The 111,088-nt window shown below is 64.4% G+C and carries 109 protein-coding genes, 1 tRNA gene and 1 riboswitch (1 of these 111 cut by a window edge); of the genes, 57 read left to right on the top strand and 53 right to left on the bottom strand.

From position 1 onward, the window contains the following. Together BraRD5C2_RS00545 and BraRD5C2_RS00540 are read right to left on the bottom strand one after the other, a co-directional pair. Positions 1 to 14 carry the beginning of an MBL fold metallo-hydrolase gene (locus BraRD5C2_RS00545; protein ID WP_223966091.1) on the bottom strand. It extends 751 nt beyond the left edge of the window, so the window shows 14 of its 765 coding nt (coding positions 1-14); its start codon is at positions 12 to 14; its stop codon lies off the left edge, out of view. Then, the gene (locus tag BraRD5C2_RS00540; protein ID WP_223966090.1) at positions 11 to 937 is read right to left on the bottom strand and encodes a DMT family transporter; all 927 of its coding nucleotides are present in this window, start codon (positions 935 to 937) and stop codon (positions 11 to 13) included. Before BraRD5C2_RS00540 ends, BraRD5C2_RS00545 begins: the two co-directional genes overlap by 4 nt. A 95-nt stretch (positions 938 to 1,032) precedes the next feature. On the opposite strand from BraRD5C2_RS00540, the gene BraRD5C2_RS00535 reads away from it, so the two are divergent. After that, a complete protein-coding gene (locus tag BraRD5C2_RS00535) occupies positions 1,033 to 1,896 on the top strand; it encodes a LysR family transcriptional regulator (RefSeq protein WP_223966088.1) in 864 nt (287 codons plus the stop codon). Positions 1,897 to 2,084: 188 nt separating this feature from the next. Here the strand turns inward: BraRD5C2_RS00535 and pdeM are convergent, their stop codons facing one another. From pdeM to BraRD5C2_RS00515, 4 genes are all read right to left on the bottom strand, one after another. After that, a complete protein-coding gene (pdeM, locus tag BraRD5C2_RS00530) occupies positions 2,085 to 2,756 on the bottom strand; it encodes a ligase-associated DNA damage response endonuclease PdeM (RefSeq protein WP_223966086.1) in 672 nt (223 codons plus the stop codon). A 54-nt stretch (positions 2,757 to 2,810) separates the two neighbouring features. Beyond that, on the bottom strand, positions 2,811 to 5,426 hold the full coding sequence (locus tag BraRD5C2_RS00525; protein WP_223966174.1) for a ligase-associated DNA damage response DEXH box helicase: 2,616 nt from the start codon (positions 5,424 to 5,426) through the stop codon (positions 2,811 to 2,813). A 224-nt stretch (positions 5,427 to 5,650) separates the two neighbouring features. Beyond that, entirely contained in the window at positions 5,651 to 6,877 is a 1,227-nt protein-coding gene (locus BraRD5C2_RS00520; RefSeq protein WP_223966085.1) for an ABC transporter substrate-binding protein, read from the bottom strand. Positions 6,878 to 7,202: 325 nt separating this feature from the next. Continuing rightward, on the bottom strand, positions 7,203 to 8,129 hold the full coding sequence (locus BraRD5C2_RS00515) for a methyltransferase domain-containing protein (RefSeq protein WP_223966084.1): 927 nt from the start codon (positions 8,127 to 8,129) through the stop codon (positions 7,203 to 7,205). 133 nt (positions 8,130 to 8,262) lie between these two features. Between BraRD5C2_RS00515 and BraRD5C2_RS00510 the strand changes: the two genes are divergently transcribed. From BraRD5C2_RS00510 to BraRD5C2_RS00490, 5 genes are all read left to right on the top strand, one after another. Next, entirely contained in the window at positions 8,263 to 9,342 is a 1,080-nt protein-coding gene (locus BraRD5C2_RS00510; protein ID WP_223966083.1) for a ligase-associated DNA damage response exonuclease, read from the top strand. Next, positions 9,339 to 10,991: a cisplatin damage response ATP-dependent DNA ligase gene (locus BraRD5C2_RS00505; protein ID WP_223966082.1), complete on the top strand. Its 1,653-nt coding sequence runs from the start codon at positions 9,339 to 9,341 to the stop codon at positions 10,989 to 10,991. The genes BraRD5C2_RS00510 and BraRD5C2_RS00505 overlap by 4 nt, the downstream gene beginning before the upstream one ends. Before the next feature lie 96 nt (positions 10,992 to 11,087). Next, a complete protein-coding gene (locus BraRD5C2_RS00500) occupies positions 11,088 to 11,399 on the top strand; it encodes a DUF6460 domain-containing protein (protein WP_223966081.1) in 312 nt (103 codons plus the stop codon). A gap of 22 nt (positions 11,400 to 11,421) precedes the next feature. After that, positions 11,422 to 12,156 carry an MBL fold metallo-hydrolase gene (locus BraRD5C2_RS00495; protein WP_223966079.1) on the top strand — a complete coding sequence of 245 codons (735 nt, stop codon included), beginning with the start codon at positions 11,422 to 11,424 and terminating at the stop codon, positions 12,154 to 12,156. 119 nt (positions 12,157 to 12,275) lie between these two features. Then, complete coding sequence (locus BraRD5C2_RS00490; RefSeq protein WP_223966077.1) at positions 12,276 to 13,607, top strand: MATE family efflux transporter; 1,332 nt, start codon at positions 12,276 to 12,278, stop codon at positions 13,605 to 13,607. A gap of 220 nt (positions 13,608 to 13,827) precedes the next feature. Here BraRD5C2_RS00490 and BraRD5C2_RS00485 read toward each other — a convergent pair whose 3' ends face one another. Both BraRD5C2_RS00485 and BraRD5C2_RS00480 read right to left on the bottom strand, forming a co-directional pair. Continuing rightward, positions 13,828 to 14,925, bottom strand: coding sequence for a quinone-dependent dihydroorotate dehydrogenase (locus tag BraRD5C2_RS00485; protein WP_223966075.1), 1,098 nt, complete (start codon positions 14,923 to 14,925; stop codon positions 13,828 to 13,830). Next, positions 14,922 to 15,266: a DUF952 domain-containing protein gene (locus BraRD5C2_RS00480; protein WP_223966073.1), complete on the bottom strand. Its 345-nt coding sequence runs from the start codon at positions 15,264 to 15,266 to the stop codon at positions 14,922 to 14,924. The genes BraRD5C2_RS00485 and BraRD5C2_RS00480 overlap by 4 nt, the downstream gene beginning before the upstream one ends. A 200-nt stretch (positions 15,267 to 15,466) precedes the next feature. On the opposite strand from BraRD5C2_RS00480, the gene BraRD5C2_RS00475 reads away from it, so the two are divergent. After that, a complete protein-coding gene (locus BraRD5C2_RS00475; RefSeq protein ID WP_223966072.1) occupies positions 15,467 to 16,120 on the top strand; it encodes a S24 family peptidase in 654 nt (217 codons plus the stop codon). 1 nt (position 16,121) lies between these two features. Here BraRD5C2_RS00475 and BraRD5C2_RS00470 read toward each other — a convergent pair whose 3' ends face one another. From BraRD5C2_RS00470 to BraRD5C2_RS00445, 7 genes are all read right to left on the bottom strand, one after another. After that, entirely contained in the window at positions 16,122 to 16,559 is a 438-nt protein-coding gene (locus tag BraRD5C2_RS00470; RefSeq protein WP_223966071.1) for a c-type cytochrome, read from the bottom strand. A gap of 98 nt (positions 16,560 to 16,657) precedes the next feature. Continuing rightward, positions 16,658 to 17,443 (bottom strand): class II aldolase/adducin family protein, encoded by a 786-nt coding sequence (locus tag BraRD5C2_RS00465; RefSeq protein ID WP_223966070.1) that lies wholly within the window; start codon positions 17,441 to 17,443, stop codon positions 16,658 to 16,660. Positions 17,444 to 17,671: 228 nt separating this feature from the next. After that, complete coding sequence (locus BraRD5C2_RS00460; RefSeq protein WP_223966069.1) at positions 17,672 to 19,312, bottom strand: lysine--tRNA ligase; 1,641 nt, start codon at positions 19,310 to 19,312, stop codon at positions 17,672 to 17,674. A 119-nt stretch (positions 19,313 to 19,431) separates the two neighbouring features. Next, positions 19,432 to 20,394 carry a transporter substrate-binding domain-containing protein gene (locus tag BraRD5C2_RS00455; RefSeq protein ID WP_374707941.1) on the bottom strand — a complete coding sequence of 321 codons (963 nt, stop codon included), beginning with the start codon at positions 20,392 to 20,394 and terminating at the stop codon, positions 19,432 to 19,434. 178 nt (positions 20,395 to 20,572) lie between these two features. Continuing rightward, the gene (locus BraRD5C2_RS00450) at positions 20,573 to 21,163 is read right to left on the bottom strand and encodes an SCO family protein (RefSeq protein WP_223966067.1); all 591 of its coding nucleotides are present in this window, start codon (positions 21,161 to 21,163) and stop codon (positions 20,573 to 20,575) included. Positions 21,164 to 21,181: 18 nt separating this feature from the next. Next, entirely contained in the window at positions 21,182 to 21,316 is a 135-nt protein-coding gene (locus tag BraRD5C2_RS39335; protein WP_263009965.1) for a hypothetical protein, read from the bottom strand. Between the two features lie 193 nt (positions 21,317 to 21,509). Further along, positions 21,510 to 21,986: a hypothetical protein gene (locus BraRD5C2_RS00445; RefSeq protein WP_223966065.1), complete on the bottom strand. Its 477-nt coding sequence runs from the start codon at positions 21,984 to 21,986 to the stop codon at positions 21,510 to 21,512. Between the two features lie 52 nt (positions 21,987 to 22,038). On the opposite strand from BraRD5C2_RS00445, the gene BraRD5C2_RS00440 reads away from it, so the two are divergent. Then, positions 22,039 to 22,206 (top strand): hypothetical protein, encoded by a 168-nt coding sequence (locus BraRD5C2_RS00440; RefSeq protein ID WP_223966064.1) that lies wholly within the window; start codon positions 22,039 to 22,041, stop codon positions 22,204 to 22,206. Positions 22,207 to 22,262: 56 nt separating this feature from the next. Further along, positions 22,263 to 23,921 carry an FAD-binding dehydrogenase gene (locus tag BraRD5C2_RS00435; RefSeq protein WP_223966062.1) on the top strand — a complete coding sequence of 553 codons (1,659 nt, stop codon included), beginning with the start codon at positions 22,263 to 22,265 and terminating at the stop codon, positions 23,919 to 23,921. A 113-nt stretch (positions 23,922 to 24,034) separates the two neighbouring features. Here BraRD5C2_RS00435 and BraRD5C2_RS00430 read toward each other — a convergent pair whose 3' ends face one another. Continuing rightward, on the bottom strand, positions 24,035 to 24,394 hold the full coding sequence (locus tag BraRD5C2_RS00430; protein WP_223966060.1) for a hypothetical protein: 360 nt from the start codon (positions 24,392 to 24,394) through the stop codon (positions 24,035 to 24,037). 449 nt (positions 24,395 to 24,843) lie between these two features. Further along, on the bottom strand, positions 24,844 to 26,634 hold the full coding sequence (locus BraRD5C2_RS00425; RefSeq protein WP_223966058.1) for an adenylate/guanylate cyclase domain-containing protein: 1,791 nt from the start codon (positions 26,632 to 26,634) through the stop codon (positions 24,844 to 24,846). Positions 26,635 to 26,806: 172 nt separating this feature from the next. On the opposite strand from BraRD5C2_RS00425, the gene BraRD5C2_RS00420 reads away from it, so the two are divergent. Both BraRD5C2_RS00420 and BraRD5C2_RS00415 read left to right on the top strand, forming a co-directional pair. Continuing rightward, positions 26,807 to 27,988 carry an efflux RND transporter periplasmic adaptor subunit gene (locus BraRD5C2_RS00420; protein ID WP_223966056.1) on the top strand — a complete coding sequence of 394 codons (1,182 nt, stop codon included), beginning with the start codon at positions 26,807 to 26,809 and terminating at the stop codon, positions 27,986 to 27,988. Positions 27,989 to 28,015: 27 nt separating this feature from the next. Beyond that, positions 28,016 to 31,180, top strand: coding sequence for an efflux RND transporter permease subunit (locus BraRD5C2_RS00415; RefSeq protein ID WP_223966054.1), 3,165 nt, complete (start codon positions 28,016 to 28,018; stop codon positions 31,178 to 31,180). A 974-nt stretch (positions 31,181 to 32,154) separates the two neighbouring features. Here BraRD5C2_RS00415 and BraRD5C2_RS00410 read toward each other — a convergent pair. Next, complete coding sequence (locus tag BraRD5C2_RS00410; protein ID WP_223966052.1) at positions 32,155 to 32,502, bottom strand: winged helix-turn-helix transcriptional regulator; 348 nt, start codon at positions 32,500 to 32,502, stop codon at positions 32,155 to 32,157. Between the two features lie 105 nt (positions 32,503 to 32,607). Between BraRD5C2_RS00410 and BraRD5C2_RS00405 the strand changes: the two genes are divergently transcribed. From BraRD5C2_RS00405 to BraRD5C2_RS00395, 3 genes are all read left to right on the top strand, one after another. Then, entirely contained in the window at positions 32,608 to 34,065 is a 1,458-nt protein-coding gene (locus BraRD5C2_RS00405; protein WP_223966050.1) for a CDGSH iron-sulfur domain-containing protein, read from the top strand. A 77-nt stretch (positions 34,066 to 34,142) separates the two neighbouring features. Further along, positions 34,143 to 35,066 (top strand): CE1 family esterase, encoded by a 924-nt coding sequence (locus BraRD5C2_RS00400; protein WP_223966048.1) that lies wholly within the window; start codon positions 34,143 to 34,145, stop codon positions 35,064 to 35,066. A 177-nt stretch (positions 35,067 to 35,243) separates the two neighbouring features. Beyond that, on the top strand, positions 35,244 to 35,594 hold the full coding sequence (locus BraRD5C2_RS00395; protein WP_028339041.1) for a RidA family protein: 351 nt from the start codon (positions 35,244 to 35,246) through the stop codon (positions 35,592 to 35,594). Positions 35,595 to 35,670: 76 nt separating this feature from the next. Here BraRD5C2_RS00395 and BraRD5C2_RS00390 read toward each other — a convergent pair whose 3' ends face one another. Both BraRD5C2_RS00390 and BraRD5C2_RS00385 read right to left on the bottom strand, forming a co-directional pair. After that, positions 35,671 to 36,666 carry an alpha/beta fold hydrolase gene (locus tag BraRD5C2_RS00390; RefSeq protein WP_223966173.1) on the bottom strand — a complete coding sequence of 332 codons (996 nt, stop codon included), beginning with the start codon at positions 36,664 to 36,666 and terminating at the stop codon, positions 35,671 to 35,673. A 350-nt stretch (positions 36,667 to 37,016) separates the two neighbouring features. Further along, positions 37,017 to 38,081 (bottom strand): aromatic ring-hydroxylating dioxygenase subunit alpha, encoded by a 1,065-nt coding sequence (locus BraRD5C2_RS00385; protein ID WP_223966045.1) that lies wholly within the window; start codon positions 38,079 to 38,081, stop codon positions 37,017 to 37,019. 67 nt (positions 38,082 to 38,148) lie between these two features. On the opposite strand from BraRD5C2_RS00385, the gene BraRD5C2_RS00380 reads away from it, so the two are divergent. The 12 genes from BraRD5C2_RS00380 (at position 38,149) to BraRD5C2_RS00325 (ending at position 49,180) form a co-directional block, all read left to right on the top strand. Next, on the top strand, positions 38,149 to 39,096 hold the full coding sequence (locus tag BraRD5C2_RS00380; protein WP_223966044.1) for a LysR family transcriptional regulator: 948 nt from the start codon (positions 38,149 to 38,151) through the stop codon (positions 39,094 to 39,096). A 99-nt stretch (positions 39,097 to 39,195) separates the two neighbouring features. Continuing rightward, entirely contained in the window at positions 39,196 to 39,885 is a 690-nt protein-coding gene (locus BraRD5C2_RS00375; RefSeq protein WP_223966043.1) for an RNA polymerase sigma factor, read from the top strand. 94 nt (positions 39,886 to 39,979) lie between these two features. Continuing rightward, on the top strand, positions 39,980 to 40,501 hold the full coding sequence (locus tag BraRD5C2_RS00370) for a DUF4142 domain-containing protein (RefSeq protein ID WP_223966042.1): 522 nt from the start codon (positions 39,980 to 39,982) through the stop codon (positions 40,499 to 40,501). A gap of 11 nt (positions 40,502 to 40,512) precedes the next feature. Continuing rightward, entirely contained in the window at positions 40,513 to 40,833 is a 321-nt protein-coding gene (locus BraRD5C2_RS00365) for a cupredoxin domain-containing protein (protein ID WP_223966041.1), read from the top strand. A 94-nt stretch (positions 40,834 to 40,927) separates the two neighbouring features. Next, positions 40,928 to 41,290 carry a nuclear transport factor 2 family protein gene (locus tag BraRD5C2_RS00360; RefSeq protein ID WP_223966040.1) on the top strand — a complete coding sequence of 121 codons (363 nt, stop codon included), beginning with the start codon at positions 40,928 to 40,930 and terminating at the stop codon, positions 41,288 to 41,290. 251 nt (positions 41,291 to 41,541) lie between these two features. Next, positions 41,542 to 42,339: a helix-turn-helix transcriptional regulator gene (locus BraRD5C2_RS00355; protein ID WP_223966039.1), complete on the top strand. Its 798-nt coding sequence runs from the start codon at positions 41,542 to 41,544 to the stop codon at positions 42,337 to 42,339. Between the two features lie 105 nt (positions 42,340 to 42,444). Then, a complete protein-coding gene (locus BraRD5C2_RS00350) occupies positions 42,445 to 43,614 on the top strand; it encodes a cytochrome P450 (RefSeq protein WP_223966037.1) in 1,170 nt (389 codons plus the stop codon). 229 nt (positions 43,615 to 43,843) lie between these two features. Next, the gene (locus tag BraRD5C2_RS00345; RefSeq protein ID WP_223966034.1) at positions 43,844 to 44,239 is read left to right on the top strand and encodes a DUF5132 domain-containing protein; all 396 of its coding nucleotides are present in this window, start codon (positions 43,844 to 43,846) and stop codon (positions 44,237 to 44,239) included. A 140-nt stretch (positions 44,240 to 44,379) separates the two neighbouring features. Next, a complete protein-coding gene (locus BraRD5C2_RS00340; RefSeq protein ID WP_223966032.1) occupies positions 44,380 to 44,937 on the top strand; it encodes an HMA2 domain-containing protein in 558 nt (185 codons plus the stop codon). Positions 44,938 to 44,963: 26 nt separating this feature from the next. Next, on the top strand, positions 44,964 to 47,081 hold the full coding sequence (locus BraRD5C2_RS00335) for a heavy metal translocating P-type ATPase (protein ID WP_223966030.1): 2,118 nt from the start codon (positions 44,964 to 44,966) through the stop codon (positions 47,079 to 47,081). Further along, complete coding sequence (locus BraRD5C2_RS00330) at positions 47,078 to 47,917, top strand: EcsC family protein (protein ID WP_223966028.1); 840 nt, start codon at positions 47,078 to 47,080, stop codon at positions 47,915 to 47,917. Before BraRD5C2_RS00335 ends, BraRD5C2_RS00330 begins: the two co-directional genes overlap by 4 nt. 30 nt (positions 47,918 to 47,947) lie before the next feature. Continuing rightward, on the top strand, positions 47,948 to 49,180 hold the full coding sequence (locus BraRD5C2_RS00325; RefSeq protein ID WP_223966026.1) for a DUF445 domain-containing protein: 1,233 nt from the start codon (positions 47,948 to 47,950) through the stop codon (positions 49,178 to 49,180). A gap of 15 nt (positions 49,181 to 49,195) precedes the next feature. Here BraRD5C2_RS00325 and BraRD5C2_RS00320 read toward each other — a convergent pair whose 3' ends face one another. The 4 genes from BraRD5C2_RS00320 to BraRD5C2_RS00305 all read right to left on the bottom strand — a co-directional run bounded on the left by BraRD5C2_RS00320 (position 49,196) and on the right by BraRD5C2_RS00305 (position 52,764). Further along, positions 49,196 to 49,390 (bottom strand): hypothetical protein, encoded by a 195-nt coding sequence (locus BraRD5C2_RS00320; protein ID WP_223966025.1) that lies wholly within the window; start codon positions 49,388 to 49,390, stop codon positions 49,196 to 49,198. Positions 49,391 to 49,395: 5 nt separating this feature from the next. Next, positions 49,396 to 50,499: a hypothetical protein gene (locus tag BraRD5C2_RS00315; RefSeq protein ID WP_223966023.1), complete on the bottom strand. Its 1,104-nt coding sequence runs from the start codon at positions 50,497 to 50,499 to the stop codon at positions 49,396 to 49,398. 129 nt (positions 50,500 to 50,628) lie between these two features. Further along, the gene (locus tag BraRD5C2_RS00310; protein ID WP_223966021.1) at positions 50,629 to 51,558 is read right to left on the bottom strand and encodes a dihydrodipicolinate synthase family protein; all 930 of its coding nucleotides are present in this window, start codon (positions 51,556 to 51,558) and stop codon (positions 50,629 to 50,631) included. 39 nt (positions 51,559 to 51,597) lie between these two features. Beyond that, on the bottom strand, positions 51,598 to 52,764 hold the full coding sequence (locus BraRD5C2_RS00305) for an NADH:flavin oxidoreductase/NADH oxidase (protein ID WP_223966172.1): 1,167 nt from the start codon (positions 52,762 to 52,764) through the stop codon (positions 51,598 to 51,600). Between the two features lie 246 nt (positions 52,765 to 53,010). Here BraRD5C2_RS00305 and BraRD5C2_RS00300 point away from each other — a divergent pair, with 246 nt between their 5' ends. Then, a complete protein-coding gene (locus BraRD5C2_RS00300; protein ID WP_223966019.1) occupies positions 53,011 to 54,030 on the top strand; it encodes an LLM class flavin-dependent oxidoreductase in 1,020 nt (339 codons plus the stop codon). Between the two features lie 291 nt (positions 54,031 to 54,321). Here the strand turns inward: BraRD5C2_RS00300 and BraRD5C2_RS39610 are convergent, their stop codons facing one another. The 3 genes from BraRD5C2_RS39610 to BraRD5C2_RS00285 form a co-directional block, all read right to left on the bottom strand. Then, complete coding sequence (locus BraRD5C2_RS39610) at positions 54,322 to 54,528, bottom strand: DUF3551 domain-containing protein (protein WP_374707940.1); 207 nt, start codon at positions 54,526 to 54,528, stop codon at positions 54,322 to 54,324. Between the two features lie 132 nt (positions 54,529 to 54,660). After that, a tRNA-Gly gene (locus BraRD5C2_RS00290) sits at positions 54,661 to 54,734 on the bottom strand. Between the two features lie 109 nt (positions 54,735 to 54,843). After that, entirely contained in the window at positions 54,844 to 56,394 is a 1,551-nt protein-coding gene (locus BraRD5C2_RS00285) for a glycosyltransferase family protein (protein ID WP_223966017.1), read from the bottom strand. A gap of 164 nt (positions 56,395 to 56,558) precedes the next feature. Here BraRD5C2_RS00285 and BraRD5C2_RS00280 point away from each other — a divergent pair, with 164 nt between their 5' ends. From BraRD5C2_RS00280 to BraRD5C2_RS00265, 4 genes are read left to right on the top strand one after another with little or no spacing between them, the layout of a single operon-like run. After that, positions 56,559 to 57,137, top strand: a complete 579-nt coding sequence (locus BraRD5C2_RS00280; RefSeq protein ID WP_223966015.1) for a methylated-DNA--[protein]-cysteine S-methyltransferase — start codon at positions 56,559 to 56,561, stop codon at positions 57,135 to 57,137. A gap of 9 nt (positions 57,138 to 57,146) precedes the next feature. Further along, positions 57,147 to 57,986 (top strand): helix-turn-helix transcriptional regulator, encoded by an 840-nt coding sequence (locus BraRD5C2_RS00275; RefSeq protein ID WP_223966013.1) that lies wholly within the window; start codon positions 57,147 to 57,149, stop codon positions 57,984 to 57,986. Between the two features lie 56 nt (positions 57,987 to 58,042). Beyond that, positions 58,043 to 58,402, top strand: a complete 360-nt coding sequence (locus tag BraRD5C2_RS00270) for a VOC family protein (RefSeq protein WP_223966011.1) — start codon at positions 58,043 to 58,045, stop codon at positions 58,400 to 58,402. A gap of 36 nt (positions 58,403 to 58,438) precedes the next feature. Beyond that, positions 58,439 to 58,855: an SRPBCC family protein gene (locus BraRD5C2_RS00265; RefSeq protein WP_223966009.1), complete on the top strand. Its 417-nt coding sequence runs from the start codon at positions 58,439 to 58,441 to the stop codon at positions 58,853 to 58,855. 150 nt (positions 58,856 to 59,005) lie between these two features. Here BraRD5C2_RS00265 and BraRD5C2_RS00260 read toward each other — a convergent pair whose 3' ends face one another. From BraRD5C2_RS00260 to BraRD5C2_RS00250, 3 genes are all read right to left on the bottom strand, one after another. Next, positions 59,006 to 60,448, bottom strand: coding sequence for an MATE family efflux transporter (locus tag BraRD5C2_RS00260; RefSeq protein WP_223966007.1), 1,443 nt, complete (start codon positions 60,446 to 60,448; stop codon positions 59,006 to 59,008). Between the two features lie 119 nt (positions 60,449 to 60,567). Next, a complete protein-coding gene (locus BraRD5C2_RS00255; protein WP_223966005.1) occupies positions 60,568 to 61,623 on the bottom strand; it encodes a hypothetical protein in 1,056 nt (351 codons plus the stop codon). A 207-nt stretch (positions 61,624 to 61,830) separates the two neighbouring features. After that, the gene (locus BraRD5C2_RS00250) at positions 61,831 to 62,937 is read right to left on the bottom strand and encodes a 2'-deoxycytidine 5'-triphosphate deaminase (RefSeq protein WP_212319760.1); all 1,107 of its coding nucleotides are present in this window, start codon (positions 62,935 to 62,937) and stop codon (positions 61,831 to 61,833) included. A 133-nt stretch (positions 62,938 to 63,070) separates the two neighbouring features. After that, a riboswitch (SAM riboswitch) is annotated at positions 63,071 to 63,150 on the top strand. A 76-nt stretch (positions 63,151 to 63,226) separates the two neighbouring features. On the opposite strand from BraRD5C2_RS00250, the gene BraRD5C2_RS00245 reads away from it, so the two are divergent. Next, on the top strand, positions 63,227 to 64,435 hold the full coding sequence (locus tag BraRD5C2_RS00245) for an O-succinylhomoserine sulfhydrylase (protein WP_223966004.1): 1,209 nt from the start codon (positions 63,227 to 63,229) through the stop codon (positions 64,433 to 64,435). Positions 64,436 to 64,489: 54 nt separating this feature from the next. On the opposite strand, the gene BraRD5C2_RS00240 is transcribed toward BraRD5C2_RS00245, so the two are convergent. The 5 genes from BraRD5C2_RS00240 to BraRD5C2_RS00220 form a co-directional block, all read right to left on the bottom strand. After that, positions 64,490 to 65,263, bottom strand: a complete 774-nt coding sequence (locus tag BraRD5C2_RS00240; protein ID WP_223966001.1) for an SDR family NAD(P)-dependent oxidoreductase — start codon at positions 65,261 to 65,263, stop codon at positions 64,490 to 64,492. A 126-nt stretch (positions 65,264 to 65,389) separates the two neighbouring features. Next, positions 65,390 to 66,535, bottom strand: coding sequence for a pimeloyl-CoA dehydrogenase small subunit (gene pimD, locus BraRD5C2_RS00235; RefSeq protein WP_223965999.1), 1,146 nt, complete (start codon positions 66,533 to 66,535; stop codon positions 65,390 to 65,392). Positions 66,536 to 66,687: 152 nt separating this feature from the next. Further along, positions 66,688 to 67,878: a pimeloyl-CoA dehydrogenase large subunit gene (pimC, locus tag BraRD5C2_RS00230; RefSeq protein WP_223965997.1), complete on the bottom strand. Its 1,191-nt coding sequence runs from the start codon at positions 67,876 to 67,878 to the stop codon at positions 66,688 to 66,690. Between the two features lie 93 nt (positions 67,879 to 67,971). Further along, on the bottom strand, positions 67,972 to 69,657 hold the full coding sequence (gene pimA, locus BraRD5C2_RS00225; RefSeq protein ID WP_223965995.1) for a dicarboxylate--CoA ligase PimA: 1,686 nt from the start codon (positions 69,655 to 69,657) through the stop codon (positions 67,972 to 67,974). A gap of 176 nt (positions 69,658 to 69,833) precedes the next feature. Next, positions 69,834 to 71,930 carry a 3-hydroxyacyl-CoA dehydrogenase NAD-binding domain-containing protein gene (locus tag BraRD5C2_RS00220; RefSeq protein ID WP_223965993.1) on the bottom strand — a complete coding sequence of 699 codons (2,097 nt, stop codon included), beginning with the start codon at positions 71,928 to 71,930 and terminating at the stop codon, positions 69,834 to 69,836. 169 nt (positions 71,931 to 72,099) lie between these two features. Here BraRD5C2_RS00220 and BraRD5C2_RS00215 point away from each other — a divergent pair, with 169 nt between their 5' ends. The 11 genes from BraRD5C2_RS00215 to BraRD5C2_RS00165 all read left to right on the top strand — a co-directional run bounded on the left by BraRD5C2_RS00215 (position 72,100) and on the right by BraRD5C2_RS00165 (position 84,631). Then, on the top strand, positions 72,100 to 72,966 hold the full coding sequence (locus tag BraRD5C2_RS00215; RefSeq protein WP_223965991.1) for an IclR family transcriptional regulator: 867 nt from the start codon (positions 72,100 to 72,102) through the stop codon (positions 72,964 to 72,966). 69 nt (positions 72,967 to 73,035) lie between these two features. Next, positions 73,036 to 73,833, top strand: coding sequence for an ABC transporter ATP-binding protein (locus tag BraRD5C2_RS00210; RefSeq protein ID WP_223965990.1), 798 nt, complete (start codon positions 73,036 to 73,038; stop codon positions 73,831 to 73,833). Further along, complete coding sequence (locus tag BraRD5C2_RS00205) at positions 73,830 to 74,543, top strand: ABC transporter ATP-binding protein (protein ID WP_092119454.1); 714 nt, start codon at positions 73,830 to 73,832, stop codon at positions 74,541 to 74,543. The genes BraRD5C2_RS00210 and BraRD5C2_RS00205 overlap by 4 nt, the downstream gene beginning before the upstream one ends. Positions 74,544 to 74,555: 12 nt before the next feature. Then, entirely contained in the window at positions 74,556 to 75,434 is an 879-nt protein-coding gene (locus BraRD5C2_RS00200; RefSeq protein WP_163160471.1) for a branched-chain amino acid ABC transporter permease, read from the top strand. Between the two features lie 2 nt (positions 75,435 to 75,436). Then, the gene (locus tag BraRD5C2_RS00195; RefSeq protein ID WP_223965988.1) at positions 75,437 to 76,453 is read left to right on the top strand and encodes a branched-chain amino acid ABC transporter permease; all 1,017 of its coding nucleotides are present in this window, start codon (positions 75,437 to 75,439) and stop codon (positions 76,451 to 76,453) included. A gap of 29 nt (positions 76,454 to 76,482) precedes the next feature. Further along, positions 76,483 to 77,712 carry an ABC transporter substrate-binding protein gene (locus tag BraRD5C2_RS00190; RefSeq protein WP_223965985.1) on the top strand — a complete coding sequence of 410 codons (1,230 nt, stop codon included), beginning with the start codon at positions 76,483 to 76,485 and terminating at the stop codon, positions 77,710 to 77,712. Positions 77,713 to 77,830: 118 nt separating this feature from the next. Next, positions 77,831 to 79,057, top strand: coding sequence for an ABC transporter substrate-binding protein (locus tag BraRD5C2_RS00185; protein ID WP_223965983.1), 1,227 nt, complete (start codon positions 77,831 to 77,833; stop codon positions 79,055 to 79,057). A 227-nt stretch (positions 79,058 to 79,284) separates the two neighbouring features. Beyond that, entirely contained in the window at positions 79,285 to 80,514 is a 1,230-nt protein-coding gene (locus BraRD5C2_RS00180; protein WP_223965981.1) for an ABC transporter substrate-binding protein, read from the top strand. A 161-nt stretch (positions 80,515 to 80,675) separates the two neighbouring features. Beyond that, entirely contained in the window at positions 80,676 to 81,902 is a 1,227-nt protein-coding gene (locus tag BraRD5C2_RS00175) for an ABC transporter substrate-binding protein (RefSeq protein ID WP_223965979.1), read from the top strand. 191 nt (positions 81,903 to 82,093) lie between these two features. Further along, a complete protein-coding gene (locus BraRD5C2_RS00170) occupies positions 82,094 to 83,326 on the top strand; it encodes an ABC transporter substrate-binding protein (protein WP_374707937.1) in 1,233 nt (410 codons plus the stop codon). A 21-nt stretch (positions 83,327 to 83,347) separates the two neighbouring features. After that, positions 83,348 to 84,631, top strand: coding sequence for a glycerate kinase type-2 family protein (locus tag BraRD5C2_RS00165; protein ID WP_223965977.1), 1,284 nt, complete (start codon positions 83,348 to 83,350; stop codon positions 84,629 to 84,631). A 111-nt stretch (positions 84,632 to 84,742) separates the two neighbouring features. On the opposite strand, the gene BraRD5C2_RS00160 is transcribed toward BraRD5C2_RS00165, so the two are convergent. Continuing rightward, a complete protein-coding gene (locus BraRD5C2_RS00160; protein ID WP_223965975.1) occupies positions 84,743 to 85,261 on the bottom strand; it encodes a MarR family winged helix-turn-helix transcriptional regulator in 519 nt (172 codons plus the stop codon). Positions 85,262 to 85,439: 178 nt separating this feature from the next. Here BraRD5C2_RS00160 and BraRD5C2_RS00155 point away from each other — a divergent pair, with 178 nt between their 5' ends. From BraRD5C2_RS00155 to BraRD5C2_RS00140, 4 genes are all read left to right on the top strand, one after another. After that, a complete protein-coding gene (locus BraRD5C2_RS00155) occupies positions 85,440 to 86,480 on the top strand; it encodes a branched-chain amino acid ABC transporter permease (RefSeq protein WP_223965973.1) in 1,041 nt (346 codons plus the stop codon). 5 nt (positions 86,481 to 86,485) lie between these two features. After that, entirely contained in the window at positions 86,486 to 88,255 is a 1,770-nt protein-coding gene (locus tag BraRD5C2_RS00150) for a branched-chain amino acid ABC transporter ATP-binding protein/permease (RefSeq protein ID WP_223965971.1), read from the top strand. After that, positions 88,252 to 88,983: an ABC transporter ATP-binding protein gene (locus tag BraRD5C2_RS00145; RefSeq protein WP_223965969.1), complete on the top strand. Its 732-nt coding sequence runs from the start codon at positions 88,252 to 88,254 to the stop codon at positions 88,981 to 88,983. Before BraRD5C2_RS00150 ends, BraRD5C2_RS00145 begins: the two co-directional genes overlap by 4 nt. Before the next feature lie 241 nt (positions 88,984 to 89,224). Continuing rightward, positions 89,225 to 89,620, top strand: coding sequence for an endonuclease domain-containing protein (locus BraRD5C2_RS00140; protein WP_223965967.1), 396 nt, complete (start codon positions 89,225 to 89,227; stop codon positions 89,618 to 89,620). A gap of 127 nt (positions 89,621 to 89,747) precedes the next feature. Here the strand turns inward: BraRD5C2_RS00140 and BraRD5C2_RS00135 are convergent, their stop codons facing one another. The 9 genes from BraRD5C2_RS00135 to BraRD5C2_RS00095 form a co-directional block, all read right to left on the bottom strand. Then, entirely contained in the window at positions 89,748 to 90,899 is a 1,152-nt protein-coding gene (locus tag BraRD5C2_RS00135; RefSeq protein WP_223965965.1) for an ABC transporter substrate-binding protein, read from the bottom strand. A 103-nt stretch (positions 90,900 to 91,002) separates the two neighbouring features. Continuing rightward, on the bottom strand, positions 91,003 to 91,422 hold the full coding sequence (locus BraRD5C2_RS00130; RefSeq protein WP_095731507.1) for an acyl-CoA thioesterase: 420 nt from the start codon (positions 91,420 to 91,422) through the stop codon (positions 91,003 to 91,005). Positions 91,423 to 91,485: 63 nt separating this feature from the next. Continuing rightward, the gene (locus BraRD5C2_RS00125) at positions 91,486 to 92,247 is read right to left on the bottom strand and encodes an SDR family NAD(P)-dependent oxidoreductase (RefSeq protein ID WP_223965963.1); all 762 of its coding nucleotides are present in this window, start codon (positions 92,245 to 92,247) and stop codon (positions 91,486 to 91,488) included. A gap of 20 nt (positions 92,248 to 92,267) precedes the next feature. After that, on the bottom strand, positions 92,268 to 94,151 hold the full coding sequence (locus BraRD5C2_RS00120) for a feruloyl-CoA synthase (protein WP_223965961.1): 1,884 nt from the start codon (positions 94,149 to 94,151) through the stop codon (positions 92,268 to 92,270). Further along, a complete protein-coding gene (locus tag BraRD5C2_RS00115; protein ID WP_223965959.1) occupies positions 94,148 to 94,942 on the bottom strand; it encodes a crotonase/enoyl-CoA hydratase family protein in 795 nt (264 codons plus the stop codon). The genes BraRD5C2_RS00120 and BraRD5C2_RS00115 overlap by 4 nt, the downstream gene beginning before the upstream one ends. A gap of 255 nt (positions 94,943 to 95,197) precedes the next feature. Next, positions 95,198 to 95,659: a DUF3237 domain-containing protein gene (locus BraRD5C2_RS00110; RefSeq protein ID WP_223965957.1), complete on the bottom strand. Its 462-nt coding sequence runs from the start codon at positions 95,657 to 95,659 to the stop codon at positions 95,198 to 95,200. 3 nt (positions 95,660 to 95,662) lie between these two features. Beyond that, positions 95,663 to 96,967 (bottom strand): TRAP transporter large permease, encoded by a 1,305-nt coding sequence (locus BraRD5C2_RS00105; protein WP_223966169.1) that lies wholly within the window; start codon positions 96,965 to 96,967, stop codon positions 95,663 to 95,665. Between the two features lie 18 nt (positions 96,968 to 96,985). Next, the gene (locus tag BraRD5C2_RS00100) at positions 96,986 to 97,495 is read right to left on the bottom strand and encodes a TRAP transporter small permease (protein WP_092126276.1); all 510 of its coding nucleotides are present in this window, start codon (positions 97,493 to 97,495) and stop codon (positions 96,986 to 96,988) included. A gap of 182 nt (positions 97,496 to 97,677) precedes the next feature. Beyond that, positions 97,678 to 98,703, bottom strand: coding sequence for a TRAP transporter substrate-binding protein (locus BraRD5C2_RS00095; protein WP_176528734.1), 1,026 nt, complete (start codon positions 98,701 to 98,703; stop codon positions 97,678 to 97,680). 268 nt (positions 98,704 to 98,971) lie between these two features. Here BraRD5C2_RS00095 and pobA point away from each other — a divergent pair, with 268 nt between their 5' ends. The 3 genes from pobA to BraRD5C2_RS00080 all read left to right on the top strand — a co-directional run bounded on the left by pobA (position 98,972) and on the right by BraRD5C2_RS00080 (position 101,535). Continuing rightward, positions 98,972 to 100,141, top strand: a complete 1,170-nt coding sequence (gene pobA / locus BraRD5C2_RS00090) for a 4-hydroxybenzoate 3-monooxygenase (protein WP_223965956.1) — start codon at positions 98,972 to 98,974, stop codon at positions 100,139 to 100,141. A 237-nt stretch (positions 100,142 to 100,378) separates the two neighbouring features. Beyond that, complete coding sequence (locus BraRD5C2_RS00085; protein WP_223965955.1) at positions 100,379 to 100,957, top strand: glutathione S-transferase family protein; 579 nt, start codon at positions 100,379 to 100,381, stop codon at positions 100,955 to 100,957. Between the two features lie 122 nt (positions 100,958 to 101,079). After that, positions 101,080 to 101,535, top strand: coding sequence for a PaaI family thioesterase (locus BraRD5C2_RS00080; protein ID WP_223965954.1), 456 nt, complete (start codon positions 101,080 to 101,082; stop codon positions 101,533 to 101,535). Positions 101,536 to 101,545: 10 nt separating this feature from the next. On the opposite strand, the gene BraRD5C2_RS00075 is transcribed toward BraRD5C2_RS00080, so the two are convergent. Continuing rightward, entirely contained in the window at positions 101,546 to 102,439 is an 894-nt protein-coding gene (locus BraRD5C2_RS00075) for a LysR family transcriptional regulator (protein ID WP_092119512.1), read from the bottom strand. Between the two features lie 118 nt (positions 102,440 to 102,557). Between BraRD5C2_RS00075 and BraRD5C2_RS00070 the strand changes: the two genes are divergently transcribed. After that, on the top strand, positions 102,558 to 103,193 hold the full coding sequence (locus BraRD5C2_RS00070; protein WP_223965953.1) for a pyridoxamine 5'-phosphate oxidase family protein: 636 nt from the start codon (positions 102,558 to 102,560) through the stop codon (positions 103,191 to 103,193). Here the strand turns inward: BraRD5C2_RS00070 and BraRD5C2_RS00065 are convergent. Both BraRD5C2_RS00065 and BraRD5C2_RS00060 read right to left on the bottom strand, forming a co-directional pair. Further along, the gene (locus BraRD5C2_RS00065; protein ID WP_223965952.1) at positions 103,190 to 103,924 is read right to left on the bottom strand and encodes a glutathione S-transferase family protein; all 735 of its coding nucleotides are present in this window, start codon (positions 103,922 to 103,924) and stop codon (positions 103,190 to 103,192) included. The genes BraRD5C2_RS00070 and BraRD5C2_RS00065 overlap by 4 nt on opposite strands. A gap of 64 nt (positions 103,925 to 103,988) precedes the next feature. Beyond that, positions 103,989 to 104,222, bottom strand: coding sequence for a hypothetical protein (locus tag BraRD5C2_RS00060; protein WP_029077926.1), 234 nt, complete (start codon positions 104,220 to 104,222; stop codon positions 103,989 to 103,991). A 169-nt stretch (positions 104,223 to 104,391) separates the two neighbouring features. On the opposite strand from BraRD5C2_RS00060, the gene BraRD5C2_RS00055 reads away from it, so the two are divergent. Then, positions 104,392 to 105,090, top strand: a complete 699-nt coding sequence (locus BraRD5C2_RS00055; RefSeq protein ID WP_029077927.1) for a helix-turn-helix transcriptional regulator — start codon at positions 104,392 to 104,394, stop codon at positions 105,088 to 105,090. Next, positions 105,090 to 105,425 carry a YkgJ family cysteine cluster protein gene (locus tag BraRD5C2_RS00050; protein WP_223965950.1) on the top strand — a complete coding sequence of 112 codons (336 nt, stop codon included), beginning with the start codon at positions 105,090 to 105,092 and terminating at the stop codon, positions 105,423 to 105,425. The genes BraRD5C2_RS00055 and BraRD5C2_RS00050 overlap by 1 nt, the downstream gene beginning before the upstream one ends. A 64-nt stretch (positions 105,426 to 105,489) precedes the next feature. On the opposite strand, the gene BraRD5C2_RS00045 is transcribed toward BraRD5C2_RS00050, so the two are convergent. Continuing rightward, positions 105,490 to 105,897: a hypothetical protein gene (locus tag BraRD5C2_RS00045; protein ID WP_223965947.1), complete on the bottom strand. Its 408-nt coding sequence runs from the start codon at positions 105,895 to 105,897 to the stop codon at positions 105,490 to 105,492. A 174-nt stretch (positions 105,898 to 106,071) separates the two neighbouring features. Beyond that, positions 106,072 to 106,425, bottom strand: a complete 354-nt coding sequence (locus BraRD5C2_RS00040; protein WP_223965945.1) for a DUF3307 domain-containing protein — start codon at positions 106,423 to 106,425, stop codon at positions 106,072 to 106,074. Positions 106,426 to 106,844: 419 nt separating this feature from the next. Between BraRD5C2_RS00040 and BraRD5C2_RS00035 the strand changes: the two genes are divergently transcribed. Further along, the gene (locus tag BraRD5C2_RS00035) at positions 106,845 to 108,242 is read left to right on the top strand and encodes a TAXI family TRAP transporter solute-binding subunit (RefSeq protein ID WP_223965943.1); all 1,398 of its coding nucleotides are present in this window, start codon (positions 106,845 to 106,847) and stop codon (positions 108,240 to 108,242) included. 149 nt (positions 108,243 to 108,391) lie between these two features. Here the strand turns inward: BraRD5C2_RS00035 and BraRD5C2_RS00030 are convergent, their stop codons facing one another. The 3 genes from BraRD5C2_RS00030 to BraRD5C2_RS00020 form a co-directional block, all read right to left on the bottom strand. Continuing rightward, positions 108,392 to 109,153, bottom strand: coding sequence for a Crp/Fnr family transcriptional regulator (locus BraRD5C2_RS00030; RefSeq protein ID WP_223965941.1), 762 nt, complete (start codon positions 109,151 to 109,153; stop codon positions 108,392 to 108,394). A gap of 200 nt (positions 109,154 to 109,353) precedes the next feature. Continuing rightward, positions 109,354 to 109,716, bottom strand: coding sequence for a PRC-barrel domain-containing protein (locus BraRD5C2_RS00025; RefSeq protein WP_223965938.1), 363 nt, complete (start codon positions 109,714 to 109,716; stop codon positions 109,354 to 109,356). A gap of 92 nt (positions 109,717 to 109,808) precedes the next feature. Continuing rightward, positions 109,809 to 110,015, bottom strand: coding sequence for a hypothetical protein (locus tag BraRD5C2_RS00020; RefSeq protein ID WP_223965937.1), 207 nt, complete (start codon positions 110,013 to 110,015; stop codon positions 109,809 to 109,811). A 243-nt stretch (positions 110,016 to 110,258) separates the two neighbouring features. On the opposite strand from BraRD5C2_RS00020, the gene BraRD5C2_RS00015 reads away from it, so the two are divergent. From BraRD5C2_RS00015 to BraRD5C2_RS00005, 3 genes are read left to right on the top strand one after another with little or no spacing between them, the layout of a single operon-like run. Then, complete coding sequence (locus BraRD5C2_RS00015; protein WP_223965935.1) at positions 110,259 to 110,450, top strand: hypothetical protein; 192 nt, start codon at positions 110,259 to 110,261, stop codon at positions 110,448 to 110,450. Between the two features lie 34 nt (positions 110,451 to 110,484). After that, entirely contained in the window at positions 110,485 to 110,700 is a 216-nt protein-coding gene (locus tag BraRD5C2_RS00010; RefSeq protein ID WP_223965933.1) for a hypothetical protein, read from the top strand. Positions 110,701 to 110,747: 47 nt separating this feature from the next. Further along, complete coding sequence (locus tag BraRD5C2_RS00005) at positions 110,748 to 110,969, top strand: hypothetical protein (RefSeq protein WP_223965931.1); 222 nt, start codon at positions 110,748 to 110,750, stop codon at positions 110,967 to 110,969. Positions 110,970 to 111,088: the final 119 nt, after the last annotated feature.

The following is a 111,088-nucleotide window of genomic DNA, read 5'->3' as shown; positions in this document are numbered from 1 at the left end:
ATGGTGATGCTCACGTTACACTCCTCTTGGGCGAAGCCGCCGCGGGGCGGGTCACCAGGTAAATGCCGAGCGCGACCGGAACGATCCCGAGCAGATCGCGAAATTCGACATGCTCGCCGAGCACGAGATAGGCGAACAGCATGCCGAGCGGCGGCATCAGGAAGTGATAAGCGCTCGCGGCGGTCGCGCCACACACTTTCAGGAGATGAAACCAGAGCAGATAGGCGAGGATCGAACCGCCGAGCACGAGGAAGGCGAAGGCTCCGGCAAGCCGCATGCTGGGTACGATGTCGCCGACGTTCGAGAGCGTGAAGGCGAACGGCATCACCGCAAGGCCGCCGGCGATGTTCTGGATGCCGTTGCCGATCCACAGGCTGCCCTTCGGCGCCAGCAACTTGAACAACATGGTGCCGGCGACGATCGAGGCGAGCGAGGCCAATGTGAACAGGATGCCGTGCGGGCTGTCGGTGCCGACCTTGAGGCGATGCCAGACGATGAAGGCGACGCCGGCGATGCCGAGCAGGAGACCAATCACCTTGCGCAGGGTCATGCTCTCGCCGAGGAACATCGCCGCCAGCATGGCGGTGAAGACCGGGTTGGCCGAGACGATCAGCGCGCCGAGGCCGGCCGAGACCGTCTTCAGGCCGGTATAGCCGAGGCCGAGGTAGAGGGCGTTGTTGGCGACGCCGATCACGGCGAACACCGCGGCGTCGCGCCAGGTGAGGTCCCATTGATCCCGGCGCAGCATGGAGATGCCGAGGATCAGGACGCCGGCGAGCGAAAACCGCGCGGCGAGCAGGATCAGCGGCGGACAATCGGTGACGCCGATCTTGCCGGCGACAAAGGCGTAGCTCCAGAGCAGGCAGAACAGGGCGATCAACAGCGGCAGGGTGTTGAAGCGGGTGCGGGACATCGCGACAGCGGGGGCAATAGACATGGGGTTCTCCTCTGCCCCTGGTCTAGGCCCGCACCTTGATATTTGGAAATTAAATGATAGACTGGTCTTCAGTGGATTTATGAATGGAGGCTGCGATGCTCGACCTGGAGCTCCTGCGCAGTTTCGTCTCGGTGGTCGATGCCGGCGGCTTCACCCGCGCCGGAGAGCGCGTCCACCGCACGCAATCGACGGTGAGCCAGCAGATCAAGCGTCTGGAGGAGGATGTCGGCCAGCCGCTCCTGATCCGCAGCGGCAAGGACGTCACCCCGACGGAGGCCGGCGAGCGGCTGCTGACCTATGCGCGGCGGCTGCTGTCACTCGCGGAAGAAGCTCGCGACGTGCTCTCGCGCCCCGGCAGCGAAGGCGCGATCCGGATCGGCATCACCGAGGATTTTGCCGCCTACCGGCTGACGAGATTGCTCGCGACCTTCGCGCGCAGCCATCCGACTCTGCGGCTCGACGTGCGCTCGGGCCAGAGCCTGTTCCTGTACCGCGACCTGGAGCGCGGCGATCTCGACCTCGCGCTGATCAAGCGCGCAGCCAGCGAGAAGGGCGGCATCGCGGTGTGGCCGGAACGGGTGCACTGGGTCACCAGCAAGAGCCATCCACGCGACACGACGACCGGTTCGGTGCCGCTGATCGGCTTCGGCTCAGGCTGCCTCTATCGCGCCCATGCCATCCATGCGCTGGAGCGCGCCGGCCGCAACTGGCACATGGCCTACACCTCCTCCAGCCTCGCCGGCATCCAGGCCGCGGTCGCCGCGGGTCTGGGCTTAAGCATCCTGTCCGAGATGTCGATCCAGGCCGAGCATCGCGTACTGACGGCAAAAGACGGCTTTGCCCCGATCGAGCGCACCGAAGTCGCCCTCATCGCCGCCCCCGAAGCCAGCCCCGCAACGCTGCGGCTGGCGGATCGGCTGGCGGAGTATTGCGAGAGCGTGCAGGCGAAGGCGGCGTGAACTTTTATCCTCCCCTGGAGGGGGAGGATCGGTGCGCATGCAGCGTAGCGGAATGCGAACCGAGGTGGGGTGATCTCTCCGCACAGGCAGTGTCGAATGAGGATAGACCTTCACCCCACCCCGACTCACATTTCGCTGCACGCAATGTGAGTCGACCCTCCCCCTCCAGGGGAGGGTGAAGGTGATCGTCAATAACACCGCGTCGCCGCAAACGCATGGACGCGGTTGTCGCCGAGCACATGGGCCATGAAACCCGGCGATCCGAAGATCCGCGCGAACGCGGCATCGCGGATGCTCAGGCCGCCGGTGTAGGCACCGAAAGCCGGCATCACCGCGCGCTCGCCGTCGGAGGCGAAACAACGGCGCTCGATCGAGCGGCCGCGGGTCGGCACCCGCGCCTTCGGGTGAAGGTGGCCGGCGATCTCGCCGGCAGCGCCGGTCGGCTCATGGCGGAACACGATCGGGCCGATCGCAACCTCGGTCGCGACCACGCCGCCGAGACTGGGCGGTAGCGCCGGATCGTGATTGCCCGAGATCCAGATCCAGTTGCGCCGCACTTGCAGTGCCGTGAGCGCCTCGCGATCCGGCTCCGACAGGCGCGCATGCGCATCGCGGTCGTGGAAGCTGTCGCCGAGCGCTATCACCTGCCGCGGATCGTGCCGCGCGATCACGGCGGCAAGCCGGCTCAACGTCGCCACCGTGTCGTAAGGCGGCAGCAGCACGCCGCGGGCAGCAAAGCTCGAGCCTTTTTCCAGATGCAGGTCGGACACCACGAGCAGGCTCCGTTCTTCCCAGAACAGCGCACCGGAGCAATCAGCCACGAAGCCGACATCCGCCACCGTGACCGTCGAAACGCGCATCTCGTCACCGTCTCGCAAAGCTAGCGCGCTTGCCGTCACGTCCTGCCCCCAGAGTTATGTCGTCGCCTCCCGCACGAGTTCCTCGGCCGCCTCGGCCAGAAGCTCGTCGGATGCTTCGCCATAAACTGACTCGCGGCCGATTTCCAGCAGCGCGGGCACGGCAAGCGGAGAAACGTGGTCGAGGTCCTTGTGGGTGATTCGGCCGTGGATGCGCGAAAGCATGTCACTGAGGCGGCGGAGATCGAGCAATCCCGTGGCGGCATCGCCGCGCGCGGCGCGCAGCAGCACGTGGTCGGCCTGGTGCTTGCGCAGCACGTCGTAGATCAAATCGGTCGAGAACAGCACTTGGCGGCGCGACTTCTCCTCGTCGGTGAAGCGGCGCGCGATCAGCCCCGAGATGATGGCGCAGTTGCGGAAGGTGCGCTTCATCAGCGCGGATTCCGCGAGCCATGCCTCGAGATCGTCGCCCAGCATGTCGGGGTCGAACAACGCGTTGAGATCGAGCTTGCCATGCCGGATCATGAAGGAGAGATCGCCGACGCCCCAGACCGCGAGCGCATATTCATTGGCGACGAAGCCGAGCGGACGGGCGCGGCCGCGTTCCAGCCGGCGCGTCAGCAGCATGCCGAGCGTCTGGTGCGCGAGCCGGCCCTCGAAGGGGTAGCAGACCAGATAATGGCTGCCGCCGCGCGGAAAGGTTTCCACCAGCAGCTCGCGCGCCGCGGGCACCCGCGAGAACTTTCGCTGCAGCGATAGCCAGTCGTGCACCTGGTCCGGCAATCCGTTCCAGGCCCTGCTGTTGTCGAGCAGTTTGCGGACGCGTTCGGCGAGATAGGTCGACAGCGGAAACTTGCCGCCCATGTAGGACGGCACCTTTGCATCCTTGTCATTGGCGCGAGAGACATAGACCTGGTCTTCAACCAAGGCCTCGTAGCGCACCACCTCACCGCCAAAGACAAAAGTGTCGGCCGGCACCAGGCCCTCGATGAAGACCTCCTCGATCTCGCCGAGCATCCGGCCGCCGCGGGCGATCGCGCCGGTCGAACCGCTCCCGCCGGCGCGCGAGCGCACCAGCCGCACCTTCAGCATGGTCTCCTCGACGATGGTGCCGACATTGAGACGGTAGCTCTGCCGCACCTTGGGATTGGTGACGCGCCAGCGGCCCTGCTTGTCCTGCTTGATGCGCGCGAAACGCTCATAGGTCTTCAGCGCGTAGCCACCGGTCGCGACGAAGTCGACCACGTCATCGAAATCGGTTCGCGCCAACGACGCGTAGGGCGCCGCGGTCCTGACCTCATCGTAGAGTTCGTCGGACAGGAAGGGCTTGCCGCAGGCGCAGCCGAGCACGTGCTGGGCCAGCACGTCGAGCGCGCCGGTGCGCAAGGGTGGCGTGTCCTGCGCATTCTCGGCGATGGCGTCGATCGCGACGCGGCATTCCAGCACCTCGAACCGGTTGGCCGGCACCAGCACGGCGCGCGAGGCCTCGTCGAAGCGGTGGTTGGCGCGGCCGATCCGCTGCATCAGCCGCGACGAGCCTTTTGGGGCGCCGATATTGATGACGAGGTCGACATCGCCCCAGTCGACGCCGAGATCGAGCGACGAGGTGCAGACCACGCCGCGCAACCGGCCGGCGGCCATCGCGTCCTCGACCTTGCGGCGCTGCGCGACGTCGAGCGAGCCGTGATGCAGCGCGATCGCGAGCCCGTCGTCGTTCATGCGCCAGAGATCCTGGAACAGCATCTCGGCCTGGCTGCGGGTGTTCACGAACACCAGCGTGGTCTTGTTGCGATTGATCAGCTCATAGACCTCGGGCAGTGCGTGGCGCGCGCTGTGGCCGGACCATGGCAGCCGCTCCCGCGTGTCGAGCATCTCGACCACCGGCGGCGCGGCGCCGCCGGCGATCACGACGTCGGCGGATACGCTCTCACCGCCCGGCTGCGGCACCAGGAAACGCGCAAGTTGTTCCGGCTCGGCCACCGTAGCCGAAAGACCGATGGCGCGCGCCTGCGGTGCAATGGTCCAGAGCCGCGCAAGCCCGAGCGACAGCAGGTCACCACGCTTGGAGGTGACCAGTGCATGCAACTCGTCGAGCACGATGCGCTTCAGCGAAGAGAACAGAAACGGCGCGTCGTCGGAGGCGAGCAGCAGCGCCAGCTGCTCCGGCGTGGTGAGCAGGATATCCGGCGGATAGCGCCGCTGCCGCTGCCGCCGCGACACCGGCGTATCGCCGGTGCGGGTCTCGACCCTGATCGGCAGCCCCATCTCGGCCACCGGCGTCTCCAGATTGCGCGCGATATCGACCGCGAGCGCTTTCAGCGGCGAGATGTAGAGCGTGTGCAGCCCGCTTGAGCGGCGAACGCCGCGACCGGTGGAGACGACTTTTGGCCTCGGATCGGCTGCGACAGCCGCCTCACTCGCTTGCCGGAGCGGTTTGCTGCCGCCCGGTTCGCCCGCCAACTCCACCAGCGTCGGCAGGAACCCTGCCAGCGTCTTGCCGGCGCCGGTCGGCGCGATCAGCAGCGCGGAACGCTCCTCGCGCGCCTTCGCCAGCAGCGCGAGCTGATGCTCGCGCGGCGACCAGCCGCGTGAGGCGAACCAGTCGCGAAACCGGCGCGGCAAGAGATCGGCCGTTTCCGACGGCGGGACGGAAAAGAGATCGAGCGTCGACACGCCCAAGAGGTAGGTGGTTCAGCGGGTTTCGTCGAGGGGCGCAAGAATGGCAGCAGGTGGCACAGAGCAGCCGCGCCCCGCGCCTGTGGACCCTCTCTCCGCAGTCATTGCGAGGAGCACAGCGACGAAGCAATCCATCTTTCCCCGCGGGGACAGATGGATTGCTTCGCTTCGCTCGCAATGACGGGGATAGAGATCCGCAGAAGGCAGCCGCAGCGCCCGCCCTACTCCGTCATCGGCTCGCCGAAGAGATCCCAGTCCTTGCCGTTGAAGATCGAGACGTAGAGCGTCTTCATGGGCGTGTAGTCGTCGGGCGTATAGCTGTAATTGATGCCGTCGAGGAAATAGGGCGAGTGGAAGCCGGCCAGCGTGGTGGCGTGCTTCAGCACGTTGGCGCGGGTCAAATCGTCGCCGCAGCGGCGCAAGATTTCGCCCATCGTCGCCGCCTGGCCGTAGCCGGCGAAGGCGATGGTGTTATCGGGATCGATGTTCGGCAGGTACTTCTTGCGCAGCTCCTCGAACGCGACCACATCGGCATCCTTCTCGTAGCGGGGCACGCCGACTTCCTTGTTGTAGCGGATCGCGACGATGTCCTTGGCGTTCTCGAGGCCCGCGGCGCTCAGGATCGAGCGACCGGTCGAGCCCGCCGACAACAGCTGCAGCGGCTTCCAGCCGAGCTCAGCTACCTTGCGGATCGACTGCGACGTCGCCTTGCCGGTGCTGATGTTGTAGAACACGTCGGCGCCCGACTTCGACAGATTGATGAGCTGGGAATCGACCGTCGGATCGGTGAGATCGTAGGTCTGCTCCATGATCACCTGTGCCTTGCCGCCGGCATCGGCCAGCACCTTCTTGAACGGGCCGAGGAAGTCGCGGCCGAAATCGTCGTTCTGGTAGAGGATGCCGATCTTGGCGTTCGGCTTCACGCTGACGACGTGTTTTGCAAGGATGCGGGCTTCGGTCGGATAGAGCGGCAGGCCCGCCATGGTCCACTTGTTGTTCTTCGGATCGTTCCATTTCGAGGCGCCGGTGTTGAGTAACAGCTGCGGCACCCCCTTGGAGTTGAGGTATTTGTGCACGGCGGTCTGCGGCGCGGTGCCGAGCGAGCCATAGAGCGCCAGCACCTCTTCCTGCTCGACTAGGCGGCGCGTCGCCTCGACGCATTTCGGCGCGCTGTAGGCGTCGTCCATGGTGAGGAATTTCACCTTGCGGCCGTTGATGCCGCCCTTGTCGTTCAGCATCTGGAAATAGGCTTCGCCGACGCGGCCGAGCACGCCGTAGAGCGAGCCGGGGCCGGAATGCGGCACGGTCTGGCCGAGCTTGATCTCGGTGTCGCTCGAACCCGGATCGTACTTCTTGTCGGCGGCCCGGACGAACGGCGCAGGCAGCACGGACGCTGCGATCACGGACAATGCGGTGGCGCCGAACTCGCGCCGCGTATGTTTTTTCATTGGTTCTCTCCCTGAGGCGAAAAGCTCTCGCATTCCGCCCTGCGCCGGGCAAGCGCGAAGTCACCGCTTTGCGACGCATTGCCGCGTCACGGCAAATGCGTAGCGTGTAGACTCAAGTTTGAGAGAGCGATGTATGGGATCGCGGCTTCACCCTCCCCTGGAGGGGGGGTCGACTCACATTGAGCGTAGCGAGATGTGAGGCGGGGTGGGGTGACGGTCTTTCCGCGAACAACGCTGCCCGTGTTGAGAGATCACCCCACCCCGCTTCGCATTTCGCTGCGCTTCATGCGAACCGACCCTCCCCCTCCAGGGGAGGGTAAGCGCCTCACGGCTTGACGGCGACGGCGACGAGCCCGGGCGCCGGGATGTTGTCTTCGTTGCGCGCCGAGAGATCATCGAGCAGGGCCAGCGTCAGCCCCGCGGCGGCGACGGAGGCGCGCACGCAAGCTGCGCTGTGGGCGTAGCGCAGCCCTTCGCCGAGGATGACGCCCTCGCCGCCATGGGTCTCGGTCGTGAAGGCGAGCACGCCGCCCCCGACCAGCACACGCGCGGCTTCAGCGAGCACCGGCGCGAGATCGGCGACATAGACCATCGCGTCGGCCGCGAGGATCAATTCGGCGCTGGCATCCGGCTTGCCGGAAATGCCCTTCAGCATGTCGTCGACCTCGAGCTCGGCATAAAGCCCGGTGGCACGCGACTTGTCGATCATGCGCGGCGACAGGTCGATACCGATGAATCGATCGACGTGATCAGCGAACGCAGCGGCCGCGAGGCCGGTGCCGCAGCCGAGATCGATCGCGCGCTTGAAGAACGCCGGCTTCTTCGCAGAGGCGCGCACCGACAGCACCGCCTTGAACAGCAGCGCCGGGCCGCGATAGCCGAGATCGCCGACCAGCGCGGCCTCGAAGCGCGGCGCATATTGATCGAACAACGTCTGCACATAGCCCGGCGGCATCGCGCTGACGGCCTCGACGCCGAGCTGCATCAAATGCAGGCCGGCGCCATGGCGGTCCTCCGGATCGGCGTCGCGCGCGGCGCGGAAGGCTGCGATCGCGGCTTCACGCTGGCCGAGCTCGAGGCGGACCTTGCCCAGCGTGTACCAGGCCGACGGGAATTGCGGCACCAGCTCGATGGCCTGTTCGAGCAGATCGGCGGCAGCCGGCAGATCGCCCTTCAACTGCAGGTCGCGCGCGAACTCGTAGCGGCGGTCGGCAACGAGGTCGCCGGAGGACAGAAACAGGCGGGGGGCCATTCGCTTTCTAAGGAACCATCTGGGCCGGGGTCCGGCCATCCATCAAAGCACGAACTCTTTCCGGAGATGGATGCGCGGGTCAAGCCCGCGCATGACGGCTAAACATCGCGGAGAGAGCGCCTATATAGGGACAATGCGCCCGCAAGATATCCTGATGCCCGTCCCGGCCGGGCTTTGCTGCAAGCCCGGTGGCTTCCACATCGATCCTGTCAGGCCGGTCGAGCGGGCACTGATCACGCACGGCCATTCCGACCACGCGCGGCCGGGGCATGGCGCGGTTCTCGCCACCCGGGAAACGCTCGATATGATGCGGCTGCGCTACGGCGAGAATTTCGCCGGCTCAGTGCAGGCGGTCGCTTACGGCGAGGAGATCAGGCTCGGCGACGTCACGGTGACGTTTTATCCTGCCGGGCACGTGTTGGGCTCCGCCCAGATATCGGTCACATGCAAGGACACCCGCATCGTCGCTTCCGGCGACTATAAGGACGCGCGCGACCCGACCTGCGCGCCGTTCGATCTCGTGCCCTGCGATGTCTTCATCACGGAGGCGACTTTTGGTCTTCCGGTGTTTCGCCATGGCGATGCCGCCGATGAGGTGAAGAAACTGCTGGCCTCCGCAAAACTGTTTCCGGAGCGGGCGCATCTGGTCGGCGCCTATTCGCTCGGCAAGGCGCAACGCGTCATCGCGCTGCTGCGCGAGGCCGGTTACGACGCGCCGATCTATCTGCATGGCGCGATGGAGAAGATCACCTATTACTATCAGGAACGCGGCATTCCGCTCGGCGAGCTCCGGCCCGCGCGCGGCATGAAGAAGGCCGAACTCGCCGGCACCATCACGCTGGCACCGCCGAGCGCGACATCAGACGTCTGGACCCGGCGCTTTCCCGATCCGGTCACGGCTTTTGCGTCGGGCTGGATGCGGGTGCGCGCCCGGGCGCGGCAGGGCGGCATCGAGCTGCCGCTGGTGATCTCGGATCATGCCGACTGGGACGGGCTGACGGCGACGATCGCCGCCACCGGAGCAGGCGAGATCTGGGTCACCCACGGCCAGGAAGATGCGCTGGTGCATTGGTGCAAGAGCAAGGGCCTTGCGGCGCGACCGCTCGATCTGGTCGGCTATGGCGATGAGGATGAGAGCGAGACGGCAGCGGTCAACGGCGAGGCGGAGCCCAACGGCGAAGGCCAGCCCGTCGGCGAGACCAAGAAGCCATGAATCGCTTTGCCAAGCTGCTCGACCGCCTCGCCTACGAGCCGGGCCGCAACAACAAGATCAAGCTGCTGGTTGCCTATTTCCGTGAGACCGAGGATCCCGACCGCGGCTACGCGCTGGCGGCGCTGACCGGCGCGCTGTCGTTCAAGCACGCCAAGCCGGGCTTGATCCGCGACCTGATCACCGAACGCACCGACCCGGTGCTGTTCGGCTACTCCTATGATTATGTCGGCGATCTCTCTGAGACCGTCGCGCTGATGTGGCCGAAGGCGGAGCTGCCGGGCCACAACAACCCGCCGCCTCCCACCCTCACCGACGTCGTCACCACGCTGCGCACGCTCGGCAAGGCCGAGCTGCCGGCGCAACTGGCGCGCTGGCTGGACGAGCTCGACGAGACCGGACGCTGGGCGCTCTTGAAGCTCGTCACCGGCGCGATGCGGATCGGGATCTCGGCGCGGCTGGCGAAGACCGCAGCGGCGGCGCTCGGCGACAAGGACCCGCACGAGATCGAGCTGATGTGGCCGGGCCTGTCGCCGCCCTATCTCGAATTGTTCGCCTGGCTCGAAGGGCGCGGCGACAAGCCGGTCAATAGCGACCCGACGCCGTTCCGCCCGGTAATGCTGGCGCATGCGATCGAGGATGGCGATTTCGCCAATCTCGACGCTGCCGATTTCAGCGCGGAATGGAAGTGGGACGGCATCCGCGTGCAGGCTGTGGCCGGCCACGACACGCGCGGCCACATCCAGGCGCGGCTCTATTCGCGCACCGGCGAGGACATCACCGGCAGCTTTCCCGACCTCGTGCCGTCGCTGCATCTTCCCGGCGCGATCGACGGCGAATTGCTGGTGCTGCGCGACGGCCGCGTGCAGACCTTCAACGTGTTGCAGCAGCGGCTGAACCGCAAGGTGGTCTCACCGAAGCTGATCAAGGAGTTTCCGATCCACCTGCGCGCCTACGACCTGCTCGGCGACGGCGAGAACGATTTGCGCGAGCTGCCCCTCACCGAACGCCGCGCGCAACTCGAAGCCTTCGTCGCCAGGCTGAACGATCCGCGGATCGATCTGTCGCCGACGGTCCCGTTCGCGAGCTGGCAAGAACTGGCCGCGGCGCGCGCCGATCCGAAGAGCGCGGGCGCCGGCGACGATGCCGACGCGGTCGAAGGCGTGATGCTGAAGCGGCGCGACGCGCCCTATCTGCCCGGGCGACCGAAGGGCCCGTGGTGGAAGTGGAAGCGCGATCCGCACATCATCGACGCGGTGCTGATGTATGCCCAGCGCGGCCACGGCAAGCGCTCGTCCTATTACTCCGACTACACGTTCGGGGTCTGGACCCGTGGCGAGGCCGGCGACGAGCTGGTGCCGGTCGGCAAGGCCTATTTCGGCTTCACCGACGAGGAGCTGTTGCAGATCGATCGCTTCGTCCGCCGCAACACCACCGAGAAGTTCGGCCCGGTGCGGCATGTCGTGCACGAGCCGGATCAGGGGCTGGTGCTGGAAGTCGCCTTCGAGGGCTTGCAGCGCTCGCCGCGTCACAAATCCGGCGTCGCGATGCGCTTTCCCCGGATCAGTCGCCTGCGCTGGGACAAGCCGCCGCGCGAGGCCGACCGGCTGGAGACACTTGAACGGATGCTAATCTCCATGACAGGAAGTTAAACCCGCAGCGCGCAGGGCAGCCATTGATCGCGGCTCACGGGTTTCCCATGTGCTGCGCCGTGACCTATAATGCGGGCGATTCCGCGGGAGATAGCAATGCCAGACAACATCCGGGACTTGCCGGCCGGCCAGAGCCAGAGTGACGGCCTGTACCGCTTTCTCGGCGGATCGCCGCTCTCGGTGGCGTTCCGGCTGATCTTGCTCTCGATCCTGGTCGGCGTGGTGCTCGCCGCGATCGGCCTCGACCCGTGGAATATCCTCAACAGCGTCCGCAGGCTGTTCCAGACCATCTGGGATTTCGGCTTCGATGCGATCAACTGGGCGTGGCGCTACTTCCTGCTCGGCGCCGTGATCGTGGTCCCGATCTGGCTGTTGTCGCGGCTGTTCGGCGCGCCACGCGGCCGCTGATCCCAGGGAAAGCTCGCAGCCGATGCAATTGCAATTTGTCGGCTGCGGCGATGCGTTCGGCTCCGGAGGCCGCTTCAACACCTGCTTCCATGTCAGCGGCGAGCGCGTCAATTTCCTGATCGACTGCGGCGCGTCGTCGCTGCCGGCGCTGAAGCCGCTCGAGATCGACCGCGACGCGATCGACCTGATCCTGATCACGCATTTCCATGGCGATCATTTCGCCGGCCTGCCGTTCTTCCTGCTCGACGCGCAATTCTCCCGCCGCACCCGGCCGCTGGTGATCGCCGGGCCGCAAGGCATCGAAACGAAGCTGCCTGAGGTGATGGAGGTGATGTTCGAGCATTCCTCCAAGACCAAACAGCGCTTCGATCTGTCCGTCGTCACGCTCGCACCGCAGGAGCGGCGCAGCTTCGGCGAGGTGACCGTGACGCCCTATCCTGTCGTGCATGGCGAATCGGGCGGGCCGTTTCTGGCCTATCGCGTCGAGGCCGAAGGCCGCGTCGTCACCTACAGCGCCGACACCGAGTGGACCGATGCGTTGATCCCGGCCGCGCAAAACGCCGACCTCTTCATTGCCGAAGCCTATACTTACGACAGAATGGTCAGGAACCATCTCAGCCTGAAGACGCTGGAGGCGCATTTGCCGGCCATCAACGCCAGGCGCGTGGTGCTGACCCATATGAGCGACGACATGCTCGGCCGCGTCGACGACCTGCCCTACACGGCGGCGAGCGACGGCATGGTCGTGGTGTTCTGACCACGCAATTGCCTGCAAGTTACTCCGCCCCTCCGCCACCGCATTGCTCTGAGGACAATTCGGGCATGGTCGCGCGACGGATGTCGCGATAGAAGCGCATATTCCTTGCAACTGTAACCATGCACGCACCCATTCACCCGAAGATCACGACCCGCCAGGTGTTCGCCATCGCCGGTCCCGCGATGGTCGCCAACCTGACCACGCCGCTGATCGGCATCGTCTCGACCACGGCGATCGGCCGGCTCGACGATGCCGCGCTGCTCGGCGGAGTGGCGATGGCCTCGGTGATCTTCGACTGCCTGTTCTGGCTGTTCGCCTTCCTGCGCATGAGCACGCTGGCCTTCACCGCGCAGGCGCAGGGCGCGGGCGAGCCGCAGGAATATGCCGCAATCCTGGTGCGCGGCTTCATCGTCGCCGGCCTGATCGGCATTGCACTGATCGCGCTGCAGGTGCCGCTGGCCGCAGTCACATTCCAGCTGATGGGCGGCAGCGAGGGCGTCACGCGCGCGGCCAAGAGCTATTTCATGATCCGGATCTGGTCGGCGCCGCTGGCGCTCGCCAATTACGTCATCCTGGGCTGGCTGGTCGGCCAGGCGCGCGCCAATCTTGCGCTGGTGCTACAGATCGTGATCAATTTGATCAACATGGCGGCCACCGTGCTGCTGGTGCAGGTCTACGGCGCCGGCATCGCCGGGGCCGCGATCGCCGCGGTGCTCGCCGAGACCAGTGGCTTCGCTGTCGGCATCGTGGTGGCATGGCGGATCTCGCAGGGCGGCTTTGCAGTTCCCGCGGCGACGCTGTTCGACCGCGCCAAGCTGATGCGCATGCTGGCCGTCAACCGCGACATCATGGTCCGCACCGCGGCGCTGATCGTCGTGTTTCTGTTCTTCACCGCCAAGGGCGCGCGCGAAGGCGACGTCACGCTGGCGGCGAATTCGGTGCTGAACAATTTCCTGCTGGTGAGCGCCTTCTTCCTCGACGGCCTCGCCAACGCCGCGCAACAGCTCTGCGGCCGCGCCTTCGGCGCCCGCGACGCGCGCGGCTTTGCCGATTCAACCCGGCTGGTGCTGCTGTGGGGCATAGGCTTCGCGCTGGTCGTCTCGGTGCTGTTCGCGCTGTTTGGGCCGGCGCTGATCAATCTGATGACGACCAGCGAGGACGTGCGCAGCTCAGCGCGCGAGTTCCTGGTGTTCGTGATCCTGGCACCTCTGCCCGGCGTGTTCGCGTTCGGCTTCGACGGCATCTATGTCGGCGCGACCTGGGCGCGCGAGATGCGCAATTTGATGCTGGCCTCGCTCGCGATCTTCCTCGCCACCTGGTGGGCGCTCAGCGGATTCGGCAACACCGGTCTCTGGATTGCGCTGATCGGCTTCTACGTCGCGCGCGGCGGCCTGCAAGGCCTGCGCTATCCGGCGCTGCTGAGGAAGACGTTCAAAATCGTAGCTGCGTAGCCCGGATGGAGCGATGCTCTGCTCCCTCGCCCCGCTCTTGCGGGGAGAGGGTTGGGGTGAGGGGCTGTCTCCCGCGCAATGGTAAGAGCCGATACGCGGAGAGTCCCCCTCGCCCGGATCGCATCTGCGATGCGACGCAGCCGAAGCTCTGCTTCGGCTTTCTAAACGGCCGCCGAAGGCGGCCTACGCCTCCCCCCGCAAGCGGGGCGAGGTAAGAACACTACCGCACCGGCCAATCCTCGGCCGTAATCGTCGCGGCATCGGCCCCGACGATTTCCGACAGCGAGTCGCGGCCGGTCCGCAGCAGGGTCGAGGACAGATCGCGCTTGATGTCGTCGACCAGGCCGATGCCCTTGTAGACCAGCGAGGAATAGAGCTGGATCAGGCTGGCCCCAGCGCGGATTTTGGTCAGCGCGGCGCCGCCGCTATCGATGCCGCCGACGCCGATCAACGGAAATGCGCCTTCGACGCGGACATAGGTCTCGGCGACCATCCGCGTCGAAAGGCGAAACAGCGGACGGCCTGACAGGCCGCCCTGCTCCCTGGCGCGGTTCTCCTCGCGCAAGGTCGTGGGCCGCGCCAGCGTGGTGTTGGCGACGATCATGCCGTCGACGCGCCGCGAGCGGGCGATGTGCACGACATCGTCGAGCTCGGCGAGGCTGAGATCCGGCGCGACCTTCAGCAGGACCGGCGAGTCGCCGGCGTTCTTGCGGACGCGCTCGCGGGTATCGATCACCCGCGCCAGCAGATCGTCGAGCGCCGCCGATTGCTGCAGATTGCGCAGGCCCGGCGTGTTCGGCGAGGAGACGTTGACGGTGAAATAGCTCGCGACCGGGGCAAAGGTCTCGATCAGCTTCACATAATCGGCGACGCGGTCGGTCGAATCCTTGTTGGCCCCGACATTGACCCCGATGATGCCGCTGCCGTTGGCGCGCGCCGCGAGCCGGCGCAGCACGGCTTCCTCGCCGTCATTGTTGAAGCCCATGCGGTTGATGACGGCCTCGTCGCGCTCGAGGCGAAACAGCCGCGGCCGCGGGTTGCCGGCCTGCGGCTTCGGCGTCACCGAGCCGATCTCGACAAAGCCGAATCCCAGCCGCAGCAGCGCGTCGGGCACCTCGGCGCTCTTGTCGAAGCCCGCCGCCATGCCGATCGGATTCGGAAAGTTCAGCCCGAAGGCGCGCACCGCGAGCTTGGGATCATCCGGCCGCTGCCGGATCGGCGGCAGCAGCTTTAAACCCTGGATCGCCATGCGATGGGCGTCTTCGGGATCGAACCAGCGCAGCAGCGGCAGCGAGAAGGCGTCGAAGGCGCGGATCACGGCTTGAGCTCCGGAACGTCGTGGCCGCCGTCGGAGCGCGCGCGCAGGCTGAGAATTTCGGTAACCGCGCCGAGGTCGAGTTCGCCATAGAGATGCGGGAACAGTTCGTCATTGCGCGAGCGTTCCCAGCGCAAGGCGTCGCCGAGCGCATCGGCATCGACCGCGACCAAGAACAGGCCGGTTTGCCCGTGATAGTGCTTGCGCGCGGTCTCGGCCACTTGGGCGGCGGTCGAAAAATGGATGAAGCCGTCGCGATGGTCGTCCGCACTGCCCCGGTAGACGCCCTGCCGCTCGGCCTCGCGCCAGGCCGAAGCGGGAGTGATTTTGTAGATCATGGGCACGGCCCGGCCTTCCCTTTTGTCCTTGAGTCTCTTGGGGTTTTATCCGGATTTGAGGGGAAATGCCCCGCACGCCATTCGGCGAGCGAGGGACCGTATCGGCGGCGGCGTCGCAACTCAAGCGGTGCCAGGGCGCATCCGACGGCAGATTTGCGGAAACGCCCAGTTTCAGGTAATAATTCCTACCATCCGGGGTATCCTCGATGGCCAAACAGCCCAAAGCCGCCCGACCGCTGACCCACGCGCAGGTCTGGGCCGCGCTCGACCGGCTCGCCGAACGCGCCGGCCTGTCGCCATCAGGCCTTGCCAAGCAGTCCGGTCTCGACCCCACCACCTTCAACAAGTCCAAGCGCGTGACCGGCGACGGGCGCGAGCGCTGGCCGTCGACCGAATCGCTCTCCAAGGCGCTGGCCGCGAGCAATGCCAGCATGGAGACCTTCGTGCAGTTGCTCGGTGATGGTCCGCGCGGCGGCCAGTCGGTGCCGTTGATCGGTTTCGCGCAGGCCGGCGCCGGCGGCTATTTCGACGACTCTGGCTTTCCCGCCGGCAAGGGCTGGGATGAAGTGGCTCTGCCGGCGACATCAGACGAGCACGCCTATGCGCTGGAGATCGAGGGCGACTCGATGAAGCCGGCCTATCGCGAAGGTGACATCATCGTGGTGTCACCGGCGACCGCGATCCGGCGCGGCGACCGCGTCGTGGTGCGCACGACCGGCGGCGAGGTGATGGTGAAGGAACTGAAGCGACGCACCGGCAAGGTACTGGAACTCGCATCGCTCAATCCGGAACATCCCGACCGCATGCTCGATGCCGAGGAAGTCACGTGGATCGCGCGCGTGGTGTGGGCGAGCCAGTAAGCTATTTCGCCGCGCTCTGACTCTGCATCCGGTCCTGGTGCACGAGCGACCAGACATAGGCGGCGACTGCGTCGACATCGCTGTCGGTGAGGTCGCCGTCGCGCCCCGGCGCGAGCACGATATTGTTGCGAATGGTCTTCTTGATCATTGCGAGGCTGTCGCCCCAGATCAGGCTTCCGACCGTGAGGTCATTGCCGTTGCCGGTCCCCTTCGCATCGTGGCCGTGGCATTGAAAGCAGGTTCCGTTCGCCGCCTCGCCGTGAAAGATGCGGTCGCCGAGCACCACCTGCTCGCGCGTCGCATCGACCGACACCGGGAGCGATGCAACGTCCGGCCGCGGCCCGTCCGCGCGGCCGGTTGTCGGGAACATGATCGCAGCGAATGCTACTGCAACCGCTCCGATCCGGATCGATTCCAGGCCAGCCGACAATGTCGCCATGGTACGCCTCCGCTTCTGCGCTGGCGTATTCTGCCGCACAGCGAGCGGACGACAATCAGGATCAAGGGCGTAGTCGCGCGCCCTCCCGGACCCTCCGCCTATGTCGCGTAGTCCGGCTCCTTGCGGTCCAGCATCCGCTTCAGCGCATCGAAATGCCGCTGCGAGGGGCTTGGGCCGTTGTAGAGATGGTCGTCGCGGAAATCGCGCTTGGTCTTCTCCACCACATGCTGCGGCAATTGCTTGAGCGGTTGCTGGGTCCACATCGCGTAGATTTGCACCTGCGCGGCGCGCTCGATGTAATAGAGCCGGTCATAGGCATCGGCGACGGTCTCGCCGACGGTGGAGATGCCATGATTGGCCATGAACAGGATGGTCTTGTTGCCGATCACCCTGGCCAGCCGCGCGCCTTCCTCGGGATTGAGCGCAGGGCCGGTGTAGAGATCGTCATAGGCGATCGCCTCAGACAGCCCGACCTCGGTCTGGCCGATCTCCTTGATGCGCGGATCCTCGAGCCGCGTCAGCGCGCTCGCATACGGCATATGGGTGTGGAACACCGCCTTGGCCTGCGGCAGCGCCTTGTGGATCGGCGCATGGATGCAAAAGCAGGATCGCTCGACCTCGCCCTCGCCGCGCTTCACCTCGGCATCGTCGATGCCGACCTCCATGAAGGACGACGCGGTGACCTCCGACCAGTGCATGCCGAACGGGATCTGGTAGTAGCGATCGGTGCGGCCGGGCACCACGAAGGTGAGATGATTGAAGATGCCTTCCGAAAAGCCGTGGATGTAGGCGAGCCGATGCGCGGCCGCGAGTTCGACCCGCGCCTGCCATTCCTCGGCGCTCGTACTATCCTGCAGCGATGTCGGCGAAACCCTGAACTGCATGCGCATGCTCCCATCTGTGCCGGCCTCTCGACGGAGGCCGTGCTGATTTTATGGGGCGGAGTGTAACGCAATCCGGCGCAACCCCGGCTGAAATTGCCGGGGATCAGCCATCCGCATTTTGCGGCGCTACGCCGCAGCCGTATGGTGGGTTAGCCGAAGGCGTAACCCACCGCTCGTCCGCGACACAGGTGGTGGGTTACGCTTCGCTAACCCACCCTACTCGGTTCCCTACGACGACCGCGCCAGCGCGCCGTCGATCATGTTGACCGCGTTCTGCACGCCGTAGACCGCGACGAAGGAGCCGAAGCGCGGGCCCTTCTCCTGGCCGAGCAGCACCTGGTAGAGCATGTTGAACCAGTCGAGCGAGACGCCGGGCCGGCCGTCCTTGCCCTTCTTGACCATGTCGAGGAACGGCTCGCGGCGGCCGATCTCGTAGACCACGTTCTGGATGTCTTCCGCGGTCGCATCCGCCGGCATGTTGGCGAGGGCATCGCGCAGGTCTTGCAGCGCGGCGCGCTCAGCTTCAGTGGGCTCGCGGAACTGCTTGGTCGGCGCCACAAAGTCGCGATAGTAGTTGATGGCATAACCGACCATCGCATCGAGCTTCGGATGGCTCTCGGGCGTCACGCCCGGCCGGTAGCGGCCGATGAAGCCCCACAGCGTCGCGGCGTTCTCCGCATTCGACGACGACACCAGCGTCAGCAAGAGCTGGAAGGTGACGGGCATGTCGGCCTGCGGCGGCTTGCCGGAATGGATGTGCCAGACCGGATTTTGCAGCTGCTGCCGCGGCTCCTGCCGCGTGAAGCCGTCGAGGAACTGCTGGTAGTCGTCGACATTGCGCGGGATGACGTCGAAATAGAGCCGCTTCGCCGCCTTGGGCTCGCGGTACATGAACAGCGACAGCGATTCCGGCGAGGCGTAGCGCAGCCATTCGTCGATCGTGAGCCCGTTGCCCTTCGACTTCGAGATCTTCTGGCCCTTCTCGTCGAGGAACAGCTCGTAGTTGAAGCCCTCCGGCGGCGTGCCGCCGAGCGCCGCGCAGATCTTGGCGGACAGCTTCACCGAATCGATCAGGTCCTTGCCGGCCATTTCATAGTCGACGCCGAGCGCGTACCAGCGCATCGCCCAGTCCGGCTTCCATTGCAGCTTGCAGCGGCCGCCGGTGACGGGAACGGTGACGCTCTCCTTGGTTTCGGGATCCTCATAGGAGATCGTGCCGGCCTTGGCGTCGTGCGCCGTCACCGGGACGTAGAGCACGAGACCGGTGCGCGGACAGATCGGCAGGAACGGCGAGTAGCTCGCCGCCCGCTCCTCGCGCAGTGACGGCAGCATGATCGCCATCACCTTCTCGATCCGCTCCAGCATGCGCAGCAGCGCGGCATCGAACCGGCCGGAGGTGTAATACTCGGTCGAGCTCGCGAATTCGTAGTCGAAGCCGAACTGATCGAGGAAGGCGCGCAGCCGCGCATTATTGTGCTGGCCGAAGCTCGGATGGGTGCCGAACGGATCGGGCACCTTGGTCAGCGGCTTGCCGAGATACTGCGCCAGCATCTCCTTGTTCGGCACGTTGTCCGGCACCTTGCGCAGCCCATCCATGTCGTCGGAGAAGGCAAGCAGGCGCGTCTTGATCTTGTCCTCGGTGAGCACGCGGAAGGCGTGGCGCACCATGGTGGTGCGCGCGACTTCACCGAAGGTGCCGATATGCGGCAGGCCCGAGGGGCCATAGCCGGTCTCGAACAGCACCTCGTCCTTTGGATTTTTCTTCAGCCGCGCCACAATCGCCTTCGCCTGCTCGAACGGCCAGGCGTTGGATTGTTCGGCGAGCGCCCGCAGGTCGCTCGGGCTGGCAGCAAGATCAATCACGGACATTTCTTCAGGCTTTCTCCAAAATGGCCGCGGAAACTAACGCTTTCGCAGCAAAATGCAAAACGACGGGAAGTTTGTCGTTATCCCGGGCGATGCGCAGCATCGAGCCCGGAATGACGAATTCAGAACGGGCTGATCGAGAAATAGCGCAGCCACAGATCGGTGAAGCGACCTTTTTCCCAGATCCGGAACAGCGCCCAGTTCAGCGACTGGCGGAGCAGATCGTTGCCCTTGCGCACGGCGATGCCGACACCCTCGCCGAAATAGCGGCTTTCGACAAAGGGACCGCCGGAGAAGGCACAGCATTCAGCCGAATCGGTGCCGTTGATCCAGAACGCGAGCGAGATCGCATCGCCAAAGATGAAGTCGACCTCGCCACGGCGCAGCGCCGCGCGCAGCGCGTCGCTATCCGGATAGGAATGGATCTCGGCGTCGGTGAACATCGCCTTGAGGTAGGCCTCGTGCGAGGTGCCGGCGATGACGCCGACCTTCTTGCCCTCAAGATATTCCGGGCGGATTTCCGGCATCACATTGTCGCGGCGCGACGCGAAGCGCGCCGGCGCACGGTAATAGGGATCGGTGAAGTCGACCTTGGCGCGCAGTTGCGGCGTCACCGCCATCGACGCGATGATGGCATCGCCCCGGTTGGTCGCCAGCGCATCGATCAGGGTCTCGAAGCGGCGCATCTGGATGGTGCAGGTGACCTTGATCTCGTCACAGAGCGCGCGCGCGAGGTCGACATTGAAGCCGGCCGGATTGCCGTCGGGCCCGGTGAAGTTGAACGGCGGATAATCGGTCTCGGTCAGGAAACGGATCACGGTGAGGCGCGACAGGTCCGGCCGATCCGGCCGCCGCCGCGGGTCCCAGAAACCCGGCACCGCCTGCGGCGCGGCTTCGGCGGCCTTGGGCGGCTGGTTCGGAGCCGACGGGGCGGCAGCAGCCGGGGGTGTTGCTACCGGGGGCGTCGCTGGTGCCGCTTGTGCGGGGACAGGCCTAGCGGGCTGGACTGGCGCAGGAGCCGGCTTGGCCGCCGGTGTCTGCGGCGCCGGTACCGGGGGCGTCTGTGCGACCGCTGACCCCGCCATCACCAGCACGACGGCCGCCATCATTCCCGCGGCCAGGCGAAGCTGGCGCGGGCGGACGGCAAAGGGCTGGGCAGACGGATTTGGCATAACCGGCAATATCAGGGAATTGAACGGCTTATAGACCATTCGGCGCCCGAATCGAGCGCCGAATGGGTTAATTCTGAACCGGAAATGGCGGTTAGAGATACCGTTTGAGATCGGTCGCCGCCTCTTCAGGCGTCCGTTTCAGATTGAACGGCGCAACGAAATGGCCGTCGCGGTCCATCAAATAGATCAGCGCGGTGTGATCCATCGTGTAGTCGCCATCCTTCAGCAGCACCTTCTTGGCGTAGACCCGGTAGCTCGACAGCACCTTGGCGATCGCGGCGGGATCGCCGGTCAGGCCCTTGAGGTGCGGATCGAAGCTCGAAAGGTAGTCCTTCATCGCCGTGGCGGTGTCGCGTTCCGGGTCGACCGAGACGAAATAGGCGTTCACGCGGTCGGCATCCTTGCCCATCGCCTTCAGGACCTCCGAGATCTCGAACAGCGAGGTCGGGCAGATGTCCGGGCAATGCGTGAAGCCGAAGAAGATCAGCGTCGGCTTGCCCTGGAGGTTCTTGTCGGTAACGGTCTGGCCGGCCTGGTCGGTGAGCTGGAACGGGCCGCCGATCGCGGCTGGCGCGGCGACGGTGCGCAGGCCGCCGACCGCCCACAACATGAGGAACAGGCCGACCGCCAGACTGCCCGCGAAGGCAGCAAAGATCACCAATGGGCGCGTGGTCCGGGGCATGATGCGAAGGCGTCCTTGTCAGAAGCAGGCGGCGATGCCGGCCGTGATCATTTCGAAAAACACCGCGGTCCCGTAGTGGAACCAGAGCGCGGCAGCGGCGAGCAAGGCCAATCCACCAATCCCGGCAGCGCCCCACAGGATTGCAGACGCCACCCGGCCCTGCGGAGCCGTCACGAGCTCGGATCGGGTGGAGATCGGCTGAACCATGCGGTTGAGATAAGCCGGGTTCCGGCAGGCAGCAAGCGCAATGGCCGTCGCGGGCCGTCAAATGATAGCGAGGCGATTACGAGCGCACACCTCGTGATGCCCGGCTTGCCGGTAGAGGGCGCTCGCCGAGATCAGCAGCTCAGTGCGCCGGCTCGGCGGGTTTGGGCGCGGAGGCCTGGGCGTTGAGGTAACACGGTTTGTACAGCGACTGCAGTTGCTTGCCGCGCAGGAAGATCATGTGCCGGGTCAGCCCACCGCGGTCATTAATCCATTTGCGCACCGCCGGCGGGTACATCAGGTACAACATATGAGTGGCTTCGGGATTCGGGACCGGGCGGCCGTTGTCGCCGTAATCCCAGGCGGCATGGAAGCCGAGGCTGGCGTGTGAGGTCACACAGATCCGGTCATGCGGGACCTTGCCGAGCACGATGGTGCAGGCCGAGGCGCACAGCCCGTCGATGATCACGGTCTCACCCGATGTGCGCAGGTCCTGATATTTGTCGACATAGATGCCGATCTTGCCGCCGCGATCGTCGGCGATCCTGACCACTGCCTGAGACGCCCCCATTCCCGCCAGCAGGAGAACCGCAGCGAGCAACCCCGTCATCAACTTCATTTGGCCAGCCCCAGTCGAAACCGAATCTGTTGGTCTGTGATGCAAGACAATCGTGAGCGTGTTGCCGCCGCCGATTTTTGTCCAGACGAGCGAAGCCGGTCAAAACAAATTCAAATTGGGTGTTGCGCGGGCGCTGCAGTGGCGTGTGGAAAAGGTCCCAAACTGGAACAACTTGCCGCAATTGTTTGATGCCTCGCCGCCACAGGCAAGGTCCATTTGACGTTGACCGCGCACAACGACGCGGTCTTGAATCCCGGCGGGACGGGGGAAACCAAAATGGCTGACGATGCAGATGTGATCGTGATCGGCGCCGGACTTGCCGGTCTGGTCGCCGCAACCGAGATCGCCGACGCAGGCAAGCGCGTCATCGTGCTCGACCAGGAAGGGGAACAAAGCATCGGCGGCCAGGCCTTCTGGTCGTTTGGCGGATTGTTCCTGGTCGATTCGCCGGAACAGCGCCGGCTCGGCATCAAGGATTCCGCCGAACTCGCGCTGCAGGACTGGATGGGCACCGCGGGTTTCGATCGCGAGGAGGATCACTGGCCGCGCAAATGGGCCGAAGCCTATGTCGCGTTCGCGGCCGGCGAGAAGCGCGACTGGCTGCGCGCGATGGGCCACCGCATCTTCCCGGTGGTCGGCTGGGCCGAGCGCGGCGGTTACGACGCGATGGGCCACGGCAATTCGGTGCCGCGCTTTCATGTCACCTGGGGCACCGGCCCCGGCATCGTCGAGCCGTTCGAGCGTCGCGCGCGCGAGGCCGCCAGGAACGGACAATTGGTGTTCAAGTTCCGCCATCGCGTCGATGCACTCAGCATCAGCAACGGCACAGTCGATGGCGTGAGCGGCGCGATCCTGGAACCGTCAGGCGTCGAACGCGGCAAGAGCTCCTCGCGCAACGTCGTCGGTGATTTTTCGCTGCGCGCGCAGGCGGTGATCGTCGCCTCCGGCGGCATCGGCGGCAATCATGATCTGGTGCGGCAGAACTGGCCGAAGCGGCTCGGCGAGCCGCCGAAGTTCATGATCTCCGGCGTGCCCGAACATGTCGACGGCCGCATGATCGGCATCACCGAGCAAGCAGGCGGCCGGCTGATCAACCGCGACCGCATGTGGCATTACGTCGAGGGTATCCAGAACTGGAACCCGATCTGGCCGCGTCATGGCATCCGGATTCTGCCGGGACCGTCGTCGCTGTGGTTCGACGCCACTGGCAAGCGGTTGCCGGCGCCGCTGTTCCCGGGCTCCGACACGCTCGGGCAACTGCACTACATCATGGGCACCGGCTACGATTATTCGTGGTTCATCCTGACCCAGAGCATCATCAAGAAGGAGTTCGCGCTGTCGGGCTCCGAGCAGAACCCCGACCTCACCGGAAAGAACTGGCGCATGACGATCAAGCGCGCCACCAACAAGGGCGCGCCAGCGCCGGTCGAGGCCTTCAAGCAGCACGGCGCCGACTTCATCGTGCGCGACAATCTCACTGAGCTCGTCGGCGCCATGAACAAGCTCGTCGGCAATGATCTCTTGAGCCTCGACGCCATCAAGACGCAGATCGAGGCGCGCGACCGCGAGATCACCAATCCTTACGTCAAGGATGCCCAGGTGATGAACCTGCACAATGCGCGGCGCTATATCGGCGACCGGCTGATCCGCACCGCCAAGCCGCATTGCATCCTCGATCCCGAACACGGCCCGCTGATCGCAGTGAAGCTCAACATCCTCACCCGCAAGACGCTCGGCGGCTTCGAGACCGACCTCGATTCGCGCGTGTTCGGCAGGGATCACCAGATCATCCGCGGGCTCTATGCAGCCGGCGAAGCCGCCGGCTTCGGCGGCGGCGGCGTGCACGGCTATCGCTCGCTGGAGGGCACGTTCCTCGGCGGCTGCCTGTTCTCGGGGCGCAACGCGGGACGTGCTGCGGCGAAGGCGGTGGGTTAGGGCACGCCCCTCGTCACGGAGGAGACGGCGAAAGGAAAATGAAAGAGCCCGCCGGGTTTGAACCGGCGGGTTCTCATCAGTGAGTCCGAATTTTTTTTGAGCGATGTTGGCGCTCACGCCACCTTGGTGAAGAGCGTGAGAATGCCGTTGCTGAGATTGACCGCGACGACCTGTGCCGAGCTCAGTCCCTTCGCCTTGAGCACGGATGTCGCTTCCTGGGACGCGTCGATGGAACCGCGCAGGTTCTTCAGGTCGTCCTCGCTTGCCTTTGCGATGACAGCCTCGACCCTCGAGCGGACTTCGGGCTTCAGTTCCTTGACGTCCACGACCTGTATAGTCTTGATCGTGCCGGGTTGGTCAGACTGAGCCTGCGGCGGTGCGTTCGGTTGCGTTCCCTGCGTTTGCGCCCAGACAGGAGTTCCAAGCAAGAGCGCGGCAGCGATGACGGATGCCGTAGAGATGCGCATGAGCATTCCTTGTGCTGATTGCCCCCAACACATCCCGCGACAACGAGCTTTCCTCGCTGATGGTTCCGGCCGGAATCTGCTCTCCAAACTAGTTCCCAGCGGAAGTTACGGAACCGTCGATAGGGGCGCTGCCAAAATATCGAAAACAACCCCATGCAAAGTAGCCGGCGGTGGCTGCGTTCGACCAGCAACTTGACACGTCGGGCAACTCAGGGGCACACTTCTAACATTCCGAAATTGCGCAAAGCTCCTCTCCTCACACTGTCGCGTAAGGCCTGAGCCCGCGCGGATGGTGCCTACATGCTGCGCCGAACGCACAACCGACCTCGTCGGCTATGTTCGAGTTCTGAAGGACGCGCCCGCCCCACCTTCCGCACAAGAGCGTCCGCTTTCGTGAGTGAGCAGACCCGGGTTAGGCGGGCCGCGTTGGTCGCGTTGCGGACCCGAAGCCGACGTTAGCCCTCGGGCACACCAGCCAAACGCAAACCATCGCAAAATCGCTCCCGCCCAGCGATGTAGGACGGATTGTCGCTGAATTTGTAGGCGCGCACTCGGCGGATGGTATAGCCGGGGTTGAGGGCGAGCGCGGTCTTTACGGCGGCTCGCGCCTCATCTGTCGCGCCGAGTAAGCCCAAGGCAGCAGCCAACGTAAAATAAGAGGGGGGAAAATTGCGGTTCGCTTCAATGCTCCGTCTTAACCAGGCAACGGCTTCGGCATCCGCGCCGAGTTGCAGCTTGGATGCGGCGACAAAATGCATCCACTGATAGGCTCTCAAATCACGAGGAGAGAGTCGGAGAGCCTCGAGTATATGGCCTTCGGTCTCAGCAGACTGACCCAGAAAAAATTTGGCCAAACCGATAGCGCTATGAGCGGCGGCTAAATTGCGATCGAGCAGTAATGCGTGCTCGCATTCAGCGATCCCTTCGGCGGCACGGTTTGTAAAGATGCAAATGCTACTAAAGACGAAGTGAGCAGCTGCATGGTCAGGAGCCAATGAGAGCGCTTTCATCACGTTTGCTTCGGCTGCTGAAAAGTGCACGGTTCGGTCGTCAGTAAGAAGGGTGGCCCCCATCATTAGATCGACGGTTGCTACGCCAACCAGCGCTCCGACACCTCGACTGTCGATAGCTAAGGCGCGTTCGAAAAAATTGCGCGCGCGAGCCAGATGTTCAGGGTTGCTTCCCTCGTAGGAGCAAGCCTGCCCCTGAAAGGTCAGGTCCATTGCATCCGGATGGAGTGATCGCTCCGCTCGTCGTGCCTCAGCGACAACGAGTTGGGCGCCTAATGTGTAGGCGAGTCGTGTTACGATCTCGTCCTGCATATCGAAGAGATCGGCTACTGGCTTTTCGAAACGCTCGGCCCAAAGATGGTTGCCGTCCTGAGTACTGATCAACTGCACGTTCACACGAAGCCGCGCGCCACTTTGCTGCACTGAGCCTTGAATGACGTAACGGACATTCAATTCGCGGCCTATTTGCTTGAGATCGATCGGCTTTCCCTTGTAAGTGAATGCGGTATGCCGGCCTATAACGAATGAGCCGCTGATTCTTGACAAATCAGTTGTCAGGCTCTCGGTCACGCCGTCGACGAAGTACTCTTGGCGCGGATCATCGGCAAGATTGGTGAAAGGTAGTACCACTATTGAAAGATGAGGCGCCGAAAGGGCGGTCTGCCAAGCGCCTATGGCGTTTGAGCCCAAGCTAGGCTCTGCCCAGACGATGGCATAGGCCCGCACTGGGGGAGATATATTTTTGAGGCTCTTCTCGCCCATATCGGCGAATTCGACGCGAACCTTGCCCCGCACATGGTCGTAGGCAGAAGACGAGATGCATATACCGCCGGGCTCTGCGATGCTCTCAAGCCGCGCCGCGATATTCACTCCATCGCCAAAAATGTCATGGGGCTCGACAATTACGTCGCCGACATTGATGCCCGCGCGAAAAGCAATGCGCCTATCTTCCACATCACCGAGCGTAAGTTCCTTGACGCTGGTCTGGAACAGTATCGCAGCTCGAACTGCTTCAACCGCGCTCGGGAACTCTGCCAAGAACCCATCCCCGGTGTTCTTGACGATGCGGCCGCCGTGTTCGGCGATTGCCGGTTGGACAGCCTTCGTTAGAAGCGAAGTCAGTCGAGTGTGTGTATCCTCTTCGTCACGATGCATGAGCCGCGAATAGCCAGCCACGTCGGCGGCCAATATGGCCGCCAACCTGCGCTCGAACCGGACCGGCCGCTCCTGCACCATGACACCATGCTAACCCAGGATGCCAGTATGCGACAGATCAAATGGGATGCCCGGCTGGGCCCGGCTTGATTTAGATCAACACCAACCTCGCGTCCAAGCGCGTGCTGCAGCAGGTAATTCTCCTCGACCGATGGTTTTGCGCTTTCAGTCCAGCAGCGCTGGGAATGCGGCGATGATCCAGAAGCCGGCCCACTTGGACCACCCGACTTGGCAACCCGCAGCCGTGCTGACGCTTGCGCTCGGCCTGCTCAGCGGATGCAACGAGGCGAAGAACAAGCTGGTTCTTCCGGCACCGGCCAATGTCGGCGTCGCTGCGCCCATGCAAAGGGCCGTAACGCCCTATCTTGAGCACACAGGAACCATGACGGCCTTTGCTTCTGTCGATCTGGTCGCTCGCGTGAATGGCTATTTGAAGTCCATCAACTATGTCGACGGCGCAACCGCGAAAGCTGGCGAGCTCCTGTTCGAAATAGAACCGGCACCCTATCAAGCGCAGCTGAGTGCAACCAAAGCGGCCCTCGACGGCGCCAAGGCTGGGCTCGTGCAGACACAGGCAGAATTTGAACGCCAGGACACTCTGTCCAAAGAGGGTGTCAATACGCAGGCAAATCTGGACAAGGCTCGCGCGAACAGGGATACCGACAAGGCAAATGTCGAATCGGCAGATGCCAATCTGCAAACTGCTCAAATCAATCTTTCGTACACTCGCGTCGAGGCACCATTCGATGGAACCGTCACACGTCATTTGGTGTCGCTTGGCGAACTCGTAGGCGTCGCGGGGCACACCAACCTAGCCAGTATTGTGCAGCTTGATCCGATCTACGTGACCTTCAATGTCAGCGATCAAACTCTGATGAGGGTTCGCGAGAACGGCCGTCTCACACTGGCTGAGCTTCAGCAGATTCCGATCGACGTTGGCCTGATGGACGAGGAAGGTTTCCCCCATCGAGGCACGATCAACTACGTATCCCCGAACATAGACCCGCAGACGGCAACAATTCTCGTGCGTGGCGTATTTGAGAATAAGAACCACGCACTGCTCCCCGGCATGTTCGTTCGGCTTCGCGTTCCAATGGGCCCACCCAAGCCGGACGCGTTGCTGGTCCCCGACAGAATCCTGCAACAGAATCAGGAAGGCCGCTACCTGCTCGTCGTAGGTGCCAACGACGAGGTTGAGCAGAGGGCTGTGCAGCTTGGCGAACTCGATGGCCCATTGCGTGTCATCACCGCGGGACTGAAGCCGGACGACAAGGTCGTGATCACCGGATTGGACCGCGCAATCCCGGGCCGGAAGGTCAATACCCGGCCGATTTCGATCGCGAGCGCAGCAGGCGGCACCGATAAGTCCAAGTAGACGCACGGCACCCGAAAGGGGACGGCCATGTTTTCAAAGTATTTCATTGAGCACCCGGTCCTCGCAAATGTCGTGGCAATCGTGCTGGTTTTGATCGGCGCGGTCTCGGTTTTCAAACTTCCAGTCGCGCAGTATCCCGACATCGTGCCGCCGACGGTACAGGTCACCACCCGCTATCCGGGCGCGAGCGCCCAGACTGTCATCGATAGCGTAGCGCTACCGATCGAAAACCAGGTCAACGGCGTCGAAGGCGCGCTATATATGCAGTCCACTAGCGCCAGCGACGGCACCTATACCTTGATTGTCACGTTCGCGATCGGTACCGATCTGAACTTCGCGCAGGTGCTGGTGCAAAATCGCGTCTCAGCCGCGCTGGCCTCGCTTCCTACTCAGGTGCAGGCGCAAGGCGTGACAGTGCAGAAGAAGTCCACCGCGATTCTCCAAATCGTCACGTTGAGCTCGCCGGACAGTCGTTTCGACAGCCTCTTCATGAGCAACTACGCCACGATCAATCTGGTGAACGAATTGGCGCGGCTGCCGGGCGTTGGCAACGTCAACGTTTTTGGCACGGGCGAATACGCGATGCGGATCTGGATGGACCCGCAGAAGATGTACGCGTTCGGCCTCATTCCTCAGGACATCATCAGCGTCGTCAGCCAACAAAGCCAGCAGGCAACGGCGGGGCAAATCGGGATACCGCCAACGCCTCCCACTCAGGACTTTCAGTACACCGTCAACATCCAGGGGCGACTTTCCGATCCCGCGCAGTTTGACAACGTGGTCGTGCGCGCCGCTACGGCGGACGGCGGACGCCTCGTGCGCCTCAAGGACGTGGCTCGCGTCGAGCTTGGAGCACAGACTTATTCCCAGAGCTTCCGTCTGGACGGAAAGCCCGGCGCCGGCATTGCCATCTATCTGACGCCCTCGGCGAATGCCCTGGAGGTTGCAAAACTCGTCAAGAACAAGATGGAGGCCTTGTCGCACGACTTCCCGACCGGCTTGTCCTATACGATCCCCTTCGACACAACGACGTTTGTCGAGACGTCAATCAATGAGGTCTACAAGACGCTGTTCGAAGCCGGCATCCTGGTGTTGATCGTCATCCTGATGTTCCTGCAGAACTGGCGCGCTTCGCTTGTGCCTGCCACAACGATCCCGGTCACTATCATCGGAGCCTTTGCGGCGATGGCCGCATTGGGCTTCTCGATCAACCTCTCGACATTGTTCGGCATCGTGCTTGCGATCGGCATCGTGGTCGATGATGCGATTGTCGTCGTCGAGAGCGTATCGCGCGAAATCGAGGCGGGCTTGCCCGGGCGCGAGGCCGCCGTCAAGGCAATGAGCGAGTTGTTTGGTCCTATTGTCGGCATCACCCTCGTGCTGATGGCCGTGTTTATTCCGGCGTCGCTGCTGCCAGGGCTCACAGGACGCATGTTCGCCCAATTCGCACTGGTGATTGCGGCCACCGCCCTGTTGAGCGCGATCCTGGCGACAACGCTGAGCCCGACACAATGTGCGTTGCTGCTCCGAGAACCGGTACCCCCGAATCAGCGAAATTTTTTCTTCCGTGGCTTCAACTCTGTCTATGACCGGTTGGAAGGGGGCTACACGTGGCTGGTCGGTAGAATGGTGCATTTGAGTGGCCTTATGGTGGTGGTCGCACTTGGACTGATCGCCGGGGGTGTTTTCGGCCTCACGCAATTGCCGACCGCGTTTATTCCGAACGAAGACCAGGGGTACGGGCTGGTCGTGGTTCAGCTTCCTGATGGCGCCTCATCCGAACGCACGCAGGCAGCCCTGACGCAGGCCGCGGAGATCGCCAGGCAGCAGCCCGGTGTCGCGGACTCGCTCGCCATTTCCGGCCTTTCCGTTCTCGACAATAATGCGACCTTGGCGAACGCTGGCATCGCCTATGTGACCTTCAAGCCTTGGAGCGAGCGAGGCCAGGCCAAAGACCAGGACCTCAGATCCATCATGCGCGGCATCCAGGGCCGACTTTCTGAGCTCACGGATGGTAGAGGTTTTGTGCTGGTGCCACCACCGATTCAGGGCGTCGGCAATGCCGGCGGCTTTTCGATGCAGTTGCTGCAGCGCGATGGCACATTTGACTACAAGAAGATGCTCTCTTCGGCGAACGCCGTGATAGACGCCGCCGAATCGCAATCGACGATCGAGCGAGCAGTGACGTCATTCCGAACGGACTCGCCACAGCTTGAAGTCATCATCGATCGCACCAAGGCGGAGACGCTTGGGGTCTCCGTCGGCAGCGTCTTTGCCGCGTTGTCATCATACCTCGGCTCGACCTACGTCAACCAATTCAACAAGTTTGGTCTCACGCTTCAAGTCTACGTCCAGGCAGACTCGCCTTATCGCCTGCATCCGGACGATCTTCTCAAGCTCAATGTCAAGACTGCCGATGGCAGCACCATACCGATCGGATCATTGGCGCAGATCCGTCCGGCTGTCGGCCCCTCGCTGATCAGCCTGTTCAATCTTTATCTGACCGCGACCATTTCGGGGGCTGAGGCACCGGGCTTCAGCTCAGGCGAGGCAATGGACGTGATGGAGGAGGTCGCAAGGCGCACACTGCCGCCCCGCACCGATTTCGCGTGGAGCGGTATGTCCTATCAGGAGCATGCGGTCGGCAATCAGCTTTACATGGCCTTCGCGCTCTCACTGCTGCTGGTCTATCTCTGCCTTGCCGGACAGTACGAAAGCTGGTTGTTGCCATTGGCCGTATTACTGGCGGTGCCACTCTCTCTGCTTGGACCTGTCGGCGCGCTCACGGCGCTTGGTGTTGCAAACAATCTTTATGTCCAGATCGGCCTCATGCTGCTGATCGCGCTATCGGCCAAGAACGCGATCCTGATCGTCGAGGTCGCGCGCGAACGGCGAGCCGCTGGACAGGAACTGCTTGCAGCCGCCGTTGAAGCGGCACGGACGCGCTTTCGCCCAATCCTCATGACGTCGTTTGCATTCCTGCTTGGTGTCTTACCGTTGGTGACGGCTACAGGCGCCGGTGCCAATGCCCGTCGATCGCTCGGTATATCCACCTTCAGTGGCATGGTCGCGTCCACCTGCCTCGCCGTGCTGTTCGTTCCCTCATTCTTCGTTATCATGCAGCGTCTTGAGGAACGCCGACGAGGTAAACAATCAACGGTTTCCGCTATAACGACTTCGCCTGCAGAATAGCTTGTTGCAAGCAAGACGACACAAAGGCTGCCTGACATTCGAAGAAGGGGTCCAATCTTTCTCGTTATTCGCTTGCCGCGCTACAGCGCAGGCCCCGGTTGCAGCCGCCAAGAACCAGGACCCGGGTCGATTGATTGCGCCTCATTGCCGGCCTAGTATGTCTTGCGCAGCACAGCCACGGCCCTAATCTCTTTGCCCGGCTTGGATTGCGTCATTGAAGGCTTAACCGACAAAGCGCTTCCCTTTTGCCAAATGTGCATAGTGCGGCATCCAACGGTTCCTTAGCATGCGTGAAACCCTCGACAGCGCAGCGTTGTTGCACCGGAGTGAGTCATGAGCGCGCCTCGCCATGTTGCGATTTTCCTTCTTTTGTTGCTCTCCATCATTCTGTCTGGGCGTTCAGAGCTTATCGCAAGGGCGGATGCCGAGACAGTCAAGGGCATGCTGGCAGCCCAGATACGCAGCCAGGGAATCGCGTGCGACAAACCCCGGCACGCAGTCCGGGACGCAAAGCGATCAAAGCCAGATCATGACGTCTGGATCCTGACATGCGAAAACTCGACTTACAGGGTCAGCCGCTATCCCGACCTTGCGGCAAAGATCGAGCGGGTTCGATAGCCGCTCCGGCACCTCAGGTTGAGACCGGAACGTCGACCGAAACGCACGTTCGGCGTGGATGCCGATAGGGCGTCCGTTGTTGTCAGTGTCATCAGTCGATAGCGCCCGGTTTTCTGTTGCGGTGCACGAGCCGGCTTGTGGCCGTGCCGGACATTCACTTAGGCGTCGGTGGCGTCTGCTGCTGAGGGCAATCCGGACCCCACCATTTCCGCATGCTCGTACCGGATTTATGGGTACGCACCCTAATCTTACTGCGTCATAGATCTGGTCGCTCATCCTGAGAGGCCTTGACGATATGCCGGTCCGTCGTTGCGAGGAGCTCGCGACGAAGCAAATCCATGCTTCCGCATGCGGGACTAGTCCGCCTCCCCGCTGAGGAAGCGGACACCGAACGTGTCGGCGTTGGCTTCGCCCCAGTCGTAGAGCGCCTGCAGCATCGGCTTCAGCATCTCGCCGCGCTTGGTCAGGCAGTAGCGTGAGGAGCCGCCGCCGCGCTCCTGCTTGACGAAGCCTGAATTGCAGAGATCGCGCAGGCGCTCGGTCAACACCTTGTCGCTGAGCTGCGGGATGTCGTGGCGCAATTCGCCGTAGCGCATCGGCCGGAGCTTCAGCCGGCTCAGGATCACGGTCTTCCATTTGCCGCTGAGCTGATCGATCGAGAACTCGACCGGGCAACCATATTTGCGCTTGGTCTTGCGGATCATCGCAACTCTCCTGCGGCACTTTCCATCTGGTTCGTTGAGCGCCGCTATCGATCCATCTAAGCACGCTTTGCACGGGTTGGGCGAGTTCAGGGATCATTGCAAGGCATGACAGAAGACAGTTCCGCCCAAGGTCCGAGCGACCAGCAACACCAGCGCAAGCGCATCATCGTCAGGCGCAACGGGCCTTACGAACCCGAACCCGGCATTCCGATTGTCGATCACCTCGGTGTGCCTGTTACCGCCGAGGCCCCGGTGCGGCTCTGCCGCTGCGGACAATCGCAGACCAAGCCGTTCTGCGACGACAGCCACGTTGCACGCGGCTTCACCGACGCCAGGGATCCACGGCGCGTGCCGGACAAGCTCGACGCCTATGCGGGGCAGCAGGCCTACGTGTTCGACAATCGCGGCACCTGCGCGCATTCCGGCTTCTGCACCGACCGGCTCAACTCGGTGTTCCATCTCGGCGAGGAGCCGTTCGTCGCGCCGAGCGGCGCGCGCCTCGACGACCTCATCAATGCCGTGCGTCGATGCCCATCGGGCGCGCTCGGCATCGGCATCGGCCCCGCGCGGGACGCCAACCTGTCCGACGTCGACCGGCCGCCGCAGATCGAAGTGTCGAAGGACGGTCCCTATCGCGTCACCGGCCTTGTCGAACTGGTCGATGAGGACGGCGCGCCGATCGCGCAGAACGTGGGTGCATCACAGGAGCATGTCAGCCTGTGCCGCTGCGGCTCGTCACTGAACAAGCCGTTCTGCAGCGGCATGCACTGGAACGTCGCATTTCACGATCCGGTTCCGGATCCGATGCGCGAGCCGACGCTGTTCGAATGGGCCGGCGGCTACCCCGCGCTGCTCGACATGACGCGCATCTTCTACAGCCGCTACGTGCCGGAAGATCCGTTGCTCTCCCCGCTGTTCGCCGAGATGTCGCCGGACCATCCGGAACGGGTGGCGGCGTGGCTCAGCGAGGTGTTCGGGGGGCCGCGCTTCTACACCGAACGCTATGGCGGCTATCGGCGGATGGTGTCGCAGCACATCGGCAAGGAGATCAGGCCGGAGCAGCGCGCGCTATGGGCCACCTACATGGTGCAGAGCGCCGACGATGCCGGGCTGCCGTCCGATCCGGAATTCCGCGCCGCCTTCGTCGCCTATATCGAATGGGGCTCGCGAATCGCGGTGGAGAATTCCGGCGCCCGCGCCAAACCGCCGCCGAACATGCCGGTGCCGCGCTGGTGGTGGGTCTGCAACGCAACGCCCGCCGCGCGGCCGTCGGCTAGCGCAGGCGACGCACAGGCTGAGAACGAGCTCAGCGTCGCGCTGCCCGGTCCCGACGAGGTCGTGCAATTCGAGCCGCACATCCGGCCGCTGTTCCGGCCGATGGATCGCAACTCGATGCTGTTCGCCTTCGATCTCTGGAAGGAGGCTGATGTCACCAAGCAATGCCGGCAGATCCTGGCCCGGCTGGAGGCCGGCACCATGCCGTGCGACGGCGCCTGGCCGGCCGAACGGGTGGCGCTGTTCGCGCGCTGGGCCGATGCGCGGGACGCACCGACCGGATCGTGAAGCCACGCTCCGGACAGACTGGTTGAACCCGCCTCGCCGGCGTGCTGCAATCGCCGCCATAAGGCGGATCCTTGGCGATGCGACAATATCCAATCGGCTTGCTGGTACTGGCCGGCGCACTTGCGTTGAACAGTGGGCCGGCGGCTGCGGATTCGCTCGTCATCAACGGCACCACGCGAACATTCACGCTGCAGCCTCCGGCCGCCAAGCCGGCGCCGCTCGTCATCGTGCTGCACGGCAAGACCCAAAGCAGTGCCGACATGATCACGCGAACGTCGTGGCCGTTGATCGCCAGGCGCGACGGCTTCGCAGCGGTCTATCCCGATGGATTGAACCGCGCCTGGGCCGACTCCCGGCCCGACCAGCGGCGCGCCGGCAATCCGCCGCCGGAAGGCACCGACGACGTCGCCTTCATCACCCAGTTGATCGCAAAGCTGGTGGACGACGGCACCGCCGATCCGAAACGCATCTATGTCACCGGCATCTCAAACGGCGGCGCGATGGCCATGACGCTGGCCTGCGAACGCGCCGACCTGTTCGCCGCGGCGGCCAGCGTCGTCATGAACCTGACCGATGAGTCAGCCGGGGCTTGCCGGCCCGCGCGTCCGGTACCGATGCTCCTGATGAACGGCACCGTCGACCCGCTGATCCCCTATCAAGGCGGCCGCGGCACCAGCTACTTCGCAGCCGACGGGTTCTGGTCGACCGAGCGCACCCTCGAATTCTGGCGACGCATCGATGGCTGCGAGGCCAAAGACGCCGCAACCACCGATCTGCCCGACCGCAATCCGTCCGATCAATCGACCGTCACGCGGATCGACTCGACCTGCCCGCAGGGGCGTGACGTGGTGCTTTACCGCGTGAATGGCGGCGGTCACCGCATGCCCGGCCACTTCCCGGACGCGCATTTTACGAAACTGGCGGCGTCGCTGCTCGGGCCCCAGAACGGCGACATCGACGGCGCCGACACGATTTGGGCGTTCTTCGCGCGATTTCCGTGAGCGGTGCTGCAAATTGTGCAGTGGCGGTGGTCGCCGTGACAGGCTAGAGGGTTGGTTCTGATCAAATCAGAACCAAACCTCTCGATCTCTTGTCTTGACGCGTTTTCTTCACGCGAACCGGTAGCCACTTCGCTTGAAAACGCTATGGACATGCCCGCCATTCAAGTGGAGACCCAAATGAGCATTCAGCGTTTCGAAACCGGCCCGCGCATGAGCCAGGCCGTCGTGCACGGCAATACCGTCTATCTCGCCGGCGTCGTCGCCGGCAAGGCCGCGGGCGGCAGCGTCACCGACCAGACCAAGGACATCCTGTCGATCATCGACGGCCACCTCGCCAAGGCCGGCACCGACAAGTCGAAGCTGCTCAGCGCGACCATCTACATCACCGACATGAAGACGTTCCCGGAGATGAACGCGGTGTGGGACGGCTGGGTCTCGGAGGGTAACACCCCGGCCCGCGCCACCGTCGAGGCCAAGCTCGCGGCGCCGCAGTACAATGTCGAGATCATGGTTGTCGCGGCAAAATAGACGCGACGCACGTCATCGCAGGGATACCGGATGCCCCGGATTGCAAAACGCAATTCGGGGCATTTTCATTTTGCACTCACGCGCTGATCCGCGATCGCTCGCCGGCGGCCTCATCGAGATCGGACTGAAGCCAGCGGGCAATCCGGCGCCACGGACCGGCCAGAGCCCTGCAACCCATGAACAGCCCGAGGTGACTGCACGGCTCGGTGTCGCATTGTAGCCACGCGGGCGGCGTGGCCAAGAGCCCCGCTGTCGCAAATGCCTGGTCGGGCGGAACGACGATGTCGTTCTCTGCGGCGAGCAGGAAGACGGGCTGCTTCACTGCAGCGAGATCGATCTTGCAGCCAAGCGCGACGAAGTCTCCGGCCGCGATCCGGTTCTGGCGAAAAATCCAGTCGGTCACTTCGAGGTAGTAGGTGCCCGGCAAATCAAGCGTCTCGCTGTTCCAGCGCGTGAAGCAATCGAGCAGCGCCCGTGCATCCTCCGACTTGTCGTCGAGCCGCCGTTGCAGCGCCGCTTCCGCGTCACGCATGGTGAAGGGGATGCTCCAGGCCTGCAGCATCTGCCTGCCGCTGACGATTCCGTTCCCCTGGCGCACCAGCGCCTCAAAACCTTGCTGCGGAAGCGAGGCGACCATCCTGGAAAGCTCTGACGGCACAGAGACGTCGACCGGGCTGCCCGCCAGCACGAGCCGCCGCACCTTGCCAGGAAAGCGCGCGGCATAGAGGAGCGACAGCCAGCCGCCCTGACAGAGACCTGCAAGGTCGACGGGCGGCCCGATCGTGTCGACGGCCACGTTGAGGTCGGACAGATAGGTGTCGATCGAGAAATATCGCATCTCCGGTGCCGCCGAGAGCCAATCCGTGAGATAGAGCCGCGGAATACCCGCCGCCTGCAACGCCTCCATCAGGCTGTGGGCGGGCGCAAGATCCGCTATCTTCGCGCGGTGCAGCGCATAGGGTGCGCAGACCAGCAGCGGCTGGCCTTCGCCAGCTCTCGAGAAATCCAGCAGACGCATCGACGGCAGTTGCAGCGCCACCGAATTGGCCGTCGTCCAGGGCAGCGCCGCCACTTGGTCCGCCGCATCTGTCGCTTCGGGCGCGCGACTGGGGTACCACTGCGAGTAGATATCGAGCGCCAATCGCGTAGCTTCAAACGGCCATAGCCAAGCGTGCTGCACCCAGCTGGCGCTGGCACTTCCTTCCGATGGGTCCGCCTTTTCGTGCAAGCTCATTCACCGATTGATCGCCACCGGAATAATCCGACCGGCACGGATCGAAGCCTTGATCCTGATCAAGAACCGACGAATTCACGTTAGTCACTCTACGCCAAACCCGCCGGGACGGCAGCCACGCCCGGACGTCACGATTTCGCGATCCCGGCACGCATTGCAGCCAAGCGGGGACACCATCGCTTCAGCGGCTATGCGGCGCGCGCCGCGCCTTTCTCCGCATCGAGCTTGCGCGCGAACAGCCAGCGGAAATAGGTCAGCGGCGCATCGGCGCCGATCGCCAGCAGCTGATAATCCGGATCGACGTCGAGCACCTTCTGCTGCGCCTCGATGAAGTCCTTGTCCTCGTTGAAGGCCTCCTCGAGGGAATGCCGCAGCGACAGCGCAATGTTCGGATTGTCGATGTCGAAATCGTGCAGATAATTCCAGAAGAAATGTGTCGAGGAACGCGTCTCCGGCGTCATGAACTGCGCATTGCGATATGACCGCGTGCCCGGAACCTGAACGCCCTTCTCCGCGCCCTGCCCCGCCGGCGCAAACGTGGTGTCGAGCGTGAAGATACCCGGCACGATCATGCGGCCGATATTGCGACGATCGACCTGGTCGTCGCGATTGGAAATCACCTTCTTGTGGTAGGGCGGCGCATCGGCGCCCATGTGCCAGCGCTCGACGCGGAAGCCGTCGTCCAGCTTCTCGATCGCGACCGGCTTGGTCTTGTAGGCGTACTCTTCGGATCCGCCGAGCGTGTTGGTGTGCACGAAGGCGAGATGCGCGAAGTCGCTGAGGTTATCGACGATCAAGAGCCAATTGGCCTTGTAGTGCATGTAGCCCGGCAGGCCGCGCCATTTGGGATCCTCGAGCGGCGGATAGTCGAGGATCAGCTTCGGATCGGCCTTCTCGGCATCGCCGGTCCAGATGAAGATCATGTTGTAGCGCTCGACCACCGGATAGCTGCGCACGCCGAGCTTGGCGGGGATCGCGTCCTGGCCGGGGATCTGGATGCACTTGCCGTCGGCCGCGAACTTCATGCCGTGATACATGCACCTGATGTCGTCACCCTCGACGCGCCCCATCGAGAGCGGCGCGGCGCGATGGCAGCAACGGTCGTCGAGCGCGACCACCCTGCCGCTGGCGCCGCGATAGATCACGATCGGCCGCTCCAGGATGGTGCGCGCCAGCTTCTTGCCGTCGATCAGCTCGTGATTCATCGCCGCCACATACCAGGCGTTGCGCAGGAAAATTCCGTCATCGGCCATGTCAGCCTCCCAATGCAATGTTGCTTGCCATCAGGTTAGGTGATCCCGGTCATCGGGATAATCCGATTTGGCTGGACACACTGTACCGCTGGATGGACAATCGGCCATGGAGTGGCGCGACTGGGAGCTGTTTTGCGAGGTTGTCGAGCATGGCGGCTTCACCGCGGCCGCGCGGGTACTTGGGCATCCCAAATCGAGCCTCAGTGCTGCGGTGCAGCGTCTCGAGGCCAATCTCGGACTGCGGCTGATCGAGCGGACCACGCGGCACCTGCGGCTGACCGATTCCGGCGAGACCATCTATCGTAAGGTGCGCCCACTGTTCGCCGCGCTGCATGACACCCACAGCGAGGCGCTGGCAATGTCCAGCGCGGTCGCGGGCACCTTGCGCATCAAGGCACCCTACGAATTCGGCGCGCACCACGCAGGGCCGGTCGCCTGCGCTGTGATGGGCCGCTATCCGGAGCTCGCAATCCGGATCGACGTCGAGCACGACATCGTCAACCCGATCGCCGAAAATTACGACATCGTGTTCGCGATGCTGGAGGCGCCGCTGCCGTCGGCCGGCATCGTGATCCGCCGCGTCTTTACCCTCGAGCGCGGCCTGTTCGCGGCACCGGCGCTGTTGGAAAAGTTCGGCGAGCCGCGTACGCTGGATGAGCTGCGCAAATTGCCGCTGTTGACCGGCCCTAGCGATCCGCCATGGGCGATCACCGCGCCCGGCGGTGCCGTCGAGCATCTCGCAGTGGATCGCGCGCGCCTCACCAGCTCGAACGCCCATGTCCGGCTGCAGGCAGCGCTCGCCGGCCATGGCGTGCTGCGGGTCACCGCGAGCTACGCCCGCGCCGCGGTCGCGGCCGGCGAGTTGCGACGGCTGCTACCGGACCATGCCTGCGAGCCACTCAACGTGCATGCGCTGCTGCCGGCGCGGCAATTTGTCCCCGCAAAAGTTCGCTGCTTCCTCGATGCGATGGAAGCGCACGCGCGCGGTGATCCGGAGGCCTATATCAGGCCGTAGCCGCTAACCGGCATTGGCCTTTCACCATTTTCTCGGGAACCTGTCCGGCCGGCCGGCATCCAATGGTAATATACCGCCAACAGTGAGGGCGAGCCCGCCATGCGCCAGGCCCATGTCACATCCCTGCCACCGATCCGCTCAGGCGATGCCGAGCTCGTGCAGCGCGCGCTCGCCCGCGACGAGGCTGCGATCCGCGCCATCATGCAGGCGAACAATCGCCGGCTGTTCCGGCTGGCGCGCGGCATCCTCCGCAACGACAACGAGGCCGAGGATGTGGTTCAGGACGCCTATGTGCGCGCCTTCACCCATCTGGACCAGTTCCGGGGCGACTCCAGCCTCTCGACCTGGCTGTCGCGGATCGCGATGAACGAGGCGGTCGGCCGCCTGCGCAGCAAGCGCGCAAGCGTGGAATGGTCCGAGCTGCCGAACGGCGCCGTTGAAGCCCAAATCATCCCGTTCCCGCTGTCGTCAGCGGACGATCCGGAAAAATCCATGGCCCAGCGCGAAATCCAGCATGTCGTCGAGCACGCAATCGACGAGCTGCCCGAGGCGTTCCGCCTCGTGTTCATCACCCGTGTGATCGAGGGCATGAATGTCGAGGAGACCGCTGATATCCTCGGCCTCAAGCCGGAGACCGTGAAGACCCGCCTGCACCGCGCCCGGACCATGCTGCGCGACAATGTCGAGCGGAAGATCGGCCCCATCGTGATGGAGGCGTTTCCGTTCGCAGGCCGGCGCTGCGAACGATTGACCGAGGCGGTCCTGAAACGGCTCGGCGTCACAGCATAGATTTTTGGGAACCTCTGGCTATCAGCACCATCCAACTCCTGTGCAAGCAACGACGTGCCGTGCGCTACGCCCGGCTCAACAGGAGTGTCAAACCATGTTCGTTCGATTGAGCATCGCGGTCGCCGCGCTCGGCGTTCTCACCGGCGCTGCGCTGGCCCAGGGTGCAAAGCTGACCGATCCGCAGATCGCGCATATCGCCTACACGGCAGGCGTGATCGACATCAACGCCGCCAAGCAGGCGGAGAGCAAAGCATCCAGCAAGGACGTCAAGGCGTTCGCCAAGGACATGGCGCGCGACCATGAGGCGGTGAACAAGCAGGCGCTCGACCTCGTCAAGAAGCTGAAGGTGACGCCGGAGGACAACGACACCAGCAAGGCGCTGTCGAAGCAGGCGGCCGACAAGCTCGCCGAGCTCGGCAAGCTGAAGGGCACCGCCTACGACAAGGCCTATATCGACAACGAGGTCGCCTACCACAAGACCGTCAACACCGCGCTGGAGACGCAGTTGATCCCGTCGGCCAGCAATCCCGAGTTGAAGAGCCTGCTGCAGACAGGCCTGAAGATCTTCCAGGGCCACGAGCAGCATGCCGAACATGTTGCGGCGGGCATGAAGTAGGGAGACGCGCGATGTCGCCCGGACGCTATCTCGCAACGCTCGCTTTGTTCGCGCTCGGCGCGATGGCTGTCCCGGCGCATGCAGCCACCGTCCAGATCGTGATGGAGAATATGGTGATCTCGCCGGCCGAGGTATCGGCCAAGGTCGGCGACACCATCGAATGGGTCAACAAGGACGTATTGGCACACACCGCCACGGCGAAGAACGGCGACTTCGACGTGACGATTGCGCCGAAGAAGACGGTTAGGTCGGTTCTGACCAAGGCCGGTACCGTCGACTATTACTGCCGCTTCCACCCCAACATGAAGGCGGTGCTGACCATCGCGCCATAACGTGCGCGATGACCTGCGAGGTAATCGATCGGCGCACGCGAACCTTCGATAGTCCGGACAGCCGCACAGTCCGGCAGATCAGAAGGAGAGCACCATGACCGACCACACGACCATCGCCCGCCGCTATATCGAGCTCTGGAACGAGCGGACGCCGAGCCGGCGGCGCGAGATGCTGAGCGAGAACTGGACCGCCGACGCCCGTTATGTCGATCCGATGATGAGCGGCGACGGCCATGACGGCGTCGACGCGCTGATCGCGGGCGTGCAGCAGAAGTTTCCGGACTTCACCTTCAAGCTGATCGGCGAGCCGAACGGCTACGGCGACCATGTCCGCTTCTCCTGGGGTCTCGGGCCCGACGGCGTCGACAGCCCGATCAAGGGCACCGACTTCGCCACGTTGAAGGAAGGACGGATCCGGAGCATCACCGGGTTCCTCGACCAGGTGCCGGGCGCCTGAGGCGGCAGTTCCCCGTCGCGCGTCCTTCGCGAACCGGGACAACTTCCACAACCGTCATTCCGGGGCTCGCGAAGCGAGAGCCCGGAATCCATCGACCCACAGGTTCCGCGGCTGAATGGATTCCGGGCTCGACGCTGCGCGTCGCCCCGGAATGACGAAAGGATAGAGCCGCTCCGCTGGATACCCGGGCCGCGGCCGCTTCCACCCCCGCGATGTCACTGCTAGTCTTCCCGAAACACAGGGAGGACGCCATGAAGGCAGATTTCGCCTTCAAGACTTCTGTTATCAGCGACATCACGCCGGCGCTGCTGGCGATCGGCCGCGACGGCTTTCCGGAGGCGCTGATCGGCGCGCTGCGCCGCGTCGCCGGTGTCGGTCACTGCATGGTGTTCTCGTTCACAGGCCCGCGGTCCGCCGCGTGCCTGCTCGACATCGGCAACATCCCGACCGGGCACGATCTCGGGATCGCCTATTCCGAACATTTCCATCAGGCCGACCCGAACCGCGACGCGGTGTTCGAGGGGCAGGCGCAGGCTGTGCCGATCGTGCTGCCGAATTTTGCCCGCCGGATGTACAGCGACGGCTACCGCAAGATTTTCTTCGACGATTCCGACATCGTCGACAAGTTCGCCTCTGCGATCTGGACCGGCGATACCTGTTTCTACGTCAATTTCTACCAGATCACCGCGCAAGGCCGCTTCAGCCGCGAGCAGATCGCGCGCCTCGCCGCGGTCGCGCCCGCATTGACCGCAGCGGTGGCGCGGCACTTCCAGCGCGACCCGATAGCCGACGCCGATCCGATCGCGCGGCTGAAGACCCTGTTTGCGACTGCCGAACCGCTCGCCCGGCTGACCGGCCGTGAGAAGGAGGTCTGCCTCGGCATCCTTTCGGGCCTCAGCTCGGAAGCGATTGCCGCCGAACTCGGCATCGGGCTGCACTCCGCCCTCACCTATCGCAAGCGCGCCTATGACAAGCTCGGCATCTCCTCGCAGAACGAGCTGTTCGCGATCGCCCTGCGCCTGATGGCGTCGGCACGCCGGCTGAACTGAGGAACCTGGCGGTCACCTCCCGCTGTCCCCAACGGTGGGGACAGACCGGTCGCGCCTGCCGGCCTATGCTCGGTTCGGAACCTGAAGCCAACCTGAGATCACGTCGTGAGCACAGCTCCCCATTTCGACATCGACGTCCCCGCCTTCTGGCAGGATCCCTATCCGACGCTGGCGCGCATGCGCAAGGAGGCGCCGATCGCCTTCGTGCCGCAGCTCGGCAGCACGCTGCTGTGCAACCGCGACGACATCTTCGTCTCCGAGAAGCAGATCGACGTGTTCTCGTCGCACCAGCCCGAGGGGCTGATGAACAGGCTGATGGGCCACAACATGATGCGCAAGGACGGCGATGCGCACATGAACGAGCGCAAGGCGATCTTCCCGGCGGTCTCGCCGAAAACCGTCAGATCGTACTGGACCGCACAATTCGCAGCACACGCGACGCGCATCCTCGACGAATTGACGCCCGACGACGTGGTCGATTTCGTGCAGGCCTTCGCGCTGCCGTTCTCGGCCGAATGCCTGAAATCGATCACCGGCCTCACCAACATGCGTTTCCAGGACATGAATGCCTGGTCGCAGGGCATGATCGACGGCATTGCCAATTACACCGGCGATCCCGCGATCGAGGCGCGCTGCCATGCGGCGACCTCGGGCATCGACGCCGCGATCGACGACATGGTGCCGGTGTTGCGCAAGACGCCCGACCTCAGCCTGCTCGGCGTGCTGCTGCAGACCGATATGCCGATGGAGAGCGTGCGCGCCAACATCAAGCTCGCGATCTCGGGGGGCCAGAACGAGCCGCGCGACGCGATCGCCGGCACAGTGTGGGCGCTGCTGACCCACCCGGACCAGCTTGCGCTGGCTGTGAGCGGCGCGATCCCGTGGCTGCAGGTGTTCGAGGAATATGCGCGCTGGATCTCGCCGATCGGGATGTCGCCGCGGCGGATCGCAAAGCCCTGGACGATCAGGGACGTTGCATTCGAGACCAACGAGCGCGTGTTCCTGATGTTCGGCTCGGCCAACCGCGACGAAAAGCATTTCGCCAAGCCCGATGCATTCGACGTGCGCCGCGACGCCAGCAAGAGCATCGCCTTCGGCGCCGGTCCGCATTTCTGCGCCGGCGCCTGGGCCTCGCGCGCCATGGTCGCCGACGTCGCGCTGCCGGCGATCTTCGAGAGGCTGACGAATCTGCGCCTGATCGCGGACAAGCCGCCCCGGATCGGCGGCTGGGCGTTCCGCGGCCTGCTGGATCTGCCGGTGACCTGGGACCGGTAGAACGCGTCGCCGTCTGCCCTCGCCTGGACACATCGAGACATGAAAAGGGCCCGACGAGGCGTGCCACCCCATTCGGGCGCTGCCCCGATCGCCAAACACGCGCCTGTTGCGTTGCGACACCGTGCCGCCGCAACCGGTCGGACGGCTGTAATCAAACTGTCACGAATCCATTTCAATCCGCCGTTATTGATGAAACTGCAGTCAGTTGAGCGGTCACAAGGGATTTCAGATGAACCCGAACACCAACGGTAGCAGTCACGATACCGCCTTCCACCATGACGCCCCCGAACAGGATTCCGAGGAAGGCGGCGGCATCAACAAGACGGTCGCGGTCGTCGCGGTGGTGGCTGTCGGTGCTGCCGTGTTCGAAGCTGCGTTGCTCCCGGGACTTGCGCTTGGCGTTGCCGCAGTCGCGGCGCCGAAGTACCTGCCGAAGCTCGCCGGCGCCCTCAATCCGCTGTTCAAGTCGACCGTTCGCGGCACCTACAAGTTCGCACAGAAGTCGCGCGAGATGTTTGCCGAAGCCCACGAGCAGGTGAACGACATCGTTGCGGAAGTGAAGGCCGAGAACCAGGCGCAGGAAGGCAAGGCGGCGGCCGAGGGCCGGGCTTCGTCGGCGGCCTGAACCGGGTCGGACCGGTAGCTGCAAGGCGGCGAAGCGTGGCGTCGACCGACCTTGCGACGCCGCCACGGCGCGCAATCGTGTTCGACGACGGTATTATTCGCGTCCCCGCGCCGGCACTGGAACGCTGTGAGAGGAATGCGATGACCAAAATGAAGCTGCAGATCGCGCATCAGGTTCCGGGCCGGATTCGCATGAAGGTACCGTCGGCCAAGGAAAACCCCGAGCTTCTCGAACAGATCAAGCAGACCTTCAGCGTCATTCCCGGCATCGAGGACGTCATCGTCAACCCGGCGACCGGCAGCATCGTGCTGCATTACGACACCGACCGGCACGACGAATTTCACGGCCGGCTCGAACATCACACCGGCGGTCACTACAAGCCGCCGGCCAATGAGATCGACGCGCTCGCGACCAAGATCGAACAGGAAGCCGAATACCTCGCCGAGCACTCGCATACGGCCAGGGTCGTCGTCGATTTCTTCAAGGATCTCGACAACGGCATCAAGGTCGCCACCGGAAATGTGGTCGATCTGAAGATCCTGCTCGCCGCGGGCATCGCCGGCTTCACCATCTTCGAGGTCGGCGCCAATGCGGCGACGCCGGTTTGGGTCACGCTGGCGATCTTTGCCCTCAACCACATGATCCAGGCCAACATGGCTGCCGCGGAGCAGGCGGAGCCGGCGGGCGCGACGGCCTGACCCGCCAGGGGCGAGAGCGCAAATTCATGGACTTCAGTTTCTGCCACTCCATGCCGGGGCGCATTCGTCTGAGCATTCCCGCGCTCGGGCAAAACTGCAAGCTGGGCGAGATCTGCCTCGGGTGGCTGCGGGCGCAGGACGGCATCAGGACCGCGCGGATCAACTACGACTGCGCGAGCCTCGTGCTGGAATACGATCCGGCTCACGAGCAAAGACTGCTCGCCCTGCTGAACGGCTTCAAGAGCATGAGCCTTGCCGACGTCAAGGCGCTCTGCGCCGGCGCCGCGCGGGACGCGGGCGCGCCACGCGCCGGCGTGCCGGAGGTCTCCAAGCGCTCACCGTTGGCGCTGCCGACGCTGTCGCTGTTCATGGCCTTCAGCGCCAATCCCGTGATCGCGGCGGTCAACATGCCGCTGATGCTCTGGAACGCGATCCCGATCGCCAAGCGCGCCTGGAAGGTCTGGGCGAACGAGAGCCGGCTCAACATCGACGTGCTCGATACGCTCGCGATCACAGCCTCGGTGCTGCAGGGCAATCCGCTGGCCGGCTGCATCGTCACCTGGTTGATCAAGCTCGGCGACTGGATCCGCGACCTGACCGCTGCGGGCTCGCGGCGCGCGATCAACGAGCTGCTCGAATTCCAGTCGAAGACGGCTTGGCTGCTGCGCGATGGCGAGGTGGTGTCGATCCCTGCCGCCGAGTTGCAGAACGGCGACATCGTCGTGGTATATCCCGGCGAGATGATCCCGGTCGACGGCGAGATCATCGACGGCTCCGCCACCATCGACCAGAAGACGATCACCGGCGAGGGCCTGCCGGTGCATCGCGGCAAGGGCGAAGCCGCCTTCGCCGCCACGGTGATCCGCGAGGGTCAGATCACGTTGCGCGCATTGCGCGTCGGAACCGCGACCACCGCCGGCCAGATCGTGCGGCTGATCGAATCCGCGCCGATCGGCGACACCCGGATGCAGAACCACGCCGAACGCTTCGCCGACCGGCTCGTAGCCCCGACCTTGGCGCTCGCCACCGGCACCGCCATGGTCTCGGGCGATTTCAATCGCTTCCTCTCGCTTGTCATCGTCGATTACGGCACCGGCATCCGCGTTGCCGCGCCCACGTCGGTGCTGTCCTCGATGACGCTGGCCGCCCGCACCGGCATGATCATCAAGAGCGGCGGCCACATGGAGAAGCTTGCCGGGATCGACACCATGGTGTTCGACAAGACCGGCACGCTGACCCACGGCACGCCCGCCGTCATCGACGTGATCTCCTACCAGAACTCGATCACGCCGAACCACCTGCTCGGGCTCGCCGCAGCCGCCGAAACCAAGCTGCAACATCCGGTCGCCGAAGCGTTGCGGACGCGGGCCCGGCAGCTTGCGGTGAACATCCCGCCCTGCAACGAGACCACCTACCGCCTCGGCCTCGGCGTCGAGGGCCAGGTCAACGGTTACTATGTCCATGTCGGCAACCAGCGCTTCATGCGCCAGAGCCAGATTGCCGTCGACGCCTCGGCGCTCGATCGCACAGCGCTCGACGAGCGCGGCTATTCGAGCCTCTATATCGCCGTGGACGGCAAGCTCGCGGGCCTCGTGCCTTACTCCGACGAGATCCGCGAGGAGAGCCGTTCGGTGATCCAGCGGCTGCATGCGCTGGGCGTCAAGAACAGCATCATGCTGACCGGCGACAATGCGGTGGTGGCGCGCGCCGTCTGCGAGAATCTCGGACTCACCGAGCACTTCGCGGACATGCTGCCGGCCGACAAGGCCGATGTCATCCAGCAGCTGCAACGCCAGGGACGCAGGGTCGCGATGGTCGGCGACGGCATCAACGATTCCCCGGCGCTCAGCTTCGCCGACGTCGGCATCGCGATGAAGCATGGTGCCGAGGTCACGCACGAATCCGCCGACGTCATCCTGATGGAAGATTCGCTCTGGAAGCTCGTCAAGGCGGTCGAGATCTCGCAAGGCGCCGTCAGCCTCATCAAGCAGAACTACGCCATCGTCGCCGCGCTCAACACGCTGGCGCTTGGCCTTGCCCTGCCCGGCGGCCTGATCACGCCCGAGGTGACCGCGCTGATCAGCAATGGTTCGGCGATCCTCGCGAGCTTCAACGGCATACGGCCAATCCTCCGCTATCAATGAGCCAGGATCTCACCCAGCTCCTTGCACTTCCTCCCGGCGATCACGCCGCGCTGCAAGCCGCCGTCAAGACGCTGGAGAGCTCCAACCTCGCGGCAAGGATCGCCGACTATGCCGGCGTCCCGGTCAATCGCGTCCTCAACCTGCTGCCGAAGGCCGCCAACCGCCAGCTCAGCGGGCTGGTGCGCTCGGCGGTCATGAAGGGGCTGGAGGTCGCCGTCGACACGCTCGACGAGAAGCCGCCGCCCTCACCAGCGGTGACCTTCTCGTCGTTTCTCGCCGGGGTGACCGGAGGCGTCAGCGGCCTGTTCGGCTTCGGTGCGCTGGCGGTCGAGCTTCCTTTGACGACGACCTTGATGCTGCGCGCGATTGCCGAGATCGCGCGGCACCAGGGCGAGGATCTCTCCAGGATCGAGGCACGGCTCGCCTGTCTCGAAGTCTTCGCCTACGGCACCAAGCGAACCGACGAGAATGTCGACATCGGCTACTACGCCGCCCGCGCGCTGATCAGCAAATACACCAGCGACGCGGCCGCCTATATCCTGGAGCGCGGCGCGGTGGATGCCTCCGCCCCCGTGATCTCCAATCTGGTCAGCGAGATCGTCTCCCGGTTCGGGCTGGTGGTCTCGGACAAGGCCGCGGCCGGCGCGGTACCGATCATCGGCGCAGCGTTCGGCGCGACCGTCAATGTCATCTTCATGGACCATTTCCAGAAGATCGCGAAGGGGCACTTCACCGTGCGCCGGCTGGAGCGGGTCCACGGCAGCTCCGACGTTCGCCAACATTATGCGGCGATCGCGGCGAGGCTCGCGCCCCGGCGCGGCGTCGCGACGGCATGAGGCGTTTGGCAGCAATTGGACATCGGCGCCGTGCTTCCGCCTGAGGACACCAGACTGCGCGATCTGCGTCGCATGCGGGCCCTCGCCACGGGCTTGCTGGTGCTCATGCTGCTGGTTTTTCTGGCGACCTCGATGGCGCAACCGCACTGGCCGTGGCTGGCCTATCCGCGCGCCTTCGCCGAGGCCGGCATGATCGGCGCCTGCGCCGACTGGTTCGCGGTCGTCGCCCTGTTCCGTCATCCGCTCGGCATCCCGATTCCGCACACCGCGATCGTGCCGCAGAGCAAGCAGCGCATCGCGGTGGCGCTGGGCCGCTTCATCGCCAACAACTTCCTGTCGCCGCGCGTGATCGGCGACCGTATCCGCGACGTCGATATCGCCGGCTGGGCGGCGCAATGGATCGAGCGGCCGTCGCACGCCCGCAGCGCCGCGCAACGCACGGTCTCGGCGGCCCACCAGGCCATGCAGGCCACGCCGAGCGCCGACCTCAATGCCTTTCTGACCCGCCGCACCCGGCAGGGGATCGCGGCGGTTCCGGTGGCTCCGCTCGCCTCGCGCGTGCTGGCGCTGTTGTGGGCGCATGGCGACGCGCAGGCCCTCGTCGAGCGCATGATCACATCGGCGAGCGTGGCGCTCGCCAACAACAAGGAAACCATCCGCAAGAAGGTCTCGCAGCGCTCCTACCGGTTCGTTCCGAAATGGGTCGACGGCATGGTGGCCGACCGCGTCATCTCCGGCATCAGCCAGACGCTCGACGAGATGCGCGAGCCGGATCATCCATGGCGGATCGAGCTCAAGGCCGAGATCGAGCGCCTGATCGACCGGCTCGCCACCGATCCCGACTACCTCGCCAAAGGCGAGGAGCTGAAGCAGCAGATGCTCGACAATCCCGCGGTGATCCGGCAAATCGACGCGATGTGGCAGGCCATCGAGGCGCGGCTGAATTCCGCGGCCACCTCGGCCGCGATCGCGGACGCCATCGAAACCGCCCTGATCTCGGTTGCCGCACGGGTCCGTGACGATGCCGAGATGCGCGACCGCATCAACCGCTGGCTTCGCGTCGCCGCCTTGCGGGCGGTTGCATCGCGACGCCAGGAGATCGCGGCCTTCATCCGCAAGGTGGTCGAGAACTGGGACACCGAAACGCTGATCATGCGGATCGAATTGCAGGTCGGGCGCGACCTGCAATTCATCCGGATCAACGGAACTGTCGTCGGAGGGCTGGTCGGCCTGCTGATCTTCTCCGTCTCGCGCTGGCTGTAGCGCGTTCGCTCGCGCTCAGGGAAAGCGAATGCGCAGCAGCGGCAACTGCTGCAGCCTGTCGAGCAGGCGCACCATCTGGCCTGCAGCCAGGCTGAGGCAGCCGAGCATGAAGTGGCGGCGGGTCAAGCCGCGCGCGCGATCCGCGAATTCCAGGCGCTGGAGACGCGGTTCGAGAGCAGTGTGCACACGTAGGGCGGGAAGCGTCGTCATAGGCATCAGCCGATCGGAATGCGGATTTCCGGCGCGGTGGTCATCTGCTCGATCGTGTTGTCGAACGACAGGCAATCCGGGTTCTCGCCCGGCATCCGGCGCAGTGTCTCGGCGAACTCCTCCTGCTCGAGCAGGAACGAGCGGCCGTCGTGCAGGCGGGCATAGGCCGCCCAGGGAACGAATTTGGTGAACGGAAACGGAAATCCCTCGCGCGGCGATACGTCGATATTCAGACCGGAGACGAACAGCACGTTCTTGGTCTGAAACGCCGGCTCACGCAGAATGCTCCGGTAGGTGCGATCGAACTCGGCCTGGGTGACGAAGCGGGCGGCATCCAATGCGGGATGCGGCGAGGTCACCAGCGCCGGCATCACAGGCGCGAGCGCCGCCTCGAGAATGTCATGGCCCTCGGGACCTTCGGCCGACGCACGGCGGAAGTGAAACAGATCGGGTGACAGCGCCGTGCCGATCGGCGCGGGTGTCGCGCCAAAGCAGGCTTCGCCGAGCCGTTCGCGGATCGCTGCACTGGCGCGAAAGATCCTCGACGTACTCAGCACGGTCAGCGGCTGACCCGGCGTCTCGACCATGCGGTCGAGCCACAGAAAGACACCTTCGCTGCGGTTGTCGTCGAGATAATGATTGTCGATCCTGAACACCGGCTCGCCATTGAGCCGGCCGCATTGCACTTGCTTACAGGCAAGCGCGTACTCGTCCTCATACCAGCGCAGCACGCCGCAGAGCTTGCCGCAGCAATCTCCGAACCGGCAGCCGTCGGTGCGGTGACGCTGATAGACGCCGAAGCGGCCATCATCGGGATTGTAGCCGACATGGCTGGCCTGGATCAGCACCAGGTCCTCGCCATGATGGGCAAACGGCCCGTGGCGATTGATCGCGACCTTGCCGCCGACCCGCCCGTGGTCGAACGGAAAGGTTCCGAAATGCTGGGCCAGCAGCATCACCGGATAGCCCTGGCTCTCGTCGGAGCAGAATGCGCGTGACGGCAGCATCTGCTGCCGCTCGAATCCGAGCGACCGGCAATAATTGTAGAGCCGCGGAACGAAATGGCCGTAGCGCATCGCAAAACGACCAACCCGGAAGGTTTCGATCATCCCGCTGCCGCCCGACCGCTCCGACCAATCCAGAGTGCACGCAGGGCGCACGTCCCCGCTTCCCTTAACCGACGGAACGGTAGATGTGCTTGTTGACGGTTATGTGAACATAACGGTCGGGTGGCGCGCTCAGCGCCCCCAGCGCAGCACGACCGGATCGAGCGAGCGCGCGATCTCGATCAGGCCGGCGCGCGTCGCCGGATGCAGCGGTTGCAACGGGTGCCGCACTGTGTCCGACTTGATGACGCCGCCCTCGCGCATCAGCACCTTGCAGGCCTGCAACCCGCATTGGCGGTTCTCGTAATTGATCAGCGGCAGCCAGCGCGCATAGGCCTGCACGGCTTCGTCGCGTCGGCCGGCGAAGAACGGATCCATGATCTGGCGGATGCCGTCGGGATAACCGCCGCCGGTCATCGCACCGGTGGCACCGGCATCGAGATCGGCCATCAGCGTGATCGCCTCCTCGCCGTCCCACGGTCCCTCGATCACGCTGCCGCCCTTCTCGATCAGGCCGCGCAGCTTATTCGCGGCCATCGGCACCTCGATCTTGAAGTACCTGACATTGGCGAGCTCTTTCGCCATCCGCGCCAGGAAGTCCACCGAGAGCGGTGTGCCTGCGACCGGCGCGTCCTGGATCATGATCGGGATGTTGATGGCGTCCGACACCACCCGATAGAATTCGTAGATGCCCGGCTCGCCCACGCGGAAGGTCGCGCCGTGATAGGGCGGCATGATCATCACCATCGCGGCACCCGCGGCCTCCGCCTCACGGCTGCGCGCGGCACACACCGCCGAGGAGAAATGCGTGGTGGTGACGATCACGGGAATGCGGCCCGCGACGTGCTCGAGCACGGTTTGCATCACGGTCTCGCGCTCGGCATCGGTCAGCACGAACTGCTCGGAGAAGTTGGCGAGGATGCAGATGCCGTGCGAGCCGGCATCGATCATGAAGTCGATGCAGCGCCGCTGTCCGTCGAGGTCGAGGTTGCCGCCGGCATCAAAGATGGTCGGCGCCACCGGGAACACGCCGCCATAGGGACGCTGTGCCGAAATCGTCATGTCAAATCCTCCCTGATGATCTGTCGCAGCTTGATCTTGTCACACCTTGCGGAACGGCAGCGGCGGACCTTCGAGCCTGCGCAGGCCCGGCTCGCGCCGCTCCAGCCACCAACCATACTGCTTCGGCCAGGACGCGAACACCTCGCCGCTTCCGCCGCCAAGCGCAAGCTCGGCATGCAGCGGCCAGTTCGGATCGAACAGCGCCTCGCGGCCAATCGCGATCAGATCGGCCTGGCCATTGGCGAGGATATCTTCCGCCTGCTGCGGATGCAGGATCAGGCCAACCGCGATGGTGGCGACCTCGGCGGCGCGACGGATTTCCTCCGCATACGGCACCTGGAAGCCGTAGCCGCGCGGAATCCGTGCCGCGGTTGCCGAGCCGAGCAGGCCGCCCGACGAGCAGTCGATCAGATCGGCGCCGCGCGCCTTGGCTTCGCGCGCGAACGCGACCTGATCCTCGAGCGTCAGGCCGCCTTCGACACCATCGACCGAGGAGATGCGCACCGCCAGCGGCCGCTCGGCCGGCCAGGCGGCGCGCACGGTCTCGATGATCTCGAGCGGATAGCGCATCCGCCCGGCGCGGTCGCCGCCATAGGCGTCGCTGCGGCGGTTCGACAATGGCGACAGGAACTCGTGCAGCAGATAGCCATGCGCGCAATGCACCTCGACGAACTCGAAGCCGGCCTCCACCGCGCGCAAGGTGGCGCGACGCCATTGCTCGCGCAACGCTGCGAGCTCGGCCACATCGAGCGCGTGCGGCATCAGCCAGCCTTCCTCCATCGGGAGCGCGCTCGGCGCAACGGTCCGCCACGGCAGATCGCCGCGGGCGCGGTCGGCTTCGTCGAGTGCGGCATTGCCGTACCACGGGCGCTGCATGCTGGCCTTGCGGCCGGCATGCGCGAGCTGGATCGAGGGCACCGCGCCGTTGTCCTTCAGGAAAGCGGCGATGCGCTCGAGCGGCGCGATCTGCTCGTCGTTCCAGATGCCGACATCGCCATGGGTAATGCGGCCCTCGGCGGTGACCGCCGCGGCCTCGACCATCACGAGCCCGGCGCCGCCCTGGGCGAATTTACCAAGATGAACAAGATGCCAGTCATTGGCGAGGCCGTCGGTCGCCGAATACTGGCACATCGGCGAAATCAGAATGCGGTTTCGGGAGGTCACGCCGCGAAGCGTGATCGGCTGAAACAGAAACGGCTGCGACATCGGGTCCTGCGGGAACGTGGTGGCGGGAAAATGGCGGCGGAAAACTAGGCGGCGCGCGAGCTGATCGCAAGCCGCACTGTGGCGCAGGCGGCAGGACCAGCGCGCATGCAGCGCGTCCACGGCGGCGCGATCCGCAAAACCCGCAACACGTGCCGCAGAAATTTTTCCGGGTTGGTAAACATTTTCCGTCATCGCCGGGTCACGCCACGGATCGCAATTCGTGTCCGGTATGCCTACATTGCCGACATGAAAAAAATCGGATTCCTCTCGTTCGGCCACTGGACGCCCTCCCCGCAATCCCAGGCCCGCTCGGCCGCGGATGTGCTGCTGCAATCGATCGACCTCGCGGTCGCCGCCGAAGAGCTCGGCGCGGATGGCGCGTATTTTCGCGTCCACCACTTCGCCCGCCAGTTGGCCTCGCCCTTCCCGCTGCTGGCGGCGGTCGGCGCGAAGACCAGCCGGATCGAAATCGGCACCGCCGTGATCGACATGCGCTACGAAAATCCGCTCTACATGATCGAGGACGCCGGCGCGGCCGACCTGATCGCTCGAGGACGTCTGCAACTCGGCATCAGCCGCGGCTCGCCCGAACAGGTGATCGATGGCTGGCGCTATTTCGGTTATCAGCCGGGCGAAGGCGAGACCGACGCCGACATGGGCCGCCGTCATGCCGAGATCTTCCTCGATATGCTGCGCGGACAAGGTTTTGCGCAGCCGAATCCGCGGCCGATGTTTCCCAACCCGCCCGGCATGCTGCGGCTCGAGCCGCTTTCGGAAGGCCTGCGCGAGCGCATCTGGTGGGGCGCCGGTTCGAACGCCACCGCGGTCTGGGCGGCGAAGCTCGGGATGAACCTGCAGAGCTCGACGCTGAAGAGCGACGAGACCGGAGAGGCCTTCCATATCCAGCAGGCCGCGCAGATCCGGGCCTACCGCGCCGCATGGAAGGATGCCGGCCACACCCGCGAGCCGCGGGTCTCGGTCAGCCGCAGCATCTTCGCGCTGGTCGACGACCGCGACCGCGCCTATTTCGGCAATGGGCAGGAGGAAGACCAGATCGGCTTCATCGACGAACGGACGCGCGCGATCTTCGGCCGCGGCTACGCCGCCGAGCCGGACAAGCTGATCGAGCAGCTCAAGACAGACGAGGCGATCGCGGAGGCCGACACCCTGCTGCTGACCGTGCCCAATCAACTCGGCGTCGCCTACAACGCGCATGTGATCGAGAGCATCCTGACTCACGTCGCGCCCGCCATGGGATGGCGCTGATCACCACCGGAGGATGATGCAGCCTCGACCACTGCCGGCCGCTGTCACGTTCCGGCGGAACTCCGTTCTCAAACGCGGAGAACTACGGAAACATAAATGCGTGTTGTGAGAAGAACAGGTCGAGTACGGTTCGTTAGGCGCGCACGTTGCGTGAACAGACCGCCGTAATATCCCGGGATCATCGCGCGAAGCCCGTGCCGCGACGCGCGAGCGATAAATGCGCACCCGATCAAAACAATCGCAATGAGCGCGTCGTCTCAAATGAACGCGCGCAGGTGCGAGCGGAAACGGTCATCGCTCAGGCCTGCCAGGGCGCGCCGGTCCTGGCGCATAAAAGGGATTGACCAGGCAGGTTGCCGGAGCCCCCACGGCGCTCGCCTGGCACTCCTTCATCGACGTGAAGATGCAATCCATCCGGTCGCCGACCAGTTCACCGTAAACATGCAAGCAGACCGGATAGCGGGGATCATACATTTGTGCCGATGCCGGCTTCGTCATGCAAAGCACGCCCAGCGCGAGCAGCAGCGCTCCAAGCAACCTCACGTCAAGTCTCCCGCTATGGCAGCAAAATACATTATCTCGCCGACAACACCGTCCCGCGCAATTTAGCCTTGGGTTTGGCCTTGGGGCTGGAGCGGGCGAAGGGAATCGAACCCTCGTATGCAGCTTGGGAAGCTGCCGTTCTACCATTGAACTACGCCCGCGATCTCAATTGCTTGAGGTCGCCCCTCACGGGTGCGACCGCCGGACCATAGCCCGGGCCGAGGCAGAGGATCAAGCGTGCATTGACACCGATCATAGCAGCGCCACCCGCTACCAGCCCATCCTCACGAGCACGTCATTGATCACAAAGGGCGCAGCGGCGGATGCGTCGCAGCTTCCGCCGCGTGCATAGATGCAGGCATCGCTGAAGCCGACGCGGGCACAGCTTTGCCGTGAGAATTCCGCCGGCAGATCGCCTGCGGCCTCGGGCCGCGCAAGGATGCGGTTGAAGGCCGGCTTGGTCGCCCGCAGCAGCAGCGGCGGCAGGACCATCTCGGCGAGCGGATCGGCGGGCTGCAGCGCATAGAGCGGCACCGGGCCGACCAATCGTTCGCGCCCCGGCAATTGCTGGAAGCGAACGTCGTAAAGCGCAAGGCCGCACATCTGCGGATCGCTGCGCAACTCAGCCGCAAGCCGCGCAGCGCCGACGCCGCGCGTCCAGTACTCGCGCATCTCGTCGCTGGTGCCGGCCAGCGTCACTGACAGCAGCGCCCAGCCGCCGAGGACGATCGGCAATGCCCAGCGGCGCCACGCAACCTTCGTGCGCAGCCATTGAACCCAATCGGCCGATCCCAGCGCCGCGACGATGGTGAACAGCACCACGGACAGGAAGATGAAGCGGTATTCCTTGTGCGCGATCAGGCTGTGGAAGACGAGGTTGACCAGCGCCGCGGTCGCGAGCAGCGGTGCGTGCCGCCAGCCGCGCCAGATCGCAGCAAGAGGGAGCAGGATCGCCACCGACCACACGGTCATGAAGTCGATCAGATAGGCCGACGGCGGCGACACGCCGAATTCGATGGCGCGGTCGTGGACAAGGTTTTCCCTGATATTGGCGATCAGCCAGGCGAACGGCACGCTGCCATGCGCAAGGTCGATCGCGGCCGCGATCAACAGCGCAACGAGCCCGCCAGCGACCAGCGGAACCAGGTTTCGCCAGCGTGTCCAGCATGCCCCGAGGGCAAGCACGGCGATGGCGGGCGCAAACTGGAAGCGGCAGACAAAGGCGAAGGCGAGCATGGCGCCGCCGACCGCGAGACGCCGCGGCGACGGACCATCGGTGACCAACAGCGCCGCCGGAACGATCAGCGCTGTCGCCAGCGGCTCGCCCAATGTGTGTGGCGCGAGCATGATCAGTTCGAACCAGACCGTGGCCGCGAAGGCCGCGACGACGGCATGCGTTCGCGAGATCCGCGCGCCGAGCAACCAGGCGCTGACCACGATCGACAGCGACGCGCATGCGGCAATCAGACGCGGCACCAGGAACGCACCTGCGCCACCGGGCGCAATCGCATCACCAAGGGCAACCGGCCCGGCCATCAATGTCGGCAGCAACCAGCCGCGAATGCCGTCGCGCCATTCCCACGTCAAGATGCCGTCATGGCCGAGCATCCGCCACGCCGGTTCGAGATACTGATAGGTCTCGTCGGGATAGATCACGTTGGGCCAGACGGCGGCCGCAAGGCGCAAGACCAGCGCCAGCAGCAGCAACGCGAAGAGCGGGTGAACACGCCCGCTCGCACGCTCGACCATGCCTGCGCTGCCGGGCGCGGCTTCAGCGCTCGTGCTGGTCATCGTTCCGTCGATCGTCTTTTGGAGCAGCATGCCGGCGACCAGATAGCGGGCAAAGCCTTTAAGATGCGTGACCGGAGGATGCGTGACCGGACGTTGGCAAGGTCACACAGCATCGGTCGCGACATGCTTAACCAATCGTCAAGATTCCGGATGCGCCGCACCGCGACGATGCTATGCTCGCATGTGGGGGCGTCATGGCGGGGCGTGGGTACACCATTTTCGACACGGCAATCGGCCGATGCGGCATCGCATGGGGCGAAGCCGGCGTCGTCGGGGTCCAGCTTCCCGAGCTCCGCGAAATCGAGACCCGCAAACGGCTGTTCCAGCACTACCCCGACGCACGCGAGACGCGGCCCCCCGAGGAGATCGAGATCGCGATCGAGGGCATTGCAGCGATCCTGCGCGGCGACGATGCGGATCTCACGGGCGTTGCGCTCGACATGAGCGCCATCCCGGCCTTCAACCAGCGCGTCTATCAGACGGTCCGCCGCATTCCACGCGGCGAGACCCGGACCTATGACGAGGTGGCGAGCGCCCTGCGTGCGTCCGGTGCGGCCTATTCGGTGGCGCAGGCGCTCGGCCGCAATCCCTTCATGATCATCGTGCCCTGCCACCGCGTGCTCGAGGCGGGCCACTATGCCGACCGGATCTCGCTCAACGGCGGCAGCGTCTCCAAGCGGCGGCTGCTCTCGATCGAAGGCGCCCAGCCGACCATCAGCAAGACCCTGTTTGACGTACTGCTGCCCGTTGCGCGGCCCCGACCGCAAGCCTAAATCTGGGGTATGACGCGGACCACACTGTTGCAGCGCGATCGCATCACGGTGAACGAGTTTCGCTGCACGGCGGAGCCCGGCGACAAGCCGTTCGTCGAACAGTTCGCCTGCCACTCGGTGTCCTATGTGCGCAGCGGCAGCTTCGGTTGCCATTGCCGCGGCCGCTTCCATGAGCTGGTCGCAGGCTCGATTCTGGTCGGCCATCCCGGCGACGAATACACCTGCACGCACGACCATGTGGTCGGCGACGAATGCCTGTCGTTCTTCCTCGACCCGGAGCTGGTCGAGACCATCGGCGACCGCACCTCGGTCTGGCAGGTCGGCTCGGTGCCGCCGCTGCCCGAACTGATGGTGATCGGGGAGCTCGCCCAAACGGCGGCAGCTGGCAACAGCGACGTCGGCCTCGATGAGGTCGGCCATCTCCTCGCCAGCCGCCTTGTCGAGCTGGTGTCCGACCGCAAGGCGAAGCCCCTCACCGCCGGCCTGCGCGACCGCCGCCGCGCCGTTGAAGCGGCGCTGTGGATCGACGCCAATTCGCACCATCAGATCGATCTCGACGATGCCGCGGAGCAGGCCGGGCTCAGCACCTTCCATTTCTTGCGGTTGTTCTCAGCGGTGCTCGGCGTGACCCCGCATCAATATCTGGTGCGCTCGCGGCTGCGCCATGCAGCGCGACGGCTGGTGGATGACGACAGCCCGGTCACCGATATCGCCTATGACGTCGGCTTCGGCGATCTCTCCAATTTCGTGCGCAGCTTCCACCGCGCCGCCGGCGCCTCGCCGCTGAAATTCCGTCAGGCCTCCCGCGGCGACCGCAAGATTCTCCAAGAACGCCTTGCGCTGCAATAGCTAGGTTCTCCCGGTCCGCGCGTCCATCGACGCGCGCAACGACCGGAGACTCCATCATGTACGACCACATCGGATTGCGCGTCGCCGACCTCGACGCCAGCGTCCGCTTCTACACCGCGGTGCTGGCGCCGCTCGGCTTAGTGCTCTGCTCGCGCGACGACAGCGGCGCGGGCTTCGGCCCGAAAGGCGAGCCTGCGCTCTGGCTGCATCTGCACAAGGGCAAGGCGCAAGGCGGCGCGCACATCGCGTTCCGCGCCCCGAGCCATGACGCGATCAAGACATTCCACACCGAAGGCGTGAAGGCCGGCGGCAAGGACAACGGCGCGGCGGGCCATCGCAAGGACTACAGCCCGACCTACTACGCGGCGTTCCTGCTCGATCCCGACGGCAACAATGTCGAGGCGGTGTCGACCTAAACCTCAATCGTCATCCTGATTAAAGGACCACATTCCATGGCTTCAATTCACAAGGACATCCCGATCGACGCGCCGGCCGATCATGTCTGGGACGCACTGCGCGATTTCGGCGCGCTGCATACGCGGCTGGTGCCGGGCTTCGTCACCGACACGCAACTCGCCGGCGACGTCCGCACCGTCAGCTTCGCCAACGGCACCATGGCGCGTGAGACGCTGGTCGATTGCGACGACAAGCGACGACGTCTGGTCTATGCGATCACCAGCGAGCGGGTGAAGCAGCATTCCGCCTCGGTGCAGGTGTTTGCCGAGGGTGATGCGCGCTGCCGGGTGGTGTGGATCGCCGACGTGCTGCCGCACGAGATCGCGCCTTACATGGACGCGCAGATGGACCTTGGCGCCGCGGCGATGCAGGCCGCACAGTCCCAATCGGCCCGGGACAAGAACGCGGCGTAATCAATCCTGTCACCGTCCCCTGAGGTGCTCGCGAAGCGAGCCTCGAAGGGCGACGGCCCGACTTTTCCCACGGGCGTACGCTGAAGCTTCGAGGCCGTGCATCCTTCGAGGCTCGCTGCGCTCGCACCTCAGGATGACGGGTTTAATTGCCTAAGACAGCGCCGGCTGCGCCCCGACAACTGGGGCCGACTTGCCCCAGCGCGTCAGGATCACGCTGAGGCAGGAGAGCACGCCGAGCACGCCCATCGATGCGGCGGCGAGTGTAAAGAAATCTTGCGCACTCGCCTCATGCGTCGACAGCCACCAGCCGCCAGTGCCGATGAAGATCAGCCGCGCGGTCTGCGCCAGCACCGGACCCAGCACCTTCGCAGCGCCCTGCGAGGAGAAATACATCGACATTGCGAGGCCGATGAAGGCGTACATCGGCGCGGCGGTCGACAGGTACTGATGGCTGGTCGCCCGCACATGCGGATCGTTGGTGAACAGGTTGACCCAGAGGTCGGGGAAGGCGGCGATGAAGCTGCCGACCACACCGACCGCGAAGAACGACATCGTGCCCGCGGTCCAGGCGATGCGCCGGGCACGCGCGACGCGCTCGGCGCCGACGGCCATGCCGATCATCGGCACCGAGGCGATGCCGACCGCGAAGGCGACCGAGGTCAGCATGAATTCGAGCCGCGCGCCGATGCCATAGCCGGCAAGCACCGCGGTGCCGAACTGCGCCAGCATGTGGGTGAAGATCGAGATCGTCAGAACCGATTGCAGCGGCGAGAAGCAGGACACCGCGCCGACCCTGAGGATGTCGATGAACATCGCCCATTGCACGCGCAACCCCTTGAGTTTCGGCTTCACGCGGGCACGGCCCGAGAACAGATACCAGCCCATCACGCTGATGCTGATCGAATAGGCGATCAGCGAACCCGCCGCGACGCCGCGCATGCCGAATTGCGGCACCGGCCCGAGGCCGAGCCCGAGCGTGCCGCCGAGAATGATCTGGCACACCGCCGAGGACAGGATCATGGTCGACGGCAGCTTCATGTTGCCGGTGCCGCGCAGGATCCCGGCCATCGTGTTCATCAGCCAGGGCAGGATCGCGCCGCCGAAGAAGATCTGCGAATAGGCGATCGCATTCGCCAGCACGTTGCCGCGGCCGCCGAGCAATTCGAGCAGGCGCGGACCGAAGATCAGCATGCCCAGCATGAAGGTGGCACCGAACGTCAATCCGATCAGCAGCGCATGCATGGCAAGCGTCGAGGCGCGCTCGATCTCGCCGGCGCCGAGCGCGCGCGCGATCGCGGATGCGACGCCGCCGCCCATCGCGCCGCCGGACATCGTCATGGTCAGGATCACGCAGGGAAACACCAGCGCCATCGCCGCGAGCGATTCGACGCCGAGCCGGCCGATGTAGGAGGTCTCCGCGATCACCACGCAGGTGCCGGCGGAAAGCGCGATCACGTTCGGCCACGCCAGCCACAACAGCGTGCGCAAGATCGGCCCGTCGAGCAGCGCATTGCGCGCGGGTCTCGTCACCGGCGGCGGCAGCGGCCGTTCTTGTTCGTCGACAGGTATTTCGGCGAGGCCGAGGTCGGACATTTCCACTCCCACGCGCGATCTGGGGAGCCGCGCCATGGTGTTTCCCTACCATGGCGAACGCGGATTCCACGTGCGCGGGACGCAAGGGGGGCCTGCGTGATTGCAGGTGAACCTCTGGTCTAGCCGATCGACCAGACGAACGGCGCGCCGGCGGCGCCATTCGGCTTCAGATGCACCGGAATATGGCGTCCGCAGCCGGCCGCCAGCCCTTCAAGCAGACCCGTCAGAACGCTGGCGCAGGCCGGATGATAATCGGCCACATCGGCCATCAGTTTCCAGCCCTGCTGGCGGATCTCGAACTGGCCCTCGGACCCGCTGATCTCAGCGACATCATCCTGCGACTCGAAGAGAGTGCGCAGAAATGCGGCAAATTCCGTGGCACGGCCACGACCGCCGCCGAGCGCCTGCGCGACCTCGTCGAAATACTGCATGCCAATCAGCTTGCCGGTGAGATGCAGCAGATAGCTCGCGTCCTCAGGCCCGAACACCTGCACGATGACGGGCGCGGCGGTCTTCACATATTCCATCGCGTAGTTGCGATAGGCCTTTTCCAGTCGCGGCTTCGGCCAGTTGTCGACCGGCAGCGCCGGCGCGGTCTTCGGGTCGAACAGCGGCGCCTCGAGGTGGCGCGCGAACACCAGGCGCTGGTCGAGTTCGAGCGGATGATCGTATTCGCAGTAATAGCCCTCGAGCCCGTCCTGGCCGTCGACGCTCTGCTTGGTGCAGACGAAGCCGAGCCTGAGATCGCCGAGCGCGACACCGTTGTTGGCGTGCCAGCCGCGCAGCATCGCGCGCGAGACCTCGCCGGGCACGCCGCAGATCGCCGTGCCCTTCCAGATCCAGCGCGGCGGCGGATAGCGGATCCAGGCCTTGCGGTCGCTCTCGACCATGTATTCGACATGCACGCCGCCGATCCAGTTGGAGAGATAGTGATACTGCGCGGCCGCGACCGCAGGCGGCAGGCCGTCGAGGCCGAGCTTCTTCAAGCCGGGCAGGAAGCGCTCCTGCTGCTGGCGGCGAAACACGCGGAAGACGAACTCGGCGGCATCGGCGGTGCCGCGCCGCGTCACCACGGTGAGGATCAACCCGGTGAAGAAGGCGTGATAGAGATCGGCGACGCTGCGCCACTTCCGCCACTGCGCTTCTTGCTGCGCTGAATCTGTTGCGGCGCTCATGTTCGCTCCCGGCTTGTTGTTTTCTGGACTGTGTCATCACGGGCGCGGCGACGCAACCAAACCCAAGCGCGGTGTCATCGCCCGACTTGATCGGGCGATCCAGTATTCCAGAGACAGTCGTTGTCGATCGAGAGGCCGCGGCGTACTGGACTCCCCGCTTTCGCGGGGAATGACAGCGGAGGACGACGCGAAATCCGGACTACGGAATTACACGCGAAAATGCTTGGAGAGCTTCAAGCCCTGCGCCTGATAGTTCGAGCCGATGCGCTGGCCATAGAGCGCGTCCGGGCGCTCGAGCATGCGTTCATAGACGAGGCGGCCGACGATCTGGCCATGCTCGAGAATGAACGGCACCTCGCGCGAGCGCACTTCAAGCACGGCGCGCGCGCCCTTGCCGCCGGCGCCGGCATAACCGAAGCCGGGATCGAAGAAGCCGGCATAGTGGACGCGGAATTCGCCGACCAGCGGATCGAACGGCACCATCTCCGCGGCGTAGTCCGGCGGCACCTGCACCGCCTCTTTCGACGCCAGGATGTAGAACTCGCCGGGATCGAGGATGAGGCTGCCGTCGGGCCGCGCCTTGATCGGCTCCCAGAATTCCTCGACCGAATAGCCGCCGCGACGATCGACATCGACCACGCCGGTGTGGCGCTTGGCGCGATAGCCGACGAAGCCGCCCGAGTTCTCGCCGGAGAGATCGACCGACAGCGCGACGCCGTGGGTGAGATCGGCATTGTCCGCATCCACCAGCCGCTCGGCGGCATGCAGCGCATCGAGCTCGTCCGCGGTCAGGGTCGCCTCGCCGATCCGGAAACGGACCTGGCTGAGCCGCGAGCCCTCGCGCAGCAGCACGGGAAACGTCTTCGGCGAGATCTCGGCGTAGAGCGGACCGTGATAGCCGGCACCGATCATGTCGAAGCGGCGGGTGCCGTCGGCGATCACGCGGGTGAACACGTCGAGCCGTCCGGTCGAGCTCTTCGGATTGGCCGCGGCCACGATCTCCGGCGGCAGCGCCAGGCTCTCCAGCAGCGGCACGATGTAGACGCAATTGGTCTCCAGCACCGCGCCGTCGGAGAGATCGATCTCGTGCAGCTTGAGCTGGTCGATCCGCTCGGCGACGGTGGCACCGGGGCCCGGCAGGAAGCTGGCGCGGACGCGGTAGGCGATGTCGCCGAGGCGGAGATCGAGGCTCGCCGGCTGGATCTGGCTCTCGACGAAGTCGTAGGCGGGCAGAATGAGGCCGGCCTCCGCCATCTCCGCGATCATGCGGTCGGGGAGGATTCCGTTGGATTCATCTTCCAGCGTGAACGACACGTCGCGGTCCCTCGGCGATCCCTCGAGATGGCCCAAAATCATACTCTGAGCGGCCACCAAGCCCCAAATTATGGGCTTTTACGGGTTATCCGATGACCGTCTTGACGGAAAGGGCGCGAGGGAATATCAGCTGCACTTATCCCGTGGTGATTTGAGCCGGCCGGCTTGCAGCCACGTTAAATAAGTCGCTAAACAGGCCGGGGACAGTGTGATCCCGGCTTGTGGAGGTTTCTCCAGGCCGGTTTTTTTGTGGCCAATTTCCGAGGGAAATGGCCACTTCGGAGGTCACATGTCTGAATCCAAGTCTTCTGAATCCAAGTCTACTGCCCACTTCCGTCCTGAAACCCGCCTCGTCCATGGCGGCACGCTCCGCTCGCAATTCGGGGAGACGTCGGAAGGGCTGTTTCTCACCCAGGGCTATGTCTACGACACCGCCGAGCAATGCGAGGCGCGCTTCAAGGGCCAGGATCCCGGCTTCATCTATTCGCGCTATTCCAACCCGACCATTGCGATGTTCGAGCGCCGCATGATCGAGCTCGAGGGCGCGGAAGCCGCGCGCTCGACCGCGACCGGCATGGCCGCGGTGACCACCGCGATCCTCGCGCCGCTGAAGGCTGGCGATCACGTGGTGGCGTCGAAGGCGCTGTTCGGCTCCTGCCTCTATGTCGTGCAGGACCTGTTGCCGCGCTACGGCATCGAGACGACGCTGGTCGACGGCCTCGATCTCGACCAGTGGCAGCGCGCCTTACGGCCGAACACCAAGACCTTCTTTCTCGAAAGCCCGACCAATCCGACGCTCGACGTGCTCGACATCGGCGCGATCGCAGAGATCGCGCATAGCGGCGGCGCCCGGCTGATCGTCGACAATGTGTTCGCGACGCCGATCTGGCAGAGCCCGCTGTCGCTCGGCGCCGACGTCGTGGTCTATTCGGCGACCAAGCATATCGACGGCCAGGGCCGCTGCCTCGGCGGCGTCATCCTGTCGTCGGAAGCTTTCATCGCCGAGCACATCCACAATTTCATGCGCCAGACCGGCCCGTCGCTGTCGCCGTTCAACGCCTGGGTGCTGTTGAAGGGACTCGAGACGCTCGGTATCCGCGTCCGCGCGCAGACCGAGAACGCGGCGAAGATCGCCGAGGCGCTGGCCAACCATCCGAAGATCACACGGCTGGTCTATCCCGGCCGCCCCGATCATCCGCAGGCCGACACAGTGAAGAAGCAGATGGGCGCCGGATCGACGCTGGTCGGCTTCGAGGTGAAGGACGGCAAGGCCGGCGCCTTCCGCTGCCTCAACGCATTGAAGATCTCGCGCATCTCCAACAATCTCGGCGATGCCAAGAGCCTGGTGACGCATCCCGCGACCACGACGCATCAGCGCCTGGCGCCGGAGGCCCGCGCCGAGCTCGGCATCAGCGAAGGCTTTATTCGTTTCTCGGCCGGGCTCGAGCACCCCGACGATTTGATCGAGGATTTTGAGCGCGCGCTGGAGCAGGTTTGAGGCGAACACGCGTCGTGGCCGGGCTAACCCGGCCACGATGGCTTCTCTTGAGAACTACGTCGCAGCCGTCGTCACGCCGCCGTCGACCACGATGGTCTGGCCGGTCATGAAGGTCGAGGCATCGGAAGCGAGATAGGCCACCGCGCCCGCGATCTCGTCGGGCTCGCCGATGCGGCGGAGCGGTGTCGATGCGGTGCGGCGCTTCAGATTGTCCGGATCCTCCCACAGCGCGCGGGCGAAATCGGTCTTCACCAGACCCGGCGCCACGCAGTTGACGCGCACGCCCTTCGGGCCCCATTCGCCGGCGAGGCTGCGGCACAGCGCGAAGTCGGCCGCCTTGGAGATGCCGTAGGCGCCGATCACCGTAGAACCACGAAGTCCGCCGATCGAGGAGATGATCACGACCGAGCCCTTGCCGCGTTCCGCCATCTGCGGGATCGCCAACGCGGAAAGCCAGATGTTGCTCTTGACGTTCGAGCCCATGATCTTGTCGAAGGCCTCGTCCGTGATGTCGAGCAGCGGGCCGTAATACGGATTGACCGCAGCGTTGCAGACCAGGATGTCGATCTTGCCGTAGTGCTTGATCGTGCCTGAGATCAGACCCTCGACCTCCGCGCGGCGCGCGATGTTGCAGGGGATGACGAGCGCGTCACCGCCCTCTTTCTTGATGCCGTCGGCGACCTCCTGGCAGGCATCCGCCTTGCGCGAGGAGATCACGACCTTGGCGCCGAGTTTTGCCAGCAGCTCCGCCGAGGAGCGGCCGATGCCGCGACTCGAACCGGTCACGACTGCGACCTGGCCGGTGAGATCGAACGGGGTGTTTTTCATTGTTGTTGCCTCCCTGAGGTTCACACGTCATTCCGGGGCGCGAACACAGTCGCGAACCCGGAATCCAGAAGTTGTGGCGCGAGATTCCGGGTTCTCGCTTCGCGAGCCCCGGAATGACGGCGGCAACTACGCCAGCAACCCGCCGCCCTCGCTGACGCGACGGAGGTGGTAGTCGGTGTCGCCGAGCGTGTTCTCGATCATGGTCAGCCGCTTGAAGTAGTGGCCGATCTTGGCTTCCATGGTCATGCCTATGCCGCCATGAAGCTGGATCGACTGCTGGCCGACGAACTTCAGGGACTTGCCGACCTGCACCTTGGCGGCCGCGACCGCGGACGAGCGCTCCTTGGCATCGCTGAAGTCCGACGCCATGGTCGCGAACATCGACATGCTGCGGGCCTGCTCCAGCGCCACGAACATGTCGGCGGCGCGATGCTGCAGGCTCTGGAACGAGCCGATCGCAACGCCGAACTGCTTGCGGGTCTTGATGTACTCGACGGTCTCCTTCAGCGACTCGTCCATCGCGCCGACGGCTTCCGCGCACAGCGCAATGCGGGCTTCGTCCGCGACGCGCTCGATCAGAGGCAGGCCGTTCTCGGGATCGCCGATCGCAGCATCCGCACCGACCTCAACATTGGTGAAGGTGATGTCGGCCGCGTGCAGGCCGTCCTGGGTGGGATAGCCCTTCCTGGTGACGCCCTTGGCGTCGGCCGGAACCAGGAACACGCCGATGCCGGTCTTGTCGCGCTGGCCGCCCTTGGTGCGCGCGGTCACGATCAGCGTGTCGGCGTTCTCGCCGTTCAGCACGACGAACTTCTCGCCGTCGATCACCCAGCCGTCGCCCTTCTTCTTCGCCGTGGTCACGACGTCGAACAGGTCGTAGCGCGAGTTCTTCTCGAGCTGCGCAAAGCCGAAGGTCTTGCTGCCGTCGATGATGCCGGGAATGTACTTGGCCTTCTGGTCGGCCGAGCCGCCATGGCGCAGGAAGCCGCCGGCGACCACGACGGTGGCGAGATAGGGCTCGACCACCAGTGACTTGCCGAGCGCTTCCATCACGATCATGGTCTCGACCGCGCCGGCGCCGAAGCCGCCGTCGGTCTCGGCGAAGGGCAGACCAAGCAGGCCCTGCTCGGCGAGCTTGCCCCAGAGCGCTTTGCTCCAGCCGCCCTTCTCCTTCATGTACTTCTTGCGCGCATCGAAGTCGTAGGCATCCGCCAGCAAACCGTCGACGCTTTCCTTGAGAAGCCGCTGCTCCTCGGACAGATCAAAATCCATGTTCGTTCCCTATTGTCAAAGTGCTGATGCTATCCGCGGCGTCATTCCGGGATGGCCCGAAGGGCCAGGCCCGGAATCCATACTCCCGATGGTGGTTATGGCTTCCGGGCTCTTTGCTACGCGAAGTCCCGGAATGACGATAATGGTGAGGCCTACAGCCCCAGCACCGCCTTGCTGATGATGTTGCGCTGGATCTCGTTGGAGCCGCCGTAGATCGAGACCTTGCGGTTGTTGAAGTAGCTCGGCGCGATCTGCGCGGTCCAATCCATGCTCTCGTTCGAGCCGGCATCGCCGTGCTCGTCATAGGGCGCGGCGAACGGACCGATGATCTCCATCAGCAGCTCGGTGGTGGTCTGCTGGATTTCCGAGCCCTTGATCTTGAGCACCGAAGAAGCCGGATTCGGCTTGCCCTTGCCGTGCTTGCCTTCGTCGGCAACGACGCGGAGCTGGGTCAGCTCGAGCGCCTTCAGCTCGATCTCACAGGCTGTGAGCTTCTCGCGGAACGCCGGATCCTCGATCACCGGACGGCCGCCGGACTCGACCTTGGAAGCCAGCGCGCGGATGCGGCGCAGCCGCTCCTTCGAGACGCCGACCCGGGCGATGCCGGTACGCTCATTGCCGAGCAGGAACTTTGCGTAATCCCAGCCCTTGTTCTCTTCGCCGATCAGGTTTTCGTAGGGCACCTCGACGTCGTCGAAGAACACCTCGTTGACCTCGTGGCCGCCGTCGATGGTCTGGATCGGACGGACGGTGACGCCCTTCGACTTCATGCTGAACACGATGAAGGAGATGCCCATCTGCTTCTTCGCGTTGTTGTCGGTGCGGCAGAGGCAGAAGATCATGTCGGCGTGCTGGGCGAGCGTGGTCCAGGTCTTCTGGCCGTTGATGATCCACTTGTCGCCACGGCGCTCGGCCTTGGTCTTCAGCGAGGCGAGGTCCGAACCCGAACCCGGCTCCGAGAAGCCCTGGCACCACCAGTCGTCGACACTGGCGATGCGCGGCAGATATTCCTTCTTCTGCTTCTCGTTGCCGAAGGTGTAGATGACAGGGCCGACCATGCTGACGCCGAAGGCGAGCGGCTGCGGCGCCGGATAGGACTGCAGCTCCTCGTTGAAGATGTAGTGCTGCACGGTGGTCCAGCCGGTGCCGCCATATTCCTTCGGCCAGTGGGTGACGCCCCAGCCCTTCTTGTTGAGGATGCGCCACCAGGTGACCATCTCGTCCTTCGACAGATGGCGGCCTTCCTGCAGCTTGCGCCGAGTCTCCGGCGGCACGTTGTTCTTGAAGAACTCCCGTACCTCCTCGCGAAACGCTATCTCTTCCCTGGTGAAAGCGAGATCCATCGGATCCTCCTTTTTGAAGTTCAACTTCCTCGTCATTCTCGGTGTCGTCCCGGCAAACGCCGCGACGACGGATTCATTGCACCATATCGTCGATCAAGAGCGCGATCCTGATGCGGTTTGTTGCGTGGTTTGAGATGTCTTCGGCTGCTGCTGCCGCAATTCATGGCGCGACAGCTTTCCGACCGGCGTACGCGGCAGTTCGTCGACGAACTCGACCGCCGCCGGCAATTCATGCTTGCCGACCTTGCCGGTGAGGAATGTGCGCAGCTCGTCGATCGAGAACACTTTCTCGCCGTCGCGCAGCTTGATGAAGGCCTTTGCCGCCTCGCCGCGGTAATCGTCGAGAATGCCGATCACGATCACTTCCTGCACGGCGGGATGCGTGTAGATCGCCTGCTCGATCATCTGCGGATAGACGTTGAAGCCGCCGGAGATGATCATGTCCTTCTTGCGGTCGACCAGATAGAAATAGCCGTCCGTGTCCATGTAGCCGATGTCGCCGGTCAGGAAGCGGTCGCCGACGAAGGCCTCCGCGGTCTCCGCCGGCCTGTTCCAATAGCCTTTGGTGACGTTCGGGCCGCGGATGCGGATTTCGCCGACTTCGCCGACCGGCATCACCTTGGTGGAATCCTCCAGCGACACCACGTCCATCTCGATGCCGGGCAGCATCAGTCCGATCGAGCCCGGCTTCTCCGGCCCTTCCTTGGGATGGCCGGTGCCGGGCGAGCAGGTCTCGGTCATGCCCCAGCCGCTCTTCAGCTTCATACCGACGCGGCGCTCGAAGATCTTGGCGACCTCGACCGGCAGCGGCGCGCCGCCGGAGCCGGCGACCACGAGCGAAGAGAGATCGCGCTTGTCGAGGTCGGGCAGCGAGGCGATCGCGATCCACATCGTCGGCACGCCGGGAAACACCGTCGCGCGCTTGACCTCGATATCGCGCATCACGGCCTCGACGTCGAAGCGCTGATGCAGCGAGATCAGATGGCCGCGCCGGATCACCGACAACAGCACGACGGTCAGCGCATAGATATGAAACAGCGGCAGCACGCAGATCACGCGCTCGATCGCGTTGCGTTCGAGCCGCCCCGGCTTGCCCCAGACGTCATAGATCGACACCGCCGCGGTGAGATTGCCGTGGCTGAGCATCGCGCCCTTGGGCAGGCCCGTGGTGCCGCCGGTATATTGCAGCAGCGCGACGTCCTCGACGTCGACCGCGGGCCATTGCGACGGCTTGACTGCGCCGTCGATGAATTGCCGGCGGGTGATGATCGCGGGATTGTCAGGCAACGCGGTCTGCGGTGTGCCGACCTTGCCCCAATTGTCATCCTCGCAAACGATCAGGCGATCGAGCAGACCCTTGGCGAGGAATTTCAGCGCGGTCGGCAACAGCGCCGACAGGTTGCTGGTGACCAGCACGCGTGCGCCTGAATCGGAGAGCTTGTGCGACAGCGCGATTTCACCGTCGAGCGGCGACAGATGCACGACGCGGGCGCCGGCCTTCAGCGCGCCGAAGAAGTTGATCGGGTGATCGGGCGAGTTGCCGAGAAACAGCGCGACCGAGGTGCCCTTGCCGTAGCCGGCCCGCATGAACGCGGCCGCCGCGGTCTCGACCAGGGCTTCGAGCTCGCTGTAGCTGATCTGCCGGTCGCGGAATTCGAGCACCGGACGCGTGCCGAACTCGGCGGCGGCATTCGAGAGCAGGTCCGGCAGGGTGCCGCGCCTGATCTCGTCGCTCCACTGCACGCCCTTGGGATAATATTGTTCGCCGGGATAGGTCATGGAAACGTTAAACACCTGTTAGGTGAGCAGCGGCGCGTGGGCTCCCCTCCCCCTTGTGGGGAGGGGTTGGGGAAGGGGGTTCACACGGGCAGTGCCGATGCGGCCACCCCTCTCCCTAACCCTCTCCCACAAGGGGAGAGGGAACCCGAACACCGAGCAACTGGCGCCAAGAAAGATCACGCCGCCTTCGACGCGGCGGCGAGCGAGGCGAAGGTCTTGCCTTCGTCGGCGAGCTTCTTGAGCAGCGGCGCCGGCTCGAGCGATGGATCGTTGGTCTCCTTGGCGTAGAAGGCCAGGCGATCGGCGATGTGCTTGAGGCCGACGGTGTCGGCCCAGAACATCGGGCCGCCGCGATAGATCGGCCAGCCATAGCCATAGAGCCAGACCACGTCGATGTCAGACGGACGCGCCGCGATGCCCTCGGCGAGGATCTTCGCGCCTTCGTTGATCATCGGGTACATCATCCGCTCGAGGATCTCGTCGTCGCTGACGACGCGCTTCTTGCGGCCGAGGCGCGCCAGCGTCTCGTCGATCAGCTTCTCGACCTCCGGATCGGGCAGCGCCGCGCGCGAGCCCTGCTCGTACTTGTAGTAGCCCTTGCCGGTCTTCTGGCCGAAGCGGCCGGCTTCGCACAGTGCGTCCGCGATCTCCGACTTGATGCCGCGGTCCTTGCGCGAGCGCCAGCCGATATCGAGACCGGCGAGATCGCCCATCGCGAACGGGCCCATCGGCATGCCGAACTTGGTGACGACTGCGTCGACCTGCTGCGGCAACGCGCCTTCGAACAACAGCTTCTCGGACTGCTTGCCGCGTTGCGCCAGCATGCGGTTGCCGACGAAGCCGTCGCAGACGCCGACCACGGCCGGCACTTTGGCGATTTTGCGGGCGATTGAAACTGCAGTCACCAGCGCGTCGGGCGCGGTCTTGTCGGCGCGCACGATCTCGCACAGCTTCATGACGTTGGCCGGCGAGAAGAAGTGCATGCCGAGCACGTCCTGCGGACGCTTGGTCGCCTGCGCGATCTCGTCGATGTTGAGGTAGGAGGTGTTGGAGGCCAGCACCGCGCCCGGCTTGGCGTACTGATCGAGCTTGCCGAACACTTCCTTCTTGACCGCCATGGTCTCGAACACCGCCTCGATCACGAGATCGGCGTCGCCGATGTTCTCGATGCCGACGACGCCGTTGATCAGCGCCATGCGCTTGGCGGGCGCGTCCGCCGGGATGCCACCGCGCGCGGCGGTCGCCTCGTAGTTCTTCTGCATGATGCCCAGGCCGCGCTTGAGCTGCTCCTCGCCGGTCTCGATCAGCGTGACCGGGATGCCGGCATTGGCGAACGACATCGCGATGCCGCCGCCCATCGTGCCGGCGCCGAGGATGGCGACGCGCGCCACGTTGCGGCCCTTGGTTCCCTCGGGAACGCCGGAGATCTTGGCGGCTTCACGCTCGGCGAAGAACGCATAACGCTGCGCCTTGGACTGTTCGCCGTTCATCAGCTTGAGGAAGCCCTCGCGCTCCTTCTTCAGGCCCTCGTCGAACGGCAGGTCGATCGCGGCGCCGACGGCATCGGCGGCAGCGAACGGCGCCTCGAGGCCGCGCGACTTCTTGGTCAGCGCAGCGACGGCATTGGTGAAGATCGAACGGTCGGCCTTGGCCGCCGCGAGCTTAGAGTCGTCATCGCGCAGCTTGCGCAGCGGGCGCTTCTCGGCGACCACCTTGCGCGCAAATGCCTCACCGCCCGACGCCGGACCCTCGACGATCTCCTCGATCAGGCCGGCCTTCAGCGCGGCATCGGCGCTGATCGGATCACCGCCGACGATCATCTTGACCGCGAGCTCGGGACCGACCGCGCGCGGCAGGCGCTGGGTGCCGCCGGCGCCCGGCAGCAGGCCGAGCTTCACCTCGGGCAGGCCGAGCTTGGCGTCCTTGGTGGCGACGCGATAGTGGCAGGCCAGCGCGACCTCGAGGCCGCCGCCGAGCGCGGTGCCGTGGATCGCGGCAACGATCGGCTTCGGCGAACTCTCCATCAGGCTCAGCACTTCGGCGAGACCGGGCGGCTTCGGCGGCTTGCCGAATTCGGTGATGTCGGCGCCGGCGATGAAGGTGCGGCCGGCGCAGGTCAGCACGATGCCCTGGACCTGCGCATCATCGATCGCGCTCTTGATGCAATCGAAGATGCCGCCGCGCACGGCGGCGCTCAGCGCGTTCACTGGCGGACTATTAACCGTGACGACGGCAATATTGTCATGACGTTCGAGCTTGACGACTTCACTCACCGGGACTCTCCCTGGATGCTTGTTCTTGAATTTGCGTTGAGTAGCTGCACGACTTGCGTCGAGCCGCTAGATTAGACCAATTTCGCACTGCGAAATTTAATTCCACATCTTGACACGGAGGGTTATTTTGAAGCACGAGCCTTGTCAACGAGCATGACAAGGGTAGGGAATGAAGCGCGCCAGCAAGAAAGCAGCGACCGATCGCAATTTCGTCGTCGCGCTTTCCCGCGGATTGGATGTCCTGCGTGCATTTCAACCCAATGACGGGCTGCTCGGCAATCAGGAGATTGCAGCCCGCACCAAATTACCGAAGCCAACCATTTCCCGGCTGACCTACACGCTGACCAAGCTGGGATACCTTACACCTGTACCGAAATTCGAAAAGTATCAGCTTGCACCGTCGGCGATGGCGCTCGGCTATGCCGCACTCGCCAATCTCGGCGTTCGGCATTTGTCCGAGCCGTATCGAGAGGAAGTGATGCGCGCGACCGGCGGCGCGGTCGCCGTCGGCGGCCGTGACCGTCACAGCATGATCTATTTCGGCCAGAGCCGGAACGGCCTGGCGCTCGGCGTGCAGCTCGACGTCGGCTCGCGGGTGCCGATCGCGACCACCGCGATGGGGCGTGCCTATATTTGGGCATTGCCACCCGAAGAGCGTGCGGCTCTACTACGCGAGCTGCGGGATCACTATGGCAGCCGCTGGGCCAAGATCCGCGACGGCATCGAGCGCTCCGGCGAGACGGTGGCGAAGCACGGCTTCACACTGTCCACTGGTGACTGGCAGGACGACGTCGCCGCGGCCGGCGTTGCATTGAAATTGAACGACGGAACCGGTCCTTACGCCTTCAATTGCGGCGCGCCCGCATTCCGCTTCACGGAAGATAGATTACTCAACGACATTGGACCTCGCCTTGTCGCGATGGTAAGGAACATCGAGCAGGCGCTCGGTGGAATAGCGCCGCAATCCAAAAAAGAACAAAGCAAAAAGTCTAGAGTAGGAGGGAAAGTTGCACGTTTGGCCGAGGGGATCAGATAGCTTCCATCGCGTCCGGCGAAATCCATCGCAGGGCCGCTCGCACCGCTCAGAGATGGCGGGCGAGACGAGATGACGCAGGCACAGCTCGCGCAGGGGAATGATCCTCTGCTCGCGGTTCGCGACGTCAGCGTCGTGTTCGGCGGCATCATCGCATTGAATGGCGTGTCGTTCGACATGCGCCATGGGCAGATCCTCGGCCTGATCGGACCGAACGGCGCCGGCAAGACGACGCTGTTCAATTGCCTGTCGCGGCTCTACCAGCCGTCGTCCGGCGATATCCTGATGGAAGGCAAGAGCATTCTGTCGCGGCCGCCGCACCGGATTGCCGAGATCGGCATTGGCCGCACCTTCCAGAACGTCGCGCTGTTTCCCAATCTGTCCGTGATCGACAATGTGCGCGTCGGCGCCCATGCCCGCACCTCGAGCGACATCGTCAGCGACTCGCTGCGCCTCGCCTGGGTTCGCCGCGGCGAGAACGACATGAACAAGAAGGTGCACGACATCCTCGGCTATCTCGATCTCGAGGACGTCGCCCACACCGTGGTCTCGGGACTTCCCTTCGGCACCCAGAAGCGCGTCGAACTGGCGCGCGCCTTGGCATCAGATCCGAAGATCCTGCTGCTCGACGAGCCGGCCGGCGGCCTCAATCACGAGGAAGTCTACGTGCTCGGCGACCTGATCCGCAAAATCCGCGATGACCGTAAAATTACGGTGTTGCTGGTCGAGCATCACATGGGTCTCGTGATGTCGATCGCCGACCACGTCGTCGCGCTCAATTTCGGCCGCAAGCTGGCCGAAGGCACGCCGGCCCAGGTCCAGGCCGACCCCGACGTCATCAAGGCTTATCTGGGGAGCAAGGACCAATGACAGCGATGCTCAACGTCAAGGACCTGCGCGCCTATTACGGTCAGGTCCAGGCCCTGCACGGCCTCAGCTTCTCGCTCAACGAGGGTTCGCTGACCACCCTGCTCGGCGCCAACGGCGCCGGCAAGACCACCACGCTGCGGGCGATCTGCAACATGGTGCGTTCGACCGGCGCGATCGAGTTCGAGGGCAAGCCGATCGGCACCCGTTCCACCGAGAACGTGGTCCGCCTCGGCATCGCCCATGTGCCGCAGGGCCGCGGCACCTTCACCAACATGACGGTGGAGGAAAATCTTCAGCTTGGCGCCATCAGCCGCTCCGACAAGAACGCCATCGGCGCCGACATCGAGCGGATGTACGAACATTTCCCGGTGCTGAAGCAGCGCTACACCCAACAGGCCGGCACGCTGTCCGGCGGCGAGCAGCAGATGCTCGCGGTGGCGCGCGCGCTGATGCTGCGGCCGCGCCTGATGCTGCTCGACGAGCCGTCATTCGGCCTCGCGCCGCTGATCGTGCGTGACCTGTTCCGTATCCTCGGCAAGATCAATCGCGAGGAAAAGGTGACCATCCTGGTGGTCGAGCAGAACGCGCAGCTCGCGCTCGAGCTCGCCGACCAGGCCTATGTGATCGAAACCGGACGGATCGTGATGTCGGGCAATGCCAAGGACATCGCGAACAACGAAGACGTCCGCAAATCCTATCTCGGCTACTGAGGAGCTGGCACAATGGAGCTTTTTGCCAACCAGGTCCTGGCCGGCATCGCCACGGGCGCGATCTATGCCTGCATGGCGCTCGCGGTCGTGATGATCTACCAGGCCATCGACCATCTGAATTTCGCCCAGGGCGAAATGGCGATGTTTTCGACCTTCGTGTCCTGGCAACTGATGCAATGGGGCGTGCCATATTGGGGCGCCTTCGTGCTCACCGTCGCCTTTTCGTTCGCCGCCGGCATCGTCATCGAGCGGTTGCTGTTCAAGCCGCTGGCCAAGGCCCCGATCCTGACCAACGTCGCCGGCTTCATCGCGCTGTATGCGATCATCAACTCGGTCGCTGGTCTGATCTGGGACTTCACCATCAAGCAATACCCGACGCCGTTCGGCTCCTCGCCGTTCCTCGGCAGCCAGCTGATCTCGACCCACCAGGCCGGCATGATCGGCATCACGCTGCTGATGTTGGCGCTGCTGTTCTTCTTCTTCCGCTTCACCCGGGTCGGCCTGGCGATGCGGGCGGCCGCCTCGCTGCCTGAATCGGCCCGGCTGGTCGGCATCAACACCTCCTGGATGATCGCGCTGGGCTGGGGCATGGCGTCCGCGATCGGCTCGATCGCCGGCATGATGATCGCCCCTGTGGTGTTCCTAGAGCCGAACATGATGCTCGGCGTGCTGATCTACGGATTTGCCGCGGCCGTGCTCGGCGGCCTGACCTCACCGTTCGGCGCCGTGATGGGCGGCTTCCTGGTCGGCATCTTCGAGAACCTCGTCGGCACCTACATCCCCGGCGTCGGCAATGAGCTGAAACTTCCGATCGCGCTTGCGCTGATCATCGTCGTCCTGGTCGTCAAACCGGCAGGCCTGTTCGGCCGCGCCATCGTGAAGCGAGTTTGATCATGAGCGCCGTTGAAGAAATCGTCACAGAAGCCCCCGCCGTCGAGGCTGTGCCCAAGCGTGCCATGACGCTGGGCTACGGCACCTCGCTGGTCGTGCTTGCCGCGCTGATCCTGATCCCGCTGTTCGTGAAGAACTTCATCATCTTCCAGATGACGATGCTTCTGATCTACGCCCTTGCGGTGATGGCGCTCAACATCCTGACCGGCGGAAGCGGCCAGTTCTCGCTCGGCCAGAGCGCGTTCTACGCCGTCGGCGCCTATACGTCGGCGATCCTGATGGAGCATGCGGGCATGAACTATGCCCTCACGCTGCCGGTCGCCGGCATCGTCTGCTTCGGCTTCGGCTTCCTGTTCGGCCAGCCGGCGCTGCGGCTATCCGGCGTCTATCTGGCGCTTGCGACCTTTGCGCTCGCCACCGCAATGCCGCAGCTGCTCAAGCTCGGCTATTTCGAGCACTGGACCGGCGGCGTGCAGGGCCTCGTGGTCACCAAGCCGGATGCCCCGTTCGGGCTGCCGATGGGGCAGGACATGTGGCTCTACTACTTCACACTGGCGGTCGGGATCGCGATCTACATCGCCTCGGTGAACCTGCTGCGCTCGCGTTCCGGCCGCGCCTTCATGGCGATCCGCGACAACGAGATCGCGGCTTCCGCGATGGGCGTCGACGTCGCGCTGTACAAGACGCTGGCGTTCGGCGTCTCGGCCGGCATCACCGGCGTTGCCGGCGGTCTCGGCGCCATCGCGGTGCAGTTCGTGGCGCCCGACGGCTACACCATCCAGCTCGCGATCTCGCTGTTCCTCGGCATGGTGGTCGGCGGCGTCGGCTGGCTGCCCGGCTCGATCGTCGGATCCGCCTTCATCATCTTCGTGCCGAATATCGCCGAAGGCATCTCGAAGGGGCTTTCCGGCGCGGTGTTCGGCGTGTTGCTGTTCCTCGTCATCTTCCTCGTGCCGCACGGCGCCAGGCAGGTTGCGATCGTTGCCCAGCAACTGGCCGCAAAGCTCAAGAAAAACTAAGAATCTTTAGAACCAAACCAGGAGACATTATGCTTTCTACCGTTCGGATCGCCGCGATTTCCGCGGCGATCGTCGCTGTTGCCGCGACGTCCACTGCCGCATTCGCCCAGAAGAAATACGACACCGGCGCAAGCGATACCGAGATCAAGGTCGGCAACATCATCCCCTATTCGGGACCAGCCTCCGCCTACGGCGTGATCGGCAAGACCGAAGAAGCCTACTTCAAGATGATCAACGACCGCGGCGGCATCAACGGCCGCAAGGTCAATTTCGTCAGCTATGACGACGCCTATTCGCCGCCGAAAGCGGTCGAGCAGGTGCGCAAGCTGGTCGAGAGCGACGAAGTGCTGCTGGTCTTCAACCCGCTCGGCACGCCGTCCAACACCGCGATCCAGAAATACCTGAATTCCAAGAAGATCCCGCAGCTGTTCGTCGCCACCGGCGCCACCAAGTGGAACGACCCGAAGAACTTCCCGTGGACCATGGGCTGGCAGCCGAGCTACCAGAGCGAAGCGCAGATCTACGCCAAGTGGCTGATGAAGGAGAAGCCCGACGCCAAGGTCGCGATCCTCTATCAGAACGACGATTTCGGCAAAGACTACCTCAAGGGCACCAAGGACGGCTTTGGCGCCAAGGGCGCCTCCAGCATCATCATGGAGGAGAGCTATGAGGTGTCCGAGCCGTCGATCGACGGCCACATCGTCAAGATCAAGGCCGCCAATCCCGACGTGCTGCTGATCTACACCACGCCGAAGTTCGGCGCGCAGACCATCAAGAAGACCGCCGAGCTCGGCTGGAAGCCGCTGCAGATTATCACCAACGTGTCGGCCTCGGTCGGCAGCGTGATGCAGCCGGCCGGCTTCGACAACGCCCAGGGCGTGCTGTCGGCGGCCTATGCCAAGGACGGCGCCGACTCGCAGTGGAACAACGACCCCGGCATGAAGAAGTGGTCGGAGTTTCTCGACAAGTACATGCCCGGCGCCGACAAGACCGACGGCGGCTATGTCTACGGCTACGGCGCCGCGCAGACGCTCGCCAAGGTGCTGGAAATGTGCGGCGACGACCTCACCCGCGCCAACGTCATGAAGCAGGCGGCGAGCCTGAAGGACTTTACGCCCGACACCCTGCTGCCCGGCGTCAAGATCAACACCTCGGCCACCGACTTCGCCCCGATCGCCCAGTTGCAGATGCAGCGCTTCAAGGGTCAGAAGTGGGAACTGTTCGGTGACATCATTTCCGGCGACGTCCCCACCGAGTGACGTTGCACTGCGGGAATAAAACAACAGCCTCCGCGATCTCCGTCGCGGGGGCTTTTTGTTGACGCCCCGCGCCGATGGTATTGAATACTGCAAACTAAGAACCCGAGGTGGGGAAACCATGACTGCCGCACGTCCGTCCCTGACGGCGCTCTTGGCCGCATCGGCTCTGATCCTGACGAGCTGCAATGTCGCGCAGGCGCAGGAGAAATACGACACCGGGGCCAGCGACACCGAGATCAAGATCGGCAACACCGCGCCCTACAGCGGCCCGGCCTCGGCCTATGGCGTGATCGGCAGGACCGAGGCGGCCTACTTCAAGATGATCAACGAGTCCGGCGGCATCCACGGCCGCAAGATCACGTTCATCTCCTACGACGACGGCTACTCGCCGGCCAAGACGGTGGAGCAAACCCGCAAGCTGGTTGAGGACGATGAGGTCCTGCTGCTGTTCGGCTCGGTTGGTACAGCAACCAACGCTTCGATCCGGAAGTACATGAACGAGAAGCAGGTGCCGCAACTGTTCGTCGGTTCCGGCGGCTCCAAGTGGAACGACCCCAAGAACTATCCCTGGACCATGGGCTGGCAGCCGTCCTACCAGGACGAAGCGCGGGTCTACGCAAAATACATCATGAAGCACAAGCCCGATGCCAAGGTTGCGCTGCTCTACCAGAACGACGATTTCGGCAAGGACTACCTCAAGGGCCTGAAGGATGCCTTCGGCGACAAGGCCTCGATGATCGTCGCCGAAGAGGCTTACGAGACGTCGGAGCCTGCGATCGACAATCACATTGTCAAGCTGAAGGCCGCCGGCGCCGACACCTTCATCAGCGTCACGTCACCGAAATTCGCGGCGCAGGCGATCAAGAAGGCCGCCGAAATCGCGTGGACGCCCTTGCAATTCGTCGCCAATGTCTCGGCCTCGGTCGGCGGCGTCATGCAGCCGGCCGGCTTCGAGAACGCGCAGGGCATCCTGTCGGCGTCCTATCTCAAGGACGGCGCCGATCCGCAATGGGACCAGGATCCCGGCATGGAGAAATTCCTTGTCTTCCTCAAGAAGAATTATCCCGACGCCAACAAGCTCGACGGCGCCACCTCCTACGGCTACGCCGCCGCACAGACCATGGCGCAGGTGCTGGAGATGTGCGGTGACGACCTCACCCGCGCCAACATCATGAAGCAGGCCGCGAGCCTGAAGGATTATGTCCCCGGCACGCTGCTGCCGGGCATCAGCATCAACACGTCGGCGACCGACTTCGCGCCGATCAAGCAGTTGCAGCTGATGCGCTTCAAGGGCGAGAAGTGGGAGCTGTTCGGCGACATCATCTCGAGCGGGCTCAGCAACTAGGACGACGCACGACCTCCATCGCAAACGCTTCGCGTGTGTTGCGACGCGCTTGTGCGGCGTCGGCTTTCCTTGCAACGCGTTCGACTAAATGACGCCCTCCGCGGCAGCGCCGCGGGGGGCTTTCTGTTGCTGGCACCTGACGAAAGGTATTCAATGCCGACAGGAGCCGCAAAGTGCTCCCACTCCAAAAATCGTGACACATTCACCGTGATCCAAGGGAGATCAAAATGCCTGCTATCCGTTTGCGGTTGGGGGCCTTTTCGGCTGCCCTCGCATTGCTCGCAGCGACCACGAGTCCCTCCGTCGCGCAGAAGAAATACGACATCGGCGCCTCCGACAGCGAAATCAAGATCGGCAACATCATGCCCTACAGCGGAGCGGCTTCCGCCTATGGCGTGATCGGCAAGACCGAGGAGGCCTATTTCCGCAAGATCAATGCCGAGGGTGGCATCAACGGCCGCAAGATCACCTACATCAGCTATGACGACGCCTACACACCACCGAAGACCGTCGAGCAGGCGCGCAAGCTCGTCGAGAGCGACGAGGTGCTGCTGATCTTCAATTCGCTCGGCACGCCGCCGAACTCGGCGATCCAGAAATACATGAACCAGAAGAAGGTACCGCAGCTGTTCGTCGCCACCGGCGCCACCAAGTGGAACGACCCGAGGGAATTTCCCTGGACGATGGGCTGGCAGCCCAACTACCAGAGCGAGTCCATCATCTACGCAAAGTACATCCTGAAGAACAAGCCGGACGCCAAGATCGCGGTGCTCTACCAGAACGACGATTACGGCAAGGACTATCTGAAGGGCTTCAAGGACGGGCTCGGCAGCAAGGCGGCGTCGATGATCGTCGCCGAGGATAGCTACGAGGTCACGGAGCCGACCATCGACTCCCACATCGTCAGGCTCAAGGCGTCCGGCGCCGACGTGTTCTTCAACATCACGACGCCGAAATTCGCGGCGCAAGCGATCAAGAAGAACGCCGAGCTCAACTGGCATCCGCTGCATTTCCTCAACAACGTCTCCGGATCGATCGGCAGCGTGATCAAGCCCGCGGGCTTCGAGAACGCCCAGGACATCATCTCGTCGCAATATTTCAAGGACCCGACCGACCCGCAGTGGAAGACCGACAAGGCAATGATCGCCTGGAACGAATTCCTCGATAAATACTATCCGGAAGCGAACCGCGCCGATGCCTCCGTGATGTATGCCTACATCGTCTCGCAGGGCCTGGTGCACGTGCTCAAGGCGTGCGGCGACGACCTGACCCGCGAGAACATCATGAAGCAGGCGGCCAGCATTCGCGATTACGAACCCGGCGGCCTGTTGCCGGGGGTCAAGGTCAACACCTCGGCGACCGATTTCGCGCCGCTCTCGCAACTGCAATTGATCCGCTTCAAGGGCCAGACCTGGGAGCGCTTTGGCGAGATTTTGAGCGGCGACGTCGGCGGTTAACCCGGAATTGTCGACTAAAGACGAGAGCCCCTGCGGCATTGTCGCAGGGGCTTTTCATTGAGACGGACCGCCCGAAATGCTAATCATTGCAGTCAAATAACAGAGCCCTCGAAACAAGGGGGCCGCGACACATTCGTCTGACAACAGGGAGAGAGACATAGATGTCCGCCACCACAAGACTTGCGGTCCTCGGGGCCGCCCTCGCGCTCGTCGCGACGTCCAGCAGCGCTGCGCTTGCCCAGAAGAAATACGACACCGGCGCCGGCGACACCGAGATCAAGATCGGCAACATCATGCCCTACAGCGGACCCGCCTCCGCCTACGGCATCATCGGCCGCACCGAGGCCGCCTATTTCAAGAAGATCAACGACGCCGGCGGCATCAACGGCCGCAAGATCAACTTCATCTCCTACGATGACGCCTACTCGCCGCCGAAAGCCGTGGAGCAGGCGCGCAAGCTGGTCGAGAGCGACGAGGTGCTGCTGATCTTCAACTCGCTCGGCACACCGTCGAACTCGGCGATCCAGAAATACATGAACTCCAAGAAGGTGCCGCAGCTGTTCGTCGCCACCGGCGCCACCAAGTGGAACGATCCGAAGGACTTTCCCTGGACCATGGGCTGGCAGCCCAACTACCAGAGCGAGACCCAGATCTACGCCAAGTACATCCTGAAGAACATGCCGAACGCCAAGATCGCCGTGCTCTACCAGAACGACGATTACGGCAAGGACTATCTGAAGGGTCTGAAGGATGGCCTCGGCCAGAAGGCCGCCAGCATGATCGTCGCCGAAGAGAGCTTCGAGACCTCCCAGCCGACCATCGACAGCAACATCGTCAAGCTGAAGGCAAGCAACGCCGACGTCTTCATCGATATCGCGACGCCGAAATTCGCTGCGCAGGCGATCAAGAAGGTCGCCGAGATCGGCTGGAAGCCGACCCACTTCCTCAACAACGTATCGGCCTCGGTCGGCAGCGTGATCAAACCGGCCGGCTTCGAGAATGCGCAGGACATCATCTCCGCCGCCTACCTGAAGGACGCCTCCGACAAGCAATGGGACAATGATCCCGGCATGAAGGAATTCTACGCTTTCATGGCCAAGGACTTCCCCGAGGGCGACAAGCTCGACGGCGGCACCGTGGTCGGCTTCGGCGTGGCCCAGACCCTGGTTCAGGTGCTGAAGCAGTGCGGCGACAACCTCACCCGCGAGAACATCATGAAGCAGGCGGCGAGCCTGCAGGACTTCCGCACCGAAGTGCTGCTGCCCGGCATCAAGATCAATACCGCCGCGAACGATTTCGCCCCGATCAGCCAGTTGCAGCTGATGAAGTTCAAGGGCGATAAATGGGAACTGTTCGGCGACGTCATCAGCGCCGACGTCGGCGGCTGATTTCCTGCCGACAATCGACCGACAATGGCCCCCTGCGATACCGTCGCAGGGGGTTTTTCATTCACCATGGGGCGACCGGCCCGGGTCAATGCCTGCTTACACTTTACCCGGCGATGCGCTAGGAAAACCGGCAACAACCGCAGAGAACCCGGCAGCCCAGCGCGCCGGCAACAACAAGGAGTTTTCGGGAAATGCCGAAGCCGATCCGTCACCGTGTCGCAACCGCCCTGCTCGGCCTCGCCGTCGCTGCCATGACCGGCAATGCCGCATGGGCGCAGAAGAAATACGACACCGGGGCGACCGATGCCGAGATCAAGATCGGCAACATCGTGCCCTATAGCGGCCCGGCGTCGGCCTATGGCGTGGTCGGCAAAGCGATGGCGGCGGTCTTCAAGAAGGTCAACGACGATGGCGGCATCAACGGCCGCAAGATTAATTTCATCTCCTATGACGACGCCTATTCGCCGCCGAAGGCGGTCGAGCAGGCGCGCAAGCTGGTCGAGAGCGACGAGGTGCTGTTCCTGTTCGGCACGCTCGGCACCGCCTCCAACACCGCGATCCAGAAATATCTCAACGCCAAGAAGGTGCCGCAGCTGTTCGTCGCCACCGGCGCCACCAAGTGGAACGATCCGAAGGCGTTCCCGTGGACCATGGGCTGGCTGCCGAGCTACCAGAGCGAGTCGCGGATCTATGCGAAATATCTGCTCAAGGAGAAGCCCGCGGCCAAGGTCGCGGTGCTCTATCAGAACGACGACATGGGCAAAGATTATCTCAAGGGCCTGGAAGACGGCTTCGCCAGCGATCCGGCGCGGATTGCCGCCAAGGAGAGCTACGAGGTTGCCGAGCCCACCATCGATTCCCATGTGGTGCGGCTGAAATCCACCAACCCCGACGTCATCATCTTCTTCACCACACCGAAGTTCGGCGCCCAGGCGATCAAGAAGCTCGGCGAGATGAACTGGAAGCCGGTGACGATCGTCTCCAACGTCTCGGCCTCCACCGCGACGGTGATGCGCCCCGCGGGCCTCGACAATGCGCAGGGCGTGATCTCGGCGGCCTACGCCAAGGACGCCAGCGACCCGCAGTGGAAGGACGACGCCGGCATGAAGGCGTTCGACGAGCTGCTCGCCAAATACATGCCCGACACCAACCGCGTCGATGCCTCGGCGATGACCGGCTACAACATGGCGACCACGATGGTCGAGGTGCTGCGCCGCTGCGGCGACGACCTCACCCGCGCCAATGTGATGAAGCAGGCGGCGAGCCTGAAGCAGTTTGCGCAGGGCGGCCTGCTGCCCGGCGTGACGCTGTCGACCGGGCCTGCCGACTTCCAGCCGATCGAGCAATTGCAGCTGATGCAGTTCAAGGGTGAGCGCTGGCAGTTGTTCGGCGACGTCATCAGCGGCGAAGTCGGCGGAAACTGACCGCGTAACGAAAGCACAGCCATGACCGACCGTCGTCCCTTCCTGCGTTCGATCTTCGATGCCGCGGTGGCGGCTGCGCATCCCGATGTCGTGCTGGCATCGCGGCTGCGGCCGGCGCCGAAGGGACGCGTGATCTGCCTCGCCGCCGGCAAGGGCGCCGGCGCCATGGCGGCGGCGGCGGAACGGCATTATCTCGACACGCTCGGCCTCGAACCGTCGCGGCTGGTCGGTATCGCCACCACCCGGCACGGCCATGGCGTCCCGACCCGCCGTATCAAGGTGGTCGAGGCCGGCCACCCGGTGCCCGATGAAGCCGGCCTGCGAGCGGCTGACGATACGCTGCGGCTCGCGGCGGAAGCCACCCCCGACGATCTGCTGCTGGTGCTGCTGACCGGCGGCGGCTCGGCGAACTGGATCGCGCCCGTCGAGGGCGTGAGCTTTGCCCAGAAGCAGCAGGTCAACCGCGCGCTGCTGCGCTCCGGCGCGCCGATCGGCGAGATGAACATCGTGCGCAAGCATCTGTCGCGGATCAAGGGCGGACGGCTGGCCCGCGCCGGGCAGCACGCCGCCGAGATCGTCACGCTGGCGATTTCCGACGTGCCGCATGACGATCCCTCCGCGATCGCCTCGGGGCCGACGGTACCGGATCCGACCACGCTCGCGGATGCCCGCGCGCTGGTCGCCAAATACAATCTCTCGGTCGATGACGCGGTCCGCCGCGCACTCGACGATCCCAGGAACGAGAGCTGCAAGCCGGGCGATCCCGCCTTTGCGCGCGCGACATTCGATCTGCTGGCAAAGCCGAAAGCCTCAATCGACGCCGCGGTGAAGGTCGCGCAGGACGCCGGCTACGAGACCATCGCGCTCGGCGCCGATCTCGAGGGCGAGGCCCGCGACGTCGCGGCCGATCACGCGCGGCTCGCACTGAAGGCGCGCAGCGAGGGCAAGCGCGTCGCCATCGTTTCCGGCGGCGAGCTCACGGTGACGGTGCGCGGCAACGGCCGCGGCGGCCCCAACCAGGAATACGCGCTGGCGCTGGCCGACCTGCTCAAGGACACGCCCGACATCGCAGCGCTCGCCGCCGATACCGACGGCGCCGATGGCGGCGCCGGCAGCGCCACCGACCCCGCCGGAGCCGTGATCGATCAGGCGACCTTCGCAAAGATGAAATCGATCGGCCTCGACCCCAGGGCCTATCTCGAGAACAACGATGCCACCGGCTTCTTCGCGCAGACTGGCGATTTATTGCTGACCGGGCCGACGCTGACCAACGTCAACGATGTGCGCGTGATTTTGGTGGATTAGTTTGCCGTCATTCCGGGGCGGCGCAAAGCGACGAGCCCGGAATCCATAACCACGAGCGTGAGTATGGATTCCGGGCTCGCGCCAAGCGGCGCGCCCCGGAATGACGAAAGCTCAAAACTCCTGCGCGAGCTTGGCCAGCATCTCCAGCAGCGCGGCGTGGTTGGCCGGGCCGAGCACCTCGATCAGCCGCGCCTCATGCTTGTTGGCGACCAGTTTCTTGGCGCGCGCCAGCACGGCGCGGCCCTTGTCGGTCAGGACCAGGATGTGGGAGCGCCGGTCGTTGGTGGAGCGCATCCGCGCGCAAAGGTCGCGGCTCTCCAGCGCGTCCAGCATGGCGACGAAATTCGGCCTGAGGATGCCGAGCGTGTTGGCGATCTCGGTCTGGTTGCGGCCCGGATTCTTGTCCAGCAGCAGCAGCACCGAGAACTGCGCCGGCGTCAGCTGCAGCGGCGCGACGCAGCGCAGGAAGTCCTCGAACACCTTGAGCTGCGCACGCTTCAGCGAATAGCCGAGCAATCCGGACAGTTCGCCCAGTTGCAGCATGCTGTCGTCCCCGGCAGGATCGACCGGTTCCCTGCGCAGGGCACGCGACGATCGGACGGCATCGGCGGCGGTTTTGGAAACAGTCATCGCTCCAGGCTCGCAATCCCGGTAAAAAACCCCGCGGGACGCTCGGGGACCTTGAGATTATATCTAATAATCGTTATGCACCATATCAAATATCGACGGCTATCAACAGCCGGCATCGGCCGACCCGACCGGCACAGCCGGCTGCGGCGGTCCGACGCTTAAGGGGGAGCGCTCGGCTTTGAACACAACGATCATGCTGTTCCTGCTGCAGGACGGCATCACCAATGGCGCGATCTACGCGCTGCTCGGGCTGGCCCTGGTGCTGGTGTTCGCGGTGACGCGGGTGATCCTGATCCCGCAGGGCGAATTCGTCACCTACGGCGCGCTGAGCTACGCCATGCTGGCGACAGGGCAGGTGCCCGGCACCGTGCGCCTTGCCGTCGCGATGGGCCTCGTCGCGTTCGCGCTCGACCTGTTCTTCGCCCGCAAGGCGCTGCATGCCCGGCTGGTGATGCGCTCGGTCGCGCTCAACATTGCCTTCCCCGTCGCGCTGCTCGGCCTGGTCTATGCGCTGGTTGGCCCCAACACGCCGATTGCCGTCAACATTGCGCTCGCGCTGCTGATCGTGGCGGCGATCGGGCTGTTTCTCTATCGCATCGCCTTCCAGCCGATCGCGCACACCTCCGTGCTGGTGCTGCTGATCGCCTCGGTCGGCTGCCATCTGGCGCTGCAAGGCCTCGGCCTGGTGTTCTTCGGCGCCGAAGGCCTGCGCGCCCCGGCGCTGTCGAGCGCCGCGGTAACCGCCGGTCCGCTGCGCTTCACCGGCCAGAGCCTTGCTGTGTATGCCCTGACGGTCGGCTTCATCGTGGGGCTGTGGCTGTTCTTCGGCTACACCAAGACCGGCAAGGCGCTGCGCGCCACCGCGGTCAATCGCCTCGGCGCCCGCCTGGTCGGCATCCGCACCACGCTGTCGGGCCAGATCGCGTTCCTGCTCGCCTCCGTGATCGGCGCGATATCCGGCATCCTGATCGTGCCGATCACGACGCTCTATTACGACACCGGCTTCCTGATCGGCCTGAAGGGCTTCATCGCCGCCATCATCGGCGGCCTGGTCAGCTATCCCCTGACCGCGGTCGCCGCCATCGTGGTCGGCATCGTCGAGGCATTCTCGTCGTTCTACGCGAGTAATTTCAAGGAAGTCATCGTGTTCACGCTGATCCTTCCCGTCCTGGTGCTGCGCTCGCTCGCAGCGCCCCAGGTCGAAGAAGAGAAGGATTGAGCGCGATGACGCAGCGGCTCCCTCTCATCATCTTCGCGCTCGTGATGGCGGTGATCCCGCTTCTGCCGGGCATCCCGCCGTTCTGGATCGTGCTGCTCGACAATATCGGTCTCGCCGCGCTGGTCGCGATGGGGCTGGTGCTGCTCACCGGCGTCGGCGGCCTCACCTCGTTCGGACAGGCCGCGTTCTGCGGCTTCGGCGCCTACACCACCGCGGTGCTGACCACCGCCTACGGCGTCTCGCCGTGGCTGACGCTGCCGGCTTCGCTGCTGGTCAGCGGCATTGCGGCCGTGCTGCTCGGCCTCGTCACGGTGCGGTTGTCCGGCCACTATCTGCCGCTCGGCACCATCGCCTGGGGCATCGGCCTGTTCTATCTGTTCAGCAAGCTCGAATTCCTCGGCCGCAACGACGGCATTTCGGGCATCCCGCCGCTCTCGATCGGCTCTTTCAGGATGCTGAGCCCGGACACGATCTATTACGCGATCTGGGTCGCGGTGCTGCTCTCCGCGCTCCTCACCATGAACCTGCTGGACTCCCGCACCGGGCGCGCCATCCGCGCGTTGCGGCGCGGCCATATCGCGGCCGAGGCATTCGGCGTGCAGACGCCGCGCGCCAAGCTCCTGGTGTTCATCTATGCGGCAGTGCTGGCCGGCCTGTCCGGCTGGCTCTATGCGCATTTCCAGCGCGCCGCCAACCCAACGCCGTTCGGCGCACAGGCCGGCATCGAGTATCTGTTCATCGCCGTCGTCGGCGGTGCCGGTTACGTCTGGGGCGGCGTGCTCGGCGCCGGCATCGTCGTGATCCTCAAAGAGGTGCTGCAGAGCTATTTGCCCTACATCTTCGGCGGCCAGAGCCAGCTCGAGACCATCGTGTTCGGCATCATGCTGGTGCTGCTGTTGCAGCTCGCCCCACAAGGCGTCTGGCCCTGGCTGATGTCGCGCCTGCCGTTCAAGCCGGCCCGCAAGACACCGGACACGTCAGTAAAGCTGGAGCACCGTGAGCGCGCGGCGGGAACGTCTCCGGTCCTGCTGCACATCGACAAGGCACGCAAGCAGTTCGGCGGCGTGCTTGCGGTGAACGACGTCTCATTCGACGTCAACGCCCGCGAGATCGTCGCGCTGATCGGCCCGAACGGTGCCGGCAAGAGCACGACCTTCAACCTGATCACCGGCGTGCTGGCCGCGACCAGCGGCAAGATCGCCGTGCTCGGCAACGAAGTCGCGAACGCTCCGCCGCAGGAGGTGGTCAAGCTCGGCGTCAGCAGGACGTTCCAGCACGTCAAGCTGGTGCCCGACATGACCGTGCTCGAGAACGTCGCGATCGGCGCGCATCTGCGCGGCAATTCCGGTGCGATCTCCAGCATGCTGAGGCTGGACCGCACTGACGAGGCGAAGCTGCTGGCGGAAGCCGCGCGGCAGATCGAGCGCGTCGGCCTGTCCGAGCAGATCGACCAGCTCGCGGGCTCGCTGTCGCTCGGGCAGCAGCGCATCGTCGAGATCGCGCGGGCGCTGTGCGTCGACCCGATGCTGCTGCTGCTGGACGAGCCGGCCGCCGGCCTGCGCCACATGGAGAAGCAGCGGCTGGCCGCGCTGCTCCGGCAATTGCGCGACGGCGGCATGTCGGTGCTGCTGGTCGAGCACGACATGGGGTTCGTGATGGATCTCGCCGACCGCATCGTGGTGCTGGATTTCGGCACCAAGATCGCCGAGGGCACGCCGGCCGCGATCAAGCGCAACCCCGACGTGATCAAGGCCTATCTCGGAGCCGCCGCATGAGTGCGCTGCTGACGGTAGCCGACGTCCATATCGCCTACGGCAAGGTCGAGGCCGTGCGCGGCGTCTCGCTCGACGTTGCAGAGAACGAGATCGTCACCATCATCGGCGCCAACGGCGCCGGCAAGACCACGCTGCTTAACGCCATCATGGGCGTGCTGCCGCTGCGGGGCCGCACCACCTTTGCCGGCGTCGACATGGCGCCGCTCGATATCGAGGACCGCGTCGCCACCGGCCTGAGCCTGGTGCCCGAGCATCGCGAGTTGTTCGGCACCATGAATGTCGAGGACAATCTCGAGCTCGGCGCCTTCCGGATCGCGAAGGCAACCGCGGCACGCTCGCTGGAGCGGGTCTACACGCTGTTTCCGCGGCTCAAGGAACGGCGCAAGCAGCTCGCCGGCACGCTCTCCGGCGGTGAGCAGCAGATGCTGGCGATGGGCCGTGCGCTGATGGGCGCGCCGAAATTGCTGATGCTGGACGAGCCGAGCCTCGGTCTCGCCCCGATCATCGTCGCCGACATCTTCCGCATCGTCGGCGAACTCCGCGCAGCGGGTGTCTCGGTGCTGCTGGTCGAGCAGAACGCCCAGGCCGCGCTGCAGATCGCCGACCGTGCCTATGTGATGGAGCTCGGCGAGTTCGTGCTGTCAGGCCCGGCCAGCGAGATCGCCGCCAACAAGGGCGTCGCCGCGAGCTATCTCGGCTTCCAGCACGAAGGCGAGAGCGCGATCTAGGACGCGCAGCTCCGCCGCGGAGAGACTGTCACCCCACCTCGCCGCGCATTACATGCGCGGCGATCCTCCCCCTCCAGGGGAGGATGAAGACGGCTGCGACCTCAGACAAGCATTTCTTACCATGCTTGCATTCCCGCAATGCTTGCGCTCCACTTCACCCTCCCCTGGAGGGGGAGGGTCGAGCGCGCGCGGCGATGCGTAGCATCGTCGGGTGCGATCGGGGTGGGGTGAAGCCGCAAAAATGGTCTCAACATCGATCCGAAGAGCGACTGCGAAGAAGCTGCGCGCGAATGCCACGCCGCACGAGCGGATATTATGGCGTGCGCTGAAGGAGCTGCCGACGGAAGGCACGCATTTCCGAAAGCAAGCTCCGATCGGCCCCTATTTCGTCGACTTCTTCTGCCCGGCCAAGCGGCTGATCATCGAGCTCGACGGCGGACACCACAACGAAGACGAGACCGCGAAACACGATCGCGAACGGCAGCAGTGGCTTGAGAACGAAGGCTACCGCGTCATCCGGTTCTGGAATTCGGAGATCACGGCTGACCTCAACGCTGTGCTGGAACGAATCTATGTCGAGCTCTACGGCGCTCGCGAAGCGGAAGCTGTGCCGCTGAAGCACCACCGACGACGATAGAGTGTCACCCCACCCCGCTTCACATCGCTCACGCAATGCGAAGCGACCCTCCCCCTCCAGGGGAGGGTAAAGAAAAAGGCGGCCCTTTAGCGGGGCCGGCTTCGTCGTTTCGCGGACCAAGATCGGCTCACATCGCCGGGATGTACTTGCCGTCCTTGACCGTCAGCAGGATGCGCGAGCGGTCGTCGAGGCCGTAGCGGTCCTTTTCGGTCCAGTTGTAGACGCCCTGGCTCGCCACGATCTCCTTCTCGGAGATGAACGCCTGGCGGATCGCCTCGCGGAATTCCGGCGTGCCGGGCTTGGCGGTCTTCAGCGCCGTCGGAATGATGCGCTTCAGCACCTCGAAGGCGTCGAAGGAGTGGCCGGCGAACTGGCTGCGGCTGTTGGCGCCGTACTTGGCTTCATAGGCCGCGTTCAGCGTCAGGCCCGGCTTCTTGGTTAGCGCGCTGTCGGGTTGGGTTTCCGGCGACATGATCGGGCCGGCCGACATGATGACGCCTTCCGCCGACGCGCCCGCGATGCGGATGAAGTCCATCGTGGCGGCACCGTGGGTCTGGTAGATCAGGCCCTTGTAGCCGCGCTCGCGCAGCGCGGACTGCGGCAGCGCCGCGGCGGTGCCGGAGGCGCCGACCAGAATGGCGTCGGGATTGGCTGCGACGAGCTTCAGCACCTGGCCCGCGACCGACGTATCCGGACGCGCGAAGCGCTCCTCGTCGGTCATGGTCAGGCCCATCGGCACGGCCTGCGCCTTGAAGTCGTTGACCCAGAGATCGCCGTAGGAATCCGAATAGCCGATATAGCCGACGGTCTTGATGTTGTGCGCCTTCATGTGCTCGTAGAGCACCTTGCCCATGATCGGAATCGACTGCGGCAGGTCGACCGACCATTTCGCGCGGGCCTCATTGATCGGAAACGGCGCGAGACCGAGATGCGGGATACCGGCCTCATTGGCGACCGTCGACACCGCGATCGTCGTCGGCGTGATGCAGGAGCCCATGATGATGTCGGCCTTGGACTCGGTGACGAAGCGCCGCGTATTCGTGGTCGCGGCCGTCGGATCGCCGGCATCGTCGAGCACGATCAGCTTCAGCGGCACGCCGCCGATCTCCTTCGGCACGAAATCGAGCGCGTTGCGTTCGGGGATGCCGAGCGCCGCGGCGGGGCCGGTGGTCGAGATCGAGATGCCGATGGTGATTTCATTGGTCTGCGCCAGCGCGGATGCGCCCGGCAGCGCGATAGCGGCTGCGAGCACTGCGGCGGCGAGAGTGGCCTTCTTCATTCATTCCTCCCTGCGGATATGTTTTTTGGGTTTAAACCAGTTTTGCGGGCCAATTCAGCCCCTTCTTTAGGTCATGAGGGGCTGCAAGTCAGCCCTGAACAAGTCAGCCCTTCATGAAGCGGTCGATAACCTCCTGCGGAAATGGCGCTGATTTCAGCCTGGCGGGATCGTCCGGATGGCGGCCGACCAGCACCCTGGTCTCGAACGCCTCGATGGCCAACGCCTCGCCCTTGAACACGCGGTGCACCACCTCGAAGCTCGAGCGCTTGATGCTCTCGATCCGGCTTTCGATGGTAATCCAGTCGCCATGGGTTGACGGGATGTGGAATTTCGCCCGCGTGTCGACCATGGGAATGCCGACCAAGCCGTATTTGTGGACGAGGTCCTGCTTCGAGCAACCGGCAGCTTCGAACATGATCGAGGTCGAGTCGTCGAACATCGCGAAGTAGCGCGGGTAGTAGACGATGTTGGCGGGGTCGCAATCGCCCCACTGGATCTGCACGTCGCGCCGGTTGACGAACATGGTCTATCCTCGATTGAGCGTGAGCGATCCGGAAGGGCGCTTTGCGCTCTTCCGGATCATGCTTCAGCGCGGCGCCATCCGGAGCGCGGCATCGAGCCGCACCACTTCGCCGTTCAGATAGGGATTGTCGATCATGTGCAGCGCCAGCGAGGCGAACTCGTCGGCCTGCCCCAGCCGGCGCGGGAACGGGATCGCGGCGGCGAGCGAGTCCTGCGCCTCCTGCGGCAGGCCGGCGAGCAAGGGCGTCATGAACAGGCCGGGCGCGATGGTCAGCACGCGGATGCCGAATTGCGCGAGCTCGCGCGCGATCGGCAAGGTCATCGCGACGATGCCGCCCTTCGAGGCCGAATAGGCCGCCTGCCCGATCTGGCCGTCATAGGCCGCGACCGACGCAGTCGAGATCACGACGCCGCGCTCGCCGGTCGCGAGCGGCTCGAGCTTCGCCATCTCTGATGTCGCAAGCCGCAGCATGTTGAAGGAGCCGATCAGATTGACCTTGATCACCTTGTCGAAGTCGGCGAGCGCCATCGGCCCCTCACGGCCGATCACCCGCTTGGCCACGCCGATGCCGGCGCAGTTGACCAGCACCCGCGCCGGACCATGCGCCTTGGCGGCGGCAGCGACCGCGGCTTCGGCTGCCGCCGCATCGGCGACGTCGCAGACCACAGGGATGCCGCCGATCTCGGCGGCGACGTTCTCGGCGAGCTTGGCGTTGAGGTCGCAGACCGCGACCTTGGCGCCCTGCGCAGCCAGCCGGCGCGCGGTCGCGGCACCCAATCCCGATGCGCCGCCGGTGACGATGGCGGCCTGGTCCTTCAACTGCATGGCAATCTCTCCTTGAATGGTCAGACGAGTTTGATCACCGATGCCGGCGGCACCGGCGCATAGAGCGCTTCGATGATGTCAGTGCGATGCTCAAGCACCGCGCGCTGGTTGATCGAGCCCTTGTCGGTGACCTCGCCGCGATCGATCGACAGCGGTGTGTCGAGCAGGCTCGCCCGCGCGATCCGGTTCGATGAACCGGTGGCGCTCGCAAGGACCCGCGCGAAGCGTTCGCGGAAGGCCGCACGCACCAGCGGATCATTGGCCGCGGCCGCGATGTCGCCTGCGGCCAGCGCCGGATTGATCAGGCGGCAACCATCGAGATCGAGGATCACGATCGCCGCCAGCTCGTCGCGGTTGAGCCCCGCGATCACGACGTCGCGCACCAGCGGCGCGCAGGTGCCGACAAAGCGCGCCCTTAAGGGCCCGACGCTGACCCAGGTGCCGCTTGCCAGCTTGAAATCCTCGGCGATGCGGCCATCGAAATCGAAACCGGCATCGAGATCGCCGGCGTTGGCGGGCTTCAGCGCATCGCCAAATTTGTAGAAGCCCTCCTCGTCGAACGCCTTGGCGGTCAGCTCGGGCTGCCGCCAGTAGCCGGGCGTCACGTTCGGACCCCTGGCGCGCACCTCGAGCTTGCCGTTGTTGGGCACCAGCTTGGCATCATTGCCCGACACCGGAAGCCCGACATGGCCGGAGCGGCTGGTATCGGGCCGCACCGACATGAAGAACGGCGAGGTCTCGGTGGCGCCGAGCCCGGTCAACATCGGCACGCGATAGCCCTTCTCCTGCACCGCGAGCAAATCGAGGCTGTTCCAGATGAACGGCGACAGCGCGGCGCCCGAGAAGAACATCGCATGCAGCCGGTGGAAGAACTTTGCCCGCAGGCCTGCATCGTCGCGCAGATAGGGCAGCAGCGATTCATAGCCCTTGGGCACGTTGAAATAGACCGTCGGCGAGATCTCGCGCAGGTTTCGCACGGTCTCCTCGATGCCGCCGGGCATCGGCTTGCCTTCGTCGAGATACATCGAGCCGCCGTTGAACAGCGTCAGCCCGACATTGTGGTTGCCGCCAAAAGTGTGATTCCACGGCAGCCAGTCGACGATGACCGGCGGCTCGTCCTTCAGGAACGCCAGCGTCTCGCGCAGCATCACCTGGTTGGCGCAGATCATGCGCTGGGTATTGATGACGGCCTTGGGATTGCCGGTCGAGCCCGACGTCAGCAGGAATTTCGCGATCGTGTCCGGACCGATCGCGGCATGGGCCGCGTCGAGGCGCGGGCTCTCCGGCGCCGCCATCAGATCGGCGAGCGGCGTCACCTCGCGGCCGGGCACGGTGCCGCGGCTTGCTGCGATCTCGACACCGGGCCCGACATTGGCGCGCAGGGCGTCGGCGAATTTGTCGGCATCGTCGACGAAGACGAGGCCCGGCGTGAGCAGCTTGATGACGAAGCTGAGCTTGCCGTAGTCGCGCGACACCAGCGAATAGGCCGGCGACACCGGGCAGAACGGAATGCCGGCATAGAGCGCGCCGAGCGCGATCAGCGCGTGATCGATCGAATTACCCGACAGGATCATGATCGGCCGCTCGGCGGACAGCCCGCGCGCGATCAGCGCGGAGGCGATGCGCCGGGTCGTCTCCAGCAATTGCGCATAGGTGATCTGGCGCCAGCCGCCGCCGGCTGCACGTTCGGCCATGAACACGCGGCTCGGCTCGGCCTTCGCCCAGTGATGCAGGCGGTCGGTGAGGCGAACGGGGTAATCGGCGAGAGTGAGCTTGGGGCGAAGGTAGATCGTGCCGTCGTCGCGGCGCTCGACGGTGACATCAGGGTTGCCGAACGAGATCGGGCGCAGCGGATGGGTATTCGCGGTGGACGCAGACGCAGATATATCAGCCTTGGCGCTCATGTCGGCTTCACCTTGGCGGTCTTGCGATCCAGGAACGCACGGATGCGCTTCTTGGCTTCCTTGTCGCTCTGCGCCACCGTCGCCATCAGCGATTCCATCAAGAGGCCGGTCTGCGGATTGGCCTCGGCGATCATCGGCAGCGCCTGCAACACGGCGAAGTTGGTCAGCGGCGCATTGGCGGCGACGCGCTCGGCAAGCTCCAGCGCCTTCGGCAACGCGCCGTCGGCCTCAGTGAGATATTGCGAGAAGCCGTAGGCCGCGCCCTCGGTCGCCGAATAGACCCGGCCGGTCAGCATCATGTCGGCCATTCGCGGCACGCCGATCAGGCGCGGCAGCCGCACCGATCCGCCGCCGCCGACGAAGATGCCGCGCTGGCCCTCGGGCAGCGCGAAATAGGCCGACGGCTCGGCGACCCGGATGTGCGCCGCGCAGGCAAGCTCCAGCCCGCCGCCGATCACCGCGCCCTTCAGCGCGGCGATGACGGGCACGCGGCAATACTGGATGCGGTCGAACACGCGGTGCCACATCTGGGAATGCACCAGGCCCTCGGTGGCGTCGCGCTCGGTCAGTTCGGAGAGATCGAGCCCGGACGAGAAATGATCGCCGACGCCATGGATGACGACGGCGCCGACCTCGTCGGGAATCGCGGAAAAGCAGTCGCGCAGCGCCAGGATGATGCCGTCGTTCAGCGCATTGCGCTTGGCCGGCCGGTTGAGCCCGACGGTCAGCACCGCCCCTCGCGTCTCGATCCTGAGCAGCGAGGCATCACCCGCGTCGGCAGCGTTTCCCATGGCGTTATTGTTTCCTATTCAGAATAGTTATGTTTTATAACTATCGTCGCAGGAGTCAAGGCGCGCGTGGCAGCGCAGGACTTCACCCTCCCCTGGAGGGGGAGGGTCGGCTCACATGAAGCGAAGCAGAATGTGAGACGGGGTGGGGTGACGGTCTCTCCATCCGGACAGTGCCCGTGTGGAGCGATCACCCCACCTCGCCGCGCATTTTCATGCGCGTCGATCCTCCCCCCAGGGGAGGATGGGAGCGGAGCGTCAAAGCACCTGATGCACGTCGATCACGACACGGTCGGCGTGGCGGGCGGCGGAGCCGATGAAGATGTGCTCCATCAGCCAGCGGTACTTTTCGGCGCCGGTTTCGAATTTCGGCACGGTGCGGAAATAGATCAGCTTCGGGTCGACCGGTTCGCCGCGCTTGAGCTTCTCGAGCAGATCGACCGGCCCGAAGCGGATGCCCTTGTTCTCGACATAGACGACGGCGCCGTCGTCGGTCTCAAAGGCGTATTTTGCCTCCAGCTCGATCAACTCGCTGGGCCGGATGATCTGGAAGTCGGCGCCGAAGGGCAGCACCTTGCCGTTGATCCCCTCGCCTTTCACCTCGCCGCCGATGATCGGAATGATGCGGCGGATGCCGGTGCCGATGTCGCCGGCGGAGATCACCTCCGCGATCCGGGCGGTGATGGTGAAGACGTATCTGGTCTGAAGCTCCGGTGTCATGGATTAACCTATCATGCGCTGCGGCAGCCAAGTCGCGAGCAACGGGAACAGGATCAGGATCACCAGCCGGATCAAATCGGTGATCACGAACGGCAGCACGCCGACGAAGATCGTCGACATATTGACGTCCTTGATCACGCTCTTGATCACGAACACGTTCATGCCGACCGGCGGGTGGATCAGCCCGAGCTCCACCGTCATGACGATGATGATGCCGAACCAGATCGGGTCGAAGCCGAGCGCGGTCACCACCGGAAACACGATCGGCACGGTAAGGATCACCATCGCCATCGCATCCATCAGGCAGCCCAGCACCAGATACATCATCAGGATCAGCGCCAGCACGCCATAGGGACCGATGCCGAGTCCGGTGAGGAATCCAGTGACGTTCTGCGGCGTCTGGGTGATGGTGAGGAAATAGCCGAAGCAGAGCGCGCCGATCAGCACGGTGAACACGGCGGCCGCAGTGCGCGTCGCCTGCAGCAGCGATTGCAGGATGCCGTCTTTGGTCAGCTTGCCCCTGAGGATGCCGATGATGAAGGCACCGACCGCGCCGACCGCGCCCGCTTCGGTCGGGACGAAGAAGCCGCCATAGAGGCCGCCGATCACGAACAAAAACAGCAGCAGCGGCGACCAGACGTCGCGCATCGCAAGCGCGCGCTCATGCCACGACGCCTTCTTGCCTGCCGGCAGGAAGCCCGGCCGGGTCACGCCGATGATGCCGATCGTGATCATGTGCATCAGGATCGCGAGCAGGCCCGGCACCACGCCCGCGATGAACAGCTTGCCGATGTCCTGCTGGGTGATGATGCCGTACACCGCGAGCACCGTGGACGGCGGCAGCATCGCCCCGAGCGTGCCGCCGACTGCGATCACGCCGGTGGAGAACGATTGCGGATAGCCGAAGCGGCGCATCTCGGGATAGGCAACCGCCGAGAAGGTCGCGGCGGTCGCAACCGACGAGCCCGAGATCGCGGCAAAGCCGCCGCAGGCCGCGATGGTCGCAATGCCGAGCCCGCCCTTCCAGTGGCCGACGAAGGTGTTGGCGGCGCGGAACAGCTCGCGACTGATGCCCGAGACGGACACGAAGGCGCCCATCAGCAGGAACATCGGGATCACGCCGAAGGAATAATCCGTCACCGTGCGCATCGTGGTCTGGCCGACCAGCTTCAGCGCCGGGGCAAAGCCGGTGAGGTAGCCAAAGCCGGTGATGCCGACGAGGCCCATCGCCATGCCGACGGGGACACGCAACAGCATCAGCGCGAACAGGCTGACGAAGCCGATGACGGCGACGGCCTCGGGACTCAAATCGAGACTCATGGCCGTCTACTCCGCAGTCTTGATCTTGGCATCGTGGATATCTTCCGGATGGAAGATCAGGCGGTAGGTCCGGATCGCAATCAGCAGTACCGCGGAGACGTCGCCGAGCCACGACACCAGGAAGAACGGCCAGACCGGAACGCCGAGATCCATGGTGACGATGTGGCTGTTCCTGGTGTCGATCACCTTGTCGACCAGCGTGTAGGTCTGCACCGTGACCACGAACAGCAGCACCAGCGTCGCGAAGATGTCGATCCAGCGCTGATAGCGCGGCGAGGCATTCGCCCAGACCAGATCCACGGTGATGTGGGTGCCACGATAGCTCGTCGCCGCGATGCCCCAGAAGATCAGGATGCCGAGCAGGAACTGGCCGAAATTGTAGTAGTCGGGGATCGTCACCGAAAAGAACTTGCGCATGAACACCGCGGTGAAGGTGTTGAGCGCGACGACGCCAACGAAGAAGGCCGCCACCCATTCGATCGAATCGATGAAGCGGTCCATGAAATTCTTGCGCACCGGCTCGGGTGGACCGGTGATCGCGCCGTCCTGGGAAACTTCGGAATTGGCAGCCATGATGTCGGACTATCGCTGTCAGGAACCGTCATTCCGGGACGCTCGCTACGCGAGCGGACCCGGAATCTGGAGATTGTGGCGCGAGATTCCGGGTTCGCGCTGACGCGCGCCCCGGAATGACGGGATCAGATCCCCGCTTCGTACTTCTTCAGCGTGGCCTGCAGATCGGCCTCGATCTTCTCGGCATCGCCGCCGGCCTTTTTCACGGCCTCGGCCCAGCTGTCGCGCAGCGGCTTGACCGCCTTCTTCCACTCGGCGAGCTGATCCGCCGTCAGCGGATAGACCTCGTGGCCTTGCAGCGCCTTCATCTTGGTGCGGCCGTTGGCTTCGAAATCGGTCCAGGGATCGGTGACCTTGGAGGCCCATTCCGGCGTGCAATGATCGTCGATCACCTTCTTCTGGGCGTCCGACATCGCATTATATTTGGCGAGGTTGATGTTGTAGGTGAACACCGTCGTGTAGAGCGGCACGTCCATGTGGTACTTCACCACCTTGTCGATGCCGAACAGGAAGATCGAGCCCCAGGGGAAGGTGATCTCGTCGGCGACGCCGCGCTCGATCGCATCGCGCGATTCCGGCGCGGAGGCCTGCACATTGGTGCCGCCGAACATCTTCACCATCTCGCCGATGGTGCTCTGCGCGGGGCGCACCTTCACGCCGCTAAGGTCGCTCGGCAGCAGGATCTTCTTCTTGCCGTGCAGGGCGCCCGGATCGTGGATGAAGGCGAAGCAGAGCTTGGTGTCCTTCATCTCGGTCGGCGCGTATTTGTGGTACCACTCGTTCAGCGCCAGCGTGCCCTTCTTGCCGTCCGAGAACACGAACGGGAGCTGGCCTGCGGCCGCGATCGGGAACCGGCCGGGCTGATAGCCGGGATTGACATAGGTGACGTCGGCGATGCCGTCGCGCGCCATGTCGTAATGGTCGAATGCCTTGCCGAGCTGCTCGGACGGAAACACGGTGACCTTGATGGTGCCGCCCGATGCCTTCTCGATGTCGGCCGCCCAGGCTTGCGTCGCCGGCACCAGCGGATGCGCCGGCGGCACCCAGAGTGACACTTTGAGATTGACGGTCTTGTCCTGCGCCTGCGAAGGACCTGCGGCCGGCACGATGGCGGCGGCTGCCATCAGCAGCGCCAACAAACTCTTCCTCATCACCTCTCCTCCTCTCCAGGACGGGCTTCGTGCCCGGTCTCATTACTTAACATGTTATCTAATTCGCGCGGATATTCAAGACGAAATCCGCAGGGACGACGCCTCGTCGCACCCGGCCCCTCCGGCATCTTGCGCCGCGGCGAACGCGGTCCCCGCGCAAATCCGCCTTGCCAAAACTGTTATATGATATAGTTGCCTTGGCAAGTTGATGGCGACCGCCCCGGCGCGGGCGCCTGCTGAAAGCCTATCCGATCGGGAGGAGCAGGTGTTGCGGACAAAAGTAGCAATCATAGGCGCAGGTCCGGCCGGACTGTTGCTTGGGCAACTACTTCATACTTTCGGCGTAGACAACGTCATTCTTGAGCGGCAGACGCCGGATTACGTGCTGGGGCGGATCCGCGCCGGCCTGCTCGAGGAAGGCACCGTGTCGCTGCTCGACAGCGTCGGCGCGGGTGCCCGGCTGCACCAGGAGGGCCTGGTTCATCACGGCGTCGAGCTGGCGTTCGGCGGGGCGCGGCACCGCATCGACATGCATGCGGCGACCGGCAAGACCGTGACCATCTACGGCCAGACCGAGGTCACGCTCGACCTAATGAACGCCCGCGAGGCGGCCGGCCTGACCACGGTCTACTCCGCCGCCGACGTCAAGCCGCACGATTTCGACACCGACCAACCGCGCGTCAGCTACGTCAAGGACGGCGTGACCCACGAGATCGCCTGCGATTTCATCGCCGGCTGCGACGGCTTCCACGGCGTCAGCCGCGCCAGCGTGCCGGCGTCGGCGATCACCAGCTATGAACGGGTGTATCCGTTCGGCTGGCTCGGCATCCTCTCGGAGACGCCGCCAGTCTCGCCGGAGCTGATCTACAACAACCACGCGCGCGGCTTTGCGCTGTGCACGATGCGCTCGACCCATCGCAGCCGGTACTACGTGCAGTGCCCGCTCGACGACCATGTCGATCAATGGTCCGACGAGCGGTTCTGGGATGAATTGAAGCGGCGCCTCGACGAGAAAGCCGCCGACGAGATCATAACCGGCCCGTCGATCGAAAAGAGCATCGCGCCGCTGCGCAGCTTCGTCGCCGAACCGATGCGGTTCGGCCGGATGTTCCTGGCCGGCGACGCCTCGCACATCGTGCCGCCGACCGGTGCCAAGGGCCTGAACCTTGCCGCCAGCGACGTGCATTATTTGTCGCAGGCGCTGCGCGAATATTACGACGAGAAATCCTCTGCCGGCCTCGACGGCTACTCGGCAAAGGCGCTGGCACGGGTCTGGAAGGCGGTGCGGTTTTCCTGGTGGATGACCTCGATGCTGCACAAATTCCCCGACGAGGGCGAATTCGCCGCGCGCATCCAGATCGCCGAGCTCGACTACCTCGTCAGCTCGAAGGCGGCGTCGACCTCGTTGTCGGAGAATTATGTGGGGCTGCCGTTCTAGGCGAGTTCAGAGGTCCGTCGCAGTGTTCCTATCGACGGCTCGGACATAAGACCGTCATCCTGAGGTGCAAGCGGAGCGAGCCTCGAAGGATGCACGGCCACTGACCGGGCCGTCGACCCTTCGAGGGCCGCTGAAGAAGCGGCCACCTCAGGGTGACGGAATTGAATTAGAGATCGCGCTTGCATCAGGCGCGCGTGACGTTCAGCTTCTGCATCATACGACGCAGGAGCACCCACCATGCTCACCCTCTATTTCGCACCGGGCGCCAGTTCGATGGCGGTGCATATCGCCTTGCACGAGATCGGCACGGGCTTCGAGGCGCGCCCGATGTCGTTCAAGCGCAACGACATGCAAGCGCCTGGTTATCTCGCGCTCAATCCGGAAGGCAAGGTCCCGACGCTCCTGATCGACGGCCGTCCGCTGACCGAGGTCGCGGCGATCCTGTTCTATCTCGCGAGGCGATTCCCCGAAGCTGAGCTGCTGCCGCGCGACGATATCGAGGCCGAGGCGCAGGCGCTGTCGTGGATGTCCTTCATCGCCTCGACGCTGCATCCGGCCAGGGCGCGCGGGCTCGACTACGCGAAGGCGGTCTGGGGCATCGCCGACCGCCGGCTTGGTCACGGCTGGGCGATCGGCAGCTACTCGATCGCCGACATCCATCTGTTCCGGCTGTACTGGCGCCTCGCCAACTCGCTGAAGCTGCCGCCGGAGACGTTCCCCAACCTCACGGCGCATTACGATAGGATGATGGCGCGACCGGCGGTGCGGAAGACGATCGAAGTCGAAAGCGAGGTCGGCTACGAATTGCCGGCGTGATCGGTCCTCCGCGGTGGTTCTTCAAACACCTGCGCAAATCCCGTTTAAAACTTTGTAGGCGGTGAAACCACGGTCGACATCGCGTTCAATGGCGTCAACGCAACGCCATGCACGAGACTCAGATGACCACCGATACGCAAGTCGCCCCCGACATTCCCCAAGACGTCCCCGAAGGCTTCGAGCCGCTGTTCCGCAAGAGCCCGCTCACCGAGCCCTGGGAGCCGCTCTATGCAAAGAAGACCGAGCGATCCGTCATCATCGGCCTACGGCTGGCGAGGCCGCACACCAACGGCCGCGGCCTGATCCATGGCGGGCTGATCGCAGCACTTTCCGACAATGCGATGGGCTATAGCTGCGGCCAGGCGACCGGCTGGACCACCTCGTATGTGACGATCTCGCTCACGGTCGATTTCGTCGGCTCCGCCAACGTCGGGCAGTGGCTCGCGATCGAGAGCGACGTGATCAAGACCGGCAGCACGATCTGCTTCGCACAGAGCCTGATCAAGGCCGACGGCGTCACGATCGCCCGCGCCAGCGGCACGTTCCGCGTGGTGCCTAAGAAGGCGCCGGTCAGCTAAGCGCCTAGCGCTAGCCGAAGTGCCAGTCGGTGATCTCGGTGACGAGATCGATGAAGGTCCGCACCTTGGCTGACAACAGCCGGGATGTCGGGTAGACGACATGGATCGGCACCGGCGGCTGCTCGAACTCGGCGAGCACGATGCGGAGTCGCCGTGCTTTGAGCGATTCGGCGGCCTGGTAGGCCATCACGCGGGTCAGCCCGCCGTCCTGCTCGGCGTACTGGATGGCAGCGTCCGAGCTGTTGCTGGTGAAGCGCGGCGTCGGCGTGATGCGGATCTCCTGCCCGTCCTCCATGAAGCGCCAGTCCGGCGTCGCGGTCATCGCGCCGAACTGGATGGTGTCATGGGCGGTGAGGTCGGCCGGCCGCTTCGGCTCGCCGCGAAGCTTGAGATAGCCGGCCGAGGCCACCACGATCCGGCGCATCTGGCCGACATGCCGCGCCACCAGCGTCGAATCCGGCAGGTGCCCGAGCCTGACCGCGAGGTCGACGCCGTCCTCGACCAGGTTGATCCGGCGATCCGACAGCCGCAGGTCGACGCCGACATCGGGATAGCGTTTGAGGTAGGCGGTGACGACCGGACTGACATGCAGCCGCCCGAAGCCGAACGGCGCCGAGATCACCAGCCGCCCTTCGGGGCGGGTGCGCTCGCTCTCGACCGCGTCCTCGGCCTCCTCGACATCGGCCAGGATCCGCCGCGCCCGCTCCAGATAGCGCGAGCCGGCGTCGGTCAGCGTCACCTGCCGCGTGGTCCGCTGCAGCAGCCGCGCGCCGAGCCGCTCCTCCAGCGCCGCGATCAGCCGCGTGATGGCGGATGGCGAGAGGCCGAGCTTGCGGGCGGCGGGGGCAAACCCCTCGAGGTCCGCCACCGCGACGAAGGCCTGCATGGCGTCGATCCGGTCCATGGCACTATTGCATAATCGGCAACAGTGAAGTGTCAATGCACCAGATTGCCTACGATCCCGAAATACACATCTTAGGAGCCGAGGACGACCGCTTTGTCGCCCGTGGCGGGAGGCTCAGATGTCAGACGCTGGCAGTTATTCGAGCGATGTCGGGTTCACCCCGGCGGTGAAGGAAATCCAGACCCGCAAGGGTTCGCGCGGAACCTATGCCGAGGTGGAGGCCCATGGCGGCTGGCAGACCGAGGTCGACGACAACCTCACGGCCTTCCTTGCCAACACCAACAGCTTCTATCTCGCCACCGCCTCGGCCGGCGGTCAGCCCTACATCCAGCATCGCGGCGGGCCGAAGGGCTTCATCAAGGTGCTCGACAAGCACACCATTGCGTTCGCCGATTACAGCGGCAACCGGCAGTTCATCACCCAGGGCAATCTCTCGGAGAACCCGAAGGCCTACATCTTCGTGATGAATTACGCGTACCGGCAGCGCGTGAAGATCTGGGGCGAGGCGCGGGTGGTGGAAGATGATCCGGCGCTGACGCGTTCGCTGATGCCGCAGGGCTATCGCGCGCGGCCTGAGCAGGTCATCCTGTTCAAGGTCGCGGCGTGGGACAGCAACTGCCCGCAGCACATTCCGCAGAAGTTCGACGCGGCCGACGTGTCCAGCGCGCTGGCCTCGCGCGACCACCGCATCGCCGAGCTCGAGGCGGAGCTCGCCGCATTGAAGGGCGAGCCCGCTCCCGTCGTGGCGGGCTAAGCCGCCGCTTGCTGCTGCAACGGCGCCCAGGCGAACTCCGGATAATATTGCTGCATCATTCGGCCGACATAGGCGGTGAGATTGTCGAATTTTTCGGTGCGCTCGCGCAGCGGCGAATCGAAGAACGGCGTCAGGATTCCCGCCAGCGCGCCGAACGCGGTGGCATCGGTGCCGCACGGGGCATTGCCCATCAGATAGGCCTTGTCGCCGAGCTGCACCGACAGCGCGAACAGCGAGCGGAGCGCGAGATCGACGTCCTCGTCGGGCCCGTGGCGGCCAAGCCCGCTCAACAGATAGTTCTCGGCGACGCGGAACTGGGCGTCCTCGCGCATCTTGTCACGCATGTGGTCGGGCGCGCCGTCGAAGAAATGCGCCGGCCCCTTGGCGAAATTGGTGTCGTCGACCCAGCGCGCGCCGACCAGCGCCCAGTAGACGTGATGCTCGATCATGCGCTCGAAGGCCCAGGCCTGCGCGCGCGCCTGCAGGCTCAGCGGCGCGTCGAAATCGAAGCCGTATTTGCCCTCGATATGGGCGCGGATGAAGGTCGAATCGGCGATCGTCTCGCCGTCATCGGCGATGAAGGGCAACTGGCCCTTGGGAGAGGCCGGCGGCGTCGCCTTCTCCTTGCGATACTCAAGCCCGGCCATCTTGAGCTGGACCTCGGTCTTGGTCACGAAGGGGCTGATTTCCGGCAAGCCGAAGCCCGTGCCAAAGCCAAAAAGCGTAATCATATGAAGCTCCCGATCGCCTGTGGTCGTGAATTGAAGCTAGCTGCCCCCTGCTGCCAGCATGGTGTCAGCAGTAGTGGCATTCACTGTCGAGCGGGCCGACGGGCGCGAGGCGGCGAACCGCCTCGCGAACGCGCTTGACCAGCCGTGCCCGCCCGTAGGACCAGGCCGCACCGATCGACTGTGCGACCAGCGCGACCAGGGCCCAGCGCAGGTCGCCGGAGGTGGAGTAGACCGTGACCAGCTGTTCCAGCGCGAAGCTCTGCGCCTGCCTGAAACCGAGTTCGTCAAGATTCGTCATGGACAAATTCCCTTCACTTGAGGTGTTGTCCTGATATAGCCCCCACCTGCTGCCAACATGCTGTCAGCAGCAGTGACAGGGGGCGCGAAAAGCCGACGCGCCGAGAGCCTCGAGACCCGTCAAGACGGCTGCCGAAACGACTGCCAACAGAGCGACCAAGAGAATTGCCATGAGACGCGCCGACCGGCTGTTTCAGATCATCCAGGTGCTCCGCCGCACCCGTAAGCCTTTGACCGCGGATGCGATCGCAGCCGAACTCGAGACATCGAAGCGGACCATCTATCGCGACATCGCCAGCCTGATCGAGCAGCGGGTGCCGATCCGCGGCGAGGCCGGCATGGGCTACATCCTGGAGAAGGGTTTTGACCTGCCGCCCTTGATGCTGACACCCGACGAGATCGAGGCCTGCGTGCTCGGCGCGCAATGGGTGGTCGGTCACGCCGATCCGGCGCTGGCGCGCGCGGCCGAGGACCTGATGGCCAAGATCGCCGAGACCGTGCCCGATCGCTTGCGGCCGTTCGTGCTCGAGCCGGCAAGCCGCGCCCGCTCCGCCTGGAACCGGGAGCCGGACCGCATCGACATGGTCCGGACCCGCAGCCAGATCCACGAGGGCAAGAAGATCACGCTCAACTATCGCGACGAGCACGGCCGCGATAGCGAGCGCACGGTCTGGCCGATCGCGGTCGGCTATCACGAGGCGGTGCGGCTGCTCGCCGCCTGGTGCGAGCTACGCAAGGATTTCCGCAGCTTCCGCACCGACCGCGTGGTTACCGCTGTTTATCACGACGAGAAATATCCGGAGCGGCGCGACCTGCTCAGGGCGCGCTGGCGGCGCAGCCTGGTGTGGGAAGCACCGAGGGACACCTGATGACCGGCAACGCGATCGACGCAGCGGACGCGAGCCCCTGCCAGTCCTGCGGCGCCTGCTGCAGCTATTCGGAGAACTGGCCACGCTTCACCGTGGAAGACGACGCGCAGCTCGATCTGATCCCGCCACAGTTCGTCAACACGCGACAATCAGGGATGCGCTGCGAGGGCGACCGCTGCTCGGCGCTGTCAGGCCAGGTCGGAAAGGCAACGCGCTGCGAGATCTATGCGGTACGGCCGGAGGTGTGCCGCACCTGTCTGCCAGGCGACGCGGAATGCGCAATGGCGCGGCGCCGCCACGGGCTGCCGCTCATCCCGAGCGCGCAGCCGGATTGAGCGCGGCTCTTTTATTTGCGCATGATCTTTGCGGAAAACCGGTTTCCACTTTTCCGGATCATGCTTAAGCCGTCACAGTCACCGTCTCGCTGACGTCCTCGTCATCGAGCTCGTCATCGACAACGGGCGCGAAGCTCGACAGCGGCTTGGTCGACAGCGTGATCGGCTTGCGGCCGCCATGCGACACGGTCGCAGCGCGGGCCGGCTCACGCGACAATGCGTACAGCGTCGACCCGACGCGGCCGCCGGAATTGACCAGCTCCCATTCGCCGCAGCTCGACGCAATCGCGAGTGCGAGTGCATGCAGATGGCTGCGGCGATAGCAGAACAGCGCGAGCATCGCCCTGACGTCGGGCGCGACATTGGCAACCAGCAGCGTAAGCCCGTTCGGATTGGCGCGGTACATCTGGCCGAGCAGGTCGTCCGCAACTGGGCAGGCATCGTTCTCGAACGCGTCGCGGCTTGAAAACATTTGCAAATCCCCCTCGATCGGGAAGATGCCGCGCAATCCTCTAACGAAAGGTTAACCACGGCCTCCGGTCGCCTCCGGGGGCCTTTGCCCGTTGCACCCGAATCACATCCGCCCGCAGCAAGCCGCTGGGTCGTGTCGACGGACAGGATGTGGGAAGCGGCGTCCGCGCGCCGCTCAGTTCGCGGCCATGTAGATCGACAGCGCGAACCCGGTGAGGTGGTGCAGCGCCTGGTCGACCCCGATCAGGGTCCAGAACCAGGGATGGCCGGACTCCAGTGTCACGCCGAAATGCGAGGCGCAGATGCCCTTGCAGCGATCGACGATGATGTGGATCACGAAGTCGACGAAGGCGACGTACCAGAAACGCGGCGCCACCACCAGGATCAGCGCCAGCGCGACCGCGAGATGGACCAGGCAATGCGCGAGCAGCGGCATGGCCCAGCCAGTCCTCTGGTCCTTGCCGATCGCCATCCAGGCGTTCTGCAGCATGAAGTCAGCGATGATGTGCTTTGCGGTGAGAAGCAACATCCATCCCACCAGGGCACCAACCGACACCGACGATGACATGGAAGGAAACAACAAGCTGACGCCCTTTTACTTCGATGAATGTGATTGCAAGAAATCCGGGTCAGGCCGTCAGCACAATTCCGCAAAGCGAAGCTTGTGTCATTTATGACATCTCCGGCGGCGGAATGCACCTGCGCTCCCCCGAAAATCACATCTGGGTTCAGCCGTCGATAGTGGCGATGGTCATGTGGCATCGCGGCGCAGGCGAACCGGGATTAAGGTTACGGCGGGTGGCCGGTTTGCATTCCCGCCGGGGAGGTATATCGTCGGCAGCATAGGAAATTTTCTTTCTTTTATAGTCATTTACAGATTCAGCGGGCAGCGCAGCGCCGTTGCGGCAACGGGCCGTCCCGGACGGGTGATGAGCCAGGTGATCAGCCATGAGTGCCGAAGCCCCCGCGCCTTCGCCGACGCCGCCGCGACCACGCCCTCCGGTCGCTAAAAGCAACCGCGCGCAGATCATCATCTTCACCCTGCTGACGCTGTTCTTGAGCGCGATCACCGTGGTCGGCGGCCGCCTCTGGCTGCGCAATTCGGAAACGCTGGTGTTTGCGGTCGGCGATGCCAACGGCCCCGAGGCCAAGTTCGCCGCCCGCCTCGCCACCGTGCTGAAGAACAACTCGTCGCGGCTGCGGCTGAGGATCGCGCCGAATTCCGACAACGCCAAGGCGCTGGCCCAGTTCGATCGCCGCGCCGCGACGCTTGCCATCCTGCGTACCGATGCGAGGGTGCCGCCGCGCGCCCGCGCCATCGCGATCCTAGAGCATGATTTGGTGCTGGTGCTGAGCCCCGGCGGCAAGAAGATCAAGTCGCTGACCGAACTGAAGAGGAAGAAGATCGCAGTCGTCGGCGACGGCGAGAACAGCGTCAATTTCGTCCGCAGCGCGCTGGAAATTTCGGACAACCCGGATGCGGCGCAGCGGGTGCAGCAGGCGCCGCCGAACACGCCGCTCGACAAACTGTTCGCCTCCGGCTTCGCCGCCGTGGTCGCGATCGAGCATGCCTCGAAGATCATCAAGGACAAGACCTATGAGCAATATGCCAAGCGCTCCGGCTTCACGTTGAACGCAATCGACGAGGCCAAGGCGCTGGCGCGCAAATATCCGGCGATCTCGGAGGAGACGGTCTCGACCGGCATGCTGTCGTCCTCGCCGTCGATCCCCGACGACGACGTCGACACCATCGGGCTGGAATGGCTGCTGGTCGCGCAATCCTGGATGCCCACGACGACGGCGGCCGAGCTCGCGCGCATCATCTATGAGAACAAGTCCGAGCTTGCGCTCGACGACGGCTTCGCCTCCAAGATCGAGCCGGCGGCAACCGACAAGGACGCCTTCATCGTCGCCCATCAAGGCGCGGCTGAATATATCAACGACGACACCAAATCGTTCATGGACCGCTACAGCGACGTGATGTATCTCGGCGCCGCCGCGCTCAGCATCATCGGCTCGATCTTCGCTGGGATCTACACCAAGGTCACCCGCATCGCGCCGGAGAAGGCCAGCGAACTGGCGAGCCGGATCCTCGACATCGGCGAGCGCGTCGAGCACACCACCTGCGCCGAGCATCTCGACGAATTGCAGGACGAGCTCGAGGCGATCCTGCGCGGCGCGGTGATCGGCTTGCGCGACGGCACCGTTTCCAGCGACGGCCTCGACACCTTCAAGCTCGGTTACGAGCTCGTTCGCGACGAGATCGCGCTGCGCCGCGACCATCTCAAGCGCCACCCGCCGGCAGTCGACGACAACCTCGTGGTGGTGAAGACCGCGAACGGGTGAGAGGCAGCGCCACATCCCCCGCTGTCGTCCCGGCGGTCGCGCCACATTCACCGCTGTCGTCCTGGCTTTCGCCAGGACGACACCGAATGTGTTGCCCGGTCTGTGAGTCAAAAATCCACATCCCGCGACATGTCGCGCGGCGCGCCGGATCACCCGGCCGCGGCGTCCGGTGCCGTCGCGACGGCGTCGAGCTGCCGTCCCTCGTGATCCATATGCAAATAATTCGGGTTGAACAGGCCAGCACGCATCAGCCGGTCGAGACTGGGGACCGCCAGGGTCTTTCCCCGGAGCACGATCAGGCCGTCGGCACGCAGCTCCTGCAAGGTCCGGTTGACATGAACCTTGGAGAGCCCGGTGGCGTCGGCGAGGTCGCCCTGGGTCAGCGGGAAGTCGCAGCTGTTGCCTTGGGTCAGGCCGGCGAGGCGCAGGCGGAGCCAGATCTCGCAGAGCAGATGGGCAATCCGCTCCAGCGCCGTGCGCTGGCCAAGACTCATGGTCCATTCGCGCTGGATCGCGGCATTGACCAGGGTTTCCCACCAGAACGCGGTGACGATGCGTGGATGTTCGGCAGCGACCCTGTCGAAGAAATCGCGGGAGAGGTCGGCGATCGACACCGCGGTGATGGTGCCGATCGAATGATCCATCTCGCGCAGGATGAAGACGTTCACGTCGCAGATATCACCGGGCAGGAAGAACGACACCACCTGGCGGCGGCCGTCCTCGAGCTGCTTGTAGCGGTAGGCCCAGCCGGACAGGATCAGGTGGACGTCCTTCGGCTTCTCGCCTTCGCGGACGATGTCGACGCGCGGCCCGAAGTGACGAACGCGTTCGGTCGACGCGCGATTGAGAATAGCGTGGTCTACGGGCGAAAGCCGTACGAACTGCTCCAATTTCCGAACTAACGACGCCAACGACATTGGTCTCCCCGGATATCTCATCGAGTAACCGCCGGGCCGATTTCAATTACCTATGTTACATTGCACAGCTATTGACGTATGTTCACTAGTGTACAGACGCCGGAAGCCGTAAACGGCTACGTCCTCAGGCGCCGTACGACTTAGCCACGAAGGCCCGCGCCCCTTAAGCGCGGACCTCCAGGGTTTGTCGCCGCTCAGACGAGCGGCACGCCGTAGTAATCATCCACCGCGCGCGTGCGGCCCTTATCGGTCCAATTCCAGTCTCGATCGCTCCCGTATTTGGGCGCGCCCTGCAGCTGGCTCTCGGTCACGCCGGTGACGTAACCGCCGAGCCTTGTGTCGTATTTGAGCGCCTGCCAAGGCAGCGGATAATGATCGTTGCCAAGCCCGAGGAAGCCGCCGAAGCCGAGCACGGCGTACGACACCCGTCCGCTCGTCTTGTCGATCATCACGCGTTCGATCGAGCCGATCTTGCGCTCGTCCGATCCATAGACCGCGGTACCCTCGACCTTGTCGCTGCCGATTAGGTTTCCGACCTCTTTCTCGTCCATTGCCATGTCAATTCTCCATTGATGTCCCAAAGCCAACGGCGGAGCCGGACCGTCGTTCCTGCCGCATTGTCGCAGTTGCTGCGCAGCGAATCGCTTGTTCAGCCCGTTGGTGGATCGCCGCGATCGTCCGACGTCATCCCGGAGCCCGGCGTCTTGTCGGGATCGTTCAGTTTCGGATCACGCGTCGCTTCGCGCGTCGGCGGCTTTCGCGGGTCGGTCTTGTGAGCGCTCCGCGCGCGCTGCTTGTCGGCCGGCTGCTCCTGACCCTTGTCGTCCTTGACGATGCCGTGATTGGAATGTGCCATGACAAAACTCCCTGGCTGATTTCCTTGAAGGCATGCGGGCCCCGGCGATGAAATTCGCCGGGGCCCGTCACCGGAGTGGCCCACCACTTTTCGGGAGCAAAGCAGCGAACGCATCGGTGTTACGCGGTGCGTCCGCGATCGTTCCTGCGGTCCCGGCGACGATTTCGTTGAGCCCGATGTCATGGGTTAACGACGGCCCCGGGGCAACATGCCAAAAATTGCCGGTTCCAGTTCGGAGGCGGCATGATCAAGAAGAAACGTAACAGGGCGCGTCCCGCCGGATCGTTCGAGGACCGCCTGCAGAAATTTGCCGAAGATGCACGCCTGGCGGCTCGCAAGCTGCCACCGGGACGGGAACGCGAAACTCTGATGAAGAAAGCCAGACAGACCGAGGCGGTGGTGAAAGTCAGCGAGTGCCTGACGCTCCGCAAATAACCGCGCCGGACACCGGTCCACAGGGAGGGCCGCGATGATCGAAGAGAAATTCGACTCACGTACGCTCGCCGCCATGAACTTTGCGCTCGATACCGTATGCGCCGATGCGCTGCACGGCGAGGAACATGACACCCGCAAGCGCGTTGCCCGATACATCATCAAGTGCGCCAGGAGCGGCAGGACGACGCTGCCCGAGCTGACCGAAGCCGGGCAGCAGGCGCTGGCCAAAGTCGCCGCCGCGGCGGAATAGCCGCTGCAACCTGTCCTGCTCTCGGCCTTTGGCAGAGGCAGCTACGCATGCGCATTGCAATCAGCATCGGCCTGCTGGTCATCCTGGCCGCCGTCGGCGCCTACGCGTTTGAAGGCCTGATCGTGCCCGAGGCACCGGTGCCGACTTATGGTATCGTCATGTTCACGATCGGGATCACCCTGCTGGTTGCAGTCGGCGTCGGCCTGATGGGCCTGCTGTTCTATTCCAGCCGCCGCGGCTACGACGAGCCGCCGCATATCAAGCGGTAGTTGGCTTCAGCAGAGCCGCGAGTACCCCGTTCGGACCCGTCATCCTTGTAAGTCTCGAATCGCCGGATCGGATAGAGTGTCCGGTGCGGTAGCGGACGGGAGACCGCTTCATCCAAGGG

This window comes from Bradyrhizobium sp. RD5-C2 (assembly GCF_019972155.1).
Taxonomy (GTDB): domain Bacteria; phylum Pseudomonadota; class Alphaproteobacteria; order Rhizobiales; family Xanthobacteraceae; genus Bradyrhizobium.
Note: the sequence above shows the minus strand (reverse complement) of the source record. Positions and strands in the feature narration are given on the sequence as shown.

What these genes read in the sequence shown, in the direction of transcription:
- BraRD5C2_RS00540 (WP_223966090.1), bottom strand. Translation starts at nt 937, where the DNA reads ATGTCTATTGCCCCCGCTGTCGCGATGTCCCGCACCCGCTTCAACACC.
- BraRD5C2_RS00535 (WP_223966088.1), top strand. Translation starts at nt 1,033, where the DNA reads ATGCTCGACCTGGAGCTCCTGCGCAGTTTCGTCTCGGTGGTCGATGCC.
- pdeM (WP_223966086.1), bottom strand. Translation starts at nt 2,756, where the DNA reads ATGCGCGTTTCGACGGTCACGGTGGCGGATGTCGGCTTCGTGGCTGAT.
- BraRD5C2_RS00520 (WP_223966085.1), bottom strand. Translation starts at nt 6,877, where the DNA reads ATGAAAAAACATACGCGGCGCGAGTTCGGCGCCACCGCATTGTCCGTG.
- BraRD5C2_RS00515 (WP_223966084.1), bottom strand. Translation starts at nt 8,129, where the DNA reads ATGGCCCCCCGCCTGTTTCTGTCCTCCGGCGACCTCGTTGCCGACCGC.
- BraRD5C2_RS00510 (WP_223966083.1), top strand. Translation starts at nt 8,263, where the DNA reads ATGCGCCCGCAAGATATCCTGATGCCCGTCCCGGCCGGGCTTTGCTGC.
- BraRD5C2_RS00505 (WP_223966082.1), top strand. Translation starts at nt 9,339, where the DNA reads ATGAATCGCTTTGCCAAGCTGCTCGACCGCCTCGCCTACGAGCCGGGC.
- BraRD5C2_RS00500 (WP_223966081.1), top strand. Translation starts at nt 11,088, where the DNA reads ATGCCAGACAACATCCGGGACTTGCCGGCCGGCCAGAGCCAGAGTGAC.
- BraRD5C2_RS00495 (WP_223966079.1), top strand. Translation starts at nt 11,422, where the DNA reads ATGCAATTGCAATTTGTCGGCTGCGGCGATGCGTTCGGCTCCGGAGGC.
- BraRD5C2_RS00490 (WP_223966077.1), top strand. Translation starts at nt 12,276, where the DNA reads ATGCACGCACCCATTCACCCGAAGATCACGACCCGCCAGGTGTTCGCC.
- BraRD5C2_RS00475 (WP_223966072.1), top strand. Translation starts at nt 15,467, where the DNA reads ATGGCCAAACAGCCCAAAGCCGCCCGACCGCTGACCCACGCGCAGGTC.
- BraRD5C2_RS00470 (WP_223966071.1), bottom strand. Translation starts at nt 16,559, where the DNA reads ATGGCGACATTGTCGGCTGGCCTGGAATCGATCCGGATCGGAGCGGTT.
- BraRD5C2_RS00465 (WP_223966070.1), bottom strand. Translation starts at nt 17,443, where the DNA reads ATGCAGTTCAGGGTTTCGCCGACATCGCTGCAGGATAGTACGAGCGCC.
- BraRD5C2_RS00460 (WP_223966069.1), bottom strand. Translation starts at nt 19,312, where the DNA reads ATGTCCGTGATTGATCTTGCTGCCAGCCCGAGCGACCTGCGGGCGCTC.
- BraRD5C2_RS00455 (WP_374707941.1), bottom strand. Translation starts at nt 20,394, where the DNA reads ATGGCGGGGTCAGCGGTCGCACAGACGCCCCCGGTACCGGCGCCGCAG.
- BraRD5C2_RS00450 (WP_223966067.1), bottom strand. Translation starts at nt 21,163, where the DNA reads ATGCCCCGGACCACGCGCCCATTGGTGATCTTTGCTGCCTTCGCGGGC.
- BraRD5C2_RS00445 (WP_223966065.1), bottom strand. Translation starts at nt 21,986, where the DNA reads ATGAAGTTGATGACGGGGTTGCTCGCTGCGGTTCTCCTGCTGGCGGGA.
- BraRD5C2_RS00435 (WP_223966062.1), top strand. Translation starts at nt 22,263, where the DNA reads ATGGCTGACGATGCAGATGTGATCGTGATCGGCGCCGGACTTGCCGGT.
- BraRD5C2_RS00430 (WP_223966060.1), bottom strand. Translation starts at nt 24,394, where the DNA reads ATGCTCATGCGCATCTCTACGGCATCCGTCATCGCTGCCGCGCTCTTG.
- BraRD5C2_RS00425 (WP_223966058.1), bottom strand. Translation starts at nt 26,634, where the DNA reads ATGGTGCAGGAGCGGCCGGTCCGGTTCGAGCGCAGGTTGGCGGCCATA.
- BraRD5C2_RS00420 (WP_223966056.1), top strand. Translation starts at nt 26,807, where the DNA reads ATGATCCAGAAGCCGGCCCACTTGGACCACCCGACTTGGCAACCCGCA.
- BraRD5C2_RS00415 (WP_223966054.1), top strand. Translation starts at nt 28,016, where the DNA reads ATGTTTTCAAAGTATTTCATTGAGCACCCGGTCCTCGCAAATGTCGTG.
- BraRD5C2_RS00410 (WP_223966052.1), bottom strand. Translation starts at nt 32,502, where the DNA reads ATGATCCGCAAGACCAAGCGCAAATATGGTTGCCCGGTCGAGTTCTCG.
- BraRD5C2_RS00405 (WP_223966050.1), top strand. Translation starts at nt 32,608, where the DNA reads ATGACAGAAGACAGTTCCGCCCAAGGTCCGAGCGACCAGCAACACCAG.
- BraRD5C2_RS00400 (WP_223966048.1), top strand. Translation starts at nt 34,143, where the DNA reads ATGCGACAATATCCAATCGGCTTGCTGGTACTGGCCGGCGCACTTGCG.
- BraRD5C2_RS00395 (WP_028339041.1), top strand. Translation starts at nt 35,244, where the DNA reads ATGAGCATTCAGCGTTTCGAAACCGGCCCGCGCATGAGCCAGGCCGTC.
- BraRD5C2_RS00385 (WP_223966045.1), bottom strand. Translation starts at nt 38,081, where the DNA reads ATGGCCGATGACGGAATTTTCCTGCGCAACGCCTGGTATGTGGCGGCG.
- BraRD5C2_RS00375 (WP_223966043.1), top strand. Translation starts at nt 39,196, where the DNA reads ATGCGCCAGGCCCATGTCACATCCCTGCCACCGATCCGCTCAGGCGAT.
- BraRD5C2_RS00370 (WP_223966042.1), top strand. Translation starts at nt 39,980, where the DNA reads ATGTTCGTTCGATTGAGCATCGCGGTCGCCGCGCTCGGCGTTCTCACC.
- BraRD5C2_RS00365 (WP_223966041.1), top strand. Translation starts at nt 40,513, where the DNA reads ATGTCGCCCGGACGCTATCTCGCAACGCTCGCTTTGTTCGCGCTCGGC.
- BraRD5C2_RS00360 (WP_223966040.1), top strand. Translation starts at nt 40,928, where the DNA reads ATGACCGACCACACGACCATCGCCCGCCGCTATATCGAGCTCTGGAAC.
- BraRD5C2_RS00355 (WP_223966039.1), top strand. Translation starts at nt 41,542, where the DNA reads ATGAAGGCAGATTTCGCCTTCAAGACTTCTGTTATCAGCGACATCACG.
- BraRD5C2_RS00345 (WP_223966034.1), top strand. Translation starts at nt 43,844, where the DNA reads ATGAACCCGAACACCAACGGTAGCAGTCACGATACCGCCTTCCACCAT.
- BraRD5C2_RS00340 (WP_223966032.1), top strand. Translation starts at nt 44,380, where the DNA reads ATGACCAAAATGAAGCTGCAGATCGCGCATCAGGTTCCGGGCCGGATT.
- BraRD5C2_RS00335 (WP_223966030.1), top strand. Translation starts at nt 44,964, where the DNA reads ATGGACTTCAGTTTCTGCCACTCCATGCCGGGGCGCATTCGTCTGAGC.
- BraRD5C2_RS00330 (WP_223966028.1), top strand. Translation starts at nt 47,078, where the DNA reads ATGAGCCAGGATCTCACCCAGCTCCTTGCACTTCCTCCCGGCGATCAC.
- BraRD5C2_RS00320 (WP_223966025.1), bottom strand. Translation starts at nt 49,390, where the DNA reads ATGACGACGCTTCCCGCCCTACGTGTGCACACTGCTCTCGAACCGCGT.
- BraRD5C2_RS00315 (WP_223966023.1), bottom strand. Translation starts at nt 50,499, where the DNA reads ATGATCGAAACCTTCCGGGTTGGTCGTTTTGCGATGCGCTACGGCCAT.
- BraRD5C2_RS00310 (WP_223966021.1), bottom strand. Translation starts at nt 51,558, where the DNA reads ATGACGATTTCGGCACAGCGTCCCTATGGCGGCGTGTTCCCGGTGGCG.
- BraRD5C2_RS00305 (WP_223966172.1), bottom strand. Translation starts at nt 52,764, where the DNA reads ATGTCGCAGCCGTTTCTGTTTCAGCCGATCACGCTTCGCGGCGTGACC.
- BraRD5C2_RS00300 (WP_223966019.1), top strand. Translation starts at nt 53,011, where the DNA reads ATGAAAAAAATCGGATTCCTCTCGTTCGGCCACTGGACGCCCTCCCCG.
- BraRD5C2_RS39610 (WP_374707940.1), bottom strand. Translation starts at nt 54,528, where the DNA reads ATGACGAAGCCGGCATCGGCACAAATGTATGATCCCCGCTATCCGGTC.
- BraRD5C2_RS00285 (WP_223966017.1), bottom strand. Translation starts at nt 56,394, where the DNA reads ATGCTGCTCCAAAAGACGATCGACGGAACGATGACCAGCACGAGCGCT.
- BraRD5C2_RS00280 (WP_223966015.1), top strand. Translation starts at nt 56,559, where the DNA reads ATGGCGGGGCGTGGGTACACCATTTTCGACACGGCAATCGGCCGATGC.
- BraRD5C2_RS00275 (WP_223966013.1), top strand. Translation starts at nt 57,147, where the DNA reads ATGACGCGGACCACACTGTTGCAGCGCGATCGCATCACGGTGAACGAG.
- BraRD5C2_RS00270 (WP_223966011.1), top strand. Translation starts at nt 58,043, where the DNA reads ATGTACGACCACATCGGATTGCGCGTCGCCGACCTCGACGCCAGCGTC.
- BraRD5C2_RS00265 (WP_223966009.1), top strand. Translation starts at nt 58,439, where the DNA reads ATGGCTTCAATTCACAAGGACATCCCGATCGACGCGCCGGCCGATCAT.
- BraRD5C2_RS00260 (WP_223966007.1), bottom strand. Translation starts at nt 60,448, where the DNA reads ATGTCCGACCTCGGCCTCGCCGAAATACCTGTCGACGAACAAGAACGG.
- BraRD5C2_RS00255 (WP_223966005.1), bottom strand. Translation starts at nt 61,623, where the DNA reads ATGAGCGCCGCAACAGATTCAGCGCAGCAAGAAGCGCAGTGGCGGAAG.
- BraRD5C2_RS00245 (WP_223966004.1), top strand. Translation starts at nt 63,227, where the DNA reads ATGTCTGAATCCAAGTCTTCTGAATCCAAGTCTACTGCCCACTTCCGT.
- BraRD5C2_RS00240 (WP_223966001.1), bottom strand. Translation starts at nt 65,263, where the DNA reads ATGAAAAACACCCCGTTCGATCTCACCGGCCAGGTCGCAGTCGTGACC.
- pimD (WP_223965999.1), bottom strand. Translation starts at nt 66,535, where the DNA reads ATGGATTTTGATCTGTCCGAGGAGCAGCGGCTTCTCAAGGAAAGCGTC.
- pimC (WP_223965997.1), bottom strand. Translation starts at nt 67,878, where the DNA reads ATGGATCTCGCTTTCACCAGGGAAGAGATAGCGTTTCGCGAGGAGGTA.
- pimA (WP_223965995.1), bottom strand. Translation starts at nt 69,657, where the DNA reads ATGACCTATCCCGGCGAACAATATTATCCCAAGGGCGTGCAGTGGAGC.
- BraRD5C2_RS00215 (WP_223965991.1), top strand. Translation starts at nt 72,100, where the DNA reads ATGAAGCGCGCCAGCAAGAAAGCAGCGACCGATCGCAATTTCGTCGTC.
- BraRD5C2_RS00210 (WP_223965990.1), top strand. Translation starts at nt 73,036, where the DNA reads ATGACGCAGGCACAGCTCGCGCAGGGGAATGATCCTCTGCTCGCGGTT.
- BraRD5C2_RS00205 (WP_092119454.1), top strand. Translation starts at nt 73,830, where the DNA reads ATGACAGCGATGCTCAACGTCAAGGACCTGCGCGCCTATTACGGTCAG.
- BraRD5C2_RS00200 (WP_163160471.1), top strand. Translation starts at nt 74,556, where the DNA reads ATGGAGCTTTTTGCCAACCAGGTCCTGGCCGGCATCGCCACGGGCGCG.
- BraRD5C2_RS00195 (WP_223965988.1), top strand. Translation starts at nt 75,437, where the DNA reads ATGAGCGCCGTTGAAGAAATCGTCACAGAAGCCCCCGCCGTCGAGGCT.
- BraRD5C2_RS00190 (WP_223965985.1), top strand. Translation starts at nt 76,483, where the DNA reads ATGCTTTCTACCGTTCGGATCGCCGCGATTTCCGCGGCGATCGTCGCT.
- BraRD5C2_RS00185 (WP_223965983.1), top strand. Translation starts at nt 77,831, where the DNA reads ATGACTGCCGCACGTCCGTCCCTGACGGCGCTCTTGGCCGCATCGGCT.
- BraRD5C2_RS00180 (WP_223965981.1), top strand. Translation starts at nt 79,285, where the DNA reads ATGCCTGCTATCCGTTTGCGGTTGGGGGCCTTTTCGGCTGCCCTCGCA.
- BraRD5C2_RS00175 (WP_223965979.1), top strand. Translation starts at nt 80,676, where the DNA reads ATGTCCGCCACCACAAGACTTGCGGTCCTCGGGGCCGCCCTCGCGCTC.
- BraRD5C2_RS00170 (WP_374707937.1), top strand. Translation starts at nt 82,094, where the DNA reads ATGCCGAAGCCGATCCGTCACCGTGTCGCAACCGCCCTGCTCGGCCTC.
- BraRD5C2_RS00165 (WP_223965977.1), top strand. Translation starts at nt 83,348, where the DNA reads ATGACCGACCGTCGTCCCTTCCTGCGTTCGATCTTCGATGCCGCGGTG.
- BraRD5C2_RS00160 (WP_223965975.1), bottom strand. Translation starts at nt 85,261, where the DNA reads ATGACTGTTTCCAAAACCGCCGCCGATGCCGTCCGATCGTCGCGTGCC.
- BraRD5C2_RS00150 (WP_223965971.1), top strand. Translation starts at nt 86,486, where the DNA reads ATGACGCAGCGGCTCCCTCTCATCATCTTCGCGCTCGTGATGGCGGTG.
- BraRD5C2_RS00145 (WP_223965969.1), top strand. Translation starts at nt 88,252, where the DNA reads ATGAGTGCGCTGCTGACGGTAGCCGACGTCCATATCGCCTACGGCAAG.
- BraRD5C2_RS00140 (WP_223965967.1), top strand. Translation starts at nt 89,225, where the DNA reads ATGGTCTCAACATCGATCCGAAGAGCGACTGCGAAGAAGCTGCGCGCG.
- BraRD5C2_RS00135 (WP_223965965.1), bottom strand. Translation starts at nt 90,899, where the DNA reads ATGAAGAAGGCCACTCTCGCCGCCGCAGTGCTCGCAGCCGCTATCGCG.
- BraRD5C2_RS00130 (WP_095731507.1), bottom strand. Translation starts at nt 91,422, where the DNA reads ATGTTCGTCAACCGGCGCGACGTGCAGATCCAGTGGGGCGATTGCGAC.
- BraRD5C2_RS00125 (WP_223965963.1), bottom strand. Translation starts at nt 92,247, where the DNA reads ATGCAGTTGAAGGACCAGGCCGCCATCGTCACCGGCGGCGCATCGGGA.
- BraRD5C2_RS00120 (WP_223965961.1), bottom strand. Translation starts at nt 94,151, where the DNA reads ATGAGCGCCAAGGCTGATATATCTGCGTCTGCGTCCACCGCGAATACC.
- BraRD5C2_RS00115 (WP_223965959.1), bottom strand. Translation starts at nt 94,942, where the DNA reads ATGGGAAACGCTGCCGACGCGGGTGATGCCTCGCTGCTCAGGATCGAG.
- BraRD5C2_RS00110 (WP_223965957.1), bottom strand. Translation starts at nt 95,659, where the DNA reads ATGACACCGGAGCTTCAGACCAGATACGTCTTCACCATCACCGCCCGG.
- BraRD5C2_RS00095 (WP_176528734.1), bottom strand. Translation starts at nt 98,703, where the DNA reads ATGAGGAAGAGTTTGTTGGCGCTGCTGATGGCAGCCGCCGCCATCGTG.
- BraRD5C2_RS00085 (WP_223965955.1), top strand. Translation starts at nt 100,379, where the DNA reads ATGCTCACCCTCTATTTCGCACCGGGCGCCAGTTCGATGGCGGTGCAT.
- BraRD5C2_RS00080 (WP_223965954.1), top strand. Translation starts at nt 101,080, where the DNA reads ATGACCACCGATACGCAAGTCGCCCCCGACATTCCCCAAGACGTCCCC.
- BraRD5C2_RS00075 (WP_092119512.1), bottom strand. Translation starts at nt 102,439, where the DNA reads ATGGACCGGATCGACGCCATGCAGGCCTTCGTCGCGGTGGCGGACCTC.
- BraRD5C2_RS00070 (WP_223965953.1), top strand. Translation starts at nt 102,558, where the DNA reads ATGTCAGACGCTGGCAGTTATTCGAGCGATGTCGGGTTCACCCCGGCG.
- BraRD5C2_RS00065 (WP_223965952.1), bottom strand. Translation starts at nt 103,924, where the DNA reads ATGATTACGCTTTTTGGCTTTGGCACGGGCTTCGGCTTGCCGGAAATC.
- BraRD5C2_RS00060 (WP_029077926.1), bottom strand. Translation starts at nt 104,222, where the DNA reads ATGACGAATCTTGACGAACTCGGTTTCAGGCAGGCGCAGAGCTTCGCG.
- BraRD5C2_RS00055 (WP_029077927.1), top strand. Translation starts at nt 104,392, where the DNA reads ATGAGACGCGCCGACCGGCTGTTTCAGATCATCCAGGTGCTCCGCCGC.
- BraRD5C2_RS00050 (WP_223965950.1), top strand. Translation starts at nt 105,090, where the DNA reads ATGACCGGCAACGCGATCGACGCAGCGGACGCGAGCCCCTGCCAGTCC.
- BraRD5C2_RS00045 (WP_223965947.1), bottom strand. Translation starts at nt 105,897, where the DNA reads ATGTTTTCAAGCCGCGACGCGTTCGAGAACGATGCCTGCCCAGTTGCG.
- BraRD5C2_RS00040 (WP_223965945.1), bottom strand. Translation starts at nt 106,425, where the DNA reads ATGTTGCTTCTCACCGCAAAGCACATCATCGCTGACTTCATGCTGCAG.
- BraRD5C2_RS00035 (WP_223965943.1), top strand. Translation starts at nt 106,845, where the DNA reads ATGAGTGCCGAAGCCCCCGCGCCTTCGCCGACGCCGCCGCGACCACGC.
- BraRD5C2_RS00025 (WP_223965938.1), bottom strand. Translation starts at nt 109,716, where the DNA reads ATGGCAATGGACGAGAAAGAGGTCGGAAACCTAATCGGCAGCGACAAG.
- BraRD5C2_RS00020 (WP_223965937.1), bottom strand. Translation starts at nt 110,015, where the DNA reads ATGGCACATTCCAATCACGGCATCGTCAAGGACGACAAGGGTCAGGAG.
- BraRD5C2_RS00015 (WP_223965935.1), top strand. Translation starts at nt 110,259, where the DNA reads ATGATCAAGAAGAAACGTAACAGGGCGCGTCCCGCCGGATCGTTCGAG.
- BraRD5C2_RS00010 (WP_223965933.1), top strand. Translation starts at nt 110,485, where the DNA reads ATGATCGAAGAGAAATTCGACTCACGTACGCTCGCCGCCATGAACTTT.
- BraRD5C2_RS00005 (WP_223965931.1), top strand. Translation starts at nt 110,748, where the DNA reads ATGCGCATTGCAATCAGCATCGGCCTGCTGGTCATCCTGGCCGCCGTC.